This is a genomic window from Asaia sp. As-1742, assembly GCF_011753235.1.
In the GTDB taxonomy this organism is placed as follows: Bacteria; Pseudomonadota; Alphaproteobacteria; order Acetobacterales; family Acetobacteraceae; genus Asaia; species Asaia bogorensis_B.
The window spans coordinates 57,672-172,746 of the sequence record NZ_VWWA01000005.1; the positions used below are offsets into that span (position 1 = coordinate 57,672).

At 59.8% G+C, this 115,075-nt stretch carries 100 protein-coding genes, 2 tRNA genes and 1 other RNA gene (2 of these 103 only partly in view); 60 read left to right on the forward strand and 43 right to left on the reverse strand.

All coding sequences use genetic code 11. From position 1 onward, the window contains the following. Together F3J08_RS09610 and F3J08_RS09615 are read left to right on the forward strand one after the other, a co-directional pair. Window positions 1–1,126: the 3' portion of an FAD-dependent monooxygenase gene (locus tag F3J08_RS09610; RefSeq protein ID WP_205206891.1), read on the forward strand. The gene continues 464 nt to the left of window position 1, outside the view; only the last 1,126 of its 1,590 coding nucleotides appear in the window; its start codon lies beyond the left edge, outside the window; it ends in the stop codon at window positions 1,124–1,126. 189 nt (window positions 1,127–1,315) lie between these two features. Then, a complete protein-coding gene (locus F3J08_RS09615) occupies window positions 1,316–3,124 on the forward strand; it encodes a DUF885 family protein (protein ID WP_166929606.1) in 1,809 nt (602 codons plus the stop codon). Window positions 3,125–3,222: 98 nt separating this feature from the next. Here F3J08_RS09615 and F3J08_RS09620 read toward each other — a convergent pair whose 3' ends face one another. Then, entirely contained in the window at window positions 3,223–3,969 is a 747-nt protein-coding gene (locus tag F3J08_RS09620) for a glucose 1-dehydrogenase (protein WP_166929608.1), read from the reverse strand. Window positions 3,970–4,152: 183 nt separating this feature from the next. Between F3J08_RS09620 and F3J08_RS09625 the strand changes: the two genes are divergently transcribed. Then, a complete protein-coding gene (locus F3J08_RS09625; protein WP_205206893.1) occupies window positions 4,153–4,782 on the forward strand; it encodes a TetR/AcrR family transcriptional regulator in 630 nt (209 codons plus the stop codon). 224 nt (window positions 4,783–5,006) lie between these two features. Beyond that, window positions 5,007–6,275, forward strand: a complete 1,269-nt coding sequence (locus tag F3J08_RS09630; protein WP_166929609.1) for an autotransporter strand-loop-strand O-heptosyltransferase — start codon at window positions 5,007–5,009, stop codon at window positions 6,273–6,275. Window positions 6,276–6,538: 263 nt separating this feature from the next. Here the strand turns inward: F3J08_RS09630 and mazG are convergent, their stop codons facing one another. From mazG to F3J08_RS09645, 3 genes are all read right to left on the reverse strand, one after another. After that, the gene (mazG, locus tag F3J08_RS09635) at window positions 6,539–7,366 is read right to left on the reverse strand and encodes a nucleoside triphosphate pyrophosphohydrolase (protein ID WP_255493471.1); all 828 of its coding nucleotides are present in this window, start codon (window positions 7,364–7,366) and stop codon (window positions 6,539–6,541) included. A 64-nt stretch (window positions 7,367–7,430) separates the two neighbouring features. After that, window positions 7,431–8,258 (reverse strand): class I SAM-dependent methyltransferase, encoded by an 828-nt coding sequence (locus F3J08_RS09640; protein WP_166929611.1) that lies wholly within the window; start codon window positions 8,256–8,258, stop codon window positions 7,431–7,433. Between the two features lie 99 nt (window positions 8,259–8,357). Then, on the reverse strand, window positions 8,358–9,734 hold the full coding sequence (locus tag F3J08_RS09645; RefSeq protein WP_240149264.1) for an amino acid permease: 1,377 nt from the start codon (window positions 9,732–9,734) through the stop codon (window positions 8,358–8,360). A gap of 67 nt (window positions 9,735–9,801) precedes the next feature. Between F3J08_RS09645 and argC the strand changes: the two genes are divergently transcribed. Continuing rightward, window positions 9,802–10,707: an N-acetyl-gamma-glutamyl-phosphate reductase gene (gene argC, locus F3J08_RS09650; RefSeq protein ID WP_166929613.1), complete on the forward strand. Its 906-nt coding sequence runs from the start codon at window positions 9,802–9,804 to the stop codon at window positions 10,705–10,707. A gap of 18 nt (window positions 10,708–10,725) precedes the next feature. Here argC and F3J08_RS17400 read toward each other — a convergent pair whose 3' ends face one another. Then, a complete protein-coding gene (locus F3J08_RS17400) occupies window positions 10,726–10,854 on the reverse strand; it encodes a hypothetical protein (RefSeq protein WP_255493472.1) in 129 nt (42 codons plus the stop codon). A gap of 58 nt (window positions 10,855–10,912) precedes the next feature. Here F3J08_RS17400 and F3J08_RS09655 point away from each other — a divergent pair, with 58 nt between their 5' ends. The 7 genes from F3J08_RS09655 (at window position 10,913) to F3J08_RS09685 (ending at window position 20,116) form a co-directional block, all read left to right on the forward strand. Beyond that, complete coding sequence (locus F3J08_RS09655; protein WP_166929615.1) at window positions 10,913–12,844, forward strand: GGDEF domain-containing phosphodiesterase; 1,932 nt, start codon at window positions 10,913–10,915, stop codon at window positions 12,842–12,844. Between the two features lie 105 nt (window positions 12,845–12,949). After that, window positions 12,950–13,033 (forward strand) — tRNA-Leu (locus F3J08_RS09660). 129 nt (window positions 13,034–13,162) lie between these two features. Further along, window positions 13,163–14,323 carry a phosphoserine transaminase gene (locus tag F3J08_RS09665; protein ID WP_166929617.1) on the forward strand — a complete coding sequence of 387 codons (1,161 nt, stop codon included), beginning with the start codon at window positions 13,163–13,165 and terminating at the stop codon, window positions 14,321–14,323. Between the two features lie 2 nt (window positions 14,324–14,325). Next, window positions 14,326–15,465, forward strand: a complete 1,140-nt coding sequence (locus F3J08_RS09670) for an ATP phosphoribosyltransferase regulatory subunit (protein WP_023979134.1) — start codon at window positions 14,326–14,328, stop codon at window positions 15,463–15,465. Between the two features lie 12 nt (window positions 15,466–15,477). Beyond that, entirely contained in the window at window positions 15,478–16,767 is a 1,290-nt protein-coding gene (locus tag F3J08_RS09675; RefSeq protein WP_023979133.1) for an adenylosuccinate synthase, read from the forward strand. Window positions 16,768–17,467: 700 nt separating this feature from the next. Beyond that, the gene (locus F3J08_RS09680; RefSeq protein ID WP_166929619.1) at window positions 17,468–18,637 is read left to right on the forward strand and encodes a hypothetical protein; all 1,170 of its coding nucleotides are present in this window, start codon (window positions 17,468–17,470) and stop codon (window positions 18,635–18,637) included. A 204-nt stretch (window positions 18,638–18,841) separates the two neighbouring features. Further along, on the forward strand, window positions 18,842–20,116 hold the full coding sequence (locus F3J08_RS09685; protein WP_166929621.1) for a Hint domain-containing protein: 1,275 nt from the start codon (window positions 18,842–18,844) through the stop codon (window positions 20,114–20,116). A 199-nt stretch (window positions 20,117–20,315) separates the two neighbouring features. Here the strand turns inward: F3J08_RS09685 and F3J08_RS09690 are convergent, their stop codons facing one another. Further along, complete coding sequence (locus F3J08_RS09690) at window positions 20,316–21,074, reverse strand: helix-turn-helix domain-containing protein (RefSeq protein ID WP_166929623.1); 759 nt, start codon at window positions 21,072–21,074, stop codon at window positions 20,316–20,318. A 123-nt stretch (window positions 21,075–21,197) separates the two neighbouring features. Between F3J08_RS09690 and F3J08_RS09695 the strand changes: the two genes are divergently transcribed. After that, window positions 21,198–22,079, forward strand: a complete 882-nt coding sequence (locus tag F3J08_RS09695) for an NAD(P)-dependent oxidoreductase (protein WP_166929625.1) — start codon at window positions 21,198–21,200, stop codon at window positions 22,077–22,079. A 77-nt stretch (window positions 22,080–22,156) separates the two neighbouring features. Here the strand turns inward: F3J08_RS09695 and F3J08_RS09700 are convergent, their stop codons facing one another. The 3 genes from F3J08_RS09700 to F3J08_RS09710 form a co-directional block, all read right to left on the reverse strand. Next, window positions 22,157–22,813 (reverse strand): CPBP family intramembrane glutamic endopeptidase, encoded by a 657-nt coding sequence (locus F3J08_RS09700; RefSeq protein WP_166929627.1) that lies wholly within the window; start codon window positions 22,811–22,813, stop codon window positions 22,157–22,159. A 318-nt stretch (window positions 22,814–23,131) separates the two neighbouring features. Beyond that, window positions 23,132–24,046: an RNA polymerase sigma factor RpoH gene (rpoH, locus tag F3J08_RS09705; RefSeq protein WP_122038933.1), complete on the reverse strand. Its 915-nt coding sequence runs from the start codon at window positions 24,044–24,046 to the stop codon at window positions 23,132–23,134. A gap of 312 nt (window positions 24,047–24,358) precedes the next feature. Beyond that, window positions 24,359–25,342 (reverse strand): RluA family pseudouridine synthase, encoded by a 984-nt coding sequence (locus F3J08_RS09710; RefSeq protein ID WP_122038932.1) that lies wholly within the window; start codon window positions 25,340–25,342, stop codon window positions 24,359–24,361. A gap of 33 nt (window positions 25,343–25,375) precedes the next feature. Between F3J08_RS09710 and F3J08_RS09715 the strand changes: the two genes are divergently transcribed. Beyond that, the gene (locus F3J08_RS09715) at window positions 25,376–25,759 is read left to right on the forward strand and encodes a hypothetical protein (protein WP_122038931.1); all 384 of its coding nucleotides are present in this window, start codon (window positions 25,376–25,378) and stop codon (window positions 25,757–25,759) included. Window positions 25,760–25,867: 108 nt separating this feature from the next. Here the strand turns inward: F3J08_RS09715 and F3J08_RS09720 are convergent, their stop codons facing one another. After that, entirely contained in the window at window positions 25,868–28,042 is a 2,175-nt protein-coding gene (locus tag F3J08_RS09720; RefSeq protein WP_166929629.1) for a hypothetical protein, read from the reverse strand. A 112-nt stretch (window positions 28,043–28,154) separates the two neighbouring features. Then, window positions 28,155–28,451: a helix-turn-helix transcriptional regulator gene (locus F3J08_RS09725; RefSeq protein WP_122038929.1), complete on the reverse strand. Its 297-nt coding sequence runs from the start codon at window positions 28,449–28,451 to the stop codon at window positions 28,155–28,157. Window positions 28,452–28,575: 124 nt separating this feature from the next. Between F3J08_RS09725 and F3J08_RS09730 the strand changes: the two genes are divergently transcribed. Together F3J08_RS09730 and F3J08_RS09735 are read left to right on the forward strand one after the other, a co-directional pair. Next, window positions 28,576–29,655: an alkene reductase gene (locus tag F3J08_RS09730; RefSeq protein ID WP_166929631.1), complete on the forward strand. Its 1,080-nt coding sequence runs from the start codon at window positions 28,576–28,578 to the stop codon at window positions 29,653–29,655. Window positions 29,656–29,742: 87 nt separating this feature from the next. Further along, window positions 29,743–30,615 carry a hypothetical protein gene (locus F3J08_RS09735; protein WP_166929633.1) on the forward strand — a complete coding sequence of 291 codons (873 nt, stop codon included), beginning with the start codon at window positions 29,743–29,745 and terminating at the stop codon, window positions 30,613–30,615. 51 nt (window positions 30,616–30,666) lie between these two features. Here F3J08_RS09735 and F3J08_RS09740 read toward each other — a convergent pair whose 3' ends face one another. Together F3J08_RS09740 and metH are read right to left on the reverse strand one after the other, a co-directional pair. After that, complete coding sequence (locus tag F3J08_RS09740; RefSeq protein ID WP_166929635.1) at window positions 30,667–31,419, reverse strand: YdcF family protein; 753 nt, start codon at window positions 31,417–31,419, stop codon at window positions 30,667–30,669. Between the two features lie 147 nt (window positions 31,420–31,566). Further along, window positions 31,567–35,067: a methionine synthase gene (gene metH / locus F3J08_RS09745; RefSeq protein WP_205206895.1), complete on the reverse strand. Its 3,501-nt coding sequence runs from the start codon at window positions 35,065–35,067 to the stop codon at window positions 31,567–31,569. A gap of 869 nt (window positions 35,068–35,936) precedes the next feature. On the opposite strand from metH, the gene F3J08_RS09750 reads away from it, so the two are divergent. From F3J08_RS09750 to F3J08_RS09775, 6 genes are all read left to right on the forward strand, one after another. Then, window positions 35,937–38,102: a peptidase domain-containing ABC transporter gene (locus tag F3J08_RS09750; protein ID WP_122038994.1), complete on the forward strand. Its 2,166-nt coding sequence runs from the start codon at window positions 35,937–35,939 to the stop codon at window positions 38,100–38,102. A 3-nt stretch (window positions 38,103–38,105) separates the two neighbouring features. After that, a complete protein-coding gene (locus tag F3J08_RS09755; RefSeq protein WP_166929637.1) occupies window positions 38,106–39,560 on the forward strand; it encodes an HlyD family type I secretion periplasmic adaptor subunit in 1,455 nt (484 codons plus the stop codon). Between the two features lie 30 nt (window positions 39,561–39,590). Continuing rightward, entirely contained in the window at window positions 39,591–41,348 is a 1,758-nt protein-coding gene (locus tag F3J08_RS09760) for an SEL1-like repeat protein (protein WP_166929639.1), read from the forward strand. Further along, a complete protein-coding gene (locus tag F3J08_RS09765) occupies window positions 41,293–44,277 on the forward strand; it encodes a glycosyltransferase (RefSeq protein WP_166929640.1) in 2,985 nt (994 codons plus the stop codon). Before F3J08_RS09760 ends, F3J08_RS09765 begins: the two co-directional genes overlap by 56 nt. 153 nt (window positions 44,278–44,430) lie before the next feature. After that, entirely contained in the window at window positions 44,431–45,333 is a 903-nt protein-coding gene (locus tag F3J08_RS09770; protein WP_370458710.1) for a hypothetical protein, read from the forward strand. A gap of 208 nt (window positions 45,334–45,541) precedes the next feature. Next, window positions 45,542–46,717, forward strand: a complete 1,176-nt coding sequence (locus F3J08_RS09775; protein WP_240149278.1) for a glycosyltransferase — start codon at window positions 45,542–45,544, stop codon at window positions 46,715–46,717. Window positions 46,718–46,783: 66 nt separating this feature from the next. On the opposite strand, the gene F3J08_RS09780 is transcribed toward F3J08_RS09775, so the two are convergent. From F3J08_RS09780 to F3J08_RS09790, 3 genes are all read right to left on the reverse strand, one after another. Further along, window positions 46,784–48,253, reverse strand: coding sequence for a carbohydrate porin (locus F3J08_RS09780; protein ID WP_122038919.1), 1,470 nt, complete (start codon window positions 48,251–48,253; stop codon window positions 46,784–46,786). Between the two features lie 212 nt (window positions 48,254–48,465). After that, window positions 48,466–48,987: an inorganic diphosphatase gene (gene ppa, locus F3J08_RS09785; RefSeq protein WP_122038918.1), complete on the reverse strand. Its 522-nt coding sequence runs from the start codon at window positions 48,985–48,987 to the stop codon at window positions 48,466–48,468. 151 nt (window positions 48,988–49,138) lie between these two features. Beyond that, window positions 49,139–49,456 carry a SelT/SelW/SelH family protein gene (locus F3J08_RS09790; protein WP_166929646.1) on the reverse strand — a complete coding sequence of 106 codons (318 nt, stop codon included), beginning with the start codon at window positions 49,454–49,456 and terminating at the stop codon, window positions 49,139–49,141. A 277-nt stretch (window positions 49,457–49,733) separates the two neighbouring features. Between F3J08_RS09790 and F3J08_RS09795 the strand changes: the two genes are divergently transcribed. The 3 genes from F3J08_RS09795 (at window position 49,734) to F3J08_RS09805 (ending at window position 52,157) form a co-directional block, all read left to right on the forward strand. Next, window positions 49,734–49,807, forward strand: a tRNA-Ile gene (locus F3J08_RS09795). An 83-nt stretch (window positions 49,808–49,890) separates the two neighbouring features. Further along, complete coding sequence (ettA, locus tag F3J08_RS09800; protein ID WP_023979103.1) at window positions 49,891–51,570, forward strand: energy-dependent translational throttle protein EttA; 1,680 nt, start codon at window positions 49,891–49,893, stop codon at window positions 51,568–51,570. Window positions 51,571–51,638: 68 nt separating this feature from the next. Next, window positions 51,639–52,157 carry a GNAT family N-acetyltransferase gene (locus tag F3J08_RS09805; RefSeq protein ID WP_122038916.1) on the forward strand — a complete coding sequence of 173 codons (519 nt, stop codon included), beginning with the start codon at window positions 51,639–51,641 and terminating at the stop codon, window positions 52,155–52,157. Here F3J08_RS09805 and F3J08_RS09810 read toward each other — a convergent pair. The 3 genes from F3J08_RS09810 to F3J08_RS09820 are packed head-to-tail and all read right to left on the reverse strand — an operon-like array spanning window position 52,154 to window position 54,418. After that, window positions 52,154–52,888 (reverse strand): metallophosphoesterase, encoded by a 735-nt coding sequence (locus tag F3J08_RS09810; RefSeq protein WP_166929648.1) that lies wholly within the window; start codon window positions 52,886–52,888, stop codon window positions 52,154–52,156. The genes F3J08_RS09805 and F3J08_RS09810 overlap by 4 nt on opposite strands. A 54-nt stretch (window positions 52,889–52,942) precedes the next feature. After that, window positions 52,943–53,560 (reverse strand): phospholipid-binding protein MlaC, encoded by a 618-nt coding sequence (locus F3J08_RS09815; protein WP_166929650.1) that lies wholly within the window; start codon window positions 53,558–53,560, stop codon window positions 52,943–52,945. A gap of 12 nt (window positions 53,561–53,572) precedes the next feature. Next, window positions 53,573–54,418: a VacJ family lipoprotein gene (locus tag F3J08_RS09820; protein ID WP_023979098.1), complete on the reverse strand. Its 846-nt coding sequence runs from the start codon at window positions 54,416–54,418 to the stop codon at window positions 53,573–53,575. 359 nt (window positions 54,419–54,777) lie between these two features. On the opposite strand from F3J08_RS09820, the gene F3J08_RS09825 reads away from it, so the two are divergent. Further along, window positions 54,778–55,929: an aldose epimerase family protein gene (locus F3J08_RS09825; protein ID WP_166929652.1), complete on the forward strand. Its 1,152-nt coding sequence runs from the start codon at window positions 54,778–54,780 to the stop codon at window positions 55,927–55,929. Between the two features lie 151 nt (window positions 55,930–56,080). On the opposite strand, the gene F3J08_RS09830 is transcribed toward F3J08_RS09825, so the two are convergent. The 3 genes from F3J08_RS09830 to F3J08_RS09840 all read right to left on the reverse strand — a co-directional run bounded on the left by F3J08_RS09830 (window position 56,081) and on the right by F3J08_RS09840 (window position 61,367). Continuing rightward, on the reverse strand, window positions 56,081–57,097 hold the full coding sequence (locus F3J08_RS09830) for a sulfite exporter TauE/SafE family protein (protein ID WP_166929654.1): 1,017 nt from the start codon (window positions 57,095–57,097) through the stop codon (window positions 56,081–56,083). Window positions 57,098–57,273: 176 nt separating this feature from the next. Beyond that, window positions 57,274–58,101 carry a TerB family tellurite resistance protein gene (locus F3J08_RS09835; RefSeq protein ID WP_062164061.1) on the reverse strand — a complete coding sequence of 276 codons (828 nt, stop codon included), beginning with the start codon at window positions 58,099–58,101 and terminating at the stop codon, window positions 57,274–57,276. Between the two features lie 32 nt (window positions 58,102–58,133). Then, window positions 58,134–61,367, reverse strand: coding sequence for a response regulator (locus F3J08_RS09840; RefSeq protein WP_205206899.1), 3,234 nt, complete (start codon window positions 61,365–61,367; stop codon window positions 58,134–58,136). Between the two features lie 215 nt (window positions 61,368–61,582). Between F3J08_RS09840 and F3J08_RS09845 the strand changes: the two genes are divergently transcribed. Next, window positions 61,583–62,059 (forward strand): DUF2778 domain-containing protein, encoded by a 477-nt coding sequence (locus F3J08_RS09845; RefSeq protein WP_166929656.1) that lies wholly within the window; start codon window positions 61,583–61,585, stop codon window positions 62,057–62,059. Further along, window positions 62,056–62,307 (forward strand): hypothetical protein, encoded by a 252-nt coding sequence (locus tag F3J08_RS09850; protein ID WP_166929658.1) that lies wholly within the window; start codon window positions 62,056–62,058, stop codon window positions 62,305–62,307. The genes F3J08_RS09845 and F3J08_RS09850 overlap by 4 nt, the downstream gene beginning before the upstream one ends. 73 nt (window positions 62,308–62,380) lie before the next feature. Here F3J08_RS09850 and F3J08_RS09855 read toward each other — a convergent pair whose 3' ends face one another. The 5 genes from F3J08_RS09855 to F3J08_RS09875 form a co-directional block, all read right to left on the reverse strand. After that, a complete protein-coding gene (locus F3J08_RS09855; RefSeq protein ID WP_023979092.1) occupies window positions 62,381–62,590 on the reverse strand; it encodes a ribbon-helix-helix domain-containing protein in 210 nt (69 codons plus the stop codon). Next, window positions 62,583–63,644, reverse strand: coding sequence for a tRNA epoxyqueuosine(34) reductase QueG (gene queG, locus F3J08_RS09860; RefSeq protein WP_166929660.1), 1,062 nt, complete (start codon window positions 63,642–63,644; stop codon window positions 62,583–62,585). Before queG ends, F3J08_RS09855 begins: the two co-directional genes overlap by 8 nt. A 13-nt stretch (window positions 63,645–63,657) precedes the next feature. Continuing rightward, entirely contained in the window at window positions 63,658–64,830 is a 1,173-nt protein-coding gene (gene tgt / locus F3J08_RS09865; protein ID WP_166929662.1) for a tRNA guanosine(34) transglycosylase Tgt, read from the reverse strand. Next, window positions 64,827–65,864 carry a tRNA preQ1(34) S-adenosylmethionine ribosyltransferase-isomerase QueA gene (gene queA, locus F3J08_RS09870; RefSeq protein WP_166929664.1) on the reverse strand — a complete coding sequence of 346 codons (1,038 nt, stop codon included), beginning with the start codon at window positions 65,862–65,864 and terminating at the stop codon, window positions 64,827–64,829. Before queA ends, tgt begins: the two co-directional genes overlap by 4 nt. Before the next feature lie 80 nt (window positions 65,865–65,944). Further along, window positions 65,945–66,958 (reverse strand): LysR family transcriptional regulator, encoded by a 1,014-nt coding sequence (locus F3J08_RS09875; RefSeq protein ID WP_166929666.1) that lies wholly within the window; start codon window positions 66,956–66,958, stop codon window positions 65,945–65,947. A 171-nt stretch (window positions 66,959–67,129) separates the two neighbouring features. Between F3J08_RS09875 and F3J08_RS09880 the strand changes: the two genes are divergently transcribed. From F3J08_RS09880 to F3J08_RS09900, 5 genes are all read left to right on the forward strand, one after another. Continuing rightward, entirely contained in the window at window positions 67,130–67,741 is a 612-nt protein-coding gene (locus F3J08_RS09880) for an FMN-dependent NADH-azoreductase (RefSeq protein ID WP_122038905.1), read from the forward strand. A 31-nt stretch (window positions 67,742–67,772) separates the two neighbouring features. Further along, window positions 67,773–68,384 carry a YceI family protein gene (locus tag F3J08_RS09885; RefSeq protein ID WP_166929668.1) on the forward strand — a complete coding sequence of 204 codons (612 nt, stop codon included), beginning with the start codon at window positions 67,773–67,775 and terminating at the stop codon, window positions 68,382–68,384. A 163-nt stretch (window positions 68,385–68,547) separates the two neighbouring features. Further along, complete coding sequence (locus tag F3J08_RS09890) at window positions 68,548–69,171, forward strand: cytochrome b (RefSeq protein ID WP_240149265.1); 624 nt, start codon at window positions 68,548–68,550, stop codon at window positions 69,169–69,171. Further along, window positions 69,171–69,797 carry a YceI family protein gene (locus F3J08_RS09895; RefSeq protein WP_205206900.1) on the forward strand — a complete coding sequence of 209 codons (627 nt, stop codon included), beginning with the start codon at window positions 69,171–69,173 and terminating at the stop codon, window positions 69,795–69,797. Before F3J08_RS09890 ends, F3J08_RS09895 begins: the two co-directional genes overlap by 1 nt. 151 nt (window positions 69,798–69,948) lie before the next feature. Continuing rightward, complete coding sequence (locus F3J08_RS09900) at window positions 69,949–70,173, forward strand: hypothetical protein (RefSeq protein ID WP_023979083.1); 225 nt, start codon at window positions 69,949–69,951, stop codon at window positions 70,171–70,173. 81 nt (window positions 70,174–70,254) lie between these two features. Here the strand turns inward: F3J08_RS09900 and F3J08_RS09905 are convergent, their stop codons facing one another. Genes F3J08_RS09905 through F3J08_RS09915 form a run of 3 tightly spaced genes read right to left on the reverse strand, consistent with a single transcriptional unit; the run spans window position 70,255 to window position 72,383 of the window. Further along, a complete protein-coding gene (locus F3J08_RS09905; RefSeq protein WP_062164071.1) occupies window positions 70,255–70,647 on the reverse strand; it encodes a VOC family protein in 393 nt (130 codons plus the stop codon). A gap of 33 nt (window positions 70,648–70,680) precedes the next feature. Then, window positions 70,681–71,820, reverse strand: a complete 1,140-nt coding sequence (locus F3J08_RS09910) for an AbrB family transcriptional regulator (protein ID WP_166929670.1) — start codon at window positions 71,818–71,820, stop codon at window positions 70,681–70,683. Next, entirely contained in the window at window positions 71,817–72,383 is a 567-nt protein-coding gene (locus F3J08_RS09915; RefSeq protein WP_122038900.1) for a hydrolase, read from the reverse strand. Before F3J08_RS09915 ends, F3J08_RS09910 begins: the two co-directional genes overlap by 4 nt. A 17-nt stretch (window positions 72,384–72,400) precedes the next feature. On the opposite strand from F3J08_RS09915, the gene F3J08_RS09920 reads away from it, so the two are divergent. Next, window positions 72,401–73,018, forward strand: coding sequence for a TetR/AcrR family transcriptional regulator (locus tag F3J08_RS09920; RefSeq protein ID WP_166929672.1), 618 nt, complete (start codon window positions 72,401–72,403; stop codon window positions 73,016–73,018). Window positions 73,019–73,125: 107 nt separating this feature from the next. Here F3J08_RS09920 and F3J08_RS09925 read toward each other — a convergent pair whose 3' ends face one another. Beyond that, complete coding sequence (locus F3J08_RS09925) at window positions 73,126–73,650, reverse strand: SspB family protein (RefSeq protein WP_166929674.1); 525 nt, start codon at window positions 73,648–73,650, stop codon at window positions 73,126–73,128. Between the two features lie 250 nt (window positions 73,651–73,900). Further along, window positions 73,901–74,233, reverse strand: a transfer-messenger RNA (tmRNA) gene (ssrA, locus tag F3J08_RS09930). A gap of 171 nt (window positions 74,234–74,404) precedes the next feature. Here ssrA and thyX point away from each other — a divergent pair. Together thyX and F3J08_RS09940 are read left to right on the forward strand one after the other, a co-directional pair. After that, entirely contained in the window at window positions 74,405–75,313 is a 909-nt protein-coding gene (gene thyX, locus F3J08_RS09935) for an FAD-dependent thymidylate synthase (RefSeq protein WP_062164076.1), read from the forward strand. 4 nt (window positions 75,314–75,317) lie between these two features. Beyond that, window positions 75,318–75,563: a hypothetical protein gene (locus tag F3J08_RS09940; RefSeq protein ID WP_166929676.1), complete on the forward strand. Its 246-nt coding sequence runs from the start codon at window positions 75,318–75,320 to the stop codon at window positions 75,561–75,563. 103 nt (window positions 75,564–75,666) lie between these two features. Here F3J08_RS09940 and F3J08_RS09945 read toward each other — a convergent pair whose 3' ends face one another. Further along, a complete protein-coding gene (locus tag F3J08_RS09945; protein ID WP_166929678.1) occupies window positions 75,667–76,044 on the reverse strand; it encodes a hypothetical protein in 378 nt (125 codons plus the stop codon). A gap of 178 nt (window positions 76,045–76,222) precedes the next feature. On the opposite strand from F3J08_RS09945, the gene F3J08_RS09950 reads away from it, so the two are divergent. Both F3J08_RS09950 and F3J08_RS09955 read left to right on the forward strand, forming a co-directional pair. Further along, entirely contained in the window at window positions 76,223–76,435 is a 213-nt protein-coding gene (locus F3J08_RS09950; RefSeq protein WP_166929680.1) for a hypothetical protein, read from the forward strand. Window positions 76,436–77,073: 638 nt separating this feature from the next. Next, window positions 77,074–77,685 carry a hypothetical protein gene (locus F3J08_RS09955; protein WP_205527839.1) on the forward strand — a complete coding sequence of 204 codons (612 nt, stop codon included), beginning with the start codon at window positions 77,074–77,076 and terminating at the stop codon, window positions 77,683–77,685. Between the two features lie 112 nt (window positions 77,686–77,797). Here the strand turns inward: F3J08_RS09955 and F3J08_RS09960 are convergent, their stop codons facing one another. Then, entirely contained in the window at window positions 77,798–78,739 is a 942-nt protein-coding gene (locus tag F3J08_RS09960; protein WP_122038986.1) for a hydrogen peroxide-inducible genes activator, read from the reverse strand. A gap of 143 nt (window positions 78,740–78,882) precedes the next feature. Here F3J08_RS09960 and ahpC point away from each other — a divergent pair, with 143 nt between their 5' ends. The 4 genes from ahpC (at window position 78,883) to F3J08_RS09980 (ending at window position 83,383) form a co-directional block, all read left to right on the forward strand. After that, window positions 78,883–79,446, forward strand: a complete 564-nt coding sequence (ahpC, locus tag F3J08_RS09965) for an alkyl hydroperoxide reductase subunit C (protein ID WP_023979070.1) — start codon at window positions 78,883–78,885, stop codon at window positions 79,444–79,446. Between the two features lie 83 nt (window positions 79,447–79,529). Further along, window positions 79,530–81,089, forward strand: a complete 1,560-nt coding sequence (gene ahpF, locus F3J08_RS09970; RefSeq protein WP_166929682.1) for an alkyl hydroperoxide reductase subunit F — start codon at window positions 79,530–79,532, stop codon at window positions 81,087–81,089. 139 nt (window positions 81,090–81,228) lie between these two features. Then, window positions 81,229–82,341, forward strand: coding sequence for a DNA topoisomerase IB (locus F3J08_RS09975; protein WP_166929684.1), 1,113 nt, complete (start codon window positions 81,229–81,231; stop codon window positions 82,339–82,341). 58 nt (window positions 82,342–82,399) lie between these two features. Further along, window positions 82,400–83,383 carry an aldo/keto reductase gene (locus F3J08_RS09980; protein WP_122038893.1) on the forward strand — a complete coding sequence of 328 codons (984 nt, stop codon included), beginning with the start codon at window positions 82,400–82,402 and terminating at the stop codon, window positions 83,381–83,383. Between the two features lie 118 nt (window positions 83,384–83,501). Here the strand turns inward: F3J08_RS09980 and F3J08_RS09985 are convergent, their stop codons facing one another. The 3 genes from F3J08_RS09985 to F3J08_RS09995 form a co-directional block, all read right to left on the reverse strand. Beyond that, window positions 83,502–84,932 carry a calcium-binding protein gene (locus F3J08_RS09985; protein WP_166929686.1) on the reverse strand — a complete coding sequence of 477 codons (1,431 nt, stop codon included), beginning with the start codon at window positions 84,930–84,932 and terminating at the stop codon, window positions 83,502–83,504. 299 nt (window positions 84,933–85,231) lie between these two features. Beyond that, a complete protein-coding gene (gene dps, locus F3J08_RS09990) occupies window positions 85,232–85,768 on the reverse strand; it encodes a DNA starvation/stationary phase protection protein Dps (protein ID WP_023979065.1) in 537 nt (178 codons plus the stop codon). Between the two features lie 231 nt (window positions 85,769–85,999). Then, window positions 86,000–86,377: an AtzH-like domain-containing protein gene (locus tag F3J08_RS09995; RefSeq protein ID WP_166929688.1), complete on the reverse strand. Its 378-nt coding sequence runs from the start codon at window positions 86,375–86,377 to the stop codon at window positions 86,000–86,002. Window positions 86,378–86,427: 50 nt separating this feature from the next. On the opposite strand from F3J08_RS09995, the gene F3J08_RS10000 reads away from it, so the two are divergent. Next, window positions 86,428–87,639 carry an MFS transporter gene (locus F3J08_RS10000; RefSeq protein WP_051395895.1) on the forward strand — a complete coding sequence of 404 codons (1,212 nt, stop codon included), beginning with the start codon at window positions 86,428–86,430 and terminating at the stop codon, window positions 87,637–87,639. Window positions 87,640–87,721: 82 nt separating this feature from the next. On the opposite strand, the gene F3J08_RS10005 is transcribed toward F3J08_RS10000, so the two are convergent. Continuing rightward, window positions 87,722–89,800, reverse strand: coding sequence for a glycosyltransferase (locus F3J08_RS10005; protein ID WP_240149266.1), 2,079 nt, complete (start codon window positions 89,798–89,800; stop codon window positions 87,722–87,724). 576 nt (window positions 89,801–90,376) lie between these two features. Here F3J08_RS10005 and F3J08_RS10010 point away from each other — a divergent pair. From F3J08_RS10010 to F3J08_RS10040, 7 genes are all read left to right on the forward strand, one after another. Beyond that, window positions 90,377–91,315, forward strand: a complete 939-nt coding sequence (locus F3J08_RS10010) for a glycosyltransferase family 2 protein (RefSeq protein WP_166929692.1) — start codon at window positions 90,377–90,379, stop codon at window positions 91,313–91,315. Between the two features lie 137 nt (window positions 91,316–91,452). Beyond that, complete coding sequence (gene pstC / locus F3J08_RS10015) at window positions 91,453–92,427, forward strand: phosphate ABC transporter permease subunit PstC (RefSeq protein ID WP_023979060.1); 975 nt, start codon at window positions 91,453–91,455, stop codon at window positions 92,425–92,427. After that, entirely contained in the window at window positions 92,424–93,293 is an 870-nt protein-coding gene (gene pstA / locus F3J08_RS10020) for a phosphate ABC transporter permease PstA (RefSeq protein WP_166929694.1), read from the forward strand. Before pstC ends, pstA begins: the two co-directional genes overlap by 4 nt. Before the next feature lie 19 nt (window positions 93,294–93,312). Continuing rightward, window positions 93,313–94,119 carry a phosphate ABC transporter ATP-binding protein PstB gene (pstB, locus tag F3J08_RS10025; protein WP_031241007.1) on the forward strand — a complete coding sequence of 269 codons (807 nt, stop codon included), beginning with the start codon at window positions 93,313–93,315 and terminating at the stop codon, window positions 94,117–94,119. A 31-nt stretch (window positions 94,120–94,150) separates the two neighbouring features. Further along, on the forward strand, window positions 94,151–94,867 hold the full coding sequence (phoU, locus tag F3J08_RS10030) for a phosphate signaling complex protein PhoU (protein WP_023979057.1): 717 nt from the start codon (window positions 94,151–94,153) through the stop codon (window positions 94,865–94,867). Continuing rightward, window positions 94,864–95,559 (forward strand): phosphate regulon transcriptional regulator PhoB, encoded by a 696-nt coding sequence (phoB, locus tag F3J08_RS10035; protein WP_023979056.1) that lies wholly within the window; start codon window positions 94,864–94,866, stop codon window positions 95,557–95,559. Before phoU ends, phoB begins: the two co-directional genes overlap by 4 nt. Window positions 95,560–95,643: 84 nt before the next feature. Continuing rightward, window positions 95,644–96,717: a cell wall metabolism sensor histidine kinase WalK gene (locus F3J08_RS10040; RefSeq protein WP_240149267.1), complete on the forward strand. Its 1,074-nt coding sequence runs from the start codon at window positions 95,644–95,646 to the stop codon at window positions 96,715–96,717. Between the two features lie 271 nt (window positions 96,718–96,988). Here F3J08_RS10040 and F3J08_RS10045 read toward each other — a convergent pair whose 3' ends face one another. Next, on the reverse strand, window positions 96,989–97,360 hold the full coding sequence (locus tag F3J08_RS10045) for a DUF4870 domain-containing protein (protein ID WP_062164088.1): 372 nt from the start codon (window positions 97,358–97,360) through the stop codon (window positions 96,989–96,991). Window positions 97,361–97,498: 138 nt separating this feature from the next. Between F3J08_RS10045 and pstS the strand changes: the two genes are divergently transcribed. The 3 genes from pstS to F3J08_RS10060 all read left to right on the forward strand — a co-directional run bounded on the left by pstS (window position 97,499) and on the right by F3J08_RS10060 (window position 100,060). Continuing rightward, the gene (pstS, locus tag F3J08_RS10050; RefSeq protein WP_166929696.1) at window positions 97,499–98,491 is read left to right on the forward strand and encodes a phosphate ABC transporter substrate-binding protein PstS; all 993 of its coding nucleotides are present in this window, start codon (window positions 97,499–97,501) and stop codon (window positions 98,489–98,491) included. 238 nt (window positions 98,492–98,729) lie between these two features. Then, window positions 98,730–99,197, forward strand: a complete 468-nt coding sequence (locus F3J08_RS10055) for a low molecular weight protein-tyrosine-phosphatase (protein WP_122049143.1) — start codon at window positions 98,730–98,732, stop codon at window positions 99,195–99,197. A 14-nt stretch (window positions 99,198–99,211) separates the two neighbouring features. Then, window positions 99,212–100,060, forward strand: a complete 849-nt coding sequence (locus F3J08_RS10060; RefSeq protein WP_166929698.1) for a fructosamine kinase family protein — start codon at window positions 99,212–99,214, stop codon at window positions 100,058–100,060. 46 nt (window positions 100,061–100,106) lie between these two features. Here the strand turns inward: F3J08_RS10060 and F3J08_RS10065 are convergent, their stop codons facing one another. Together F3J08_RS10065 and F3J08_RS10070 are read right to left on the reverse strand one after the other, a co-directional pair. Beyond that, window positions 100,107–101,474, reverse strand: a complete 1,368-nt coding sequence (locus F3J08_RS10065; RefSeq protein WP_166929699.1) for an FGGY family carbohydrate kinase — start codon at window positions 101,472–101,474, stop codon at window positions 100,107–100,109. A 47-nt stretch (window positions 101,475–101,521) separates the two neighbouring features. Continuing rightward, a complete protein-coding gene (locus tag F3J08_RS10070; RefSeq protein ID WP_166929701.1) occupies window positions 101,522–102,304 on the reverse strand; it encodes a class I fructose-bisphosphate aldolase in 783 nt (260 codons plus the stop codon). Between the two features lie 306 nt (window positions 102,305–102,610). On the opposite strand from F3J08_RS10070, the gene F3J08_RS10075 reads away from it, so the two are divergent. Next, window positions 102,611–103,615: an alcohol dehydrogenase catalytic domain-containing protein gene (locus F3J08_RS10075; RefSeq protein ID WP_166929703.1), complete on the forward strand. Its 1,005-nt coding sequence runs from the start codon at window positions 102,611–102,613 to the stop codon at window positions 103,613–103,615. Window positions 103,616–103,726: 111 nt separating this feature from the next. Continuing rightward, a complete protein-coding gene (locus tag F3J08_RS10080; protein ID WP_166929705.1) occupies window positions 103,727–104,530 on the forward strand; it encodes a GntR family transcriptional regulator in 804 nt (267 codons plus the stop codon). An 84-nt stretch (window positions 104,531–104,614) separates the two neighbouring features. Here the strand turns inward: F3J08_RS10080 and F3J08_RS10085 are convergent, their stop codons facing one another. Further along, a complete protein-coding gene (locus tag F3J08_RS10085; RefSeq protein ID WP_166929707.1) occupies window positions 104,615–106,252 on the reverse strand; it encodes a dihydroxyacetone kinase subunit DhaK in 1,638 nt (545 codons plus the stop codon). Between the two features lie 466 nt (window positions 106,253–106,718). On the opposite strand from F3J08_RS10085, the gene F3J08_RS10090 reads away from it, so the two are divergent. After that, window positions 106,719–108,125: an amino acid permease gene (locus tag F3J08_RS10090; protein ID WP_240149268.1), complete on the forward strand. Its 1,407-nt coding sequence runs from the start codon at window positions 106,719–106,721 to the stop codon at window positions 108,123–108,125. Between the two features lie 27 nt (window positions 108,126–108,152). Here F3J08_RS10090 and F3J08_RS10095 read toward each other — a convergent pair whose 3' ends face one another. Then, complete coding sequence (locus tag F3J08_RS10095; RefSeq protein ID WP_240149269.1) at window positions 108,153–109,532, reverse strand: dicarboxylate/amino acid:cation symporter; 1,380 nt, start codon at window positions 109,530–109,532, stop codon at window positions 108,153–108,155. A gap of 162 nt (window positions 109,533–109,694) precedes the next feature. On the opposite strand from F3J08_RS10095, the gene F3J08_RS10100 reads away from it, so the two are divergent. From F3J08_RS10100 to leuS, 4 genes are all read left to right on the forward strand, one after another. Beyond that, window positions 109,695–109,979 carry a hypothetical protein gene (locus F3J08_RS10100; protein ID WP_166929709.1) on the forward strand — a complete coding sequence of 95 codons (285 nt, stop codon included), beginning with the start codon at window positions 109,695–109,697 and terminating at the stop codon, window positions 109,977–109,979. An 810-nt stretch (window positions 109,980–110,789) separates the two neighbouring features. After that, window positions 110,790–112,901 (forward strand): BTAD domain-containing putative transcriptional regulator, encoded by a 2,112-nt coding sequence (locus F3J08_RS10105; protein ID WP_166929711.1) that lies wholly within the window; start codon window positions 110,790–110,792, stop codon window positions 112,899–112,901. A gap of 119 nt (window positions 112,902–113,020) precedes the next feature. After that, window positions 113,021–113,554, forward strand: a complete 534-nt coding sequence (locus F3J08_RS10110; RefSeq protein ID WP_122038873.1) for a DUF3576 domain-containing protein — start codon at window positions 113,021–113,023, stop codon at window positions 113,552–113,554. Between the two features lie 47 nt (window positions 113,555–113,601). Then, on the forward strand, window positions 113,602–115,075 hold the 5' portion of the coding sequence (gene leuS, locus F3J08_RS10115) for a leucine--tRNA ligase (RefSeq protein WP_122038872.1). 1,124 nt of this gene lie beyond the right edge of the window; only the first 1,474 of its 2,598 coding nucleotides appear in the window; the start codon lies at window positions 113,602–113,604; the stop codon falls past the right edge of the window.

Sequence of the window (115,075 nt, forward strand, 5' to 3'; positions counted from 1 at the left end):
TTGTACAGCGTGTGATGTGCAGAATGACGGTGAGCGCGTCACTCTCGCAGTCCACGGGCGCGGCGGGGAACGACCTGCACAGATCGCGGCACGCTATGCCGTTGGGTGCGACGGTGGCCGCAGTACGCTGCGCAAGAAGGGTGGTTTCACCTTCGATGGCACGCCTCCCAGTCTGAAATTCTATCAGGTTTCGGTCACGTTTGCCGCGTCTGAAAGCGCGTTTCCCTCTGGCTGGCAGATGCAGCCGGGTGGCGTCACGGCCTATGGTCCCGTTCCCGGCAGGCTCTTCATGATCGATTTTTCCGGCCCTCCGGAGGCGGGACAGGAAATTCCCGACCGTGCCGATGTCGAGGCGGCCCTTGCGCGCATCTGTGGTCGGGCTGTGCCTCTGGCCGCTTATCACGGTGGGCGCTGCTGGGCCGACCATACCCGTCTGGCAGATCGCTACCGCAAGGGTCGATTGTTTCTGGCCGGTGATGCGGCGCATATCCACGCCCCTTTCGGTGGGCAGGGGCTTGGGCTTGGGCTGGTCGACGCGGCCAATCTGGGCTGGAAACTCGCCGCAGTGATGCGGGGAACGGTAACGGGTGCCGAGGCCGAAGCCCTGCTTGAAAGCTATGAGACAGAACGGCGCCCGGTGGCTGAATCCGTGCTGGCCAACACGCTGGCGCAGGCCGCCCTCATGAGGCCCGATCCACGGTCACGCGCCTTGCGTGATGTCATGGCGACTATGCTGGCCAATGCGGATCTCGCCGCTGAATTGAGCGCGGAGATGAAAGGGTTTTCCATTCGCTATGCGCTGGATGAAGACGCATCGGAGAAGGGTATGGCGTGTGACGATGATTCCCTTGGGGGCCTCGCGGAGGACAGGACTCTGGCCGACGGCGAGACGCTCTATGGTCTGATGCAGCATGGGGCTGGGGTATTCGTGCTCTCTCCCACCATGCGGCAGGAGTGTGGTCTAGCCATTCTGCCCCCCAATCTGGTCCTTGCAGATACGCCTGAGGAATACAGCGCGTTGTACCGCCCGGATGGCTGCCTCGTCTGGCGGGGTGGCGAGGCCACCCCCGCTCTGACCCGCGCCTTGTCACGCTGGTTCGGTACGCCGTCATCGGCCCAGAGGTGACGCGGGCGGCTTTTTGACAATTCGTGCGCCTGTACGCCGCGCACCCTCCAACTCTTATCGGGGCCGCCGCGCCAGAGGGCGGACGGCACGGTATCGTCCGGTCCTCCGTCGTCTCATGCGTCCGGGAGGCGTTGACGGATGCGGATGATCGGTTCGTTATGCGGGCGAACCGGTTTTTCAGGAGGCATCATGCGCAATCAGAACGGGATCTCGGCAAGGGGCAGGCTGGCCCGGCTCAAGAGTGTGGCTCTTGGGGGCGTGGCCCTTGGAAGCATGGCCCTTCTGGGCGTTCCCGGCGCGGCATTGGCCGATGATATTGGTCATATTGTCCGTGATTACGATGCCTTTACCACGACACTCGACCCTGTTTCTGCTGCCTCGCGTGGTGATCAGGCTGCCGCCGAACTCTGGCCTGATGACAGCCCGAAGGCCGAGCAGACGCGGCTTGCGCAACGTCTGGCGTTCAGAACCCGACTGGCGGCGCTCGATCAGAAGGCGCTGCATGGTGAGGATCTGCTCAATGCCCGCCTGATGATCTGGGAGAATGATCTGGCGATCGAGAGCCAGAAATTCGACCCTTCGCGCATGCCGTTCACCAGTGATGAAGGTTTTTATCAGGAAGTCGGCTACGCCGCTGATAACACGCCCCTGCGCAGCGAGGCAGATGCGCGCCACTGGCTGGTGCGCATGGACCGTATTCCTGATTTCAATGCGCAGCAGATTGCCAATATGCGTCGCGGCATCCGCACCGGCTTCGTCCAGCCAAGGCTGATTGCGGATATCGCCGCCCATACCGTGCAGGCCCAGGCCGATCTGCCCGAGCGTGAAAACCCGGCCCTGCGGCCTTTCGACTCACTCCCCTCCACGATGCCGGAAGCCACGCGTCGCGAACTGCGTGCGCAGGGAGAGCGCATCGTCCATGAGCGTATCAAGCCTTCGGAAAAGGCTCTGGCGGCGTTCTTCGCAAAGGAATATCTGCCTGCCAGCCGGTCGACCCTGGGGGCATCGTCCTTGCCTGACGGACGCGCCTATTACGCCTATCTGGTGCGACAGGAGACCACCACCACCCTGAGCCCGGACCAGATCTTTGCGCTTGGGCAATCCGAAATTGCCCGTATCCATCGCGAGATGCAGCGCCAGATGGATGCCGTGGGGTTCAAGGGGGATTTCAAGGCCTTTGTGGCTCACATCAAGGCAGACCCGCAGTTCTATGTCACGACACGGCTTGCCCTGCTGGAAAAGGCGAGTTTTCTGGCCAAGAAGATCGACAACGAACTGCCCCGTCTGATCGGCAAGCTACCTCGGCTGACGTATGGCGTGCGTGAAGTGCCCCGCGCCATTGAAGAGGGCTATACGACAGGGCGCTACGATCCGGGCAGTCCGGTGCTTGGCATTTCGGGCGGGCTGATGATCAACACCTCCCATCTGGACCAGCGGCCTCTTTACGAATTGCCCTCGCTGGTGGCGCATGAGGGGGTGCCCGGCCATCATATCCAGATCGCGCTGGCGCAGGAAATGACCGATCTGCCGGGTTTTCGTCGTGATTATGCCACGACCGCCTTCGTCGAGGGCTGGGCTTTGTATTCCGAACAGATGGTAAGCGAGATCGGGCTCTACCCGACGCCCTATGAGCGTTTTGGGCAGCTTTCCATGGAGATGTGGCGCGCCTGCCGTCTGGTCATGGATGTTGGCATACACTGGAAGAACTGGACGCGAGAGGAGGCGCTTTCCTGCCTGCGTGACAACACGGCCCTTGCCGAGAAGAACATCCAGAACGAGACCAATCGCTATATTTCATGGCCGGGTCAGGCTCTGGGCTACAAGATTGGCGAGATGACCATTCTCGATTTGCGTCATCAGGCAGAGAAGGCACTGGGTACCGGCTTCGATGAACGCCGCTTTCATGATCTGGTGCTGGATGAGGGCGCGATGCCGCTCGATCTGCTGCGCCAGCGCGTGCAGGACTGGATTGCAGAAAACCGCCACGCAAAGCCCTGAGCGCGTCACATCGCCTTATCGCAACCGGCCTGACCCGGCTGCGATAAGGCCGTCAGTTCTCTGGCGCAGCACAAAGGCGTGCTGCGCCAGAAGATCCCTCAGTGCAGGCCTCCCGAGGCGAGCAGGATCTCGCCAGTCAGCCAGCGTGAATCATCCGAGGCCAGGAAAACGGCGAGGGGTGCGATATCCTGCACCTCGCCCGTGCGCCCGAGCGGTGTCTGGGCAATGATGGCCTGTTCCATTTCCGACCCGATGACGCTGGCCGTATTCGTCCCCTCGGTCTTGACCAGACCCGGATTGATGGCGTTCACCCGGATCTGACGCGGGCCGAGTTCCTTGGCGAGCGAGCCGGTAATGGCATCCAGCGCACCCTTGGTGCCGCTATAGACAGAAGCGTGAGCCGGGGTGACGCGTGTCACGATCGAGCTGATATTGATGATGCTGGCCCCTGCCTCCAGATGCGGGCTGGCTGCCTGGGTGACGAAGAGCGGGCCGAGCACATTGATATTGAACAGGCGGTGGAAATGCGTGTCTGTGATCTCCTCGATCCCGGCAAATTCATACACGCCGGAATTGTTGACCACGATATCGAGACGCCCGTAGCTCTCGATGGCCTTCGCGATAATGGCCGCGGCCTCTTCCTTGTGTGACACATCGCCCTGCACGGCCACCGCCTTGCCGCCCGATGCGGTGATGGCAGAAACGACCTTGTCGGCGCCTTCGCGGCTTGAAGCATAATTGACGACGACCGACGCGCCGGCCTCGGCCAGTGCCTGGGCAATGCCAGCACCAATACCCTTCGAGGCGCCGGTCACAACAGCGACTTTTCCTGCAAGTTTGCTCATGATCTTCTGACCTGTCCGGTTCGGTCACGGCTGCCAACGCCCCGTTGGGGGGAGCGATACAGGCAGCACAGGTGACGGATAAAATAGGAGAGAGTGGAGGCGTTGAAACTTTAATTGTGGAGCAATCGCTCCAACATCATGCATATGATAAGGCGCAGCCCGGTTTCAAGGATTTATGGAGCGATGACACCAAAAAAAAGCGAAGGCCCTTGTCGACCCCGAGGCCGCCCCCCGGCCTTTGACCGTGCCACGGCCCTTTCCAAGGCGGTGAAACTGTTCTGGGACCGGGGTTATGAGGGGACGAGCTTTGATGATCTGATCACAGCGATGGGGATCAGCGCGTCGAGCTTTTACAACAGCTTTGCCAGCAAAGAGGCGCTCTATGTCGAGGCGATCGAAGCCTATGTGGAAGAGCAGGGGGGCTGGTTTGTCGAGGCCCTGTCGACAAGGGGGACCAGCCGCCAGGCCTTTGCCGCCATGTTCGATGCGGCAGCGACAGCGTTCACCCGTGAAGATGCACCGGCTGGCTGCATGATTGCCGTGGCCGCAACTCAATGTTCACCGGCCCAGCTTCGGCTGCGTGACCTGATGATCAATCAGCGTCATCTGGCCGAACAGGCCATTCATGCCCGGCTGGAGCAGGGGGTGGAGGAGGGCGATTTGCCTCATTCCATCGATGCCGGTGCGATGGCGGCGTGTTTCGGAGCGGTTCTGGGTGGCATGGGGATTCAGGCCCGCGACGGGGCCTCGCGCGAGAAGCTGCGTGCGGTGGGGAGAATGGCTCTGAACATGCTGCCGCATGGCGGGATTTGAGACAAATTCTTATCAAGGGTCAGTCAAGATCGGAATTTGTTAAGTGTCCGATACTATTTGACAGGAAGCGTCCATAATCGAACGTTGAAAAATAGGTGAACGATCTGTAAATGTCGGCTTATAGCCAACATGATAATCTTAACAGATTGTCACAAGTCCAAAGCAGGGGCTCATTCTGCCGCGAGTGTGGTCCAGCAACTTTCCAAAAGGCGACGACCCGGCCCATGTCCAAAGACAATCAACCCCCTGCATCCCAAAATGAAACAGCACCTGTTGTTCAACAACAGCAGGTTTCCGTCCCTAATCCCTATATCCTGCCGCCAGATGTCCCCACCCGGGATGCCGGGCAGGGAATACGTTTTGACTTCAACTGGGGTGCCCGCGTTCTGCTCCCCAAGATGCCCGAGGGGCGCTGGCGCGCAACGCTCACGGATCTGGATAACTCAACCATCATCTTCCAGGGGGAACTCGAAGAAGGGCATCTTTCCTCGACGAAGAAATTTTTTATCCGGTTTGCCATCGATGTGGAGCGTATCGCTTCTGATGGCACGACAACCAAGGCGTTGCGGCATGAATTTGATGCCCGCGATCAATATGTTCTGGTTCAGCTTCCTGTCGGCACGCTGGGTGATACCCTGGGGTGGTTTCCTTACGTGGCGCGTTTTGCGGAGGAGAGCGGCGCAAAGGTCATATGCTGCCTGTCCAAGGTATTCATACCGTTATTTGAAGCGGCATATCCAGACATCAAGCTGGTGACAAAAGCCGATTTCGAGGAAAGCCCGCTTCGCTCTCAGATTTATGCTACCTATAATATCGGCCTGTTTTTCGACGATGCAGATAACATCCACCAGCCCTGTGACTTCCGCTATGTCGGTCTCCATCGTACGGCCGGCTACATCCTTGGTGTTGATCCCGCCGAAGCGCCGCCACGGATTCTGATCGAGGACGATACACGCCCGATCGAGGAGCCGTATGTGTGCATCGCCACTCAGGCTTCTGCGCAGTGCAAGTACTGGAACAACCCGGGCGGTTGGCTTGGTGTGGTCGCCTTCCTCAAGCAGCGTGGCTACCGTGTCATCTGTATCGATCAGAAAGCGTTCAACGGCACGGGTATTGTCTGGAACCAGATTCCGAACGGCGCTGAGGACCAGACAGGCGACCGGCCGCTTGCCGAACGTGCCCGATGGTTGAAGCATGCTGATCTTTTCGTAGGTCTCAGTTCGGGCCTGTCCTGGCTTGCCTGGGCAACGGGGACGAAAACGGTGCTGATCTCGGGCTTCACCCATCCCAACAACGAGTTTCATACGCCGTGGCGTATCATCTCATGGCATGCCTGCAATTCGTGCTGGAACGACCCCAGGCACCAGTTCAACCACAACGACTTTCTATGGTGCCCGCGTCACGCCAACACAGAACGGCAGTTTGAGTGTTCCAAGCTGATCTCGACCGATGTGGTGAACAAGAATATCGCCCTGGCTCTAGACGCCCAGTAGTCTGTTGACGGCGGTGCAGGCTGATCCGCTCCATCGCATCGACAGCGTCGCATTGCTGGGCCGCAGGCTGGGGGTAGGAAGGCTGCGAGAGCGGTTGACCCTTTCGGGTGAGCGCCAACTCTTGTCTTCCCTCTGCCTGCACCGATGGGACCGTCGTCTATTGAAGCTCCCGGGAGTTTTTGCCTCCCGGTGTTCCTGCAGGCGGATGGTTTGGAGGGGCGCTCCCTCCCGCCTCATCATTCGAGAAAACGGGGGTGATCTGTTTAGCTGTGAGCCGGCGGTGTAAGCAGGCGGATCTTGACCTCACCCCAGAGCGCTTCCTGCGCAGGTAAATCGAGATCGGCCAGTGTGCTGCCCGTTTCAGCCAGAACGGACTCCATTGTCTCGATACGACGTGTGAATTTGGCATTGCCGTGCCGGAGGCAGGCTTCCGGGTCGAGCCCGAGCTTGCGTGCCAGGCTGGCGACAGTGAACAGCACGTCGCCAATCTCGTCCTCAAGGCGGGCCTTGTCACCTCCGGCGAGTTCGGCCCTGACCTCGTCGAGTTCTTCTTCGATCTTCTCGAGAACCTGTTCCGGCCTGTCCCAGTCAAAGCCGACCCGCGCCGCGCGTTTGCCCAGTTTTTCAGCACGTATCAAAGCAGGCAGGGATGGAGCGATGCCCGCCAGCAACCCGTATTCGGCCTTGGCGGCACGCTCGGCCTGTTTGTTGCGCTCCCACAGATCGGGGTCGAGCGTCTGGTCAGCAAAGACATGGGGATGGCGACGCACCATCTTGTCACTGATCAGCCGTGCGACATCGGCAAAATCGAAACGTCCGGCCTCCTGGGCGATGCGCGCCTGATAAACCACCTGAAGCAGAAGATCGCCCAGCTCGTCTGGCAGTGCTTCCCAGTCCTCGCGGGCAATCGAGTCCATCACTTCATAGGCTTCTTCGATGGCGAAGGGGGCAATCGTCTCATGGGTCTGGACCCTGTCCCAGGCGCAGCCGGTATGTGGATCGCGCAGCCGCTCCATGATGGCGATCAACCGATCGAGTTCTGCTGCGGCTGACTGGCTGGCGACCTGGGGGGGGGGATTAGGGGTGCTCAAAGGGGAGGCTCCAGTCCGGTGAAATGGCTCACCGGATCATAGGGCCCAGCTGACCCGGTTTCCATCACCCCTTGGGCGAAGGTTTCTGGAAGATCAGCGTGACCTGATCTGTATGGCCACGGATGGCCTTGTCGAACACGGGGAGAGTGTGATTATCGGCCGGGTTGCGCAGGACAGGGCTGCTGGAGACAAGACGGAAACCGGCTGTCTCGACCTGCTTCGTGATCAGGGCAGGATCAATGCGATGCAGTGTCGTCGGCGCAACGATGCCGGTGCCTGTCAAGGCAACATGGTCGATCACGACATAATATCCGCCCGGCTTGAGCGCCTGGAAGATGGCCTGATCCATGCGCAAGGCTGTTTCAGGGCCCATGCCGCCATACACATCGTGATAGTTCTGTGATGTCCAGACCAGATCGAGGGGTTGCGAAACGTGGAAATCCACGATCGGCGTGACCACTACCGAGACATTGCTGAAGGCGGGGTTGGTAGCGATGGCTTGCGCTGTTTGGGAAAGCTGGGGATGACGCGCGGCCATTTCAGCAGGAATAACCGCAAAGACATGGCCCGACGCGCCGATGTCGAGGCTTAGCAGGCGGGTGAAATAGCCACTGCCCGGCATGAGGTCGGCAACGGCCGCCCCTTTGGGCAAAGGTACGAGCGCCAGCAGATCGAGCGGCTTGCGTAGTGAATCGCGGGCGCGGTCGGTATCGGGGCGCGCCGGTGAGGCGAGCAGCCCTGCGTCGGGCGCCGGAACGACAGCCGACCCCTGACGTGCAGGCTCAGCGGCACAAGCCGTTGAGCTCAGACTGTGTGTAACCAGCGCGAGGGCGCTGCCGATCGTCGCTATCGATGCCCTGAAGGCACCACGTCGCAGAGAGGAAACCTTCATGGGTATGATCCTGTCAGTGATGTCGCAGCGCAGGGTTGGAAAACAGAAACGACCAGCCCTGCGCCAGAGGCATGAAATCCGGGGATGTCAATTCTTGTCTTATCTGCCCCGTCTGCACAAGCCATACAGGCCAAGGATCACTGCAACGCTGGCGAGGCTCGCAAGAATGGTCTGGCGTTCCGCGGCCTGGGCCATCATCGCGATCACAACCAGCCCGATTGCGCCAAGCGTGCCGAGATTGAGCGTCGAGCCGAAAGGCAGGGTGAAAGCCCTGTTGGTCGGGTCCTCAAGACGCAGGATGCGATGCGATGAGACGATCAGCCCGTAGATAAGCAGCATGACGGCGCCCGTTGCGCCCAGCAGGAAGGCAAAGATCAGCTTGGGCGAGAGGATCGAACAGAAGGCCACGACCAGACCGATAATGCTGGAGAAGGTGACGGCACGCTGGGGAACGTGGCTTCTGGAGAGTGCGGCAAACCAGGCGGGTGCGTCATTCAGCTCTGCAAGGCCGCGCAGGGTGCGCGACGTGATGTAAATGCTTGAATTCAGGCAGGAGAGAATGGCTGTGAAAACCACGATCTGCATCAGGGTCGCCGCACCCGGAACGCCGATGTGACGCATGACGGTCACGAACGGAGAGTAACCGGGCTCGATGGCCGTCCAGGGTACGAGCGTCAGGATCAGGATGACCGACAGGATATAGAAAAGGGTGACCCGCACACCGATGGTGCGCGTCACACGGGCGAGGTTTTCCTCGGCGTTTTCCGATTCCGCTGCTGCCACAGTGGCGGACTCTGAACCAATCATGGAGAAAAGTACGGTGGGAACGGTTGCCAGAATGGCACCCCAGCCATGCGGGAAAAAGCCGTCATGGCTGAACACGTTATGCACGATGCGTGGATGCGGGCCGACGAAATGGCTCAGGCTGAGTATCCCGAGGGCACAGAAGGCAATGATGGTCGCGACCTTGATGAGCGAAAGCCAGAACTCGCATTCGCCAAAAACACGCACTGAGACAAGATTGATGAGATTGACCGCTATGATGAGGGCAGGTGCCAGTACCCAGACGGGGAGTGCCACCCAGTCCTGCATGGCAATGGCACCGCCAATGGCTTCGGCGCCAATCGTGACGACCCAGAACAGCCAGTAGAGCCAGCCCGAAAGAAACCCTGCCCAGTTCCCGTGGGCTGTGCGGATGCAGTCGATGAACGTACCGATGCCGGGTCTGGCAAGCAGCATCTCGCCCAGCATGCGGATGACGATGACGACGAGGAGGCCGGTGCCGATATAGGTCAGCAGGATAGCCGGACCCGCCGCGGCGATGGCGGCTGAACTGCCGATAAACAGCCCTGCACCAATCACGCCACCAAGGGCGATCATGGCAATATGGCGGTCTTTCAGCTTGCCGCCATGCAAAAGAGGCGGCTCACCCTCGCGCGGAAATCCATGGTGTGAAAGATTATCTTTTTCCATCATATGTTGGACAAAGCCATGTAAATGCTTACTTCGTCCAGATGGAATATTTTAAAGAAGGAATGAATTGATGACACGGGTCTTCATCGACGGTGAGGCTGGAACGACAGGACTGGGCATCAGGGATCGCCTGCGCGGCCTGCCTGTCGAGGTTCTCTCGATCGATCCTGCCAAACGCAAGGACCCGCAGGCACGACTGGAAATGATGCAGGGTGCCGATCTTGTGATTTTGTGCCTGCCAGATGATGCGGCCCGTGAGGCTGTGTCCCTCGCAGCGACTCTGGATACCGTGCGCATCCTCGATGCCAGCACCGCGCATCGTATCGCCCCGCATTGGGAATATGGCTTTCCAGAACTCGATGCCGGGCAGACGGCGCGCATCGCTACGGCGCGTCACGTTGCAAATCCGGGATGCTATCCGACCGGTGCAATCGGATTGCTGCGCCCCCTGATCGATGCAGGCCTGATGCCGGCCGATCACCCCATCACCATCAACGCCGTCAGTGGTTATAGTGGTGGAGGGCGCTCCGAGATCGAGGCCCATGAAAAGAATGGCGGGCCCGCATTCGAGCTTTACGGGCTGGGACTTGAGCATAAGCATGTGCCTGAGATCATGCATTATGCCGGCCTGACCCGGCGACCGCTTTTCGTGCCGTCCATCGGGCATTTCGCACAGGGGATGATCGTCTCGATTCCCCTGCAACTGGCTGATCTGCCCGGTTACGTGCGCATCTCCGATATCGAGGCCTGCCTGCGCAGTCACTACGCCGGGTCGCGTCAGATCAGTGTCGAATCAGCCGATGTGGCGCGCCTCGACGCGGCGGCACTGGCTGACCAGGACACGATGGAACTGCGCGTCCACGGCAGCGAAACCTGGCGTCATGTCGTGCTGACGGCGCGTCTCGATAATCTTGGCAAGGGAGCAGCCGGAGCTGCGTTACAAAATGTGGCTATCATGTGTGGACTAAACAGCTGAATTATCGAAGTGTAAGCCTTATGTCGTGAGACGGGCATGACCCGTGGCGACGCGTTCGTCATCGTTGCAAGGCGTGATATCCAAATGATTCCACACCGAGTCGAGCGCTTCTATCGTGACATGGTCGCGCGACAGGGGCTTGTCCATGCGGACCATCCGCCTGACAGCGCCTGCTTGACGTTCAGGCCGGGACGGTCATGAAAGCATGAGCGAGATCGCTGCAAATGCCACGCCCTCGTCCGGCGGCCATGTTCTTGACTGGCTGCCACTGCTGGCTTGCCACGTCGATCCCGACGGGAGGGTCTCTTATCTCAACAGGAACTGGTCGAAATTTTCCGGCCTCGACCGGCATGGTACACCATTTTTCTGGACCGATCTGATAGATACGACGGCACATCCGCTGCCATGTCGTTGCCCGGAATCGATGGACTATTGTGTACAGCGGCGTGTGGATCTTCGACGTCGTGATGGTGGTTCTGTGGAAACAGACCTTCACTGGCAGAAGCTGGGGATGAATGAGGGCGGCGGGTGGATCCTGTTCGGTCATCCGGAAGCGGACTTTCCCCTGCTGGGCACCCTGTCGTCCCGCTTCGCCGGACAGGTGCCCGCGACCACGGCACTCATCCCGGATCATTCTGCAACCGGAGGTTCAGGTTCCTTACTGACACCCTTGGCGTCGGGTATTGAAACGGCAGGGCTCTCAATGCCTTTGTTGCCAGAGAGTATATCGTCCGGCCGCCAGATCCATCGGGTAACACAAGGGTCAGCCAGAGGGCATGCGGACAAACCTGACGCCATCAGCCCGTCAGATCGCCCGGAAGCGGGGACCCACGAAGGGGCTGCGCAAGACCAGCTTACCGGGCTGCCAACGTGGCGCCAGTTCGAGATCCAGGCTGGGCAATACCTCGATAAATCAACCAGTGCAGGCACCAATCTGGGCTTTCTGCTGGTCGATATCGATTATCTGGGTGATCTCAATGACCTGTATGGGCGTGATATCGGTGATCTCGTTCTCAGGCTGGTTGCTGATCGCCTCATCCTGCTGACCGCCGGGGAAGGCCTCATTACCCGTAGTGGCGATGACGAATTTTCGGTTCTCGTGACAGGCAATGTGGATGCAGCCACCCTGGCAGCTCATGCCCAGGCGCTTCTGAGTTTTGTTGATCTGCCAGTGCGTATCGGGACGCAGCAGATTACCTTCGGGCTCAGCATCGGCGCCTCGCTCTACCCTCGCGATGGCGACACACTCGGGCGGCTCCAGCACCACGCCCTGCTGGCGGTCAATGACGTCAAGGCCCGTGGACGCGGCGGGTACAGGCTTTTCGATCCGTCCATGATCAGGCTCGGCGACGGCGTAACAGCCCAGTCCAACCTCATCCGCGGCATGTTGCGTGATGACCTGATCTATCCCGCCTATCAGGCAAAGGTCAGTCTGAGCGACGGGAAGATCGTTGGGGCCGAGGCCCTGATGCGCTGGTATCGTGATGGTGTGGTGGATTGCGGGCCGGAAGCCTTTCCGGAAATCTTCCGCTCCTATGATCTCGCAACGCGTGTGTCGGCCAGGGTGCAGGAGCGGGTGTTCCAGGACATTGCCCTGTGGCGTCGGACAGGCCTTGAGCCACCCCATATCTCGATCAATGTCGCCCCCGTCGAGTTCATGCAGGATGACTATGCCGAGAAACTGCTGGCCCGGCTGGACAGGTTCGGTCTCTCGGCCCGGTTGATCGAGCTCGAACTGACCGAACATGTTCTCTATCAGAACAGCGAGCATTATCTGCATCGCGCCCTGACTGTACTGCGCCGCGCAGGGATGCGCATCACGCTGGATGATTTCGGAACAGGCTATTCCTCGCTCAGTTTCCTGCGTGATTTCCCGATCTCGTCGATCAAGATCGACCGCAGCTTTGTCCGTCAGATCTGCACAGAGCCCGCGATGGAGGTCATCGTGGAAGCGATCATCCGCTTCGGTGAGGCCGTCTCGGTCGAGGTTGTGGCCGAGGGGATCGAGACTGCTGATCAGCTGGCTATTCTCCAGCGCATCGGCTGCCCCATCGGGCAGGGATATCTGTTTTCCCCGCCCGTGGCATCGAGCGGCTTTGCGCGACTGCTCTCTGAGGGGCGCTCGCTGATACCGTGACCTCCCTTCGCCACGACGTGTCTTGAGGCTCTGCCGGGTGCCTCATGACGAAGAAGGGTATAGATTGCCTTTTGTCCGGATACTCGCTAACAATCCGGCCATCAGGCGAGAGTGACGGAACGGTAGACGTAGTCGGCTCAAAATCGACCGCCGCAAGGCATGGGGGTTCGAATCCCCCCTCTCGTACCAGATTTTTCACCGAAAACAGGCTGAAAACAGGCTATTGACCGGGCCGTGACTTGCGCCTTGCTGTCCGGGTCCGGCATATCTCGCAAACTTTCTTTCAGTTTGCCTGCCTGCCAGTTTACCGGACCGATCATGCCCCAACGCCCTGACAGAAAACCCGCCCGCCCTTTCTTCTCATCGGGCCCCTGCGCGAAACGTCCGGGCTGGACGCTGAACGCGCTTGATGGCGCTCTGCTCGGCCGGTCCCATCGTGCGCCGGAAGGGCGTGCACGGCTCAAGGACGTCATTGACCGCTCGCATGAAGTGCTGGGTGCACCTTCAGACTGGAAGATCGGTATCGTGCCGGCTTCCGATACAGGTGCCGTGGAAATGATCCTCTGGGCGCTGGCGGGCGATCGGCCGATCGAGGTGCTGTCTTTCGAGAGCTTTTCGGGGCTTTGGGCGCAGGACCTGCGCGATGTGCTTAAGCTTGATGATCTCGTCGTGCATGAGGCCCCCTATGGGGAACTGCCTGACCTGACGCGCATCGACTGGTCGCATGATGTGGTGCTGACCTGGAACGGGACGACCTCAGGCGTCTGCCTGCCGGGCGGCGAGGCTGTTCCGGCAGTGCATGAGGGGCTGGTCATCTGCGATGCCACCTCGGCGGCGTTTGCGATGGACCTGCCCTGGGATCGGCTGGATGTCGTGACATGGTCGTGGCAGAAGGCCCTTGGCGGTGAGGCCGCGCATGGCATGGTGGCCCTCAGCCCCCGTGCAGTGGCCCGCCTTGAGGCTGCAACGCCCCGTGCGCTGCCCAAGATCTTTCGCCTGACCAATAGCAAGGGGCTGATCGACGCTATTTTCTCGGGCGATACCATCAATACGCCCTCCATGCTTTGCGTCGAGGATGCGCTCGACAGCCTCAAATGGGCTCAGTCCATCGGCGGGCTGCCGGCGCTGAAGGCCCGCTCGCGTGCCAATCTCGATATCGTATCGGAATGGGTCGAGCGCACCGACTGGGTGGCCTTCCTGGCAGCTGATCCGGCGCAGCGTTCAAGCACCTCCATCTGCCTGCGTATTGTTGCGCCCTGGTTTGCTGCAAAACCCGTCGAAGCCCAGCATAAGATCGTCAAGGCGCTGACGGGCCTCGTGGCTGAAGCCGGTGCAGGCTTTGACCTCGCTTCCTATCGCGATGCACCGCCGGGGCTGCGCATTTGGGGGGGCGCCACGATCGACGCCGCCGATATCGAGGCTCTTCTACCGTGGCTCGACTGGGCCTATGAGACGGTCAGCATGGAATACGCCGCATGAAAATGACTGACGAGCCTGATACCGCTCTTTTGCCCTCGGGATTTATCGACCTTCTTCAGCACGAGGCCGAGGCCGAGGCGCAGGGTATTGAATCCGTGATGGATGTGTTTGCCGCTCATGGCTATGAGCGCGTCAGACCGCCTTTGCTCGAATTCGAGACGTCTCTGCTCCACGGTGCCGGTCAGGCGCTTGAGGAGCAGAGCTTTCGCCTGATGGACCCAGAGTCCCGTCGCATGATGGCCCTGCGCCCTGACATGACGACCCAGATTGCCCGTATTGCGGCCACGCGCCTTGCCGGAACGGCGCGCCCGTTGCGTTTGTCCTATGCTGGAGCCTGTATTCTGGTCGGCACGCCCGGGCGAGAGGGCGAGCGTCAGATCAGCCAGGCCGGGATCGAACTAATCGGGGTCGATTCCGTCGAGGCCGATTGCGAGATCGTGCTGATTGCCGCCGAGGCGCTCGAACGACTGGGTATTGCGGATTACTCTTTCGATCTTTCCTGCCCCGCCCTTGTTCAGGCGCTTGTCCAGCTCTCGGGCTATACCGGTACACGGCGCGCCGCACTCGTTCATGCGCTCGATCGCAAGGATATGGCCGCTGTTGCGGAGCTGGGCGGCCCGGTCGCTGCCGTGCTGACGGCACTCGTCGAGGCCTGCGGCCCATCCGATGCGGCGCTGGCTATTCTGGAAAAGCTCGAATTGCCGCCCGAGATCAGGGTCCATGCCGAGCGTCTGATGGCTGTGGTACGCGCCATTCATGCCCGTGCACCGGGGCTGCGCCTGACCGTCGACCCGGCTGAATTCCGGGGTTGGCAGTATCACACCGGTGTCTGCATGACCGTCTTTGCCCGGAGCCAGCGCGAAGAGCTGGGCCGTGGCGGGCGTTATCAGGCTCAGGGTGAGGAGCCTGCTTGCGGTCTGACATTCCGCCCGGAGGTCCTGCTGCGGGCGGCCCGACCGATCACGCTCCGTCCGCGCGTCTATATCGCACCGGAATCGCAGGATTCCGAGGGAGCGGCCCGACTGCGCAGGGAGGGTTATGCCACGGTTGCCGGTCTCGACAGCGTCGAGGATCTGGCTGCTGAAGCGCGTCGTCTGAACTGCCCCTTTGTTTTCGTCGCTGACGAACTCATCACGCTGTAAAAGGAAAAGAGCATGTCCAACGTCACCGTCATCGGCACCCAGTGGGGTGACGAAGGCAAGGGAAAGATCGTGGACTGGCTGGCCAGCCGTGCGGATATCGTCGTCCGCTTTCAGGGCGGTCACAATGCCGGTCATACGCTGGTGGTGGGCGATCAGGTCTACAAGCTCTCCCTGCTGCCTTCCGGCCTCGTGCGGGGCAAGACCGGTGTGATCGGCAATGGCGTGGTAGTCGACCCCGAGGCGCTGCTTGCGGAGATCGACCGCGTGTCTGCGCAGGGGCTGGTGGTCAATCCCGAGACCCTCTGGGTGGCCGACAACGTGCCGCTCATCCTGCCGCTGCATGTTGCGACCGACCGCGCGCGTGAAGCCGCACGCGGCGATCGCAAGATCGGGACCACGGGGCGTGGCATCGGCCCGGCTTATGAGGACAAGGTGGCCCGTCGTGCCATCCGCCTGTGCGACCTCTCCGAGCCCGAAACGCTGGACTGGAAGCTGGACGAGCTGCTGCTTCATCACAACACGCTTCTTGCTGGTCTCGGTGCGCCGACTTTCACAAAGCAGGAAATCCTGGATCATCTGGCGAAGCTGGCTCCGCGCGTGCTGCCCTTCGCCTGTTCGGTCTGGGAGCGTCTGGACGAGGCCCGTCGTGCGGGCCGTCGTATCCTGTTTGAAGGGGCGCAGGCCGTCATGCTCGATGTCGATCATGGCACCTATCCTTTTGTGACCAGCTCCAACACGGTTGCGGCTGTCGCGGCCAGTGGCAGTGGTGTCGGCCCCGGCACGGTGGGTTTCGTGCTCGGTATTGCCAAGGCTTACACCACCCGTGTGGGAGAGGGGCCGTTCCCGTCCGAGTTGTTCGATCAGGTCGGGCAGGATCTTGGCGAACGCGGTCGTGAATTCGGCACAGTCACCGGGCGTGCCCGTCGTTGCGGCTGGTTCGATGCCGTGCTGGTGCGTCGCGCTGCCCGCGTTGGCGGTGTCAGCGGTATCGCCCTGACCAAGCTCGACGTTCTGGACGGCTTCGAGGAAGTGAAGATCTGTGTGGGTTACGAGCTTGATGGCAAGGTAATCACCTCCTTCCCGTCCAGCCCTGCCGCTCAGGCAAGGCTGAAGCCCGTTCTGGAATCCATGCCGGGTTGGCAGGAAACGACCTTCGGTGCGCGTAGCTGGGCTGATCTGCCTGCAGCAGCCATCAAGTATATCCGCCGTATCGAGGAGCTGATCGAAGCACCGGTCACGCTGCTTTCCACCAGTCCCGAGCGCGACGATACCATTCTGATGCGCGATCCTTTCGAGGATTGATCCGTAGTACAAACGCCAGTTTTCTGGATTTTGGGCACGAAAGGCGAAATCCGGAGCGTCAGGGTTGACGATCCGGAGGCCTGTGGCAAGTCGTGTCATTGATGGACAAGTCCACCTGAGCTTCTTTCAACGCTTGTCACGTCCTGGCATGACGGGGGAAGAAGCTGGGTAAAAAACGGGGTTTCACCCCTTACAGGTCAGGTTATCTGATCCGTTCTCCCTGACATGATCAAGTTCGGCCACGCTGCCGACACATTGGCGGGACGCTGGCCTACCGTCTTTTGACGGTTTCAAGTGCGACATAACAGGCAATCCCACCGAACAATGATGTCTTCCAAGAGAAATTTCCGAACGTTCAGATTGGGCTGTGTCTCCGCCTATCAGCGATTCGCACAGAAATAAATCGTAATGACGTTGGTATTATAAAAAACAAAACTACCTAAAGAATGAACAAGTCGTTAATTTATATGTATTATACGTTAATAAAAACTTAAAAATCATTTTTCAGAAGAATTTTATCGATAGTCTCGCCCCATACTATTCATTTGCATTATGAAAACACCTAAGGGTGCCGAGGGCGGGCGTAGATTAATCTGGCATGATGGTACGGCGTGGGTACGCCTATCGTTCCAGACTTGTTTCGTCTCGAGAGCGTCAACCCCTGGAGCTGATCCCGGGGTGATATTTGGAGAATTGAGTAATGGCGACAAGTCTGTCTGGTGTGTGGTCGGCTGTAAATGTCAGTGGCCAAACCATGTATCAGAGCGGCACGACGTATGTCGGGCAGCCAGCGGCCTTTGCCGCCAATGCAACTATTGATGTCACAAACGGTGCGACTGTCTCAGCGCTGTCCGGCGCATCTTTATCCGTAAACGTGCAGGCGGGTGGTGTCGTCACAAGCGCTACACTTACGTCCGGTACGGTCAAGGTGGCCGACGGAGGGACACTGAGCGCCAATACCCTTGACGGGGTTTGCATCACCCTGAGTTCGGGCGCCCAATCCCTGGGCGATACCTTTCTGGCCGCGGGCGCGGTGCGACCGGTCATCTATGCGCTCGACGGGGCAATGGTGTCGGGGGCAACAATTGGTAGCGGCGGCATTCTCCAGATGCAGACGGGAGTGATTCAGTCGAACATTACAACCATCAACGGAGGGTCAACGATCCTTGCTCCAGAGATGGCGACCAGACTGCGGTCCATTGATGGTGCTTCAGTCCAGTCCGATGCCCCCTCCGTTGCGGTAGGTCCTGCCACCAGAGACACTTTTGCCACGCCAACCGTGCTGAATGGCGTCTGGTCTGCCGTCAATATCAACGGTCAGACAGTGTACCAGAATGCCACGAGCACGGTGACTGGGCCTGTTACCCTGAATGCCGCCACACTGTATGTAAAGAGCGGAGCGATCGTCACTGGACTTGGGTGCGTTAGTAATACGATCCCGACAATCAGTGTCTATGCCGGCGGTAGTATTACAGATTCACACATCACGCGCACCTATGTGCGTGTGGATAGCGGAGCCACGCTGAACAATAACCAGTTTGACGGATGTGACGTTACCCTGAGCACAGGAGCGCGTTCCACCGACGATACGTATTCATGGTATGGTTTCGCTGTTCAGAGCGTCAAGGTCGCCAGTGGCGCGGTCATTACTCATGCCACGGTCACAAACAAGACGACGATCAGTGCCGCAACCGGGGCGACGATTGATGGTTTGTATGTCGGTTCGGGTGGATCCGCGGTTATTGCCTCTGGCGTTAACCTCTCCTCGTATAGCGCGGATTCCGGCACTTATCTTGCGACCTATACCTCGATCGGTGGTTCGGTAACTATTCCCGGGACACCGGTGACCCCCGCTGGGACTGTTCTGTAAGGGACATGGAGCGCGATCGCGTCGGGCGGCGTCACGGTTTATAAGAGCGGTGCCACGATCGTTGGAGCTCCGGCTACGCTTGGAACCGGGGCCATACTCTGGGTAACCAATGGCGCCACAGCAACCGGTCTTTCAGGTTCGGCCAATATCATCTACGTCCAGAATGGTGGCACGCTGGCCAGTTCTTATATTGCCAATGGAACCGTGTACATTTCTTCGGGTGGTACAACGACAGGTAATCAGTTCAACTCTGATCCCGTCACGGTAATGGCGGGAGCGAGCTCGGTAAACGATACTTTCTATAACAATGGTTATGACAGGAATATTGCCATTGTGCAGGCCGGAGGTACGCTCATTGGCGGCCAGGTTGGTTCAGGCGCCACTTTGTCTGCCATGTCGGGATCAGTCATCCAGGACCCATCGGTAGGGGATGGCGCTTACCTGGTGGTCGACAGGGCCGCAAGCGAGATTTGCTTCCTCGAAGGTACACACATCCTGACCGCCCGCGGTGAAGTCCGTATCGAAGAACTCGAAATCGGAGAGACTGTGGCCTGTCTGGTTGACGGCGAGGTCGTGTATCGCCCGATCATATGGCTGGGCCGACGGTTCAACAGGTTCGAACCCTGGCAACCTGCCGATCTTGCAGGGTATCCTGTACGTATCGAGGCCAATGCTTTTGAGGCTGGCGTGCCATCACGCGATCTGCTGGTTACTCCAGAGCACTGTTTCGCTTTCGAAGGCAGGATGCTGCCAATTCGTATGCTCGTGAATGGCGTGACAATACGCTATGACATGTCGATCCAGAGCTATGAATATTATCATATCGAACTTGCCGAGCATTCGATCATTCTGGCTGAGAACACACCGGTCGAGAGTTACATTGATACGGGGAACAGACATACCTTCGACGCGTCGAACAATGTTATCGCGCTTAGGTCTGCTTCTGACCCATGCTACGCCCTGCCGCTATGTGTCGAACAAGCCTTTGCGCAGGCATTGTATGAGCGATTTGCACAGGCTGTGACCTTGCCTGAAACCCGCAGCCTGACACGTGAGCCTGATCTACGTCTCGTCGATAGGACTGGTCGCGAAATTCGTCCTCTGCGTCGGGAGGGCTCGAAACATATGTTCCAGATTTCACCGGGTACGGCAGGAGTTCATATTGTATCGCGTGCATCGCGATCTTGCGACAGCATCGGCCCGTATGTCGACGACCGTCGGCGACTTGGCGTGCTGATCGGCACCATTGACGGCTTCTCCTGTGAAGGACAATTCGTTGTCACGACCCACTTGCGCGATGAGCCCCTCTCTGGATGGCACCCGGGCGAGAGCAGCTCTCGCTGGACCAACGGATACGGGTGGCTGCCTTTCGGAGAAGGAGAAATCGCGGATCCGGTCATATTGTGTATCGAGGTACTCGCTACCGGGACTTATCTGCCTGAAACTTGCGACGCCATGGAAATCCGGCGGGCGGGTTGAGCCGAGTATCCCGCTATCCTGTGGTCTAGTGGCTAGCCTCAGCCGAGGCAGCGCCCGTTCGGCAAGATCGTGTCGAACGGGTCACGGAGGAGGATCCGAGATCGCAATGTCATTCATCGGCCGCCAGGAGCACTAGGCGTTTCAAAGGCTGAAAAGAGGGGGCGACCGGCTCTCGGGTACCCCGGCTGGGGAGATGAGGTTAATCCGCGATGCTGGAAGGCAGACGGCCGGTCAGACGCGTGAAGGCTTTCGAGAAGGCCGCAAAGCTCTCATAACCCGCACTCATGGCCGCGCTGGCGACGCTTTCTCCCTGGGCGAGCTTCTTGTAGGCATGTGCGATGCGCAGGCGTTGCCGCCAGGCGGAGAAACTCAGGCCAGTATCATCTGCAAAATGACGGACGAAAGATCGTTGCGACATATTGGCCAGTCGGGCCCATTCTGGCTGGCTGCGCCGATCTGACGGGTCGTCTGTCAATGCCTCCGCCACACGCCTGAGCCGAGCGTCCTGAGGGAAGGGGAGGGCTCCCGTGTCTTGCGGCAGGGAGAGGAATTCATCCCAGAAACTCTCCGCCAGTCGTGCCACCACAGATGTCCATAATAGGCCGCGGGCCTGACGGGCGAGGCGCACGGCCTGTGCGTTGAGCAGATCGCTCCCGCGCGACAGAAACGGATAGGCTGGCAGGGCCTGACATCGCTCAGGATGGACATAGAGGCTCCAGCCCATGACCGCGCCGTGGGAGCGGGCCTCGTGAGTCAGGGATGGCGGGAGCCATAATAGCTGCCCAGGGCCGATCAACCATTGGGCTGCCTGCGTGCGCAGCGCCATGACGCCATTCGCAATCCCGAAAATCTGCCCGCGTTCATGGGCATGCGGGCGGGCCTCGCGGCGCTCACCCTGTTCCATATGGCCTCCCAGAATCCAGGGGGCGTCATGCGCTTCGGCTTCATGCGGGACCATGCTGCATTTGGCGTCCATGCACTGATTTATGGCGCATAGGCGCGAGAACGCCAACAGATAAGCCGTTAGGCTCAGCCTATCCGCCTTTGGATCTCATGAAGCGATTACTCAGGAAGCACGCCTATGAAGACAGGTTTTATCGGACTCGGTGCCATGGGGCACGCCATGGCTACGAGATTGCTCGAGGCCGGGCATGATGTGGTGGTCTATAACCGTACCCGTTCAAAGGCCGACGCCCTCGTCGCGCGCGGTGCCGTGGTGGCTGACACACCTGCCGAGGTGGCCAAGCAGACAGATGTCGTGTTTTCCATGCTGTTTGACGATGCCACAATTCAGGAAGCCAGTTTTGGACCAGACGGACTCGCGCAGGCCATGCGTGAAGGCGCCGTTCATGTCTGTTGCAGCACGCTCTCCCTCGATCAGGCGCGTCGGTTGCGCGATGGTCATGCGGCGCGTGGTCAGCATTATGTCAGCGCCAATGTGCTGGGTCGGCCGCCCGCCGCCGAGGCTGGAAAACTCTGTGCCATGATTGCCGGTGAGCAGGCGGTGCTGGATCGCGTCGCTCCGGTCATGGAAGCGTTCAGCCAGCGAATTTTCCGGGTGGGGAGTGACCCGGTGCAGGCCAATCTGGTCAAGCTCAGTCTCAACTTCATAATCTACTCGACCATCGAGCAGATGGCGGAAGTCTTTGCACTCAACGAGCAGATGGGGACAGACCCGGCACTGGTGTTCGAGATCATGATCAACAGCTTCTGCAATGCCCCGGTGCACAGAAATTACGGTCAGCTCATGGTTGACCGCGCCTATGATTATCCGGGGGCGCCTGTCACACTGGGCCTGAAAGACGTGAAGATGTTCCTGCAAGCCGGGCACGAAATCGGCTTGGATCTGCCTTATGCCGATATCGTGCATGACCGTCTTGCAGCTTCCATCGAAGCGGGAGACGGGGAACGGGACTTTGTGGTTCTGCAGGAGCAGGTCAAGGCCGGGCTGAAGCACGGCTGAGCCGGTATGTGAAGGGGGAGGCGATCCCGCGACAGGATTTCCCCCCCCTGTCGGTCCACCATGCGCAGCCCTGTCATTCAGCCGTGATGCCAGGCCGCGCCCGTGTAGAAAAATCGCCCCATACCGATGGTGAAGATCAAACAGCCATAAAGGGAATGTTCCAGACAGGCGAGGCGCAACGAGCGGTGACGCTCGTAATCGCGGGCAAACAGAAAGCCGCCAGCGAAAGTGAGGGCTATGGCAATCCAGTTAAGGAAAATGACATGAGCAAAAGCAAAGGTGATCGCGCTGGCCAGTATCCGACGCGTTGGGGTCACGAACAGTGACTGATAGCGTTGAAACAGGAAGCCCCGGTAGAGCATTTCCTGCGGCCAGACGGAAAGCAGGGGATAGAGGGCCATGATGACCAGCCAGAAGCCCGGGCGGTGTCGGGGGAGGTCGAGGAAATGGGTGGGCCAGAGAAAATAGGCCAGAACTGTCAGCGCGCTCCCCAAAATTCCGAAGCGTACGAAGATGGCCCGTATTTCCCGGTGCACGTCATGCGGCACAGGGAGACGCCCACGTATGGACAGCCACGCGATGATCGCGCCAACCCATAGCCCGGCGAACAGTATTCCCGGCTGACGCAAGGCCAGCACCAGAAGCGGGCCACCGCCGTAGAGTGCGAGAAATTCACCCAGACGCAGCGCCCGAGGCAGGAGACGCTTTGCGGGGGAAGGGTGGACGGGCGTCATGGCTTTACCCCTCTTCGGGACAGATTGTTACCGTCGTGGTGATAACGCCCGGTCGGAGGGGAGCAGGCCGCGTCAGGTGGTATCGGAAATGCTGCGACCAATGCGGGCGCGGTGAACGGCACCAGTTATGCAGCTTTTTTCGCAACTGACATGCTACCGCCGAGAGGGTAACGACAAAGCAGCGCGGTGCTCCCGACGTAGGTGCACTGAGAAACCGCTCTCGATGCTCAAGTGATGCGTGACGCTGAGCAGGTTGGACTGGAAAGAATAGCCCTGTCGCCGGGGATGCAGGATGACTGCAAACCCGGCGGGATCGGATCAGGCCTGCACATGATGGTGCAGGGAGATTCCTTCGTCCTGTTTACGGCGCAGTTCAACTTCGGCGGCCATCGCCTTCTGAAGCTTTTCGAACGCACGCGCCTCGATCTGGCGGATACGCTCACGCGATACGCCATATTCGTGTGAGAGCTCCTCAAGTGTCGACGGGTCGTCCTTGAGGCGTCTTTCGGTCAGGATGTGCCGTTCACGATCGTTCAGTGATTTCATGGCTTCAGTCAGCAGGGCCTGACGTCCGCTCATTTCCTCCGCGTCACCCAGCGTCGTTTCCTGGCTTTCCTGATCGTCAACCAGCCAATCCTGCCACTCGCCCTCGCTGTCGCTACGGAGGGGGGCATTGAGGCTGTGATCTGGTGCCGAGAGGCGCTGGTTCATCGACACCACATCCTGCTCGGGTACACCAAGCGTCGTGGCGATCTTGTCGACCTGCTCCGGCTTCAGGTCACCATCATCGATGGCCTGCATCTGGCCTTTCAGACGACGCAGGTTGAAGAACAGCTTCTTCTGCGACGCGGTGGTGCCCATTTTCACGAGCGACCAAGAGTGCAGAATGTACTCTTGCATCGCTGCGCGTATCCACCACATGGCATAGGTAGCTAAGCGGAAGCCACGATCGGGATCGAAGCGTTTGACGGCCTGCATCATGCCGATATTGCCCTCGCTGATCAGTTCGTTCAGCGGCAGGCCATAACCACGATAGCCCATGGCAATCTTGGCAACGAGGCGCAGGTGGGAAGTAACGAGCTTGTGGGCAGCAGCGTCGTCTTCCTTGTCACGCCAACGGCGGGCAAGTTCGACTTCTTCCTGCGGCGACAGGATGGGGAATTTACGGATCTCCTGAAGGTACCGTGTGAGGTTGTTTTCAGGGCCGATGGACATGACGGCGGAAGAGGCCATTGGGCTGCAACTCCTTTCGCCCGGACAGTGAAGGAACCAGATATACGGGTATTCACCCTGTTGGTTCCCGCTGGCGGGTGACGCATGGATAAGGAAGGACTTACGTCACCGCGCGATACCCTCCCATTGAGCGATATCAGGCGGCACGTCCGTTCCGGCGGCGCGTCAGCTCGTCGGATTGGCTAGGAGTGGATCATACAGCTTTTTCCGAGTCAAGAAAACGTACCACATTACTCCTATTTAACCCGGCCGATAGTCCAGGAAGTGCAGAGGCCCTTATCCAGCCTGAAGCAGGATGAAAACGCGCTTCGATCAGCGCCCTCGCAGCGCACGCAGGAGTGACTGGAAATCCTCTGGCGGCTCCGAGGTAAACAGGAGGCTCTCTCCTGTCCGGGGATGGGTGAAGCCGAGCCGCGCCGCGTGCAGAGCCTGCCGAGGGAAGTCGAGCGCTGCCCTTCTTGCTGCCTCGGGCAATCCACGTGCGGCCGCGGGGATGCGGCGCAGATAGACCGGATCGCCGAGCAGGGGATGGCCAGCCTGAGAGAGATGCACGCGTATCTGGTGAGTACGACCCGTCGCGAGCTTGCACTCGATCAGGCTTACGGAGGCGTCGAAGGCTTCGAGGCAGCGTACATGGGTCAGGGCGTGCTTGCCCCCCTGGGTGACGACTGTCATGCGTTTGCGGTCGCGCTTGTCCCGCCCGATCGCGCCATCATAACTGATGGTGGCTGGCAGAAGCCCCCAGGCCAGCGCCTTGTAGGCTCGATCGATATCACGCGCGGCGAAGGCATCGGAAAGCGCATTATGCGCGAGCGGCGTCTTGGCGACGACCATCAGTCCCGACGTATCCTTGTCGAGACGATGCACGATACCGGGGCGCTTTTCGCCGCCGATTCCTTCCAGATCCTCACCGCAATGACCGAGCAGGGCGTTGACCAGTGTACCTGTCTCATTACCCGGCGCTGGATGCACCACCAGCCCAGCCGGCTTGTCGAGCACGATCAGGTCGCGATCCTCGAACAGGATCGGCAGGGCGTGATCCTCGGCCTGTGGGCGGGCGGGGGCGGCAGGCGGCACGATCAGCACGAGGCGTCGCCCGGCTCTGGTGGTTTCCGAAGGCTCGCGTATGATGGAGCCGTCGCAGAAAACCTGCCCGGCCTCGATCAGGGATTTGACGCGTGAACGGGAGAGCGTGCCGATGGAATCGGCCAGAAAGCGGTCGAGCCGCTGCCCTGCCTGCTCTGGCGTGACAACAAACTCGAATCGGTTTTCATCGGGGACATGGGCATCGGTCATGCGCCCCTTTAGCAATTAGGATCACTTGCCGCCATGACTACGCCGCCGCCCCCTGTCTCACGTGTTCTGATGGCTGCGGTTATCGGCATGGGCGTTTTGATCGTCATCGGCACGGCCGGGCTGATTGGCATTGTCGTCCATCGTGCCATGCATCCCCATCGGGCGATCCTGCAGGAGAGACAGGTTTCTGCTCCCGCTATGCCGCGGCAAGGCGACATCGTGGCAAACAGGGCCAGTCGGGAAGGGGGTGATGGGGCCACCGTGTTCACCCTTCATGGTGGCGGGCATGTGCTCTCACAGATCGTACGCCCCGACGGCAGCCTGTCACTGCTGATCGCAACCCCTGAAGGCGAGCAGATTGTCATCTGGAGCCCTGAGTCCAATCGTGTGATGGCGCGCTTCGCTCTCAGTCCCTGAGTCGATCTTCCTTTCGTGCCGGGAAACTGGGGAACACACCAGAATGAACGCTCCGGGGCGTGGACTGGCATGCAATACGACGCAAGCCAGTCGACCCGTCCTTTCCAGTCAGGTCAGTACAACGAAAGCTTCGGCACGCCCCGCCTCAAGGCCAAGGCGCTCATAGACAGGCCCCATCTCGACGAGTCCCGTCCACTGGCTGAAGCTTTTCTTGTCCATGCCAAGATGGTGCGGCATCACCACGAGTGGTGGCGGATCATCCATGAACTTGATGCGTAATGTCGCCCAACGCGGCGCGATATGCCGGTGATAGACGGCCGAGAGCGCACATTGGTCGATGCACCAGTTGGTGGGATTGGCGCCATGATAGGCACTGATGATGTAGTCGCTCAGCGCCTGCGCGATGACGGGCAGAAGAGGCTTCTCGCCAAAATAGGATACGCCAGCGCCGAACCCCCACGGCTCACCACCGCACTGTCGACCGTCGCGATCATAGGCATAAAGTCTGAAGCCGTAGTCATAAGTCCTCAGCATGTCGCGTGCGAGAGACAGGAAATCGACCGGGATCATGGCATCCATGTCGATTGTCATGATCGGTCCATCAGCGAGACGGGCGATCCGCGGCATCATCAGATAGCGGATGCAGGAAAAGCTTGCGCCATCGGAATGCGACAGGCTGCCATAGGCAAAGACCAGCGAGACCATGCTTTTTACTCTGCGCAGGGCCGAAGCGACGTCTTCCAGGAACGCAACCTGCTCGTCCGAGGCATGGGCGACGCCGAGAACCAGCCTCACATGTCCTGGCGCCTCAGCGCCATCGCAGGCCTGGACCAGTGAGGCGATCAGTCCGGGGATGAAGGCAAAATAGCGCCTGTCTCCCCCTGCGATCAGGGTGAGTTCCGACCTTGAGCCGCCCGCGCCCTCTTCCTCATCGGGTAGTCCGGCCCAGCGCCATGCGTCGATACTGAGTGGACGTGGGTCGGCCGGACGCGTGGCGTGGCCTTGCCATGTATAGACCCCGCCGTTGAAGTGAATGAAATAGCGCTGGTTTTGCAGCGAGAGGCTGCGTGCCGTGTCATACAGGGCATTGGCTTCCTCCTGCTTGCCATCGAGCCAGTGTTTGTGGCCTTCCAGTATGGCGAGGGCATGAGAAGGACCGTTGAGGCGTCGCTCCTCGTTGAGGAAGATCTGTCGTCGTTCCGCCCGACATTGTGTCCATTTTTCCTCAAGGCGATGGTAATAAGGCGTCTGTTCGGCAAAGTCTCCGTCAGCAGGAAGCCAGCCCGGGACGAGCAGATCCTCGTATGACGGATCCAGCGGCCGCCCTATCGCACGCTCAAGCGTGGGCCAAAGCGTGAGAAAGGTTTCGGGCTCGGCAAGGCGCGCCCGAAACCGATCGATCACGACAGGGGTCTGAGCATCCTCTGGCAGTGCACCCGTGATGGCCGCAATCAGGGCTTCCTGGCAGGCGGGCTCGTCATGCTGCAGGCGTGCGAGGATGGCCCGTAGGATCAGGGCGTCTGTCCGGAGGACGCTGTTTTCGAGCACATCAAGGCAGAGCAGGGCGACGTCATCCAACCCGATGAGGAGGCAGAGCCGCGCCAGAAACATCATGTGACGGGGCTCGTTATAGTCTGTGATGGTCAGAAGAAGCTGCCGGGGCAAATCGTCAGGCTCGCCCCAGGGTGAGCGACCCCTGACAGCATTCGCCTGCAAATCCTGCATGGCCTGTGTCGCAGCCTCTATGGCGCGATGAAAGGCAGCATTGGGCCAGGCCGTGGCAACTCGCTTATCGGCCGCGCAGAGGGTTTGTCCGTCTTCCGTCAGGGAGAGGTCACTCAGGCCCAAACGGGTTGGCCCAAGGGTCAGGCTGAAGCCGTCTCGTCCGGGGCGGATCGTCTCGCCGTTCTCGAGTTTCCAGTCCCGTGAAAGCGCGGCATGCAGGACGCTCAGATGCCCGGCGTCCAGGGCGAGAAAATGCTCCCATTCCGCGCAGTGGCCGACGGCACGGAATGTTTCTCCCTCGCGACAGCTGATTGTGAGCGCCCCTCCCCGCAGGGCAACAATGGTGCCATGACCGGGCGTATTGTCCATGGTCATGCCCGGTGCAGGGGCTATGGTCACGACCTCGAACGGAAGGGGAGCGGATTCAGGCCGGGCCCAATATCCGGGATCGACGGGCAAGGCGTTCCCGGACAGCACGTCCGCGATGGGAGCGGGAAACAGGCGGCCGCCTTCAGAACATACAACGGCGCTATGCCAGGTGAGCAGGATCATGGCCATAGGTGAAAGATCTCCTGGCGCCGGGTTGTGCAGCAGCTTCGTTCTGTTCTTTGTGTTGCAGCGTTGTCGCGCAGCACGTCTGGCATCAAGGCCCTCAAGAGTTCGGGGCGATCTACCCCGCGAGGACGGCCTGCATCAATCCGGGAAAACGGGCATCGAGATCGTCTCTGCGGAGTGAGTTGAAATGCTGCACGCCCTGTATGCGCGTATGGAGCAGCCCGCTCTCACGCAGTACCTGAAAATGGTGAGACATACTTGAGCGTGGCCGATCACCAAGCAGTGCGGCGCAACTCGCTTCGGGAACCGAACCGAGGTGCTGAACGATTTCAAGACGGATCGGATCTGCCAATCCTCGCAGGACTCCCAGCAGGGTGAGGCTCTCCACAACGGGGTGATCGTAGTCAGGCATCTGGGCTGTCCGGTTCCAAAAAACAGGGGGGGAGGGGTTGTCGTCACGAAGACGCATCCCCATTCCTCATATTGTTCGATCAAAATCGAATTAAACCCCCACGGGTTCATGAGGACTTAGCATTATGACAACTCTGTTCGATCCGATCCAGCTTGGCGCCATCGACGCGAAGAACCGGATCCTGATGTCACCACTCACACGTGGCCGTGGCACACGTGAGCATGTGCCGACGCCGGTCATGGCAGAATACTATGCCCAGCGCGCCAGCGCCGGACTGATCATCTCTGAGGCAACCGGTATCAGCCGCGAGGGACTGGGCTGGCCCTATGCGCCCGGTATCTGGTCACAGGAACAGGTCGAGGCCTGGAAGCCGATCACCAGGGCGGTGCATGACAAGGGTGGCAAGATCGTTGTCCAGCTCTGGCATATGGGACGCATGGTGCATTCCAGCGTAACGGGTCAGCAGCCGGTTTCCAGCTCGCCCACCTCTGCGCCCGCGCCGCTGCACACTTATGACGGCAAACAGGAGCCGGAGCAGGCACGCGCACTCACCAAGGCCGATATCACGCGTATCCTGGGCGAGTACGAGGTTGCTGCCCGCAATGCCATCGCAGCCGGGTTCGATGGCGTGCAGATTCACGCCGCCAATGGCTATCTGATTGATGAATTCCTGCGTGACGGCACCAATCATCGCGAGGATGAGTATGGCGGATCGCCTGAAAACCGCATCCGCTTCCTGCGTGAGGTGACGGAACGTGTCATCGCCACCATCGGGGCAGACCGGACATCCGTGCGTCTCTCACCCAATGGCGATACGCAGGGTTGCATCGATAGCGCGCCCGAGACCGTGTTCGTTCCGGCGGCAAAGCTGCTCAACGATCTCGGCATCGGCTTCCTCGAGCTGCGTGAACCCGGCACGAACGGTACATTTGGCAAGACTGACCAGCCCAAGCTGCATGGCCCGATTCGTGAAGTATTCCGGAATCCTCTGGTTCTGAATCAGGACTACACACGTGAGGAGGCTCTTGAAACCGTCGCCAACGGGACGGCCGATGCCATCGCATTTGGCCGTAAATTCATTGCCAACCCTGATCTTCCGCGTCGTTTGTCTGAGAACCTTCCGCTTCAGTCCGACAATATCAAGACGTGGTACAGCCGTGGGGACGAGGGATACATCGATTACCCTTTTTATAACGAATCGTGACTTTGCTATAAAACCTGCCTAGGTATGTTGACCTCGTAACGTGTTCGGGTTTCAGGAAGATACATTTCGTTTCTTTCTGGAACCTCGATGCGCCTAAAATCTCTCTTCGCTGCAGCCTCCCTCTCAGCTCTCGCAGTATCCACGGCTCTGGCCGACCCACTCCCTGTGGTCGCTGTCAACCGGGAGATCGGTCTCTCAATGGCCGGGATTTTTGATAATCTCGTGGGGGGCTATGGCGACCAGTATCAGACGACGGGTGGTCAGTGGTACCGTCCGTATCACTCTGCGTCGCAATCACGCTCCCGCCGTATCGGCTGGGTTCCGGGGTTTCAGGTGGACGCCTCGACCATGGTCTCTCTGGGGCGGATAGAGAACCTGTATGCCTCCGCACTTTTCCGGCTCGGCTCGGGAACACGCAATAACAAATATGCGAGCAGCTACAGCTCGTCCTATGGCAGCGACGCGTGGCAGACCAACGGTGGGGAGAGTGCCAACTCGACCTATAGCCGTGGCGAAATCGGCAAGGGTTTCCTGGTTCTGCATGACAAGGCGCTCATCACCCCCTTCGTCCAGGGGGGATATGACAGCTATGGCTACGATAGCTTCGGCGGGCAGAATGCCTTCTTCGTCGGGCTAGGCCTGAATGCGGATTATGCGCTGACCGATCGTCTGGTTCTGCGCGGTCGGTTCGGCTGGGCCGAGATTCTCGACACGGGGACCTATCGCGTGAATGGTGCCTCGACGCGGCCGCGCTGGGAAGGCAGTCTCGGGGCAGATTACGCCATGACCCGCCACTGGCATCTGACGGCCGGCGGGGACTACGCCTACACATCCTATGGCCATGACACATACCGCTATGCCTACCAGAGCATGAGCGAGGGGCAGGTCTCGGGACGCTGGACCTCAAGCGGCATCCAGAACGGCCTGACCCTGCGTGCAGGTCTCGCCTACGCGTATTGAGGCACGGGTGTGACCCGGCGCAGGAATTTCTCCTTATGCCGGGTTGTCGGGTCAGCGCGTGGCGTGCGTCGTGAAGCGAGCCGCAAGCCGCGCGTGATCCTCGAGGATCATCCGGGGTATATCAACGTGCCCGATAAAGCCGCGCCCCCTTGGGCCATAACCCGTGGTCGTATCCTGTAGCCGGGGAATTTCCCCCAGAAGCAGGGACAGGTAGCGCTCCTCTGTCCAGGATTCTGATGTTACCGCTTCTCCGAGGCGGGGCGTGAAAGGCGGAGAGGAAAAGAACAGGGTCGGGTGATCGCGCCAGACGTGGTGAAACGTCGCGTCGGTGCGGCGTTGCAAAAGCGGGTCCTGAACCAGAACAACGTGGTGCGGCTTCAGCCCAAGCTCTTCGAGTGTGTCGCGCGTAAAAGCTGCGTTCTCACCCGTGTTTGTCGAGCGGGTCTCCAGAATGATCTGGTCACGGGCGATGAGGGAATCTGCTGCAATCAGCCGAGAGATCAATTCGGCTTCCGAAAGATCGGCGAGGGCAGAGGGTGCGCAGTCGAGGCGCGAGGCAAGAGCCGCCACCAGCGGCGGGGTCGAATGGCCGATCCCTCCGGTGATGAGCAGGAGACAGTCGTGCTGGCGCGCCAAGCTCGTGGCATGATCAACACAGGCAAGTACGCCATTGCCAGCGAGACAAACGAGGTCGATCCGGTTCGGTGCATCATCGACACTTGTCAGAGCCAGATAGCCAGCGATACGGTCTGCGGCCTCTCTGATCTCGGGTTGTTCCAAAGCGGAAAAATCCGGATGTGTCATCTCTGTCCCATCGCCTTCTCTCTCCCCTCACCGGTCAAGGGAGTGGCCGGCCAGGGTGGCGCCGCAGCTCCTGAAGAGATGCGGGGCCAATTTCAATTCCCGGCAAGTATGCCTTCGCGCTCGGGAAAACGTGGCATCACACTCGGGTCAGACCGTGAAATACTTGGCCCGAGGGTTGAGCATGACGAGCGCAGAAGTCGATTGCTCGGGGTGAAGCTGATAGCCATCCGATAGCGAAACCCCGATGCGCTCGGCATCGAGGAGCTTCAGAATGGGCTCCTGATCTTCCAGGCGCGGGCAAGCCGGGTAGCCGAAGGAGTAGCGCGAGCCGCGATAGGATTGCGCCAGCATCTTTTCCATGTCGCGATCATCCTCACCCGCAAAACCGAGTTCGGCGCGGATGCGCTTGTGTGTGTATTCTGCCATGGCTTCGGCCATTTCGACCGAAAGTCCGTGCAGATACAGGTAGTCCTGATAGCGATTGGCCTCGAACCAGTCCCGTGCCAGATCAGACGCTTTCTGGCCCACTGTCACGACCTGAAGGCCCACCACGTCGCGTTCAGCATCGTCAATATCCCGCACGAAGTCAGCGATACATTCGCCATCTTCACGGGGCTGGCGGGGGAGGGCGAAGCGTGCGGCCTCGGTCACGCCATCCTCATGGAAGAGCACAAGGTCATTCCCTTCGCCTGCGGCCTTCCAGTAACCATAGATGGCCTGAGGCTTGAGAATGGCTTCTTCCGCACAAAGTGCAAGCATACGCTTGAGCACAGGGCGCAGCTCCTGCTTGGCGTAGGTCATGAACTCGTCGAGCGAGCGCCCCTGCTTACGGAAGCCCCACTGGAACTGATAGAGCGAGCGCTCATTCAGGAAGGGCAGCACAGCGGCGGGTGCGGCCTCGACCACACGGGCGCCCCAGAAAGGCGGCACAGGTACAGGCTGCGTTCCGGCCACGCGGGCACGACGGGCGCGCGCCGCTTCCTTGTCGATGGGCGCAAAGCCACGTGTCTCGGCCAGCTCGGGCGCCCGCTCGACTTTGCGCTGCTTACCCGCCCGACGCGTCTGGATGGCGCTCAGGTAGTCGTCAAACTGGTTGTTCACCACCTTGTCCATGAGCGACAGCCCATCAAAGGCATCGCGTGCATAGGCGACGCGCCCTGCGGTCTCGATCCCGTAGGAGCGGGCACATTCATCTTCCACATAGTTGCGCGTCAATGCTGCGCCACCGAGAAAGACAGGAATATCGATACCCTGACGCGCCATTTCCTCTAGGTTTTCGCGCATGATTACGGTGGATTTCACGAGCAGGCCCGACATGCCGATGGCCTGAGCGTTGTGCTCTCGTGCTGCGGTGATCATGTCAGCCAGGGGCACCTTGATGCCCAGATTGATGACCCGATAGCCGTTATTGGTCAGAATGATATCGACAAGGTTCTTGCCGATATCATGCACATCGCCCTTGACGGTCGCGAGGACCATCGTACCGCGTGCCTGCCCCTCGACACGCTCCATATAGGGTTCGAGCCACGCTACGGCGGTCTTCATGGTTTCTGCCGATTGCAGCACGAAGGGAAGCTGCATCTTTCCTGCGCCGAACAGCTCGCCCACCACCTTCATGCCATCCAGAAGCACGGTGTTGATGATGTCGAGCGGGGGCATTTCTTCCATTGCCGCAGCAAGATCATCCTCGATGCCCTTGCGATCGCCATCGACGATACGATCCTTCAGACGTTCGGCTGGCGTCTCGGCGCGACGCTTCTGAACGGCATCAGCCGCCTTGCGGCCTGCAAAGAGTTCCAGCAGTCTCTGGAGCGGGTCATAATCCTCGCGGCGTCGGTCGAAGATCAGATCCTCGGCGACCTTCACTTCCTCGGCGGCAATCAGATGTAGCGGGCGGATCTTGCTCACATGCACGATGGCACCCGTCATGCCGGCCTTGACCGCATGATCGAGAAAGACCGAGTTCAGCACAGCGCGCGCCGCCGGGTTGAGGCCAAAGGAGATGTTCGACAGGCCCAGAATGATCTGGATGTCAGGGAAGCGTTCGCGGATCATCCGGATGCCTTCGAGCGTCCAGACACCCAGCTTGCGATCGTCTTCCACGCCCGTGGCAATGGTGAAGGTCAGCGGGTCGATCATCAGATCGGATTGCGGCAGACCGTGCTTCGTGCAGGCGAAATCGACCAGACGCTCGGCAATACGCAGCTTGTCTTCCGGCGTCTTGGCCATGCCCACTTCATCGATGGTGAGCGCAATCACCGCAGCGCCGAATTTGCGCGCCAGGATCATGCGGTCCTGGGCATGGCCTTCACCATCCTCGAAATTGATCGAGTTGATGATGGGCTTGCCGCCATGCAGCTTGAGCGCAGCCTCGATGACCGGGGTCTCGGTTGAGTCGATCACCAGGGGCGCATTCACTGAAGACGTGAAGCGCGTGACGACCTCATTCATCTCGGCAATTTCGTTGCGTCCAACAAAGGCAGTGCAGAGATCAAGCGCATTAGAGCCTTCGGCGGCCTGTTCGCGTCCAACGGCAACGCAGCCATCCCAGTCGCCAGCTTCCTGCAACTCGCGCCATTTCTTGGACCCATTGGCGTTGCAGCGCTCGCCAATGGAGAAATAGGAGTTCTCCTGACGGAGCGGTGTCTGGGTATAGAGGCTTGCGACAGACGGCACCCAATGGTGGATGCGCTTGACCGGGGCAGGGCGATGGCTGGTCCCGCCACGCTTTCGAAGCATCCCGTCCAGCGCCTGGATATGCGGGGTGGAGGTGCCGCAGCATCCGCCCACCAGATTGAGGCCATCCTCGACGATGAAACGCTCTACCCAGCTCGCCATCTCACCAGGGGTAAGGGGGTAATGCGTGGTGCCGTTCACCAGTTCGGGAAGGCCTGCATTGGGCTGGATGGAAATCAGGCCGGGCCAGTTCTCGGACAGCCATTTCACATGCTCCGCCATCTCCTGCGGGCCAGTGGCGCAGTTCATGCCGATGAGAGGCACGTCCAGTGCGTGGATGGTGGTAGCTGCTGCGGCGATATCGGGGCCAACAAGAAGCGTGCCGGTGGTCTCAACCGTCACCTGCACGAAGATCGGTGCATCCGAACCCAGTTCTCGCTTGGCGGCCTTGGCGGCATTGACGGCGGCCTTGATCTGAAGCGTGTCCTGGCAGGTCTCGATCAGAAACGCATCGACCCCGCCATCGATCAGGCCGCGGCATTGCTCGATGATCCCGGCCTCGAGGGTATCGTAGTCGATATTGGCGAGGCTGGGCAGCTTGGTGCCCGGGCCGATGGAGCCCACAACATAACGGTGACGCCCGTCGCTGAAGGTCTCGGCGGCCTCGCGCGCCAGCTCGGCCGATTTGCGGTTGATCTCGCGGGCACGGTCCTGCAAGCCGAATTCGGCAAGGGTAACGATCGAGCCACCGAACGTATTGGTCTCGACCATATCCGCGCCGACCTCGAAATACCCGCGATGGATCTCGCGGATCAGTTCGGGTCGGGACAGCGTCAGGATTTCGGTGCAGTTCTCCTGCCCCCAGTAATCGCGCTCCACTTCGAGATCGAGCATCTGGATGCGTGAGCCCATCCCGCCATCGCAAAGCAGGACATGGTCACGCAGGGCGTCGAGAAGATGGGGACGTGTCATGATGGCGGTCAGTCTCGCTGTATGGGTCGGGCGCAGGTGCGGAGCCGCGACTGGGCGCTACGGCTGCTTGCCTTTTTTCAGAGGCTACGGCGTCTGTCCAGTATGATGCGCCATGCAGGGGCGCTCCATGGTGGGGCCAAGCGCTCGCCCTATCCCATGCGACCTGCCGGTTTCCACATAGTACTGAGAGACTTATGATTGGCATGAAAGTGCAGGGATGCGGAGATATGAATGACGGGTGATGGGCGCATACCTCTTTATATACTGGGTGATGAAGACACGCCGGCACCAGAACTTGCCCAACGCCAGAACGAGAGCGCCTGCCTCTCATTCGGGGTGGAAAGGCAGGGAATGTGGTCAGTCTACCGCCGCGTTGCGTCCGCTGCAGGTGATGAAAGGAAGCATGGTGGGTTTTGTTCATGCTGTGCGGGACGAGGTGACCTGGCCACGGCTCTGAACCTGCTGTTTCTCGACCGGGTGCGCGGGGCCTGCCCGCCATTTTCTTTCGTAGTCGTCTCCTGCGAAGCGTGTAGAGTGACTGACATTCGAGAGTTGCTGCAACAAGATGCAATCGTCAGAGCACGTTACCAATTTTAAATTCTATGTATTTTTTCGCGAGTTCGTTTGGAATTTACATAGTAACAGTTCCAGAATATGTAGAGATCTCGTGTCGAGTTCAGCGATTTCTATGACTTATGATAAAAACACGAAATTCTCGCTCGACAGGGGGAGGGGTATTCGCGCTATTCGGGCGTCCTGAAGTCTGAGCGGCTTAGTGAAACACAAGAGGAAGCTTCGTGAAGCATCGTGATGGCGTCGCTGCGGACAGCGAAACCCAAAATCCCGTCTATATCCGACTGCGCGCCGCTATGGCTGCTGCCAAGTATCACGGGCTTGACCTTGATATGCGTGACTTTGTGGCTGAGCCGGGGGAAGATTCACCCTCGCCAGCTTCATTGGCAAGATGGTTGAACGAGAATGGTGCTGTAGCGAAGGGGATGCGCATCAAGTGGCGCTATCTTGTTCGCATGCAGAATACGCCGCCGATTGTTCTGATGTTTCGTGATGGTTCTGCAGCCCTGATGGTGCGGGCAGATCCCGACAAGAACATCGTCTGGCTTCGCGACCCGCTGGGAGATGAAGGCAGCGTTCCTGTTGCGGTGGATGAACTCAGGCTCACGCAGGTCTGGACCGGCGATATCCTGCTGGTCAAGCGTCGCCGCGACCTTTCAGAGGCAGACGCACCCTTTGACCTGATGTGGTTCGTGCGTGTCGTCTTGCGCGAAAAGCAGTCGCTGCGTGACATCCTGTTCTCATCCATGGTTTTGTCGGTACTTCAGATATTCCCTGCCATGATTGTCATGCAGGTGCTCGACCGCGTGGTGAATTACCACTCGATGTCGACCCTGGTCTCAATCACGGCAATCGTGCTGATCCTGAGCTTCTACGAGACGTTGCTGACCTATGGGCGCCGTGAACTGACGCTTGTCATGACGACGCGCGTCGACACACGTATCTCGCTTCACGCATTCAGCCGCCTTCTTGCGTTGCCTCTCGAGTTTTATGAGCGCGAGCAGACGGGGCGTATCCTTGGCCGCTATATGGCAATCTACAGGGTGCGTGACTTCCTGACCGGCAAGCTCATGTCGACTTTCCTCGATATGTTCACGCTTATAGTCATCCTGCCTATCCTGTTCTGGATGAGCTCGACCCTGGCCTGGATGACGGTTGCCTGCGCAGGCCTCATCGGGTTGATCATCGTGATCTTCCTCACCCCGATGACGCGTGTTTACAACAAGATGGTTCAGGCGGAGATGGACCGCAGTTCCATTCTCTATGAAACGGTTGCCGGTATTCGTACCGTCAAGACGCTGGCTCTTGAACCGACACGTCGCGAGAAATGGGATGAGACTACGGCCGAAGTCATCCGGTGGAAGCTGGCTGCGGGGCGTATGCAGAACTGGCCGAGCACGCTGGTCATGCCGCTCGACATGTTCATCAATCGCGGCATCATTCTTGTTGGTGCCTATCTGATCCTGACGGGGTCGAGCAGCATCCAGCCCGGCGCACTCATGGCGTTCATGATGTTGGGTAGCCGTGTGGCGGCGCCTCTGGTGGGGCTCGCGAAAATCCTCGAGGATGTAAACGAGGTTATGACGTCGCTTGGTGAGGCGGGGCTTGTGCTGAACCAGCCGACCGAAACCAAGGCGCTTACTTCGGGTCTTCGGCCGCCGATCAAGGGTGCGCTCTCTTTTGCCCAGGTCGATTTCAGCTATCCCGGAACATCGATCAAGGCGCTCAACAACGTCAATTTCGAAATTCCTGCTGGCACCATGCTGGGGTTGGTTGGTCGATCCGGTTCCGGAAAATCCACGGTTACTCGTCTGCTTCAGGGGGTAAGTCGCAGTTATACGGGCTACCTGCGTCTCGATGGGGTGGAACTGCGCGAGATCAATCTCAGTCATCTGCGCCGTTCCTTCGGCGTCGTGCTCCAGGACAACTTCCTGTTCCGCGGCACGGTGAGGGACAACATCACTGCCGGTCGAGCTGGCTACACCATGGATGACGTGATCAGGGCAGCTCGTCTTGCCGGTGCCGAGGAATTCATCGACCGTATGCCCGCCGGGTACGATACGCCTATCGAGGAAGGATCAACCAACATCTCGGGTGGTCAGAGGCAGCGGCTGGCCATTGCCCGCGCCGTGATCAGTGACCCGAAACTGATGATCCTTGATGAAGCGACATCGGCTCTGGATCCCGAAAGTGAGGCGCTGGTCAACGCCAACCTGCAGCGGATCGGCAAGGGGCGTACGATGGTCATCGTGTCCCATCGCCTTTCCTCGCTGGTGGACTGTCATCAGATCTGCGTCATGGATAAAGGCAAGGTTGTCGACGTGGCGCCGCACAACGTGCTGCTCGAACGCTGCGAAATCTATCGCATGCTCTGGATGCAGCAGAACCGTCACGAACACGGCACCCATAATAAAAAGAACACCGATCAGAATGACGATCCCATGCTGATGGATGAGGAATAAGCCATGAGCGACAAGGATATTGTTCCCGGAAACGGGCAAGAGGAAAGCACGGAAATCCAGCAGCACGTCCCAAGGCAGGCTGACGATCCGTTTTCACCTCAGGGGCTGCCTCTGGCTCTACTGGAATTCCATTCGCCGAGTGCGGCGTTAGTCAATATGCCCCCTACGGCATCTGCACGCCATATCATCTGGCTGGTTGGGGCCCTGTTCATCGCAGGGCTGGTTGCGGCTGCGGTGTTTCCGCTGAACAAGGTTGTCAGCACACCCGGCAGGCTGGTTGCGGTGAACAACAACCTGGTTATCCAGCCGATGGAGTTGTCCATCATCCGCTCGATCGATGTCGAGCTCGGTCAATACGTGAAAAAGGGCCAGGTGCTGGCGCATCTGGATCCCACCATCACGAAGGCGGATCTCGTCAATCTGAAAGCTCAGCGTGACTCATATCAGGCAACTGTGGCGCGCCTTCATGCAGAGGCGGACGGAACAAACTACACGCCTGATCTGAACGACAGCAACGCGGCCAGAGAGGCGGCATCGTATGCCCGGCGCAAGGCTGAATACACGGCCAAGATCAGTCAGTTCGATCAGGAGATTGCGGCGCTTCAGAGCCAGATCAATGGTTCCCTCGCCAGTGCCGCCATGCATCAGAGCCGCGGGCGCGTGGCGAACGAGGTTCTTCAGATGCGCCGCCGTCTGCAGGCTGATCAGGTTGGAAGCAAGCTTTCTACCCTGGCAGCGCAAAGCGAGTTGATGGAATCTGAAAGAGCGCAGATCGAGGCCCAGCAGACAGCCGCAGCAACCAGATCCAAGCTCGCTGCAACGCAGGCAGAGCGCGATGCCTATGTGCAGAACTGGAAGGCGCAGGTCTATTCCCAGATCGCCGAGGTTCAGCATCGTCTGGATGAAGCTGTAGGTGATTATGAAAAGGCGGCCTTGCGCAACAAGCTTATCGTTCTCAGATCTCCCGATGAGGGCGTGGTTCTCAATATTGCCAAGCTGTCGATCGGGTCGGTTATTTCGCCTGCCCAGGTTCTGATGTCGATCGTTCCGACCGGCGCGGCGCTTGAGGTCGAGGCGGTTCTCAGAGGAAACGATGCCGGTTTCGTCAAGCTTGGGGACCATGCCCTGCTGAAGTTCGCAACCTTTCCTTTCACGCAATATGGGGGGGCAGAAGGAACTGTACGTCTCATCAGTGCTGACGCGTTCACGGCAGCTGATGCCAAAAGCGGCGCGATGGGGCAGATGGCGGCTGGTGACGAGGATCCTTCGCAGAATGGTTATTACCGTGTTCGCCTGCGCATCGACCGTTATACGCTTCATGGCGTGCCGAGCTTCTTCCATCCGACGCCAGGCATGTCTGTATCGGCCGACATCCAGGTGGGTAAACGCACGATGATCCAGTGGCTGTTCAGCAAGGTCATCCCTGCCATGTCGAATGGTATGCGTGAGCCAAACTGAACGGGTTGGACTTGCCCGGAGGAGAGTAGGGTGGCTTTGAAATCACGTCTCGCATCGATCGTCTCGCGTGATGCGAGACTCAGGCATGCGATCACCCAAATCGAGTCCGGCGAAAATGCCGTGCAGGGATTTGCCCTGCTCGGCCCTCTGGCGACACAGGGAAATGTTGAGGCGCAATATCGCATAGGCAAGGCCTATCTCGAAGGCTGGGGCACGCCACCCAGTCTGGAAGATGGTACGAAGTGGATGCGCAAGGCCGCCGAGAGTGGACATGTTCAGGCCCGGCTTATGCTGGGTACGCTGTACCTTGTCGGTTTTCCCGAAGGTTTCGACGAAAACCGTCCCTCTCTCCTTGTCGATACGCGGGATCAGAAACGGATTCCTGACCTACGCAAGGCAGCCTATTGGAGCCGCCTTGCAGCCGATGAAGGCCAGCCTGACGCCCAGGCACTGCTTGCTTACGTCCTGACCAATGGGCCTGACGATCTGCGCAATCCGCTCGAGGCGCGTGGCTGGTACGAGAAGGCTGCGGCGGCTGGCTCGGCTCAGGGACATCTCGGGCTGGGTATGGCGCTTCATACCAATCCGGAATCGGACGACGATGTTGCACGTGGGACCGCTGAACTGGAGCTTGCAGCCCGCGCTGGGCTTGCAACCGCTTTCTATTTCCTGGCCTGGATCAGTGAACAGGGCATAGGGCAGCCAACCGACTTTTCAGTTGCGGCCCGTTATTTCGAAAAAGCGGCTGAACGGGGTGTCGTACAGGCCCAGACGCGTTTTGCTCTTTATCTCCTGCAGGGCAAAGGTGTGGCCCGTCGGCTGGATCGGGCGGAAACCTGGCTCCGCCGCGCTGCCATGGGAGGGGATTCGGAAGCAGCGGCGCTGCTGGGTGACCTGCATATCCGCGGCGAGGAGATGGCGCCGAATTATCTTGAGGCAGCCACCTGGTACCAGATTGCCGCAGAGCTTGGACATGGCGCGGCTGCGCGTGGTCTCGGGCTGCTCTATCTCACCGGGACGGGGGTAAAGCGCGACCCGGATGCGGCGGCAAAATGGTTCCGCGTCTCAGCCGAATGTGGAGACAGGGTGGCCGATGCAGACCTTGGCAATCTGGCGCTGACGGGTATCGGGTCCGAGAAGGATCGTGAAGCGATGCGCCAGCGTTTCCTTCAGGCAGCAGAGAGCGGCGATCTGGTGGGGGCCTTTAATCTGGGCGTGTGTTATGCCGAAGGGGTCGGGATCGGTCGCGATGATACCCAGGCCGCCCTGTGGATGCAGCGCGCGGCAGATGGCGTGGTGAATGCGCAGTACTGGCTTGGGCGCATGTATCTTGAGGGAAGAGGTGTCCCCCACGACATGGCAATGGCCCTCGACTGGCTCGATCGTGCTGCTCGGGCGGGTATGTCCGAGGCCATAACGCTGCTTGCACAGATTCTTGTATCCGGGCGTGCGCCTCAGGGTAAGGATCATCCGCGCGCGCTGGATCTCTACCGTCAGGCAGCCAGACAGGGATATGTTGATGCCATGTTTTCGGCAGGGGCCATGCTGGGTGGTGGGCATGATGTCACTGTCGATCGCCATGAGGCCCAATACTGGTTCAGATGTGCTGCCGAGCGCGGGCATGCGCTGGGTCAGTTGATGCTTGGGCGTTACCTGAAACGTGGTCTTGCTGGTGAGGTAAACCCGGTGGAAGCACGGATCTGGCTCGAACGCGCTCAGGCGCAGGGTGTCGATGATGCCGCAGCCGAACTCGCCAAACTCGAGCGACGCATGGGTGGACGTGGCTGAGGGGCGCCAGCCGTCATCCCGGCGCCCGCCGCCTGTTCAGTCGGGCTATGGCCATACGGTCACCGCGAAAGATCGTGCGGATTGGCAGCGATGGCACGATTCAAAAGCTCAGGATGCCTATCGAAGGGGAACTGACGCTTCGAACGCCGGAGATATCCCGGCAGCGCTTTACTGGCTGGGACGTGCGGCACGCATGGCCCATCATGATCCGAATGTCATCTTCGCCTACGGCATGGCGCTTCTCTCAGGCGCAAGATGGGAAGAGGCATCCCGACGATTTGCATGGATCGCAAGACGTTTTGTCATGCGAAAGGCATATGTCGGGCAGGCGATAGCGCTCTCGCATCTTGGCCGCACTGATGAGGCCGTCGCCATTTTTGGCAAGATGCTTTCGTGTTATGCACCGGCGGAGGAAGTGCTCCCCTGGACCAGGCTTTTCACTGTGCAATCGGGCGCGCCGGGATGGTGCGCCACCAGCAATGAAGGCGTGCTGCACGGCGAAGCTCATGGCCCGGTGACGATCTGGCTCGACGGCGAGGTCGTCGCATCAAATCAGTGTTTACCTTTCACCCTGCCGGCAGTCTGGGAGAAATCTTCGACCCTGAGCGTCAGTTGTGAAGGCAAGCTGCTTTACGGCGCGCCGATCGATCTTCGGTCGATACGCCAGATGCAGGGCTTCGTCTCTGTGCGAGGCCATGCGCTCGACGGCTGGATCTGGTATCCGGCCGACCCGGATTTTTCACCCCCTGTCATGGTCGAGGCAGGTGAAACGCGGATTGAACTGCTCGCTACCCGGCTTGAGCAGGGCACGCTGCTTGAAAAACCGCTGGCACGTCCGCGCCATTTTTCAATAGCTCTGGACGAGTTGCCGCAAGGAGAGATCCGTCTCTATGACCGTTATGGTCAGCCTCTTACAGGGAGCCCGCTTGGCCCAACCGTTATTACCCTGCTTGAGGGTGGTATCGACAGTGGGGGCAATATCGGGTTGCCCAGGGCTGGAGAGGCTGCTTTTGCAGATGAAAGGGTGGGGGAGCGGCGCACGCCTGGATGTCTCGTCATCATCCCTGTCTATCGCGATCATCTCCTGACCCGTCAGTGCATCGAGGCCGTTCTGGCAGACAAAAGCGAGGATCTGGAATGTCTGGTCGTCGATGACTGCTCTCCTGAGCCTGCCCTCAGCCATATGCTCGATGAGTTTGCCGCACGAGGCGATATAACGCTCATTCGCCATGCGTATAATCGCGGGTTTACCGTCAGTGCCAATGCCGGGCTCTTCCGTGCGGAGGGGCGTGACGTCATTCTGCTCAATAATGACGCCATCATCCCTGAGGGCGGGATTAATCGCTTGAGAGCCTGGCTCGATCGGGATCGGGCTATCGGGACAGTGACCCCCTTTTCGAACGACGCAAGCATTCTCTCCTATCCCTCGGTTTCACGACCCAATCCTGTTCCCGATCGCCGTCTGGCTTTGGCGACAGATCGTATTTTCCGCTCATTGCCGAAATCAGGACTTGTGGACCTGCCAACAGGCAATGGTTTCTGCATGGCGATACGGGGTGACTGTCTTGCACAGACAGGGCTTCTGGATGCAGAAATATTTGCCCAGGGTTATGGCGAGGAGAACGATTTCTGTTGTCGTGCGTCTGCGCTGGGCTGGCGCCATGTAGCGGCAACAGACCTGTTTGTCAGACATGTCGGCACGGTATCGTTCGGTCGCACACGTAGTCTCCTGCTTGAACGTAATCTGCGCATGCTCAACATACTGCATCCCGGGTATGACGAGCGTGTCGCGGCTTTCATTGAAAAAGACCCGTTTCGTCTTTTGCGCCGGAATGCCGGCCTTGTCCGCATGATTGCGCGCCGAAAGTCTGCGTCTTCATGTCTCATCATCGTTACACACGATTCCGGTGGCGGGGTCGAACGTGTGATCGATGAGCGGCGTCGGCAGGCTGAGCGCGAGAAGAAACAGGTTCTTGTTCTGCGCCCTCACGAGAGAGGGTGCCGGATAGAAGATTGTGGCGGTGATACCGTCAATCTTGTGTTTGATCTCCCACGGGAATGGCTTGATTTTATTTCCGTCCTTCGACGGATGAAGGCAGAGCGCATCGAATGGCACCATCTGATTGGCCATGCACCGGTCATGCGTGATCTGGCGGCGGCGCTCGATCTGGAATGGGATATCTTCCTGCACGACTATATCTGGTTCTGCCCACGTATCTGCCTGGTAGGACCCAATGACCGTTATTGCGGTGAACCTGCGCTTGCTGGCTGCGAAGCCTGCGTAGCCCAGCAGGGTGCGCTGATTGAGAGCGACCTGACGGTTGCTGAGCTTGTGGCACAATCAGACCGGATACTACGTGGTGCCCGCGAGGTGATTGCCGGCTCAATCGATCTGCAAAGGCGTTTCAAACGGCATTTCACCGGCCTTGAAATCACGCTGCAGCCACTCGAATCAGGTGATTATCCTGCGTTGAAATCACCAAGGCCTCTTGATGGAACGAGGCGACGTATATGCATACCCGGTGCTATCGGGCGCGAAAAAGGATATGAGATCGTTCTTCAGCTTGCTGAAGATGCAGCGCGTCGTAATCTGCCCATCGACTACATCGTGGCTGGATATACCATTGACGATGACCGGCTCATAGCGACAGGCCATGTGCAGGTGCTGGGAGAGTATCGGGAAGAAGAGGCCGTCAGTCTTATCGAGTCGTGTGAGTGTGATATCGGTCTTATCCCCTCTATCTGGCCGGAAACATGGTGCTTTGCCCTGTCGAATTTGTGGAATGCGCGCTTGCCTGCAGTGAGTTTTGACTTGGGCGCGCAGTCAGAGCGAATACAGAGAGAGCGCAGAGGCACAGTGGTGCCGCTCGGAATGCCACTCTCTCTACTGAGTAATGTCTTGCTACATTTTTCACATCAAATGATATAGCTTTTACTGAGTAGTTTATAATGATATACATGAATTTATTCCTTTGGAGCATTCTTTAGCCACATTGTGCAAAGCTTTCCGTTGCACACACAAATCAAAGATGGGTTGATATAAATGTCTAATTCCGCGAGTTCTTCAGGGACGGAGCAGGTCGTGCAGCTTAAGGTCCACGCTTCCCTGATGACCTTTGACGCTGGCCTCTTCTGTGTGTTTCTGCCGCCTGAAAACGCAGTCCAGAGTGTCAATGGCTATCCCGCGGTGACTGTCACCCAGGCGCCGAACATGCCAAACGGTATCGTCACCATCAAAACCTTCGAAGATGACGGTATTATCAGCAGCAGCCACGGTGCTGGCGCAGGTGCAGCTCTTGTGCGTGTGGCTCGCGGACCCGCTCAGGTCATGGTGACAACCTACCAGGCGCCTGACAGTACGTTGCCGGCGCCTGGTATTCAGGTAGCGCGCTTGTCTGGCGATCCCGTTGCGGCATCGCCCGCCGCGGCGCCGGCGGCGGCGCAGGTTGCTACAGGGGCGGCCGCAGCGCCGGTCCCTGCTTCAGCGCCTGACTTCAAGCCTGAACTCGCGGCACATATCCAGCGTCGTGGCGATGTTCTCGCCCAGATCGGTGAATGGATGGGCGAACCCGGAAGCCAGAACTGGATCGAGGGTTTCGGGATTGCACCGCAGTCGCTCGTTGCGCCTGTAGACATCGAATACCAGGCGGTTCTGGGAAAAGGCTGGCTTTCTCCTTGGGCGGAGGCTGGTCAATATTGCGGATCGCGGGGTATGGCGCTTCCTATTCTGGGGCTCTGCGCACGCCTGAAGAATGGTGCTGAAGAGAAGTACGACCTATCCATCGAAGCAACATTTACTGATGGAACGCGTATTGGCCCCGTCGCCGGTGGTGTGACACTCGAAGCCGAGTCGCTCGCGCCGCTCGAAGCTTTTCATCTTGAAATTCTGCCTCGCGATACCGGGAAGGATTCATCGTCCCGTGAGGAGCGATCCTCAAAATCCGCCAAAAAACCGGCGGTCAAGCGTAAGGTTGCCGAGGCCTGACATTATGGCAGCTCCGATACCCGCAGGTATCGGAGCTCTTTTTTTCCGTGATTTCCTGTCCCTGTGCGGTCTGACGTATCATAGGTGTGCGGGCGTTTCCGCACGCCCGCCGCCAGAGTGGCACCGCCGTTTCTTCAGCCAATCAGAGGGCTATTTCGTCGTGCGTTTCCTGTTCGTGCATCAGAATTTTCCCGGTCAGTTCCTCCATCTGGTCAGGCATCTTCATGAGCAGGGCGATCATGAGATCGTTTTCATCTCTGAGGCCAATGAAGGATATTTGCCCGGAGTGCGGCGCGTTCTGTATCGACAGGACCGTGTTGTCTCGCCCGGAACCCATCCTGCGCTGCGGGAACTGGAGATGGGACTCAGCCGCGCTGAGGCCGTCGCGCGGGCAGCCCAGACGTTGAAGGGGCTGGGCTATACGCCCGACATCATTATTGGTCATCATGGCTGGGGTGAATTACTGAACCTGGTCGATGTCTATCCGGATGTACCAATACTTGGTTACTTCGAATTCTTTTATCATACCGACCGGAACGATGTGGATTTTGACCCGGAATTCCCGCCTCGTCCTGAACTGTCACCGAACGTTCGCGTGAAGAATGCCATCAATCTTCTTGCCCTGAATCTCAACCAGCACGGACAGACGCCCACGCTGTTCCAGAGGGAAACTTACCCGGACTGGGCTCAGAGCCGTATCAATCTGTTGCGTGAGGGCGTCAATCTCGACCTTTGCACTCCGGACCCAGGTGTTTTCCGGCGTAACGTCACAATCGGCCCTCATATCATTTGTCCTTCAGACAAGCTCGTGACCTTTGTGGCGCGTAACCTCGAGCCCTATCGCGGCATTCACAGCTTTATGCGGGCGTTGCCTCGTATTCTCGATGAGCGTCCCGATGCCCGCATTATTCTGGTTGGAGGGGACGGAACGAGCTATGGGGCCCCACCGCCTGCGGATGCTGGCAGCTGGCGTGATATCTTCCTCAGGGAGGTCTCCGGACGTATCGATGCCGAGCGTGTGCATTTTCTTGGAAAGATCGATTATGACACGTTCCGTCTCACCCTGCGGCGTTCAGATGCCCATGTCTATCTGACCTATCCATTTGTCGCCTCCTGGTCGCTGCGTGAGGCCATGGCAACAGGATGCGCCATTGTAGGCAGCCAGACCGCACCTGTTGAGGAATTCATTACCGATCGTTCGACCGGATTGCTGGCGCCTTTTCTGGAGCCGGATCGTATTGCGGATGCGGTTCTGGAGATCCTGGAGGACCGCAGGCTGGCGGGGCGTCTTCGTAAGCAGGCACGCCGCTATGCCGAGCAGAACCTGTCCCTGCAGGGCTATCTTGAAAACTACGACGCCCTGATTTCCTCCATCGTGAATTGATGAGGCAATCAGGGCGGTCATAAAGCCTGCAAGCATATGCCCCCGCGTGGCGGGGGCTGTAGCGTGTCAGAAGATTTCGATGTGCGACTTGAAGCCGAGTGTTGCTGCATCCTTCAGGCCCTGCTGGGCACCCGGACGGATGAAGTACTGGAAATCCGGGGCGAAGGTGATGCCGCGCCAGACGCGGATCTGATACATCGCTTCGATGACCATCCCGTTGGTCTGCGGGAAGAACGAACCGTTCAGGAGGGTCTGATAACCCAGGCTCTGCTGGATTTCCTGAGCGGTTTTCACCTTCTTGGAGACCTGGATGTAGCTGAAGTTCACACCCCAGGCGTCCAGCGGACGCGACTTCCAGAAACCACGGTCGAGCACGCCCACCGAGTATTGACGTTCACGGGTCTGGGTCACAGGCGAGTTGTTGTAGAACACGCCGAGCAGGGTGATACCGGCGTCGGGACCATTGCCCTTGTGGCGCATGATCATCTGATCGGCCAGAGCGTAGGCCGACCACGAATTGTTATGGACCTTGCGGGCCTGACCCGTCACAGCCCAGTAATTGTCGTTGATATCATACAGCACGTCCGGATGGGGTGCCGTATCGACAATGCCACCAAGCTTGTAGTGACCCGGCAGCTTGTCCTTGCCGAAGATCGGCTCCCAGCCGAACTCGACCGGTGCGGCCTCGCCGTTGATATCCGCGCCGTTCCACTTGAAGCCCGTGCGCATCTGCTGCACGCCGTAGATGCCCATCGTGTTGAAGTAAACGCCGGCCTGCAGGTAGGTGTACTGCGACGGACGAACACGGACACGCGCCGCCCAGTTCGAATCCGGGTAGGATGAATGGCTGGTATTGTCAGAAGAAGCCTTCGGGTTACCGCAGAAGGCATTATTCATGAAGTTGCAGTACAGCGGGTTCGACGAGAAGTCGGTCAGCAGCGGAATACGACCGGCGGCAATGTCAAGGTGACCATTGAACAGCGTTTCTTCACCGTAGATATAGACAAGGTGAACGACCACGTTACCGCCACCGCCATAGATTTCCTGGCTGGGGTTCAGGTTGTCACCAAACATGCGGCTGGCAGGAATGCCGTAACGGCCGACGAACACGGCATGGGTCGAGAAGCCGCGAATACCGGCGAGCTTTTCCCAGTCGATATCGTTTTCAAAGCCGTACTGGCCGGCATTGCTGCTGCCCTGTCTCAGGCCCAGACCTTTGGTCGGGCTCGTGATGGCACCTGCGAATTCGTTGGTCGTATCCAGAAGGATCGCGACACCATGCTGGCGCAGCCAGGTGTTCCATCCCCATGGATCATCGAAAATGGCTTCCGGATGGGGCAGGGGGGGAACGGACGAGTTCTGGAAATTGACTGTGCCGATCGGGCTCGAGACACGCACCGAAGGTGCAAGGCCTGTGCCGTTGGGCGCACCCCCAGCCAGAGGCGACTGCGCCTGGGCTGACGGCATGGCAGCGAGGGTAGCGAGAGCTGTGGTGACGACACCCAGCGCCTTGGGGGAGATACGGGGAAGAGACATGAGGGCAATCCGCCAGTCGGATGAAAAACGCGAGGTTCCGTGACTTTCCGGGATGAGGCATTTCGTTCCTTATCCCAACATGACTCTTTTATTACATCTAATTTAGATTTGGCAATGGCATGGAAGAGCAGATTCGGCTTGTTGCGCGCTGAATTAAAAAACCGGAAAGACGATGTGTCTTTCCGGTCACGGTTTATTACAGCGAGAGGCTGTTACTTGGCCGCATCGAGAGCGGCGAGAATGGCTTTCTTGGCTTCTTCCGGGCCTTCCCAGCCCGAGACCTTGACCCATTTGTTCGGCTCAAGATCCTTGTAACGCTCAAAGAAGTGCCCAATGGCCTTGAGTGTGATCTCAGGCAGATCGTTGATCGTCTTCACATCGGTATACTGTGTGTGGATCTTGTCGTGAGGCACGCAGATAATTTTCTCATCCTGTCCGCTCTCGTCTTCCATTTTCAGCATGCCAATCGGGCGAGCGCGAATGACAGCACCCGGAACGATCGGCCCCGGCGCCAGAACCAGCGCATCGGCCGGGTCGCCATCTGCAGCCAGCGTATTCGGAATGAAACCGTAGGCGGCCGGATAGTACATCGGGGTGAAAAGGAAGCGATCGACGAAAACGGCGCCGCTCTCCTTGTCCACTTCATATTTGACCGAAGAGCCCTGCGGGATCTCGATCACGACATTGATGTCATCGGGAACGGATTTGCCGGGGGAGATCTTGCTGACGTCCATTACTACATGTCCTGGTGGGAGTGAATTGATCCCCACATCCTAGCGTCTTGGTGTCCGCCTGCACAGATGCCGTAACGTTATGTACTGACTATATTGTTCTATTCGCCACGGTTTGCCCGGACTCAACAGGAATTGCCTTTGCATCGGTAACTCAGCGATCGATATGGCCCAGATCGCGCTCCGGGGCGATGACATCGCGCACGCGCTGCTTGATGTCTTTCGGGCCAGGGAATCCCCCGTCGCGCTTGCGTTCCCAGATCAGGTGTTCACCCGCCATAATGCTGAAGTGACCTCCCGTATCCGGGACGAGCGCGACCTCCCCCAGATCGGTGCCGAAACTTTGCAGCAACTCCTGTGCAATCCAGGCGGAACGCAACATCCAGTTGCACTGGGTGCAATAACGTATGGTGATGCGAACCCTGTCGGCAGGGAATCTGGGTTCGGGTTGTACTGGATCAGCCTCTTGCATCCTTGTCGTCCCTTCTATGATCGGGGTGTCAGATTATCGGGTCTGCGTGGAAACGCGAGACAGGAGGAGAGGGCAGGGTATCCGTCAACCGCATCCTGCCTGCGTGCACATTTGCGGGATGTCTGGGGGGAGCCGATTACATGATCACTGGTGCTCATGCCCGTCCTGATCTGGCTCATGGGGCCTGGAGAGATGTGCAAAATGATGAATGCACTGATTTCTTTGTCATGTCGTCTTGCAAATGGGGCCGAATTGCGCGATTTCCTGCACAACCTGTGCGCCTGTAGCTCAATTGGTTAGAGCAGGCCGCTCATAACGGCTTGGTTGCGGGTTCGAGTCCTGCCGGGCGCAGGGGTTTTTACGCTCCTATGAGGAGCGCACTCGAGCCGCGTTCTCGTCCTATTCCGTCCGACCATTCCATCAGGAGATCCGTCATGGCCGCCTATCAGTATGTCTATGTCATGAAGGACCTGACGAAGGCCTATCCCGGGGGCCGTGAGGTCTTCAAGGGTATCACCCTGTCCTTCCTTCCCGGCGTCAAGATCGGTGTGCTCGGTGTCAACGGCGCCGGTAAATCGACCCTGCTCAAGATCATGGCCGGTATCGAAAAGGAATATGGCGGTGAGGCCTGGGGCGCTGAAGGCGCGCGCATCGGCTATCTGGAGCAGGAGCCCAAGCTCGACGAGTCCCTGACCGTCGGTGAGAACGTGGCACTCGGCTTCGGTGACCTGAAGCACGCGGTGGATCGCTTCAACGAGATCTCGATGGCTTTTGCCGAGCCGATGACCGACGATGAAATGACCGCGCTTCTGGCCGAACAGGCCGAGTTGCAGGAAAAGATCGACGCTGGCGACGGCTGGGAGCTCGATCGCAAGCTCGAGATCGCGCTCGAAGCCCTGCGTTGCCCGCCTGCCGACAGCCCTGTCACCATGCTTTCCGGTGGTGAGCGCCGTCGCGTGGCGCTGTGCCGCCTGCTGCTCGAAAAGCCCGACCTGCTGCTGCTTGACGAACCGACCAACCATCTCGATGCCGAGAGCGTGGCCTGGCTCGAAAAGACCCTGCGCGATTATCAGGGCACCGTCATGGTCATCACCCATGACCGCTACTTCCTCGACAATGTCACGAACTGGATTCTCGAAATCGAGCGCGGTCGTGGTTATCCGTTCGAAGGCAATTACTCCTCCTGGCTGACCCAGAAGCGCAAGCGTCTTGCCCAGGAAGAGAAGGAAGAGAGCTCGCGCCAGCGCGCCCTTGCCGCCGAGCAGGAATGGATCAGCGCCTCGCCCAAGGCCCGTCAGGCCAAGAGCAAGGCCCGTATCACCAAATACGAGGAAATGCTGGCCGCCAGTCAGGAGCGTGCCGGTGGCACGGCCGATATCGTCATCACCCCCGGCCCCCGTCTGGGTGGCACGGTCATCGAGGCCGAGAACCTCTCCAAGGGCTTTGGCGATCGTCTGCTGATCGACGGCCTGAACTTCAAGCTGCCGCCGGGTGGTATCGTGGGTGTGATCGGGCCGAACGGTGCGGGTAAGTCCACGCTGTTCAAGATGATCACGGGTCAGGATCAGCCGGATGGCGGTGCGCTCAAGATCGGTGACACGGTCAAGCTCGGCTATGTCGATCAGTCACGCGACTCGCTCGATGACAGCAAGACGGTGTGGGAAGAAATTTCGGGCGGCACGGATGTCATCCAGTTGGGCAAGCGCACGGTGCCGTCGCGTGCCTATGTCGGTGCCTTCAACTTCAAGGGCTCCGATCAGCAAAAGCGCGTAGGCGTGCTCTCGGGTGGTGAGCGTAACCGCGTGCATCTGGCCAAGATGCTCAAGAAGGACAGCAATGTCATTCTGCTCGACGAACCGACCAACGATCTCGATGTCGACACGCTGCGTGCGCTCGAAGACGCTCTTGCCGAATTTGCCGGTTGCGCCGTGGTCATCTCGCATGATCGCTGGTTCCTCGACCGTCTGGCTACGCATATCCTCGCCTTCGAGGGTGATAGCCATGTCGAATGGTTCGAGGGTAACTTCCAGGATTATGAAGAAGACAAGCGTCGTCGCCTCGGACCGGATTCGACCGAACCGAGCCGTATCAAGTATCGCCCCATCGCACGTTAAGGGATGAAGATGTCGGAGCGGTTCATCTCTGACATCTCTCTTGCCGATGTCATGACCGGGTACGCATCGTGACGCTTGGGCGTCAGATACGGACCCAGCGGCTCGTGCTGCAGCCCGTAAGCTGGCACGATATGCAGGACATGATTCGCCTCAAGACCAATGGCGCCTCATTCGGGCGTATGCTGGGGGGTGTCCGCTCGCTCCGGCAGGTCGAGGACGAAATGGCCGATGACCTCGCTTTCTGGGCAAAGCGCGGCATCGGCATTTTTACCATTCGCGAAAACAACCGATTCGTGGGCATCACGGGGTTGCATGAGCGTCCGGACGGGCGCGGCCTGGGCCTGCGCTTCGCACTGGTACCCGAGGCCGCCGGGCGTGGTATCGCACGTGAGGCAGCGGGCGCTGCGCTGCGTTTTGCGCTGGATGCAGGTGTCGAACGCGTGGTGGGCGTCACCCGCGAGGACAATATGCCTTCCCGCATCGTGCTGGGCAGCATTGGTATGCACCATGTGGAAAGCTTCGAGCGCGATGGCTATCTGATGCTCGTTTATGAAATCAGGCAGGACAAGCGAGCTGCTCTGGCCTAAAGGCGTCCCGTACGCAGTGCCTTGGCCCAGTCTGGCCGGCCATTTCTTTCCGCAGTTTGTGCCGCCTGCTCCCAGTCATAGGCGACCGTATGGAGGCTGGCAGCCCAGTTGCCGTTTGCGTCGTCGAGCAGCGCGTAACGTGCGTGCGGAGAGACATTGCTGATCTGATGGGGGCAGGGTTCGTCATCCTCATAGGCAGGCAGGCCCACGCTGCCGGGATTGAGTACCAGTCTCCCTTTTCCGAAGGCCACCTTGCGCTGAATGTGGGTATGACCGCACAGGATGAGGCGGGCGTCCGTGCCTTCGGCGCGGGCGACGATTTCTGCCTGCGTAGCGGGACGCAGACCCCGAGCCGAGACAGTTTCAAGGAAATAGGCGATGTCGCTGGTGGGGGTGCCATGAACGAGAAGGATATCGCTTTCCAGCCGAAGCGTTGCCGGAAGCCTTGTCATCCAGTCGAAATGATGAGGAGCGAGGGCCCGGCAGGTAAAGCGGTCGGACGCCCCCATCTCATGAAATGATTGCGTGAGAAGCTGCCGCTCGTGATTGCCAGCTATGGCAGTCGGGGCGAGGGAGATCAGTCTTTCGGCTGTTTCGAAGGGCAGGAGCGGACCAGAGAAATGATCGCCCAGAATGACCAGCTGGTCGACGCTGTGCAGGGCGCAATCTGCCAGGACGGCATCTAGCGCCGTGAGATTGCCGTGTATGTCCGCGAGGACGGCTATTTTCATGAAGCAGGTCTTTTCGTCGGGAGCGTCAGAACTCCCGACGAAAAGGATGTGTCGTCAGTGACGATGCGAGAGCTGACGCTCGAGCGCGCTGATCAGTGTGGCGACATTGCCGCCATTGCGGGCGAGATAGGAGCTGTAATCCTGGCGCTGGGTCAGGCGCAGGCTCGTTCCCTCACCGATCATGTCGACGATCTTCATGCCGCCATCATGGGCAATCAGCAGGCCCATATCGGCAACCGGCTGACCGGGGCGCATGATCTGGGCGCTGACGAGTTCACCATTGGGGGTGTTGGTCTCGCCGGTCACCTTAAAGCTCACGCCGCGATAGTCACCGATCTTGTCCGTAACGGCATTGACCAGCACCTGATGGAACAGCTTCAGGTACTGGGCCTGCTGATCAGGGGTGGCCGTGCGCCAGTAGCGCCCAAGGCAGAACTTGCCGATGGTGGCGATGTCCACATTGCTCTGCAGCAGGGGCAGAACCTCGGCCTTCTTTTCAGCCAGGCCCTTGTCGCTGTTGATGATCCCGACGAGCTTGCTACCGAAAGCGGTCACGAAGCCCTGTGCATCTTCAGCATGGGCCGGGGTGGACAGGGCTGCGACGGAAACGAGCGCTGTGGTCAGAGCGCCAAGAGCTGCGCGACGGGAGAAAGAGATGCAGGTTTTGAACATGTCGGGAGGTCCTTAATTGTACCAGTCCGGCACGGTCGCCCGGTGGTCGTTGCGGAGCGAGTCAACCTGGCTGGCGCGGTTCTGCTGCCAGGCGCTGCGAATAAACGCGTACGGATCGAGTGAATCCTGCTCGACCTGATCGATCTCGTCAATATGAGACGAGAATCCACCCAGCACGCCAGCGACGTTATAGGCCCAGTTGAATGTCAGCAGGCCATAGCCGCGTGGCACGTAGTTGATGGGCGACAAGCCCTGCGCGATGGCGTAGCCGCCAGCATCGCGCAGCGTGTTGGGGCCGAGGCCCGGCAGGAAGAGATAGGGGCCGCTCGGTACACCCCATGTCGCCAGTGTCAGACCCGGATCGCTGTCATGATGCGGATAGCCCAGCGATGTCGCGACGTCGATGAACCCGGCAGCGCCAAGTGTCATGTTGATGACATAACGCATGAAGTCATCGCCAGCGCGGCGTGGCTTGCCAGCACCGACATCACTGAAGAAGACCGTTGGCATGTACCATGTCTGGTTCAGGTTATCGATCGAGTTGCGGATCGGCTTGGGTACCGCCCAGGCCCAGGCCTTGCCCACCGGACGCAGCGCGTGATGATAGGCCCACATCTGGATGCCATACATCTTGCGGTTGACCGGCTCGTAGGGGTCGTTGGCTTCCTTGTAGTCCGCCAGCGCCTCGGGATCTTTCGGCGGCGGGTTGCGCCAGCTGGCGCAGGCACTTAGGGAGAGAAGGGCGCTCAGCCCGATGAGAACACGGCCGCCCTTGCGCTGCTCGCGCCGTCTTTTACGGCTTGAATCGGCAGTTCCGGCGGTTGGCCGGTTATCGGAATCACCTAGCGGTGCGGTCATCGCAATCCCCAAGTCGTGTCAGCGCGCTCGGTCGCGCCATAAACTGCGCACCTGCTCACGATCGTTTATCCGGAGCCGTCACTCAACTCCGGTCCTGTTACCTCATCGCGTCACCCACAATTCAGCAGGAAACACCCTCTCTGGCGGGAAGAGAATGTCCGTGCTGTCTCGCGCGAGACGCAGCATCGTGGTTTTCTAGCACGATGTCTGTCAGACGCCAGACCGTAGATGCCAACTCATGCCGTATGCGTAGCGTTTGAGGTGGGCTGCGGTTGAGGAAAATGAACTTTATATACTTTGACACAGATCATTTCTCCGACCAGTGTGGCGGCGAATCAACAGATGGAAGCACCTTGTCCATGAAAGCATTAGTGAAGAGCGCCGTATGTCTGGTGGCGCTTGCGGGGATAATGGACGGTGCGGCGCAGGCTGCGCCAGCTGTGACGGTCCAGCCCTGGGGCAAGACTCCTGCCGGTGAGGATGTCAAAATCATCACGCTGACCAACGATCATGCGATGACGGTCCGTGTCATCACCTATGGCGGCATCATCCAGTCTGTGGAAGCGCCGGACCGCGCAGGTCATGTGCAGGATCTGGTTCTGGGGTTTGGCACGCTTGAGGGCTACACGAAGGACTCGGCTGAGGGCGGCCTGTTTTTCGGGGCAATGATCGGTCGCTACGCCAATCGTCTGGCCCATGGCACCTTCACCATCGATGGCAAGAGCTATCATACGGATCTGACCGACCCGCCAAACGCCCTGCATGGTGGAAAAATCGGTTTTGACAAGCACGTCTGGATGCTGGTGGACACGAAAAAGAACGCCAAGGGTGCTTCGGTCACGCTGCGTCTTGTCAGCCCCAATGGCGATCAGGGTTTTCCCGGCGCGCTCACGACCAGCGTGACGTATACGCTGGATGAAAACAATGCGCTCAGCCTGCACTACCAGGCCACGACCGATGCGCCGACCGTGCTGAACCTGACCAATCATTCCTACTGGAACCTGAATGGCGAGGGCTCGGGCTCGATCGAGAACGAGGTCATGCAGATCAACGCCGAGCGTTATACCCCGACCGACGGCACCTCGATCCCGACGGGCGAGCTGGCCACGGTGGCGGGAACGCCGCTTGATTTCCGCAAGCCCATGCGGATCGGTGATCATCTGCGCAGCGACTTTGCGCAGATGCTGATTGCTCGTGGCTATGACCATAACTGGATCGTCGATGGTGCCTACGGCAAAGCCCCGCGGCCTGCTGCGGTGATTTTCGATCCGGCTTCCGGGCGCACGCTTGAGGTCTCGACCAACCAGCCAGGATTGCAGGTTTACACCTCCAATTCGCTGACCGGGAAATATGCCGGGATCTCCCATCGGGCCTATCGTCAGACCGACGCGCTGGCCCTCGAAGCCGAGCATTATCCCGACAGCCCGAACCATCCGTCCTTCCCCACCACGGAACTCCGTCCGGGGCAGAAGTTCGACTACACGACCATCTTCAAGCTCGGTACCCGCTAAGCTTCCAGTGGCCTGACCCGAAAGAACCCTGTACGTCTCCGGACGTGCGGGGTTTTTTTTACGCCTGGTACTACGGCCATCGGGCTTGGGGGGCACAGCTTTCACGGTCCCAGGAACTCCGATCTGGTCCCATCACGCCGTGGGCACGTCGCTATGCGTCGTGCCGGTGGCGTTGGTGGACGCCGTACTCACGGTCGCCATGCAGGTCGCGCCGTGTGATGAACAGGCCACGATTGGCCGCGAGATGCAGCACCGTCAGCCGCGCGCCTGAACGGCCTGTCTGCGGATCGATCACGCTGGCCACCCGATGTTTGACCTCGAGTTCCAGAGGCCGCTCGAATTCCAGCGCCAGCCGGTGACTGCGCCATGTCATGGCCAGTTCCGTCTCCCCATGGGCGCGCCCGTAGCTGAGTGACATCGCATCCTTCTGAACAATCTGGTGGGCGGCACCGCTCAGCATGAGAATTCCTGCCACAGCCGCAGCTGCATGGCCGATCCGGCAGAACTGGGCGTGGGTCAGCAGAGGCAGGACCCACTGTGTCACCTTGATCGCGGCCAGCGCTGCTGCACCCACGCAAACCCCAGCCAGAAAGACCCCGCGATCAAACAGGCCGAACTGCGCGTAAAGCACCAGCTTGATGGCATGAAGCAGCACCTCATTGGCTGCGCGCGTAGCAATCAGTGCCTGCTTCTGCAGGCCCAGCTTCTGGTAGAGCCGGTTGAAAAGGAGGCCCGTCGCACCGGTGAATCCGGAAACGAACCCTGCTGCGAACCCTATGGCAGGCAGGTAGCGCCACTGGCGCTGATCGGTCTCTACGGGCGGGCTGCGACGAAGGAGCAGAAACACATTGCCACTCAGAAACAGGCCTAGCGCAAGCTCAAGATAAACCGGTGGCATGAGCCGCAGGCAGAACACGCCCAGCGCGGCAGCCGGCAGGGCGGCCGGGGTAAAAAACAGAACAACCCGCCAGTTGATGACCTGCCAGAAGGTGACGATGCGCCCGACCGTGCTGCACATGGTACCGATGGAGAGCGCTGCCGGGATTTTGGGTGTGGCCAGCACAAGGCCCAGCACGGGCATGATCACGAGGCCAGCGCCCCCGCCTGCGACGGAGGAGATCGTGAAGGCAGCACAGGAGAGGCAGAAAAGGAGCAGAAAAACCATCATGGCCGGGAAACCGCTTCCGCAAGGCGCACCGGCAAGCAGTGTATGCCGGGCTCATGAGGGTATTTTTTATATGAGAATTACTCTCAACAAATTATCAAATCATGTCGGGGAGGTCCGCTTGTGTCGTACCGCTTGCGGGTCGACGCGCCAGAGGCGGGGTATGGCGCAGGCAGGGGCTACAATTTACGGTCGCGCTTGATCCGGTCCCACGCCGCGTTAATGCGGGCGACGCGATCACCGGCCTTGGCCAGGGCATCGGGACTGAGGTTTTTCTGACCGAGAACATCAGGGTGATGTTCCCTGATCAGCACACGCCAGCGCGTCCTGACTTCCTGATCGGTGGCGCTACGCGTGAGACCCAGTTCGACATAGGCATCGTTTTCGTTGCTGGCTGAACCGGAGCGACCCGTCTCGGCCCTGTCCCAGGCCCCGGGTGGCAGGCCAAAAGCCGCATGGACCTTTTTCAGGAAAGCCGTTTCAGCAGGATGCAGATCGGCGCCGGGGGGAAGATCCGCCCGTGCGATGACGAAGAGCGCCATCAGCAGTTGCTCAAGCGGGGCACGATCCTTGGTAAAGCCCTTGCCGAGTTCGCGGGCATACATCTCGAAATCATCCGTGCGGTCACGGGCCCGATCGAACAACATGCCCACTTCACGCATGTTATCGGCCGGAAACTGGAAGAGCGAGCGAAAGGCCCTGATCTCGGCCTTGTTCACCGGACCATCGATCTTTGCCATCTTGGCGCAGAGGGCGACCAGACCGATGGCATAAAGCTGATCGGTCTTGCCAAGCAGGGTGGACATCTTGGCGGCTGCCATGAAGGCGGCCCCATTGGGGTCAGGCTGTCCCTTGGTGCGCCAGTGCTCGTGCCATCCCCCGGTTGGTGTTTCAAGCAGCGAGCCGCGATCGGCCGCATGGCCCAGCGCCGCACCCATGAGCGCGCCCATCGGTCCGCCAACAGCGAAACCGGCCACGCCACCGAACATCTTTCCCCAGAATGCCATTCCCTATCGGTAGCATGAGCACAGGGGAGAGTTCAAACAGTGGTGGGGCGATCCTTGGCCGGAGCCGTGTCGTCAGCTGGTTGAGCTTGCGGCGAGAGGCGAGGGAGGCTGCGCGAGAGGGACGCAGTGAGCGTTGAGAGGTCATAGGGTTTGGACAGCACGACGACAGACGGATCGCCCTCGACGGCATGAACATCACCTGTGGCGAAAACGACCCCGATATCAGGCCTGAGGAGGCGCGCCTGCGCAGCCAGATCCTTCCCCGAAAGGCCCGGGAGGTTCACATCTGTCAGCAACACATCAACCGGCATCGTTTGCAGCACGATCAGGGCTTCGTCGTAATCGGCAGCCTCAACGGTCAGGAAGCCCGATTCCTTGAGCATTTCCGAGGTGGCCTGACGGATCAGACGGTCATCCTCAACCAGCAATACCGTCACGCAAAGCGTGCGGGCCGGAGCGTTCCCCATTCCGACGGACTCCGCCCCGGAAATGAGGGCCGCCTGTCCGGCGCTGGCAGACAAGGCTTCCGATGGGTCCGGCTGGCGCGGCGCTGTTGCCTGCACGCGTTGCTGGCGATTGGCCAGAACATGGCGGAATTTCCGGGCCAGCGCGTCGCGCGTATAGGGCTTGGAAAGCAGTTCCACCCCGGCATCCAGGCGGCCGCCATGCACGATTGAGTTCTCGGTATAGCCGGAAGTGAAAAGCACAGCGATGTCCGGCAGGCGCTCCTTGGCGCGACGGGCCAGTTCCGGGCTCTTGAGGGTTCCGGGCATGACAACATCGGTAAACAGGATATCGATGGGCATACCGCTTTCGATCACCACCAGCGCATTGGCGGCATCGGTGGCCTTGAGAACCTGATAGCCGAGGTCGGAAAGCATCTCGACCACGGTGGCCCGCACTTCATCGTCATCCTCCACCACCAGCACGGTCTCGCTGCCGCCGGTGACGGGGGCCATGTGATGTTCGATTTCGACATCCTCGGCGTCCATCGCACGGGGCAGATAGAGCTTGATGGTCGTGCCTTCGCCCGGCTCGGAGTAAATGTTGATGTGACCGCCGGACTGCTTGACAAAACCATAGACCATCGAGAGGCCAAGCCCGGAGCCCTTGCCTTCTGCCTTCGTCGAGAAGAATGGCTCAAACACCTTGGCAAGAATGTCGGGTGTCATACCCGTGCCGGTATCGCTGACGGCCAGAAGCACATATTGCCCGGCCTTGACCTCGTCATGCTGGCGCACATAGGCGTCATCGAGATGGGTGTTGCCGAGTTCGATCGTCAGCTTGCCCTGTCCATCCATCGCATCGCGGGCATTGATGGCGAGATTCAGGAGGGCGTTTTCGATCTGTGCCGGATCGATGAACGTGTTCCACAGGCCAGCCGAGACGATGGTCTCGATCTCGATCCCTTCACCAATCGCACGGCGCAGCATTTCATCCATGCCACGCACGAAGCGGGTCACATTCACGATCTTGGGTTCGAGTGCCTGACGGCGGCCGAAGGCAAGCAGCTGGCTGGCCAGACGTGAACCACGCTGCACGCCGCCCATTGCGCTGCTGACGTGACGCTCGGCCCGGCTGTTGCCCATCACATATTTGCCGAGCAGTTGCAGATTGCCGCTGATCACCTGAAGCAGGTTGTTGAAATCATGCGCCACGCCGCCAGTCAGCTTGCCGATGGATTCCATTTTCTGCGCCTGAGCCAGTCGGGTCTCGGCCTGACGTCGCTCCGTGATCTCCTCGATCACGCGGTTTTCGAGCGTCTCGTTCAGCTTGCGCAGCTGTTCTTCAGCCCTCTGGCGATGGTGTACCTGACGGGACAGGTCTTCGGCATGATCGCGCAACGCAGCTTCTGCGGCGCGTTGATGGGTGATGTCGGTATGAACCCCCACCCATTCGGTGATTTCGCCTGCGTCATCGAGGATGGGCAGGGCGCGTATGGCAAAATTGCGCCACTTCCCGTCGCGGTTGCGCACGCGATGCTCATGCACGAACATGCTGCGTGACGACACGGAGGCGTTCCATTCGACAACCGAGGCGGCCGCGTCGTCCGGATGAACGGCATTGGCCCAGCCGAAACCCTGATATTCCTCGCTTGTCTGGCCTGTCAGCGCAGCCCAGCCCGGCTGCTCGCCCGTCATGCGGCCATCGGCGCTGTTGGTCCACAGCACACCATGAACGGCTTCCATCGCGGTGCGGAAACGCCTGTCGCTTGCGGCGACCTCGGCGATACGCCGTGCCCGATCCTCGATATCGATGCCGAGGATATGCACGCCATGCACGACCCCATCATCGTCGATATGCGGCACGTAGCGGAACTCTGTATGACGCTCTGTGCCGTCCTGATGAGGCAGGAGTGTCTCAGCGGTGAGAGACCGGCCCGAGAGCGCAGCTTCCAGATCGGGGCGCCTGTCTTCATAGACACGTGCCCCCAGAACCTCGATGACGGGGCAGTTGACGATGCGCTCAAGCGGCAGGCCCAGCCAGGATTCATAAGCGGCATTGGCAAAGCGATAGATATGCGCCTGATCGACATAGGAAACGAGCATGGGCGTCGCATCGGTGACGCGCCGTAATTCCGCTTCGCTTGAGGCCAGACGCTTCTCGGCGTGAACGCGTTCGGTATTGTTGACGATGGTGCACAAGACGCCGCCAGGCGCTTCGCCCATTTCGTAAACGGGGGTGAAATAGAAGTCGAGAATCAGCGTTTCGACCTGATCCTGCCGGTTGAGCCTGATCTTGCGATTCTGAAAACTTGCGGCTTCCCCGCGCATTCCGGCTTCGATAACGGGTCTTGTCCACGCATCGAGTTCGGGGAAGGCTTTTGCGAGCGGCGTTCCAAGTGCGTAGGGGTGGCGGTCGCCTGCGATGAGACTGAAGGCGTCGTTGTAGAACAGGATCTGCTCGGGCCCCCAAAGCAGCATCTTGGCCACAGGGGAATTGACGATATTGGTAATCGTTGCCCGTAGCGGATCAGACCATCGGCATGTTGGGCCAACGGCATGCTGTTTCCAGTCCAGTCCACGGATCAGCGCACCGCATTGACCACCAGCAGGCGGAAAGGCGACTCCCTCCCGCTTGGCGGAAGTGGCCATTTTCTCACGCAGCAGGGTCAGGCCAGCTTCGATCATGGCGCGCTCACTCGTGAAGCTGCCACGCGTGATCTCGGCTTCGATAAAGGCTTCGAGGCTGTCAGGAGAGATGGCAGTGCCAGATGGGCAAGACGTCATGGATCGATGAAGCCCCAGCATCACGAAGGTGAGCATTATGATGTTGTCGTTAAATATCGACAACGATCGTCATTGGCTAGAGGTTTGCTCACGGTCAGGTGAGAGGCGTTGCACCAATCGTGGGGGCGCCTGAATCTTCATTGGCAGCCGCCTATGCAGAGGATTGCAGCGATGGTCCTGCCTACCGAAAAATGCAAAAGAGAGAAGTACTCGAGCAGATTACTCTGTGCCTGATATCGGAGACAAATCATTTGCCCGCGCATTGCGTATTCTACCTCAACGAGAAAGACGTTTCGGTACTTACCTGCGTGGGGTTCGGCTCTTTTCCTGCCTATTCCGGGTCCGGCGACTTCACCAACCGCCCTGCGGCGGCCAGCAACAGGAATAACGGTCCTCTCCCATCGGGGCTTTACCATATCCTCGACCGGCAGTGCGGAGGTCGACTGGGTGTCGTCAGGGATCATGTCGGTGATTTCTTCGCGGGTACCCGACGTCAGGACTGGTTCGCCCTCTACCGTGATGACGGCATCATAGACGATCAGACATCGATAGACGGCATCAGACGCGGGGCTTTCCGGCTGCATCCTGTTGGGTTCTGGGGGATCAGCAAGGGATGCATTACATTGCCTGAAACCCATGATTTCTATCGCCTGCGTGAATTCCTGCTCGCTCAATCGCCGACCTATGTGAACGGGATGCGGTCTTACGGGACGCTGGACGTCAGATGAAAGCGCTTGTCACCCTGCCGGTCGCCGTTCTGGTCTATCTCGCTCTGGGTAATGCCACGCATCACTATTTTGCCTGGTCGGGTCGAAGCTGGAAGATCCTGTCGCCCGTTTTTTACGTCAATGACGCTCTTGCCCTGGGTCTGAGTCAGGCCAGTATCATCATGACGACCATGATGCTTGTCAGCCTTATCCTGGCCTACGTCATCGTGACAGGGCTGCGTGCGTTGATGAGCCGCCGCAAGGCCTGAATTCCGCAGGATACAGCAGGCAGTGTTCGCAGTCGTGACAATTCGGGACGCCTTGAGCGTTACCGGATTGCGCTCAGGAACTGCGTAGAAAGGCCAGACAGGCTACCCGTAATGCCGAGGCGAGCGGGCGTTCCGGCGGGCGGGATGCGTCGATACTGGCGATCAGGGAAGCCAGCGAATTGCCGGCACTCATTTCCTCCAGCACGGCCCAGAATTCCGGCTCCAGAGCGATGCTGGTGCGGTGGCGTGACAGTGTGAAGCTGCGTTTGACGAGATCACTCATTGTCTTCGTGACCCAGCAACTCGGCTCGTGCCCATTCTGCCGCTTCAGCCACCATCGGGTTCTCGTCCCCGGTCAGGGTTTCGATCAGGGCCAGATGGTCAGTGTTGCGCGAATTCCCGAGCGCGATCAGCACATTGCGCACAAAGCGGTTGCGGCCGATGCGCTTGATGGGCGAGCCGGAGAAAAAGCTGCGAAATCCGGCATCGTCCAGACGGGCCAGATCGTCCAGCCGGGGCGCCATCAGATCGGCACGGGGCTGGAGCTTCATATGGCGCGAGGTCGCGGCAAAACGGTTCCACGGGCAGGCATTCAGGCAGTCGTCACAACCATAGATGCGATTGCCCATCGCCTTGCGGAATTCGACTGGAATCGGCCCGTCATGCTCGATGGTGAGATAGGCGATGCAGCGTCGCGCATCGAGCGCATAAGGGCGCGGAAAAGCATCGGTGGGGCAGGCGGTCAGGCAGCGCGTGCAGCTGCCGCACGACCCGGCGCGTGGTGGTGACGGGGTGAGGTCGAGCGTGGTGTAGATTTCACCCAGAAGCAGCCATGACCCATGATCGCGGGAGACGACATTGGTGTGCTTGCCCTGCCAGCCAAGCTGGGCCTGTTCGGCCAGAGGCTTTTCCATAACCGGCGCCGTGTCGACAAACACCTTCACCTGTGTGCCATCGCCACCGACATCCTGACGCACCACGAATTGCGCCAGATGCTTGAGCATGCCCTTGAGCACATCATGATAGTCGCGATGGCGGGCATAGACCGAGATCGTGCCGGTATCGGGTTGGTCGAGTGTTTCGGCGGGATCGGCTTCAGGTGCATAAGACAGGCCGAGTGAGATCACGCTGCGAACCTCGGGCCAAAGCGCCTTGGGGTCGCCGCGCTGGTCGATGCGCTGTTCCATCCAGCTCATGGTGCCGTGGCGCCCGTCTTCCACGAACTGCTTCAGGCGCGTGCGGGCTTCTTCGGGCAGGGTGGCGTCACAGAACCCGATCGCATCGAAGCCGAGATGCCGCGCATGGTCGGCAATGCGGTCTTCGATGCTCTTGCTCATGGGGCAGAGGACGTCATGGGACGGGTGGCCAGTCCGGCTGGGGGAATTCGTCCTGCGTCCAGTCTCCCGCGGCCCAGCCGGCACGCAAGGCAAGCGCTTTCTGCGGCAGGGTGCCGTCCACGATGGCCGCGCGTATCTCACGCATCAGGCGCTGGTAATAGGCGAGATTGTGCCAGGTCAGCAGCATCGGGCCCAGAATTTCATTGGCGCGGAACAGGTGATGCAGATAGGCGCGGCTATGGCGTGAACAGGCCAGACAATCGCAGTCCGGGCTGATCGGGCGATTATCCTCGGCATGGCGGGCATTGCGCAGATTGAGCGTACCGCGCTCGGTATAGGCGCGCGCCGTGCGGCCTGCACGTGTGGGCATGACGCAATCGAACATGTCGACACCGCGTTCCACACCGCCCAGCAGATCATCGGGGGTGCCCACGCCCATCAGATAGCGTGCATGGTCCTGCGGCAGGAGCGGGGTGGTGAAATCGAGCGTCGAGAACATGAGTTCCTGACCTTCACCCACCGCCAGACCGCCGATGGCATAACCCTCAAAACCGATATCAGTCAGGGCTTTGACCGAGCGCGCGCGCAGATCGCGCTCCGTGCCGCCCTGCACGATGCCGAACTGTCCGTAGCCGGGGCGTTGCACGAAGGCCTCGCGCGAGCGCGCCGCCCAGCGCATGGACAATTCCATGGAGGATTCGAGGCGCTCCGGCGTGGCGGGCAGGGCGGGGCATTCATCGAAACACATGGTGATGGTGGCATCCAGCGCGTGCTGGATGTCTGTGCTGCTTTCCGGCGTCAGGCGATGCTTTGAGCCATCGATATGGGAATTGAACGTCACCCCGTCCTGATCGAGCTTGCGCAGCGCACCAAGCGACATGACCTGAAACCCGCCTGAGTCGGTCAGGATCGGACCGGACCAGTCCATCATGCGATGCAGGCCGCCCATCTTGCGCACGCGCTCGGCGCCGGGGCGCAGCATGAGGTGATAGGTATTGCCCAGAATGATACCCGCACCCGTCGAGCGCACGGCATCCATGGTCATGGCCTTGACCGTACCCACCGTGCCGACCGGCATGAAGGTAGGCGTCGGGATCGTGCCATGGGCGGTATGCAGATGGCCTGCACGCGCCTGACCGCAACAGGCCTCGGCCTTCCACTGCATTTTCGTGGCGGATTCGGTCATGGGGCGCGGTCCAGCAAGCAGGCATCTCCGTAGGAATAAAAGCGAAAGCCATTGGCAATCGCGTGACGATAGGCCTCGCGCATGGTCTCGGTTCCGGCCAGGGCACAGACGAGCATGAACAGGGTCGAGCGCGGCAAATGGAAATTGGTCATCAGCCGATCAACCGCTCGGAAACGATAGCCCGGCTTGATGAATATGGAGGTCTCCCCCTCCCAGGGGTGAACGATGCCCTGCTCATCGGCGGCGCTCTCAAGCAGACGCAGGCTGGTCGTGCCGACGGCCACGATTCTCCGGCCGCTGGCGCGGGTGTCGTTGATAAGCTGTGCCGTCTGGGCGTCGATGCGGCCCCATTCGGCGTGCATCTTGTGGGTGGCAATCTCGTCACGCACGGGCAGGAAGGTGCCCGCTCCCACATGCAGGGTGAGGGTGTGGCGCTTTACGCCGCGCGCATCGAGCGCGGCCAGAACCTCGGGCGTGAAATGCAGCCCCGCCGTGGGCGCCGCAACGGCGCCCTTGTAGCGCTCGAAAATCGTGGCGTAGTCGCTGTCATCCTGCGCCGTCGGGCCGGTGGGGCGGTCGATATAAGGCGGCAGGGCAAGAACGCCAGCGCGTTTGAGGAAGTCGTCAAAGGCCTCGCCCTCGGCGGAGAAGCGCATGGAGATTGCCCCATCGCCTTCATTCTCGACAACTTCAGCGGTTACGGAATCTGTGCCGAAATGCAGTGTGTCGCCCGGCTTCAGCTTGCGGGCGTTTTTCGCCAGCGCATGCCAGCTGCCATCGCTCAGGATACGATCGAGCGTGATCCCGATTTTGGCTTCACCGCGTCGTGCCGCGAGCTGGGCACGGATGACCGCCGTATCATTGGCGATCAGCAGATCGCCGGGTTCGAGCAGGCTGGGCAGATCGCTGATACGTGTCTCGGCCAAAGGCTGACCGGCAGCAACACGCAAGAGGCGGGCGCTGTCACGCGGGCGGGCGGGTTCCAGAGCGATATTCTCGCGCGGAAGATCGAAATCGAAATCGGATATCTGCATGGGCGGCTTCGTTTAGGCCAGATCCGGCCTGCAATGCCAGTGCAAATAATCCTTTCCTTTCCCCGCCGTCGCATGCGTCTTCAGGGAAGAACCGGCTGCGTGGAGCGGCAGGCCCCACTCGTGATTTGCGGTTGAAGCCGCTCGTCGGGGTGTGTGTGATCGCTCCGGGGCAAGCCGGCACTCTCAGCCTCGGCCTGATGGCCCGGACAGAGCTTGAGATGGTCGATCAGCCAGCGCCCCGCCGGGCCGGGCGGCTCGGCGGTTGGGTAGACAGCGGTCATGGGCATGGCCGAGCCGCCGGGGATGAAGCCGTCAATATCGAGTTCGACAAGCCTGCCGGAGTCCAGATCGGCCCTGATGCTGTGGACCGGCATGCCGCCCCAGCCAAGCCCGCCAAGCAGGAAGTGATGCTTGGCGTAGAGATCGGCCAGACGCCAGGTCGAGGGTGAGAAAATGCCACGCTCCCGCCCGGCGGAAAGGGAGGTACGATCCGTCAGCACAAGCTGCACATGCCGGGCGAGTTCTTCACGTGGAATGGGACCTTCGTGACGGGCCAGGGGGTGCTCGGCCGAGGCCACCATCATGAACCGGATATCGCCCAGAACTTCCGAGGAGAGCGCGTCGGGCAGATCGGGGAGGGGGCCTGCAATGCCGATACGGGCCCGTGAATCGAGGATCGGCTCGAATACGCCCCCAAGTGCCTCGACATACAGTCGCAGCGGCGTGTGGGGAAAGGTCTCGCGAAAGCCACGTGCCACGCGCGTCATGCGATCCATGGGAAAGAACACATCGACCACGACCGATAATTCCGGCTCGATCCCCGATGACATGCCGTAAGCGCGTGCCTTCATGTGGTCCACGCCCAGTACGATGCCGCGTGCATCCGCCAGAAGGGTCTCGCCTGCCTTGGTGAGCTGCGGGTAGCGCCCCATACGGTCAAAAAGCGCGACACCCATCTGGGATTCCAGCGTGGCGACCATCTCGCTTATGGCGGGTTGCGACCGGCGGAAGCGTCTGGCTGCGGCGGAAAAGCTGCCATCATCGGCGGCGGCAATAAAAACGCGTAGCTGATCGAGCGAGATACGGTCCAGCATTGCGCCTCTTCCCTGACTGATTATCCATAACTTGAGGCGATACTATCTATCGGAATATATCAAGTGTCCAGATGGATCAACATATGGGACGGTGCGCTCCTCACGGCAGCTGGTGAGGCCCGATACGGGCCGCCCGTCGCCTCTTCGACGCTGTATTCAGGAGCGTAGCCCATGAAGATTCTTCATATCGATTCCAGCATTCTTGGTGACAATTCGGCCAGCCGGGTCCTGACGGCCGAGACGATCTCCCATCTGAAGGCGTCGCATCCCGGCGCTGAAATCACCTATCACGATCTGGCTGCGCACCCGATCCCGGTGCTCAGCGCCGGTCATGTTGCAGCGCGGTTCGGCGCTGAGGTGACCGACGAGACGATTCAGGCCGATCTGGCGCGTGGCAATGCTCATGTGGATGAGCTGTTTGCCGCCGATGTGATCGTCATTGCCGTGCCGATGTACAACTTCACTGTCCCGGCCCAGCTCAAGAACTGGATCGATCGTGTCGTGGTGGCAGGCAAGACGTTCAGCTATGGCGAGAACGGTCCCGCCGGCCTTGTGCCGCAGGGCAAGAAGGTCGTGCTGATCTCGACGCGCGGCGGCAATTACACACCGGGCAACCCGGCTGCCGTCATGGATCATCAGGAGCCCTATATGAGCGCGGTCCTGGGCTTTCTGGGCCTGAAAGACATCACCTGGATCCGTGCCGAAGGTCTGAGCCGCGGGCCGGAAGCCCGTGAGGCCGCCTTCAAGGCCGCCCGGGCCGAGATCGCCGCCCTCTCTTTCTGATCAGTCAACCCTCACGCAAGGATCATCGGTTGTGAACAAGTCTTTCCTCGCCGGTCTCACGCTCGTCACCTCTCTGGCAGCATTGCCGCAGGCTCATGCCCAGAAGGGCGGGACCCCCGACCCCAAGGCCGTGCAGGCCGGCACCTATGCGGTCGAGCCCTATCATACTCAGGTCGGCTTTACGCTCCTGCATATGGGGTTCACCAATTTCTCGGGGTTCTTCTCGCAGGCATCGGGGTCGCTCACGCTCGATCCGGCCCATATCGACGCGGCGAAGCTTGATGTGACCCTGCCGATCGCCTCGGTCCAGACCACGGTGGCCAAGCTGGATGGTGAACTCAAGGGCGCGGACTGGTTCGATGCCGACAAGTTCCCGACGGCGCATTTCGTTTCGACGCATATCGTGCGCAATGGCGCAGGCATGGCGAGCATCAGTGGTGATCTCACCCTGCATGGCGTCACGCGTCCTGTCACCTTCAAGGCGAAGCTGATCGGCAGCGGCGTCAACCCGCTCGACAAGAAGGAGACGGTCGGGTTTGAAGGCAATGCGACCATCTCTCGTAGCGCCTTCGGTGTGTCGCGCTACGTCTCGCTGGTGGGCGATGCCGTAACCCTGCACATCGCTGCGGCTTTCGAGCGCTAGTCCTGAGCGGGGCATAACGCCCCTCAGTCAGGCCCGGTACCCATGCCGGATAACGCGCCTGACAAGGGCCCGGGACATCCGGGCTTTTCGGAGTGGATCGGTGCCGCTCCCCGGTCGGGCGGCATGACGCCGGGATGTGTCAGGTCAGTTGGGTAAGAAGAGAATGACTCGTCGCGACGCACCGCAGAGCACAAGCCGCCCCGCAGACGGGGCGGGGCCCATGCGGCGCTATGACCCGGTTGCCGTAACGCTTCACTGGGTCATGGCTCTTGGTATCCTCACGCTGATCGGCATCGGGCTGGTCATGGTCCACCTCACGCTTGGACCATCCAGACTGTTTGCCCTGTATCAACTGCATAAATCGATTGGCATCACGATCCTGATCGCCGCCTGTCTGCGCCTGATGTGGCGGTTCGTTCGTCCGCCACCGCCTTTGCCCCCGGACATGGCGCCGGGCGAGAGGCGTCTTGCAGGGCTGGCCCATCTTGCCCTGTATGCCGAGATGATCGGGTTGCCGCTTACGGGCTGGGCTGTTGTGTCGAGTTCGGTGTTTGCCATCCCGACCGTATTGTTTGGCGTCATCCCCTGGCCCGATCTGCCATGGCTCTCATCACTGCCTGACAAGAAGCCGGTCGAGGCTGTTTTCTCGGCGATCCATGCCTATGGGGCCTATCTGCTGATTGCGCTCATTGTGCTGCATGGGTTTGCGGCCCTGCGCCACCATTTCGTGCTGCATGACGAGGTGCTTGCCCGCATGCTACCGAAATTTCTGCGGAGATCCCGTTGATGAATGTCCAGTTTCGCGCCTTGCCCGTGCGGCAGATGATTGCCCTGTCTTCAGTTCTTGTGCCCATGGCAGGAGCGACCCTCGCCAGTGCGCAGAATGTCACCGACCCCTCTGCGAAGGGGCTGCCCACAAGCTGGGTGGTGGACAAGGCGCATAGCCGGTTCGGTTTTACCGGAACCCAGACCGGGACGCCGTTTGAGGGAAGTTTCACGCAGTATGAGCCGCAGATCGCGCTCGACCCTGCCCACCCTGAGACAGGGCAGATCGACATGACAATCGATCCGGCCAGCGCACAAACCGGCGACAGGCAACGTGACACGGCCTTGCCCGGATCGGACTGGTTCGACACAGCGACGTTCCCGAAAGCCCACTTTGTATCGAGCGCAATCCGTCGTGTTCAGGGCGATCAGTATCAGGCCAGCGGCACACTCACCCTGCGCGGTGTCACGCAACCCGTGACGCTGGACTTCACCCTGGATGTCACAGGGGAGACCGCCCATGCGAAAGGCCATGCCGATCTGCTGCGCAGCCGCTTCGGCGTGGGGCAGGGGCCGTGGTCAACAGGGCAGTGGGTGGCGCTTGAGGTGTCGGTGGTTTTCGATCTGACAGCGCATCGCGCGGGCTGAGGTCGCGGTACCTCTAAACGGGTTGCTGCTGCCTGCGTCAGAGGCGATGTCCTTCCCGCTAGGTCAGCGTGGAAAACCACCCCCGTATCGGGGGGTGGAGTGATGGCAGTTTTCCGCTAGATTGGCGGAACGTTTCTTACGGAGGTAAACCATGTCCTATGCTGCTCTCGATGCCGCCCGTGTCGCCAAGGCGTCCAAATCCGCCCTCACTGCGCTGGGTCAGGTGAAGGAACAGTCCGAAACCCATGTCCGCAAGACGATCATGGTCGAGCGTATCGAAGCGCTGGCCAGCGCCGCTGCCGAGACCAGCTTGCCGGGTGGTGGGCTCGTGACCCTTACCTCGGAAGAGTTCTGGCTGATCAGCAAGAACTGGTAAGGCACTATCTACACGTCAGGGCTTGGCCGATGATGGCCAGTGCCCTGGCGTGCAGTCATGACCTGTTAAAAGGGTGAAGTCTCACCCCTGATAGGAAGCGATTTCGATCAGGTTCCTGTCAGGATCATGAATATAGACCGACGTAATGGGCCCAAGGGCGCCGATACGGGTAACAGGTCCCTCGATGACGGCCACACCGCATTTATCCAGATGACGGATGATGTTTTCCGAGTCGATGGCGGTGGTGAAGCACAGATCGCTGACACCCGGAGCAGCGGATTCCGCTGTCGTCCAGCCCTCTGAATCGATAGGGCGCAGGTTGATCTTCTGGCCACCGAAGCTCAGGGAGACACGGTTGTTGCGACCGTATTCCTCGATTTCCATCCCGAGGACACGCTGATACCAGTTGGCGGAGAGTGCACGGTCACGAACCGTAAGAACGATGTGGTCTAGACGATCAACAGTGAAGCGCATGAAGGATCGAACCTCGGCTGGCGGGGGCGTACATCAAGCACTATCAGTGTTCCGGGCCGTCTGACTAGAGACAGCATCGGGGTCAGGGGGCAGAAACCGGGCCAGTGTTGTTGCAATGCGCGGCGCAATCACCAGCAGCGACAGAAAGCGCGCCACCTGCATGGCCATGACGAAAGGCATGTTGATGGGTGTAGAGGCTGCGATAATGGCAATCGAGTCAGCGCCGCCGGGGCTCGTCGCCAGATAGGCGCTCAGCACATCCACATGGGCAATATGGGCAAGGGGCCAGGACAGCAGGGCGCAACCGCCAATCAGGATGAGCGTCGAAAGCGTGACGGCGGGCAGGGTGCGCCAGACATGGTGCATGACATCGCGGGTGAAGCGTCGCCCGACCATCCAGCCAATCACCATATAGCTAGGGACAAGCAGGAAATGGGGCAGGGCGTAATGCACGCCGAAACCAGCCTGAAGGATAACCCCGCCCGCCATGCTCAGCAGCAAAGGCGCGGCACCATGACGGACGAAACGCGCCAGCAGAACCGCGCAGGCGATGACGGCAAGGCAGGGCCACAGCGTTGCAGCTTCATGGCCGATCAGGTGAAGGACTGTTTCCGGCATCCCGACCTGACTGGTCAGGCTGGCGTGAGAGGTGCTGGCATCATGCGGCATAGGGCGGTGCGAACTGGTGATATGGGCAATGATCGATGTCGTGAGCGTTACCAGCAACACGCGCAGATACACCATGAAGGCCACAAGCCTCTGATCCGCGCCATAGGCCACGCAAAGCAGCAGCATGGCCGTGGCAGCCCCCGGAGAGGCACCCCACAGGGCCGTACTACCGGGCATGACGCGCAAGCGCGCCAGCACCCAGCCGAGGGCAAAGCTCATGACGATGACCGAGAACACCCCGCCCAGGAAGATACTCCATTGCGACAGGATCTCGCGCAGAACGCCAAGGGTCAGGCTATGCGCCATGAGCTGCCCGATGACCGCCTGAGCCACAACAGGCAGCGTGCGGTGCAACGGGATGACACGGCCCGAAACAGCCACAGCAATGGCCGCGACCATCGCGCCGATCAGCAGGGCAGCAGGCAGGCCCAGCAGGGTGAGCCCGCCACCCAGCAGAGCGGAAAGGGCAATCAGCCCCAGCCAGAGCGACACCTGACCTTTCATGCGTTGAACGCGATCTCGTCACTGCGTGTGACACGGCACAGGCGCGGAAAGACATGGGTTACCGCCATGCTGTGCAGATCGGCATTGAGCGAGGTGCAGGCATCCTCGGGCACGACCACATCATAGCCAAGTTCCCAGGCGTGGCGCAGGGTCGACTCCACGCCGAAATTCGTGGCGATACCGGCGAGGATGATCGTCCGGATGCCCCGACGGCGGAGTTGCAGATCCAGATCGGTTCCTGTGAAGGCGCCCCATTGCTTCTTGAGCACAACCAGATCACCGGGCTGCTGGAGGTCCGGGGCAAAGTCGCTCCAGTCGGCAGGCAGGGGGCTGGAGGAGGCGAGAGGCTTGTCCACGTTATGGGGCGGCGCATCGGCAAAATCCGGGGCAAAGCCGACATGCACCAGAATGACCGGGGCACCGGCCTGACGGGCCTGCTCCGCAAGTTTCATGTTGCGCGACAGAACCTCTTGGCCCGTATGGGGGGTGACGGGCATACTCAATATGCCTTTCTGAAGATCGATCAGCACGAGCGCCGTTGTCTTGGGATCGAGAGCAAGCATGGGAGAACCCTTCTCTGATGGAAACGTCACCCGCTACTTATGCGAGGGAATCCTCGCATAAGTCAAACGCAATTGCCCCCAAGAGGCAGCGCGGGCGCGAGAGAGTGGCGCGTATCCTTGATGCTGCCGGGGCGGTTTTTGCCGAAAAAGGGGTCGATGGGACGACCATGACCGAGATCGCCGCGCGCTCGGGCACGGCCATCGGGTCGCTCTACCGCTTCTTTCCCACCAAGGAGAGCATCGCCGCGACGCTTCTTGAGCGGTTCATCCATGACCGCCTTGCCGTGCTCGATCAGCTTTGCGAGACCGTCCAGCCCGGAGCGGGGGAAGAACTGGCCCGTGCGCTGCTCGATGTCTGGCTGGATAAGCGCGAGGAGCGCGATTACACGACGCTGCTTCTGGCAGCCCGACCCGATGCCGAGCACCATACGGCGCAGTGGCGCGCCCAGTTTCAGGGCCGCGTGGTGCGTATTCTGGAGAAGGCAGAACCCGGAGCGCAAGCCAGTGCCGCTGCACGTGGCGTCGTGCTGCTGCACCTCCTCAAACTTGCCCCTCAACTGGTCAGGAGCGAGGCCGACACGGATGTCAGGACGGAAATGGAAAAGCTCGTTCTGGGGCTAGTCAACGCGGCTTGAGGGACAAGCCGGGTTTGCCGCCGTGCCGGGCAGGACGACTGAAAGACAAAAGGACGCCGCGAGGGCGCCCTTTTGGGGGTGGTGTCATCAAAGCGCGGTAGCCGCGTTCAGTGAGGGCGCTTGCGGAAGGCGTCGAGACTGACAACCTGGCCATCCTCGCTGGCTGCCGGATGATTGGCTTCGGCCTCCTCGGGCTCGGCCTCGGATTCGTCGGTTTCAGCGGCCATTTCGCCCGGTGCAACCGTGAAGCGCAGGGCCATACGGATATGCGGGTCGGCAAAGGCTGTGATGGCGGCGAACGGAATGACCAGAACGCTGCCGATCCCCCCGAAGGAGAGGCCGACGGATACCGTCATGGCGTCGCGGTCCACCTTCAGATCCCAGAACTGGTGTTGCAGCACGATTGTCATGTCATGCGGGTATTGCGCGCGCAGACGATCGGGAATGATGACGCCCGGATAATCGGTCAGAAAGGTGAGGTAGAAATGATGCTCGCCCGGCAGCCCTTCGGCGCCCGCATAATCGAGAGCACGCAGCATGACTTCGCGATAGGCGTCTTCAACCCACTCATCGTAAGGCAGCAGGCTTTCTGGCAGTTCGTGATCCATGCCGTCACCCTGATCATCATTCATTCTGGAAGATCCATCTTGCGAAAACTGATCACGCAGGGATGCGACGTTTCATGCGGGATGGCAAGGCCTTGCGGGGAGGCGTGGTATTTCACCCATGCGCAGGCAGAACCCGCCCTGACTGCACGGTGTGGCCCTGTCGCATCATAGGACGCTTTCTGCGCGAGCGCGCAACACCTGAAACTCCCGGCAATGGCTGTTCAGGCAGAACTGGCCTCCGGGGTTGCCGTCTGGAATTCATGTTGATTTGAAAAGTGGGAGGGCTTCTGTTGCCCGGTGCCCTCCCGAACCGCGCTTATCGCTTATGCAGCGACAGCGAGCACCTTTGTGTTATCATTGGCACTTGTGATTTAGCCCGATAACGGCGGTACAATGCCGGGCAAAAGATAAGTCTTTACCACGCACGTCGAGCCTGTTTCGTCCCCTGACTTTCCGTCGGGCAGAGCCCTCGGGAAGGAATGGTGGAGACGCCGGGCACTGCCCCCGGGTCCGTAACGATTATTCCACTTACCGTTTATCGCCATAGCCAAGGGCAAGCCCTCCGGCACCGATGCATATAGGGTGTTGCTGTGCGCCCGGCAAGGGGTGGTTTGCTGCCGCATTCCGCGCGTCACACCAAGCCGGTTGAATCGTGATGAACCATGAGTGCTGGTTTCCTGACGGCACTTGATATGTGGGGGTGTCGGAAGCGGACAAATTGTCTCGCGAGGCGAAGTGCTGGTGTCTAAGCCGGTATTCCTGTGGTAAGCCTCGGCCTATGCCGCTGACACCAGAACAACGCGCCGAGATCGACGCCTCCCGCCTTACGCCCTCTCAGACGAGCCGGCCGACCGTGCCTGCCCTGGAGGCGATTCTTTTCAATCCGATCGAGCTGCTCGACCACGGTTTCGTTCGTGTGGTCGATTACATGGGCGATGATGGCGCGGTGGTACAGGCTGCGCGCGTGTCCTATGGGCGCGGCACCAAGAAGGTGTCCGAGGATACCGGGTTGATCCGGTATCTGATGCGCCATCGTCATTCGACGCCGTTCGAGATGTGCGAGATCAAGTTCCACGTAAAGCTGCCGGTATTCGTGGCGCGCCAGTGGATTCGCCATCGTATGGCGAACGTGAACGAGTATTCGGCGCGTTATTCGATTCTCGACCGCGAGTTTTATCTGCCCGATCCCGAGCAGGTTTCGGCCCAGAGCGTTTCCAACCGTCAGGGTCGTGCCGAGGCGCTTTCGCCCGACAAGGCCGCCGAGGTGCTGGACTTGCTGCGTCAGGACGCCTCGCGCTGCTACGACAATTACGAGACGATGCTCGACCCCGAGGGCTATGGTCTGGCGCGTGAGCTTGCGCGCATGAACCTGACGCTCAACACCTACACGCAGTGGTACTGGAAGATCGACCTCCACAATCTGCTGCACTTCCTGAGCCTGCGTGCTGACAGCCATGCGCAGTATGAGATCCGGGTCTATGCCGAGGCGATGCTTGATATCCTGCGTGCCTGGGTGCCCATCACGGCATCGGCCTTCGAGGACTACCGACTGGGTGCGTTCACCTTCTCGGCAGGCATGATCGCCGTGCTGCAGCGCCAGCTGGCCGGTGAGACTGTGACACAGGCCGATTCAGGGTTGAGCAAGCGCGAATGGGACGAAATGCAGGCCGTTCTGGTGAAGGGCTGAGCGAGTGAGCGATCTGCATCGCATCATGAAGGACGGGGTGCCGGACTCCGAACCGCAGCGCAAACTCCCCTCGATCATGCCCTGGGCGATCGTTGCGCTTGTTCTGGTGCTGATCTCGCTTGGCATTAGGCTGTTCTGGCCCATTCCCGCCGCTGAGAAACTGCCGCTCTGCGATCCTTCTGCAAAGGCGCAGACGGCGTGCGTGCGTACCAATCCCCTACCGGCGCCAGCGGGCAGCCCGACGCACTGAGTTTATTCCGGCCACCGGGCTACGCGCCTGCCGATGGCCGGACAGTCTCATTGTCCCTGCGCGAAATGAACGCCCAACCTTGCCGGTATGGGCACGGCGGCAATCAGGAGTCGAGCCCCATCCAGCCGGGATGACGATGCTCGATCCAGGCGAGAAGTCTGCCGCTCCATCGACGCAGAAGGGGGATATCTTCGGCCAGCAGAAAAAAGCCCAGAGGCAGCATCCAGACGCCAAGGACGGGCAGGAAAGCCAGGCAACCTCCGACCATGAAGAGAAGCCCCGCCGGAATACGGAGCCAGATCCGCGACGGTGCGAGCAGCCAGCGCACGGTTGCCGCGAGGCGTGCGGGTAACCGGTCGATCAGCAGCCCGAGCCGACGTTGCCGCTCGGCTTCATCGCGCTCGGCCTTGCTCCTTTGGCCTGCAGGATGAACGGTGTCATGGGCGGAGGCCGGGTTCGTGGAAGCTGGGTCTCTGGTCATGGTTTTCATTACTGCTCAAGGGTGGCGTGCGACGATCCCCCCTGTGTGACGCTGTCGGAAAAGTGAGGGATTCCGCCCTGGGTCTGACCGAAACCCCGAAGCCCGCCGCCGGTTCTGCATCCAACCCGGAAAACAATACCGGGGATGAATAAAACGCCTGACAAGGAGGCAAAATCCCATGATGTATCCGACACTGGACAGCCTGTACGAGGCAATCAAGACTGGCGCGGTTGGTCTGACATCCTCGCTTCCCACCTATGGCGGCGAGGAGCCACGAAACGCCCCTGAAATCTGGTCTTGGGACGCTGATCGCTACATGGTGGGCAGCTGCGCCGCTGATCTCTCGCTCATCCCCCGTAAGGAATGGCGCGGCGTCACGACGGAACGCTGAACCGCTCAGTAAGCCTCCCGGCTTGTCGCCTCAGACTGATCGGGAGGCAGTGGTTCGTTGTCGAGGCAGGTGCGAAGGTCGGGCCTCATACTTCAGACCCCAGACCCCAGACCCCAGCGTAAGAAGGCGGATGGTTTCGCCGCTTCATGATCATGGACAGGGCTTCAAAGCTCCTGATGACGTCGGTCAGGGCAGGGGCTTTGCTTAGGAGGCATCAAATCTCTCCGGGTTTATCCAGCCCTGGATGACGCCCTCCAGCTGCTGTGGTTTTGCTTCGCTGCTCGCTGGGATAAGCCCCAGGAGATCAGACATTGCTGCACGCCTGTTCTTGAGCCCGGTCCAGTTCACGAGATTACGAGGGGATCGTCCCGCTGCCACCCCATTCGACCCGTTACCCGATACGATAGTAAGGGGCTAAAGCCTCTGTGTTGTATGAGGGAGCGTCAGGGCGATCGGGTTGGCATCTCTCCAAGGGCACTGCACGGCACCGGACGATTCCGCCGCTGGTGCTGTGCTAGCCGATCAACCATAAGCCCGACATAATTTGTGCTATGACAGAAGCGCCCGGACGGCATGTCGGGGCGTGGTGTGGCAGCAGGTTCCGAGGGGTGGTGTCGATCTTGTCGTCCAGAAAATCGGTGAGGCGTCTTGGCCTCGCAGGCGGTTGCCTCGTGCCCTTGAGCCTCGCTGCCTGTACGCCCGCGCCGCCCGCTCATCCTGATGATATCTGCTCGGTCTTTCACGAAAAGCGGGGCTGGTATCATGCGGCGTTGCGTCAGGAGAAGAAATGGAATGTGCCATTCTCTGTTCCGATGGCGATCATGTATCAGGAATCCGGGTACCACAGTAATCTGCATACGAAGCGCACCTACATTCTGTGGTTCATTCCCTGGGGCTACGTCACCACGGCTTACGGGTATCCGCAGGCCAAGACGGATATCTGGCAGGACTATCAGAAGGCGACCGATACCAGCGCCAGTCGTGAGAATTTCGCCGACTCGCTCGATTTCATCAACTGGTACGTAACCAATACCCGCAAGCAGAACCGTGTGCCCGTGACGGACGGGATGCGGCAATATCTGGCCTATCACGAGGGCTGGGGCGGGTACCGCAAGCGATCCTATGCCAGCAAGGGGTGGCTCACGACTGTCGCGCGCAAGGTAGGTGCACGGGCCAACGTCTATGCCGCGCAATATGCCAGCTGTGAGAACGACCTCAAGGACAAGGGATTCTGGAGCTGGCTTTTCTAGGCCCTCTCACGGTCGGCGAGATGGTCGACCTTATTATGCTCGATGCCACTCGTCCGGGACGACGGCAGACGCGGTATTGGCCGAGGCGCGTCTCGCCGTTTCACGGGTCGTCTTAGGCAGCGTCAACCTGCCGGCAGCCCTCGGGGATATGATGGCTGAGAAAGGACGCAAATTCGCGAAAGGCCGGGCCACGCGGGTCTGAACTGCGCCAGACCAGACCGATCTGACGGCTGGCCGAGGGAAGCGCGCGCGTGACAACGAGTTCGTCCCATTCGGCGCGATTGCGCAGGGCAAGCTGCGGGATGAGCGAATAGCCCTCACCGGCACCGATCATGTGCCAGAGCATCTCCAGACTGGTTGCAAGGCGCTGCTGGTCGCGCATGGGCATCATACCGCAGACAGCCAGCGCCTGGTCGCGCAGGCAATGGCCGTCCTCGAGCAGCAGCAAGCCGTTTTCGCCGTGATCACCCGCGAGATCCTGCATGGCGAGTGTTTCCCGCTCTGCCAATGGGTGCGTGCGAGGGAACACGGCCAGAAAGGGCTCCTCAAACAGAGGCGCGGTCTCGAAGCTCTCTCCCGAAACGGGTAAGGCTGCAAAGACGAGATCCAACTCGTTCTGGCGCAGGCGGGCCAGCATCGTGTTGGTCAGACTTTCGGTCAGCTGCAATTTCAGTTCCGGATAGGACCGGCGCAACAGGGGTAGAAGGCTGGGCACATAATAGGGGCCCAGCGTTGCGATAACGCCGATGCGCAGCAATCCTTCCAGCGGACCCGTGCGGGCACGGGCTGCCTCGATCATGGCGCGGGCCGAGGCCAGAACCTCGCGGCCCATGGCGATGAGCCGGATACCATCGGGTGTGGGGGCTACATGGCGGCGTGAGCGCTCGAACAGTGTGACGTCGAGCAGCATTTCTAGCTTGCGGACCTGTTCCGACAATCCGGCCTGGCTGACACCGCATCGTTCGGCGGCACGCGAGAAATTGCGAAGATCATCGACAGCCACCACATACTCGATGTCACGCAGGGAAAGCCCGGAAAGAGGAATATAGGTCATATCCATAGATAAGACCAATGTGACCGGTTTGTGAAAGCGGTTTTGCCTATATCTGCCATTGACAGAAACGATTTCCGGGGCGTTCGTGTTCGTGGGACAACGAGCCCGTCATCAAACAGAGATGTGAAAAGGGAGCATATCGCATGCCACGCATCAATTCGACCGTGAAGCCTTTCGAGACCGACGCCTATCATGATGGCAAGTTCATCAAGGTGTCTGAAGCCGATGTGAAGGGGAAGTGGTCTGTATTCTTCTTCTACCCCGCTGACTTCACCTTCGTCTGCCCGACCGAACTTGAAGACCTTGCCGAGAATTACGAGACCTTCAAGCAGCTTGGCGTCGAGATCTACTCGGTCTCCACCGACAAGCACTTCACACACAAGGCATGGCACGACACGTCGCCGGCCATCGGCAAGATCAAGTATGTGATGCTGGCCGACCCGACGGGCACGATCAGCCGCAACTTCGATGTCATGATCGAGGAAGCCGGAATGGCCGATCGCGGCACGTTCCTGATCGATCCGGAAGGCAAGATCCAGTACATCGAAGTCACTTCCGGTGGCGTCGGTCGCTCGGCTGCCGAGCTGATCGAGAAGATCCGCGCAGCCCAGTATGTGGCGTCGCATCCGGGCGAAGTCTGCCCTGCGAAGTGGAAAGAGGGTGAAGCCACCCTGTCCCCGTCGCTCGACCTGATCGGCAAGATCTGAGGTCGTCTGGCCCGGCTTCCACGCCGGGCCAACCCCGCCGGGATCATCCGGCGCAGTTTTTCGGAAAGAGCAGGATCAGCCTGATGTTGCAGGACCCCATCAAGTCACAGCTTTCGACCTATCTCGCCAATCTGGGCCACCCGGTCGTGCTTGAAGCGTCCCTCGACGGGAGCGCGAAAGCGCGGGAGATGGGTGAACTCCTTCAGGAAGTTGCTGCCCTTTCCGATAAAGTGACCTATTCGGAAGACGGTGTCAGCGAGCGTCGTCCGTCCTTCCTGATCCGTCGTGGCGACAGCCGACATGGCGTGAATTTTGCGGCCATCCCGATGGGGCATGAATTCACTTCCTTCGTGCTGGCATTGCTTCAGGCGGGTGGCCATCCGCCCAAGATCGAGCCGGCGATTGCCGAGCAGATCAAGGGGCTCGCAGGCGAGTTCCGCTTCGAGATCTTCGTCTCGCTGTCGTGCCAGAACTGCCCTGATGTGGTGCAGGCCCTGAACGCCATGAGCGTGATCAACCCGGCTATCAATGTCACGACCATCGACGGTGCCCTGTTCCAGGAGGAAGTGGCATCGAAGAACATCATGACTGTGCCGCAGGTCTATCTGAATGGCATGGCCTTTGGCTCTGGCCGCATGGATGTGAACCAGATCCTCGCCAAGCTGGATGACGACGCCCCGCGTCGTGCGGCAGAGCGTCTGAAGGACATGCCTGCCTTCGATGTGCTGATCATCGGCAGCGGCCCTGCCGGCGCGTCAGCTGCCATTTACGCAGCACGCAAGGGACTGCGGACGGGGCTCGTGGCTGATCGCTTCGGTGGTCAGGTCATGGACACGGCCGGAATCGAGAACTTCATCTCGATCAAGGAAACCGAGGGACCCAAGCTCTCCGCCCAGCTCGAAGCCCATGTGCGCAGCTATGATGTGGAGATCATCTCCGGTCAGCGTGCCAAGGAACTTTTTCCCGCCGCACGACTGGGTGGGCTTCATGGCATCGCGCTTGAGAGCGGTGCGATCCTGCACAGCCGCACGGTTATCCTGACCACAGGGGCTCACTGGCGTCAGCTGGGTGTGCCGGGTGAGGAGCAGTATCGCACCAAGGGTGTGGCCTATTGCCCGCATTGTGATGGCCCGTTCTACAAGGGCAAGCGTGTTGCCGTGGCTGGCGGCGGCAATAGTGGTGTCGAGGCGGCCATCGATCTGGCGGGTATCGTCGGTCATGTAACGTTGTTGCAGCGCAGCTCCAAGCTGAAGGCTGACAAGGTGTTGCAAGACAAGCTGCGCAGCCTGCCCAATGTGACGGTTCTGACCGAGGCGCTGACGAGCCGCATTGAAGGTGATGGCAGCAAGGTCAACGGCCTGACCTATCGCGGTGGCGATGGCAAGGACCACAGGATCGATCTGGAAGGCGTGTTCGTCCAGATCGGGCTGCTGCCCAACACCGAGTGGCTGCGCAATACGCTGGCACTGAACGATTTCGGTGAGATCAAGGTTGATGATCACGGCGCAACTTCTGTGCCGGGCGTCTTTGCCGCAGGCGATGCGACGACGACGCCCTACAAGCAGATCGTGATTGCCGTGGGCGAGGGAGCGAAGAGCGCCCTTTCCGCCTTCGACTATCTGATCCGTTTGCCTGCCGAGTAACGCCTGCGGGGCCAATCGGGCACGGGTCAGGCCGTGCCCTTGCAGGGCAGGGGCAGGAGGGGGAACCCTCCTGCCCCTGTTGCGCTTTTCTCCACCCATGCACGGGGACTAACCCGCGCAAAGCGGGAGAATGGGCGCCATGCAAAGCCAGACAACAGCGAGTGCCGAGCAGGAGGCGCGCCAACATGCCCGGTCCGCTCGCCTGACCTATGTGGATCGCTCCGGCCCCGGTATCACCCGCCACCGTGCGGGTAAGGGTTTTTTCTATCGTGACCCTTCGGGAGATCGTATCACCGCCCCGGAAGAACTCACACGCATCAAGGGGCTCGCAATTCCTCCTGCCTATCGGGACGTATGGATTTGCGCCAACCCGAAGGGGCATCTGCAGGCGGTGGGCAAGGATAGCCGGAACCGGCTGCAATATCGCTACCACCCCAGATGGCGCCTGATCCGTGACGAGGACAAATTTGCCCGTATGCTGGTCTTTGGCGACAAGCTGCCTCTGATACGACAGCGCGTGGATGACGACCTCAGACATCCCAGCCTCAACCGGGCGCGCGTGCTGGCCGCTGTGGTGCGGCTTATGGAGCGCACAATGGCGCGTATTGGCAACGAGACCTATGCCCGGGATAATCGCAGCTTTGGGCTGACCACACTCAGGCACAGGCATGCGCATATCGAGGGAGGAAAGCTGGCGCTGGACTTCAGGGGCAAACACGGAATCGAGGCACATCTTGACGTGCATGACCCCAAACTCGTCCGCGTGATTTCCCGGCTGCAGGATCTGCCCGGACAGAAGCTGTTCCAGTATCTCGATGATGAGGGCGAACCGCACGAGATCCATTCCCAGGACGTGAACGCCTATCTGCAGGAAATCAGCGGAGAGGATATCACTGCCAAGGATTTCCGGACCTGGGCGGCGACCCATCTTGCGGCGCTGACGCTCTCCAGTCTCGAGGCAAGCGACAGCCGAGCCCGGGCCAAGAAAAACATCCTGCGCACGATCGAGCATGTCGCGTCCCAACTGGGGAACACCCCTTCCGTGTGCCGCAAATGTTATATCCATCCCCAGATCCTGACCGGCTATCTCGACGGAAGTCTGCGCGAAGCCTTTGCCCGTCAGGCCGAGACCCTGCTTGAACAGGAGAGTGCACGCACGAGCCTGAGCGCCGATGAGGCGCTCATGGTGGGGTATCTGAGCCGCTTGCTAGACAAACCTGCCAAAAGACCATCGTCTCGCAAGAAACCCTGACCCGCGTCCCGCTTTGTGTCTGCCGGATTGGAAGTTTTGCAGGTAAAGGGATCGGTCTATGGAATATCGCGTTCTCGGGGCATCAGGGCTGCGTGTTTCGGCTTTGGGGCTGGGCTGCATGGGGATGAGCCAGTCCTACGGTGCTGCCGATGAACGCGAGAGCCTGGCCACACTGGACCGCGCGATAGAGCGTGGCATTACCCTGTTCGATACGGCTGAGGTCTACGGGCCGTTTCTGAATGAGGAGCTGCTGGGCCGCGCTCTGGCAGGACGGCGCAGCGCCTTGAAGCTCGCCACGAAATTCGGCTTCAAGATCGACAATGGTAAATCCTGCGGCGTCGATAGTCGCCCCGATCATATCCGGGAAGTGGTCGAGGCGTCACTGCGACGCCTGCAGACCGACCATATCGACCTGCTCTATCAGCATCGTGTGGACCCAGCCGTCCCCATGGCCGATGTAGCGGGCGCGGTGGCACGGCTCGTCGAGGAGGGGAAGGTTTTGCATTTCGGCCTCTCGGAAGCTGGCACAACGGCCATCAGGCAGGCTCACGCCGTGCATCCCGTCACAGCCGTGCAGAGTGAATATTCGCTGTGGGAGCGTAATGTAGAGACGGACATCCTGCCTACCCTGCGCGAACTGGGGATTGGTTTCGTACCGTTCAGCCCGCTGGGTCGTGGCTTCCTTACCGGAACGGCGAAGCCCGCGGAATCCTATCCGGCGACCGATTTCCGGCATACTGACCCGCGCTTTCAGGGTGAGGCCTTTGCAGCGAACCAGAAGGCAGCCGAGATTGTGGGTGTGATTGCCAGCCAGCACGACGCGACACCGGCCCAGATTGCTCTGGCGTGGCTGCTGGCAAAGGGACAGGACATCGTGCCTATTCCAGGCACGAAGCGGCAGAGCTACCTGGATGAGAATCTGGGTGCGCTGGATGTGCGTCTTGGTGATGAGGATATGGTGGCACTCGACAAGGCGCTTACCGCCGGGACCGTTACGGGCCTGCGCTACAATGAGAGCAATATGGCTCTGGTCAATCGCTGAACCAGCGCATGCCCGACCAGCAAGACGGAGAGGGCAGGTGACCCGAAATCACGTGGCAGTTACGTCATTGCTGATGGGCGATGACGTGCCCGTTATCCTGCCGTCTGCCGGGGGTGGATCAGCTGATATCGAAGCTGCTGGCCTTCAGATCGGTCACACCCATGAAGGTTACCTTCATGTTGTTATCTAGCATGATGGCTGTGTTGCCTCCTGACACTGTGGCTGTGGCCAGCAGTTCCTTCGCAGCGGCGTCCGCATCCGCCGGCTTGTAATTGTACATGAAGAACTTGTTGCCATTCACTGCAGAGAAATCGGTGATGGTGATGTCACCTGCTGTATGACCAGCCAGCACGCCGAAAGTATTTGCCGCCACATTGCCGCCTGTCACCGTGGCGTAGGTCTCGCCCTCATTGCCGCTGTAGCGCGTGCCGAATACAAAATGATCCGAAGCATCGCTGCCGATGATTGTCTGTTGCCCTGCGCCGGTCCAGGCCTCGAACGATCCCTTCGATGATGAAGCGTTGATCATCTCGACGCTGCTGCTGCCAGACTGGTTACCGGTCCAGAGCGATGTCTTGTTCACATCAATATTGGCGCTCAAGCCATCGGCGCCCCACAGCGTGGCCTGATCTGCAGTGATATTGGTCGCCCCAGTGCCGGCGATAAACTGAAGCGAGCCGCTGACGCTCAGTGTCTGGCCTGTCCCCTTCACGGCAGTCAGATCACCAAGTGCCGAAACGGTATCATTGCGCGTGCCAGAGACTGTACCGTTCTGACCCGAGAAAACGATCGTCGAGCCCTGTCCGGCTTGCACGGTGCTGTCGTTGCCAACTGTGATATGGCTGCCAATCGTCGCGTTGTCGCTCACGAGGCTGTTGCTTCCAAGGGTGACAACGCTATTGCCTCCCGTCAGGGTTAGCATTGTCCTGCCGCCTTCCTGTCCTGTTACCGTATCCTGCCCCTCCGACACCACGTCGTTCGATCCCTGCTGAAGCTGAATGAGGTTATGGCCCGCTCCGGCATCAATCGTATTGGTGCCATTGGTCGCGAGGATGGTGTCGTTGCCTGCACCGGTAACGATCGTCCAGCTGGCGCTTTGGGTATTACCGTTGAAGTAATTATCACCGGACAAGCCGAGGAAACTGCCATTTCCGTCGCCCGCCTCATAGGTCAGGCCGGCGGCACTTCCCCCCAGTACAGAGAGTGTGGCGGTTGGCGTCAGGCCAGAACCATCAATCGTCACACGGTCACCAAGAAGCCCCTGGCCAAGGGCGCTTCCAGAGCCTGCCCAACCGCCAACGCCTATGAAATCATAGGTTCCCAAGGGCGCGAAGCTGCCGCCGGTTGTGGCGAAGCCCTCCAGCAAGGTGTTGGTTCCGGTCGTCACTTTGCCGTTGGAGTCAGAGAGCATCACGGTCGTAAGATTGTTACGCGTGTAGGCGTCAGACATCTGTTGAGCATAAGTCTGCGCCAGGGCCTGCGCCTTACCGCCCCCGACAGTGACCTGAATAGCCGTACCCGATGTGCCAACGATCGTGACAATGCTCAAATTTCTTAACCCTCTGTCAGATAGCCCGGGGGCGCCAAGAGGATTGTGCCGTTAAAGATCGGTAGATGACTAAGCCAGTTACGTTATTTTTAGATTTTTGGTGATTTAGACTGAGGTGTAGTCGTTAAATCTCGTAAAACGCCAAATTGACGAAAAATTTCTCAGGGAAAATGTATTGATTTCAGCAGTTAACATAAAAATTCGGACCGAATTCGACCCGCTGGTCATAAAATAAGCCCCTGACACGGCGACCGTGACAGGGGCTTATTATTTTTTCTTATAACGGGAAGGGTGTACGGTTAGCGTGCGCCCTTGTGGTCACCGTCGCGCATTTCGCCCGTTGGCTCCTGTGTGTGTGCTTCGAGGAACCACAGATGCTTGTCGAGCGCACGCGAGGCTTCGGTGAACAGATCGGCCGTATCGGCATCGCCGGCTTCGTCCGTCACGTCGATAGACTCGCGCACATTGTTTGCAACCGTTGCGTAGCGGTCGATCAGAGCCGAGATATGATCGGCAATCTTGTACACGTCGGTGGGGTAGGGCGTGCAGGCTGAATTCTTCGAGACATCTTGCACTGTACCGTACGCGGTGCCACCGAGCTGCACGGCGCGTTCAGCAACCTTGTCCACCAGATCGTCAACACTGTCACGGAAGCCATCGAGCATTTCATGGACGCCGATGAACTGCGGCCCCTTGAGATTCCAGTGCGCCTGCTTCGTGATCAGCGCCAGATCGATCAGATCGGCAAGGCGGGCATTGAGCGTTTCAATCGACACGGTCTTGGCGTTGGACTTCAGAGCATTCTGGGTCGTATGCATCGCGTGTTTCGTGGTCATTGATCTACCCTAACAAGTTTGATGTCGGACATTCGCGCAAAGCGATGATCCTCAAACGTGCCTGAGTGGGACCGGTTGCGCTTAAGCCTCGTCAAACGGGGGCTCTTATTCATGTCGAATAGTTCATCATGGCGCGCAGGACGCGGTCGTCAGCCACGGTAATCCCTGATGCTTTCCGAACGAGGTCCCGTCTCTCATACCTTGAATACTCAATGCTGTGATGCAAGCCGATCACGCGAGAAACGAGACATGCGCGACAATGACCTTCCACGCCGCGCCCTGCCGGATCCAGGTCTGGCTTTGACGTCCGATGCGCCCGTTACGCAGATTGCGAAACAGGATGGTGACACAACCTGCATCGGCACCGAGAGCAATGATGTCGCGGCGCAGGCGTTCACGGGGGGGAGCGCCATCTGTGCGTTCACGGCGGAACGCGGCGATTTCCTCCGGTCCGAAAAGGTTTTCAGTCGCGCCGAGGCGGATCACGTTCGGTTGATTACTGAACAACGCATCAAGGGTGGTGACATCATTTTGCGCCAGAGCCTCTTCGTATTGGTCGGAAGCTAGGGTAAGGGCAGAAATCGTCTCGGGGTATGCGGTAAGGTCCATGGGCGCGCCCTTATTCACGGGAATCATTCTTCATACTGGCTGAGGGTGGCATGAGCAGCTTGGGATCTGGCGATCTGGCTCGGTCGATGCGCGACATTCGCATCATATTTTTTAGTCTTGGGCTCGGGGCCTTTGCAATCGGCACGGCAGAATTTGCCGCCATGAGCCTTGTGCCCATGATTGCCCACAGTTTTGGGGTGACCGATCCCGAGGCGGGTCATGCCATTGTGCTTTATGCGGCGGGCGTGTGCGTCGGGGCACCGACCATTGCCCTTTTCAGCGCGGGGATCAGCCGACGCACCATGTTGATCAGCATGATGCTGCTTTACATGATCGGTAATGGTGTCAGTGCGATCGCACCGAACTACCTGCTGTTTCTGGCCTGCCGGTTTATCAGTGGTCTGCCGCATGGCGCCTATTTCGGCATTGCCGGCATTCTGGCTTCATCACTCGTGCCGCCCAACAAGCGCTCCCAGGCTGTGGGCCGTGTCATTCTGGGCCTGACCATTGCCACCATCGGTGGTGTGCCACTGGCGAACGGTATCGGTCAGATTGTCGGCTGGCGCTGGGCTTTCGCCCTTATCGCCTTTCTGGCGCTGTGCACTGCCGTTCTGCTGAGTATCTTTGCTCCCAAGGATGCGCCGCGCAAGGATGCCAGTATCCTCAACGAGTTCACGGCGCTCAAGCTGCGTCAGGTCTGGCTGACGCTCGCCATCGGTGCGGTGGGCTTCGGCAGCGTGTTCTGCGTCTATACCTATCTCGCCTCGATCATGATCAACGTCACGCAGGTGCCGGAATCCTATGTGCCGATCATGCTGGCGGTTTTCGGTGTGGGCATGACAATCGGCACGCTGGTCTGCGCCTGGCTTGCTGATCACAAGATGATGCCAACCCTCGCGGGTGTGCTGCTCATGGGTGCTGCATCGATGGCGGGCTTTCCCGAGGCTGCGCATAAATTCGTGCCTCTGGCCATCAACGTATTCATGATCGGAGCCAGCGGCGGTCTTGCCACTGTGGTGCAGGCGCGCTTGCTGACTGTGGCGGTTGGCGCGGAAGGCCTCGCCGCTGCGCTGAACCAGAGTGCTTTCAACATCGCCAATGCGGTCGGCCCCTGGCTGGGTGGGCTTGCCATCTCGGCAGGGCTTGGCTGGACGTCGGTTGGCTGGGTGGGGCTCGCGCTCTCGCTTGGCGGGTTCGGCATCTACGTGCTGAGCATTGCCGACGAATTCAGGACCAAGAAGAACAACATACCCCGCGTGTGAGCCGGGGCGGGAGAGGGAAATACCCTCTCCCGCGGGCAAGCGCCTTGTCTCGGGCGCAAGCCCTTCATGTGGGTGGTTCGGATCAGGTGCGCTGGGGATCGACCAGATCGAAGAAGGGCTGGAGATCGACGGTGAAGAAGCGCGGATAGGCCGGGTCGCGCTCATAGAGCGGGTGTCCGGCCCAGCGCTGCTGCATGACCTGCCCCTCCTCGAAGAAGCGCGCCTCCTGCTCCGGCACATCATCCGAGCCGCGTGAGACGCTCTCATGGTGCCAGGCCAGAGCCTCGGCACAATAGATGATGCGATGACCGGCCGCCCGGATCCTGAGGCAAAGATCGACATCGTTATAGGCGATCTTCAGATGGGTCTCGTCGAACTGCCCGACATCCTCGAAAACCGAGCGCTTCACGAGCATGCAGGCGGCGGTGACCGCCGTGACCTCATGGCTGAGCAGGATACGACCGATATAGCCGTAATCCTCGGGGCCGCAGCCGCGATGGGCATGGGCCCCCACGCCAGCAGGGCCAACCACGACACCGGCATGTTGTATGGTCTGGTTGGGATAGAGCAGGCGCGCCCCAACGGCGGCGACGCCCGTATCGGCCAGCGCTTCATTCATCATCAGGCGCAGCCAGTTGGGATGTTCGACGAACACATCATTGTTCATGAACACAAGATAATCGGACCGGCATCGGGCCGCGGCAAGATTGTTGAGCCTCGAATAATTGAAAGGCTCTTCCACTGTCAGAAAGCGGACATTGGGATGGCTGCCAAACTCACGCATGAAGGCGTGTGCCTCGGGCGTGACTGACCAGTTATCGATCAGGACAATCTCGAAATCCGGATAATCGGTGCGTTCCAGCAGGGTTTCCAGGCAGCGGCGCGTGATGTCGATCTGGTCCTTGAACGGGATGATGATCGAGACACTGGGGGCGGCATCGAGCCGCCAGTCTACCCGATAAAGGGTAAGGCCATTGATGGATGAGACATCGGCCCGGAAGCCCCGACGCGTCAGATGGTCCGAGACGGCCTTCACCCCGGCGGCAATGGCATAATTCTTGTTGCCCACCGTCACCGCAGTGGAATTGGGCGTCATGCGCCAGTGATAGAGCAGCTCCGACACATGGGCGATGCGATCATGAGGAACGGCTTCACAGGCACGCAGCATGAAATCGTGATCCTGCGCACCATCATATTCGGCGCGCAACGGGCCGATGGCGCGCATGGTCGCGGTTTCAACCATCGTGAGATGGCAGATATAGTTGCAGCCCAGCAGGTATCGGTAGTTGAAATCAGGCTTGAAATTGGGGGATTGCCAGTTATTCGCCAGATCAACCTTGTCTTCGTCTGAATAGATGACGAGCGCATTGCATTCCTGTGCCTTGCGCAGCATGACCTCAAGCGCGACATCGACCAGCATGTCGTCATGGTCGAAAAATACCGTGTAGGCTCCCCTGGCAGCTTTCATGCCAGCATTGGTAGCCCCTGAAATCCCCTGGTTTTCCGCAAGCGGAAGGACGCGGATACGGCTGTCCTTGGCGGCATATTCCTCCATCAGCGCTGTCGTCTGGGGGCAGACCATGCCGTCATCAATCAGGAGAAGTTCCCAGTTGCGATAGGTCTGGTTCAGGACCGAGTTGATGGCGGTGACATAGTCTGCCTTCAGAGGCTTGTAGGTAGGGCAAAGGATGCTGATCAGCGGTTCATCTGCAAGCGGGGCCTTGACGCGCATGAGCGCTGTGCGTTCGCGCAGGGCCGGATAATAAAGCGAGGCCCAGCGGTCATAATTGCCAAGATTATATCCTGCCTGGGGGATGGCAGCGCGTATCTCGGTGCGCAGCTTGGTCAATTCGCGGTGCAGGCGGTCGATTGTCTCGGCAATATCGAGAAGGCGCGTTTCAAGCGCGTCATCGGCAATCGAGCTTGTGAACGGGCTGCCCATGAGGTGTTCACCCTCAGGCATGACCTTGACCGAAAAGCTTCTGGGGGAGGAGCCGCGAAAGCGCTGCGGGATGGGAATCTCGAACCCGCAATTCGGATTGCAACCTACGGCGGCAGCAACGTCGCCACGATAGCGATCGGCACGCACCTGGGCGACCAGGACATTATTGGCTGTTACCGCAACAATGCAGTCACCGCGCCAGTCTGCGTCTGTCGGCATCTTCTGCAGGATCCAGCCCTTGAGAGAGCCCTGCTTGATGCCATCGACGCAGCTTGTGTATTCAGGTCGTGAAGATATTATAAATTTATGAATTAAAGCTTTGCCATCAGGTAAAGAATCGTCTTTTATGGGTAAAGAAGAACGATCTTGGAGGCGGACTGACAATTCGTGCTGTTCGCCATCCATGAATTTCACGGGAATGGAAAAGATGAAACCCAGCCTGTCATGAGGGGTTCTGAGCGCGTTCTGTACATCGCTGCGTGACTGATCCGCGAGAATCTGCGTGATTTCCTGCCCGTCAATCAGGATGTGAAGCCGGACGGGTGTTCCAGGATCAAGGCGGTTTACGGCCCAACCAGTCAGGGTGTCGTTCTGAAGGCCTTCACAATAACCAATAAAGGGGCTGTTGGCTGGGGCAGTTTGCATAGTCTGTTTCTCTTGCCAGTCGCATCGATGACCTTGTCCCGGTCGTTGATGTCAGCAATGCCGCAGTTACACCGCTATGGCTAGGTAAATACCTCGCTTTATTTATCTAGGAGATATTTCATTACATTCTCTCCCAAGATACGCGTTGTCATGATGCAACGTGACGAAGGTGCCATGCTCATGGCGTGGCTGTCTTATTATGGACGGATGTTTGGTTTTCCAAACCTGACGATCTTCGATAACGGATCACGTGATCCCCTGACGTTGCATTTGCTGGCGCAAGCCCAGAGATGTGGGGTTACCGTGCGACGGGATCGTGATGATGCCGCTGATTTCCACGGCAAGGGGCTGCATTTCGCCGAGCAGATTCGTGAATGGGACCGCGGAGGGGATTACGACTTTGCTCTCCCTGTCGACTGTGATGAATTTCTGGCTGTTGTAAGTGATGAAGGTATTTCCACCGACCTGGACTGCATCAGGCGGGAGTTCGCAGCTCATATTGGCGAACTTCGTGCATTACGTATTGCAACGTCACTGTTCAACATACCCGCGCGTCCCGGCTGGTTCGCCATCGATTCCGGATTCTACAAGGGGTTCGTACCTGCACGCAGTGTCGGGGTGGTTGATAATGGACAGCATAATCCGTCATCGACTCTGGCACCGGGCTATGCCCTGACCCGCTTTACCTATCTTCACTGGCACAATCATGACTATGGCGAGATGCAGCGTCGCGCACGGCGAAAACTTGCCAATTCCCTTGTCGATCCCTGCGACCGCCAGGCCCTGCTGCGCTATGCCGCGACGCCCAATCTGCCAGGGCGTCACCTCGTTAACGTGTTACTCGAGGATGAGCAGCATTTCCTGGCCCGATATGAGGGGTTGCTTCACGCCTATATACCTTGGGCAAAATCGCCATCCTCGCTGCCTGCTCATGTCAAGGATGGACCGATCCTGTTTCAGGATCGCAGCATGACAAAGCCCTGGCTGGGCGAAACATACAAGACGACGCAGCCTGATGTTCGGGATTGGTCTCCTGGCCCCTTGATGCATTATCTGCTTCACGGCTGGGCCGAGGGGCGCAGTTTCTGACCCTGTCATGAAATATTCACAGGCCTGCCATGAACAGGCTTGTTGTCTCACAGGGGCTGGAAAGCTACACGACAGACTGGCAGAAGATGCCTCTGACCTCTGTCACCGCCTTGTTTGAGCCAGGACGCAACGACCGTATGACTAGTGCTGCCGCGCCGCGGACCCAGCCTGCACCGCTCCAGGAAGCCCGGAAAACCCCGTTCTGGAAGGGCGATCGTCTATTCCGGCTGCTGGTGGGGGCGTGCGCCCTGCTGGTGCTCGTATCGCTGGGCGGGCTTGTTCTGACCATGGCGATGGGAGGCAGCAAGGCCTTCAGCACCTTTGGTGCAGGCTTTGCCTTTCACGATGTATGGAACCCCGTCACCAATGAATACGGTGCCCTGGCTCCTGTATTCGGCACAATCGGCTCGACGCTTATCGCCATACTGATCGGTGTGCCGCTGGCCTTCGGGGCGGCGTTCTGGCTGACCAATATCGCCCCGCCTATGGTGGCCGGTGTGGTCGGGACTGCCGTGCAGCTTCTCGCTGCGGTGCCCTCGATCATCTTTGGCATGTGGGGCTTCTTCATTGTCGTGCCCTTCATGGCGCAGCATGTGCAGCCTTTCTTCAGGCATCATTTCGGCCATGTGCCCGGCATACGCTGGCTCGTGCATGGCGCACCGTTCGGTTATGGCCTGCTGACAGGTGGTCTCGTTCTGGCTGTCATGATCACACCCTTCGTAACGGCCGTGATGCGTGACGTGTTTGCGGTCATGCCGCCCATGCTCAAGGAAAGCGCCTACGGGCTGGGCGCCACACGCTGGGAGGTCATGCGCCGGGTGATCGTGCCCTGGTCGCGCGCCGGTATGATTGGTGGTGTGGTGCTCGGCATGGGGCGAGCCCTCGGTGAGACCATGGCGGTCACCTTCGTCATCGGCAATGCCAATACGATTGGCTGGTCGCTGTTTGCGCCACGCAACACGGTGGCTTCTCTTGTGGCGCTCGAATTTCCTGAAAGCGCAGCAGGCAGCCTCAAGCTCTCCTCGCTTCTGGCTCTGGGTTTCATCCTGATGCTGCTGTCCTTCACCACGCTCGCCATTGCACGGTGGCTGCTGCGGGAGAAACGCGCATGAGCAAGGCTATGGGAGCGGGATGGCGCAAGGACCCGCGCGCCACACAGCGCCTCGTGATGGACCGTCTGGCGACTGTCATGAGCCTTGCCGCAACGGGCATACTCGTGCTGGCGCTGGTTTCCATTCTCTGGACTCTGCTGTGGAACGGTCTTGCAGGGCTGTCTCTGGCGGCATTGCTTCACCCCATGGGGCCGCCGGGCAGCAATGGCGGTCTGGCCAACGCCATTCTCGGCAGCCTGATCCAGACAGCAGTGGCGCTCATCATCGCAACACCCGTCGGTCTTGGCTGCGGGATCTATCTTTCAGAGTTCGGCAACGGCTCGAAATTCGCGATGTCGGTGCGCTTCGTCTCCGACGTGCTCCTCTCGGCGCCGTCCATTCTGATCGGGTTGTTCGTCTATCTCGTGCTTGTGGCCCCTTTCGGCCACTTCTCCGGGCTCGCCGGATCGGTGGCGCTGGCCATTCTGGCTGTGCCGATCATCGTGCGCACAACCGAGGATATGTTGCGCCTCGTGCCCGTGGCCATGCGTGAGGCTGGCTCGGCCCTTGGGGCGGCTCATTGGCGCGTCGTGCTGTTCCTGTGCCTGCGTTCTGCAGCGCCGGGCGTTCTGACGGGTATCCTGCTTGCGCTTGCCCGTGTGAGCGGTGAGACCGCGCCCCTTCTATTCACCTCGCTTGGCAACCAGAACTGGTCGATCAGTCTCAACAAACCCATGGCGAGCCTTCCCATCGCCATCTACCAATATGCTGGCGCGTCCTATGATGACTGGGTCCGTCTGGCCTGGACGGGAGCGCTTCTGGTGACGCTTGGCGTTCTGGGTATCAATATCATCGTGCGGTTCGGCTTCCGCAGCAAACAGTCATAAGCAAGAGGACGACACGCTCATGAGCGAAGCCCTGCAGGATTTCCCCCATACATCGTCCGCTCCGGCCACACCGGAGGCGGCTCTGGCCGTGCGCGAACTCGATTTCTACTACGGCGAGAAACAGGCCCTGAAATCCATCACGATGGATTTTCGTAAGCAGAACGTGACGGCCATGATCGGCCCTTCCGGCTGCGGCAAGTCCACGCTGCTGCGTATCTTCAACCGGATGTACGATCTGTATCCGGGGCAGAAGGCAACAGGATCGGTCCTGTTCGATGGGGCCGATATCCTCGATCCGGCGCTCGACCTGAATATGCTGCGCTCGCGTATCGGTATGGTGTTTCAGAAGCCCACCCCGTTTCCGATGTCGATCTATGACAACATCGCCTTCGGTGTGCGCCTGCATGAGAAGCTCTCCCGCTCGGAAATGGATGCGCGTGTTGAGGACGTGCTGACGCGCGTGGCCCTGTGGAAGGAAGTGCGCGATCGTCTGAAGGAGCCCGCAGCGGGCATGTCGGGTGGCCAGCAGCAACGTCTGTGCATTGCCCGCAGCATTGCGACCAAGCCCGAAGTGCTATTGCTCGATGAACCGACTTCGGCGCTGGACCCGATTTCGACCGCGCGTATCGAGGAGCTTCTTGACGAGCTCAAGCAGGATTTCACGATTGCCATCGTGACGCACAACATGCAGCAGGCAGCACGCTGCGCGGATCAGGTCGCCTTTTTCTATCTGGGTTCCCTGATCGAAATGGACAGCGCTGACCGGATGTTCACCAATCCGCGTCAGAAGCAGACTCAGGATTATATCACCGGGCGTTTCGGTTAAGTTTTCCCCAAGCGGGTAGGGATACGCAATTATGCCAGCGGACAGCCTTCACACAGTCAAGAGCTACGAGCAGGAACTGGACCGGATGCGCGCCATGATGGCGCGTATGGGCGGTATTGTCGAAAGTCAGGTGGCGCAGGCCGTAGCGGCCGTGACCGAGCACGATGAGGACGCCGCTCAGGCGGCCCCTGCGCAGGACCCGCAGGTGGATATGCTCGAGCGCGATGTCGAGGCCCTGGCGATCCGCCTTCTGGCGCTGCGCAGCCCGATGGCGGGCGATTTGCGCGAGATCGTGGCCGCTCTCAAGATCACCGGCGATCTCGAGCGTATTGGCGATTATGCCGCCTCGATCGCCCGTCGCAGCCAGCGTTTCGATCTGGTCGATCGCCAGATCTCGCTTTCGGGTCTGCGCAGCATGGGGCGACTGGTGCAGGAAAACCTGCGTCGCGTGATCGATGCCGTGACCCAGCAGGACGCCGATCGCGCAACCGAAGTCTGGCAGGCCGATCGTGAGGTGGACGAGTATTACACCGCCATGTTCCGCGAACTCGTCACCTACATGATGGAGGACCCGCGCAACATCAGCCCGTGCACCCATCTGCTGTTCATTGCCAAGAATTTTGAACGTATCGGTGATCACACCACCAATATTGCCGAGCGCGTCTATTACGCCGTGACAGGGGAGAACCTGCCTTCGGTGCGCCCGCGCGGTGGTCTGGCAGCCGGGGATGATCTGGTTTCGCGATGAGTGGCTCTCTTGTGAAAATCGTTGTGGTTGAGGATGATCCCTCCCTGCAACTCATGATCCGCTATAACCTCGACAAGCTCGGTTATGACGTCTCGGCTTTCCCCGAGGCCGAGCAGGCCTGGGAGTTCATCTCCCGCTCCCGTCCGGATGCGATGGTGCTAGACTGGATGCTGCCGGGTATGTCGGGCATCGATCTGTGCCGCCGCATCAGGGGCACAGCCTCGCTGCACGATCTGCCTGTGCTCATGCTGACGGCGCGCGCCGATGAGCAGGACAGTATTCGTGGGCTCGACAGCGGCGCCGATGATTATATTGCCAAGCCCTGCAGTATTGAGGCGCTCGACGCCCGCCTGCGCGCCCTGCTGCGCCGAACGCAGCCCGTCAAGCAGAACGTCCTGAGCTTTGCCGACCTGACGCTCGATCTGCAGACCCATCGTGCCGAGCGCAATGGCCGTGCCCTGACCCTCGGCCCGACCGAATTCCGCCTGCTGGAATTTCTGATGCGTCATCCGCGCCGGGTGTTCTCACGCGAGGATCTGCTTCAGAAAGTATGGGGCTCGAACGTGCATGTGGAACTGCGCACCATCGATGTGCATATCCGCAGATTGCGAAGGGCGCTCAATCTCGACACGGAACTCGATTACGTCAGAACCGTACGTTCTGCCGGTTATGCCCTTGACGATCAGGCCTGAGAGACCACGACCCTGACGGCTCTGCTTGCAATCCTTCTTGGTTGCTCATGTGTTGGGTGGGGGCTTACATGGCGACAGTCACGTTTGCGCCTCGCCCGTCTGCCGACCCCTGTCGCACTGGTGAACACCCAGCCGGGGGAGGCTCCCAAGGCCCCGGTCTTTTGCGAACTCCTGCCTATTCCCGCTGTGTTACTTGGCGCAGGCGGGCGCATTTTCCATGCCAATCGTGTGGCGCACGCCGTCTTTGGTGATGCGCTCGGGGCAGTCATCCGTCACCCTGCGGTGCAATCTGTCCTTGCAACGCTGACCCCTGAGACGGGTGTCGTCACGCGTGTCGAACTCGATGTGCCGGTGCGTCGGATCGTGCAGGTGACCTTCCGGAAATGGCCGGAGCGCTTTGCCAGCGCCATAGGCTGGGAAGAGGGCGTGCTCGCCGTTCTGGAAGACTGCTCGGAGTTCGAGGTCGTGGATCGGATGCGCGCCGATTTCGTGGCCTATGCGAGCCATGAACTGCGCACCCCTCTGGCATCGCTCATCGGGTTTATCGAAACGCTTCAGGGTCCTGCGGCCGATGATCCTGCGGCACAGCAGCAGTTTCTGGCCATCATGGCGGCGCAGGCTGCGCGTATGGAGCGGCTGATCGAGCGCCTGCTTTATCTGTCGCGTGTGCAGCGCCTCGAACATATGCGGCCTCATGACATGGTGTCCGCACAGGACCTTATGGATCGTCTGCTGGAAGACAGTCAGATCCTGATACGGTCATCCGATGCCAGACTGATCCTCCTGCCGACCGAGGATGACCTTTTCTTCCCGGCAGATGAGGACCAGATCGTTCAGGTGTTGCTCAATCTGGTCGAAAACGCCCTCAAATATGGTGGCCCCGCCATCGAGATACGGGTCGGGATCACCGCAGAGAACGGCAAGGGTATCGAGATAACCGTCGCGGATAATGGCCGTGGTGTGGATAGCCAGCATGTGCCACGCCTGACCGAGCGCTTCTATCGTGTCGAGGGGCGTGCCACCGCCTCTCAGTCGGGTACAGGGCTCGGGCTGGCAATCGTCAAGCATATCGTGGATCGGCATGGCGGTCGCCTGCGTATCGAGAGCGCACCGGGCAAGGGGATGAGTTGCCGCATCTGGCTGCCCCGAACGAGCTGAGCGGCAACGGGCTGGATGAAATTTGGTCAGGCTGTTGGCGAAGGGCAGGAAATCCGACTCAATGGCTGAGGCTGCTCGGTTCAGATGCCGGCAAGCGCGTCGTTGGCAGGGGCGAGGGAGAAGAGATCCCGAAACCTCACCGTATCGCGGTACCGCGATACGGGTCCCTTATTGACTGATGCGGGCGAGCAAAGAGGAGGGGCCTGCCTTCCTCTAGGGTAGAAAGGCAGGGGGCATCTGCACCAACAGGATCGGCCTTGCGGCCACGATCTCAGAACCAGCCGCGCGGATTGCGCATCGGTGCTTCGTCAACCAGTGCGACGATGGGGCGGATGACCCGGACCAGCCACCAGACAAAAAGCAGACCAAGCAGGACATAACCGATCATCACGAGGCAGAGCAGCCCTGCCACGATGGCCCCCAGGAGCCCGAGCCAGAATGTGCGGATGGCGTAGATGAAATGGCTCTCATAGATCGTCCCCACCGCGTCACCGCGTTTGAGATAGGCAACAATCACACCGGGTATGCTGGTGATGCCGAAAAAGAACGAGGCGATGAAAAGGATATGAACGATCCAGGCCCAGCGTCTTGCACGGTCGCTTCGGGGCGAAGCAGGCCAGGTTTGTGTAAAGCTCGGTTGCATGGAAGGAGTCGCTCCTGAAATCCTGTCGGGCCGATGCGGTATTAGGCCTGTTGGCGGGATATGGTATCGTATCATCAGCCCGCTCGCTCAGGCTATCCTGAAGAGCGGCATTGTGGTTACAGAAAATCGATCGGTGTCATGATTTCGCTTTCCCGCTCCCTTCTGCTTTTCGGTCTGGCAGCCGTCATTTCCGCTCCCACCGTCCACGCCCAGAGCGTGACCGGTGCCGGGTCGAGTTTTGCTGCGCCGCTTTATGAAAGCTGGGGCGAAATCGCCAAGGCAAAGGCGGGGCTCGGGGTGAATTATCAGAGCGTGGGTTCGGGCGCGGGGCTCAATCAGGTCGTGGCCGGTACGGTCGATTTCGGCGCGTCGGACAAGCCCGCAGCGACTGCCCTGCTCGATGCCCATCACCTTTACCAGTTCCCCACGGCGCTTGGGGCCATTGTAGTCATCGTGAATGTTCCCGGTATCCCGGCTGGGGCGCTGCAACTCGATGGGCCGACCCTGGCCGCCCTTTATGACGGGCGCATCACCGAATGGAATGACCCGAAAATCCAGTCACAGAATCCCGGGCTGAATTTGCCAGATGCGGATGTGGCACCGATCCATCGAGCCGATGCCTCGGGAACGAGCTTCGTCTTTACCTCCTATCTCTCCCACGTCTCGCCTGAATGGAAAGCCCATATTGGCGCGGGAACCTCCGTGGCATGGCGCGATGGCGCAGGCGCACGGGGCAATGATGGTGTCGCGGCCAGCGTCAAGGAGACCGTGGGGGGGATCGGGTATGTGGAATATGCCTATGCCAGCCACAACCACATTCCGATGGCGCGTATGAAAAGCCATGACGGTGCCTACGTCACGGCCTCGCCTCAAAGCTTCATGGCCGCCGCTTCGCAGGCCGACTGGGCCCATGCCAGCCACCATGTGGTGGATTTGCTCGATAGTGCGGGCGACAATGCCTGGCCGATCATGAGCGCGACCTACGCCATCGTGCCGATTGGGGTGAAGCCGGAAACGAGGCGTTTCTTCGAGATCGGCTTGCGCGAGGGTGAGCAGGAAGCGCGAAAGCTCGACTACATCACTGTGCCCGATGCGGTGCGTGACGATATTCTGGCTGGCTGGCCGCACTGAACCCGGCTGCCGGAACGTTGCACGAACCGACACGACTGGCGCAGATTTCGCGAAAGGGTCTCTCTGACGCCTGATAGGGCCGGGGGCTGAAAGTTCCCTCGCCAGGCAGTAGCAAAGTCTTGATAGGTCATGGCATTTCCAAGCGTCACGGGCTGTCTATTCTGGTTCAGATCCTTCCAAGGCCGGTGAGTAACAGCCGGTTTTGGAACGGCACCAGAGATTCTGCGGGAATGATCCTATGCCTTTGCCTTCCTTTCTTTTTGTCTGCACGGGCAATATTTGCCGCTCTCCCCTTGCTGAGGCGGCCATGCGTGCCGAGGCGGCCCGTCGCGGCCTGACTCTGGATATCGACTCGGCGGCGACCGGTGTCTGGCATGTGGGCGAAGCCCCGGACAGCCGTGCGCGACGCGTTGCCAAGAAACACGGGCTCGATATCGATACCTATGTCGCAAGGCAGGTCCAGGAAGACGATTTCACGCGTTTCGATCATATCATCGCGCTCGATTCAGGGCATTTGCGTGCCCTGCGTCGTCTGGCCCCGGAGGCGGAACAGGAGCGTATCCGCCTGCTGATGGATTATGTGCCAGAGCGCGCTGGTGAGGAAATCTCTGATCCTTTCTATGGCAAGGACATTGATTTTGAGACGGCGTGGCAGGAAATTGCTCTAGGCTGCGCGCATCTGGCCAGTTTCACGCTGGATTCCTGAAAGGGGCTTCCCTGATGACAGATCGCCCTCCTCAACAGGCTGCTTCCCGGTTCGCGCAGATCGCGGCCCTGGTTGGGGAAGAGGGCGCCTTTGAGGTGAGATCCCTTGGTGGGGGCGATCTGTCTGATATCTGGCAGCTCGATTTCGCGTCCGGGCGCCGTGTCATCGTCAAGAATGGCCCTCATGTCGCCACTGAGGCGGCCATGCTCGATGCGCTGGCGACAACAGGTGTGGCTGTTCCGCCCGTTCTGGCGGTGCAGGGTGATCTGCTCGCGCTGGGCTATGTGCCGCGGGGCGGGAAAGGCGACGAGGCGTGGTCGGCGCTTGGGCAGGCCATGCGCTGCCTGCATAAGGTGAAGCAGCCTCCGCGTTATGGGTGGGACGAGGATTACGCTTTTGGCACGGTGCCTATCATTAATGACTGGACGCTCGAGTGGCGTGATTTCTGGCGGGATTGCCGGTTAAGGCCCTTCCTCGATTGCCTCCCCAGGGAAGTGGCGGCACGGGTCAATCACCTGTCGCAAACTCTCGATCGTTTTCTGCCCTCGGCCCCGCGCCCCACGCTTTTGCATGGTGATCTCTGGACCGGCAATTTCATCACCTCGCCTGCGCCCGAGGGCGGGATACGCGCCGTGTTGATCGATCCCGCTTGTTATATCGGCGATGCGAGTGCGGATTTCGCCATACTGACGCTTTTTGCGACGCCGCCAGAGGCGTTCTGGCGCAGTTACGGTCCGTTGCCGGAAGAGTATGAACGCAGCATCAATGTCTATCGTCTCTGGCCTGCACTCGTGCATTACCGTCTGTTCGGGGCCACCTATCTGGGTCTTGTGCAGAGCCTGCTCGATACATTGGAGCTTTGAGGCCGCTGACCCTGCGCAGGCTGTAAAGCCTGCGACCCTCGCCGATTCACAGGTGCGGTTCTTCGGGCATGAGCAGATCCATGACCGATGGTGTCCAGCCCAAGGCACGGGCTGCGAGGAGCGCAGCGCTTGCAGCAGTCAGCTCTGGCTCGCGGACGATCCTGAAAGGGTGCGATCCAAGCTGGCGCTTGATGGCCACCCAGCCGGGCGCACGCGACCATCCGCCCGAAAGATAGAGGTCGGGTTGCGTGGTCCCGACATCGGGCTGGGCAGGATTTGCCTGCCATGATGTGGCACGGAACTGGTTGATTCTCTCAATTGCGGTTTCTCCGGCACGCGCCAGCGCGCCGACAACAGCAGAGGCTCGCGAGAGGGGGGCGAGCGGCGCATCGTCTGTAAAGGCGGGGGCATGTCCCCCATGAGAGCCGGGAATGAAACAGCCGCTCTCCAGAAATGAATCCGGCTTGCTGGCACCGGAGAACAATGCCGCAATCATTGCGCCGGTCGCGCTGTCCTGAGAGGCCCAGGCGAGGTTGCGGGCGAGCTCTTCCACGCAGAGAAGCGTTGCGCCCCGCGACAGGATGCCTGGTGCGACATCGATGCCTGCCGGGAAGGGCACAGGATACGGCGCGTTCTGCGTGACGACGACTTCCGCTGTCCCCATCGAGTCAAGAATGGCCGCAGGGCTCAGCTGTGTGATGCCCCATCCGCCTATCGGGTGATCGTGCCCCCCGGCCACCACGAGGGCGTCGGGGGCGAAAACCGAATTCTCCGGGCCCGTGCGGGTGACGGGGCCGACAACATGCCCTGTCCGGACGACAGGGGGCAGGAGACCGCGTTTACCAAGGGTGGCTGTCACGCGGGCATCGTCCCATGCGCCGGATTGCGGGATGTAGGCCGCTGTGCGGGCGGCCAGTGAGTCGCTCATGAAAGCGGACTGGCACCACTGCGCCGCCGCGTAATCCGACAAAGCCAGCCAGGCATAGGCGTGCTCATGTCCCTCCTGTCTGGCCGCCCAGTACCAGCCCGTCAGGGTGCGAAACGGATCAGGGTCGATCCCTGTCAGGGGTGAGGGCGCCAGCGACGGAGACAACATCTCGAATAGCGCCTGTCGCTCGGGGGCAAACCAGGGAAGAGCGGCAGAGAGGGGCTGCAGCTGCGCGTCCACAAGCGTGCCATCCTCGCCAATGCCCGCCGTGCTGATGGCCCGAATGCGGTAACGGCTGCCACACAGCCTGTTCAGCAGGCCATTCACCTCGCTGAACAGACATGTGGCATCGATCATCTGGTCGTCGGGGCATCTGGGTGTGGGAACCGAGGCGCGGCCCACGACCATCCCCTCAGGGGTGATGATGATGGCTTTGAGATTGGTGCTGCCGATATCGATACCGGCGGCCACTTGATCGAAACCCATGACGATCTTTCCGTCGCTGGAAGGCCATCCACGCTACCGCGATACACTCAGTCGGCAAAGTGCACTGAGCGGCTCAGAGCATCGAGCTGCCCGAGCAGATCGCCGGCAGTCTTTTCGTCGCGCTGCCAGATATTGCGCCCGACGATGACGCCGCGTGCGCCCGCACGTATCGTCTGACCGACGGCGTCGAGCGTATCAGCCGGGCCGCCAGCAAGGGGGCCACCGGCAATGACAAGAGGAACGCGCAGTTCCTCGACCAGTCGTCTGGTACGGGCTTCGCCGGGGAAGGCGATCTTGATCACATGCGCGCCGAGGTCATAGGCGATACGGGCGATCTTCTCTTCTTCGATGATGACCTCTTCCGTGCGGGGGGCACCGATCAGGACAGGTTCGAGCACCAGCGGGATATCCCAGCGGTCGCAGGCAGAAATCACCGTGCCGACACGATGGCAGAGCGCCACGCGTTCCCTGTTCGACATATTCCACGGGAAGAGCATTTTGACGGCGTCGACGCCCATCCGGACGGCGTCCTCAACGGTGGTGATCAAGTCATGCGAGCCGGCGCCATCGAGTTGACGATAATCGTAATAGGTATCGATGGTCAGAACGCGCGTGAGCTCGGGATGTGCTGCAAAGAAGCTCTCGGTCTGGCGCACCTGCCCCGGCGTGAGCATGAAACCCGTCACCCCTTTGCCTGCCCAGCGAGCGAAAGGCGATGAGGGTGTTTCGAGGCCTTCGATGCGGTCGAAAATCAGACCATGATCGACAGGCATGATGATGGCAGCGCGATGGCTCGGCAAAGTGCGGCGCAGGCGATAGGTCATGGACATGAAAAAGGACTCCGTTGGGATCTCTCCGGACCGGGAGAGATAGGATAGTCAAACAATGTACGGTCTGTACGTACAATAACTGACTATCTTGCAGAAAACCCGTCAACCCTATCCTATGGTCATGCTACCCTCGTCACGGTGTATAGGCGGAGAAAACAACGGAAAATCTGGGCTGAGCGCAGCTATCACAAAACGATGATCGAGCGGACTGTACGTACAGACAGACTCGATGTGGCTTTGGCGTTATGGGGCTTTTACCCTGCCGTCGATCCGGCGTCGGGATTGCGTCTACCTAGAGGATTCTCCATGCGCGCACTTGTATTCGATGGGCAGGGTGGAATGTCATTGCAGAGCAGGGCAAAGCCCTCCCTTGGCGATGATTCCGTGCTTATAGCGCCGTCACGTGTCGGTATTTGCGGCACCGATCTGCATCTTCTGACCGGAGATTATCCTCTCGGCCGTTTTCCATGCATAGCCGGCCATGAATTCGCGGGCCGGGTTGTGGCTGTCGGGGCCACCGTCTCGCGCTTTGCGCCGGGGGATCGGGTATGCGTCGATCCTAATATCAGCTGCGGTCAATGCGTGATGTGCCGTGCCGGCGCGCCCAATCTGTGCAGCCATCTCGTGCCGGTGGGCGTCACGATTGACGGGGCCTTTGCCGAGCGTGTCGCCGTACCTGAAAAGATCGTGCACAGATTGCCGGCTCATCTCGATATGGCGTCGGGTGCGCTGATCGAGCCGCTTGCCTGCGTTGTCCACGCATTGGAGCGTGCGCCCGACCTGCGAGGTGGATCGGTCCTGATCTATGGCGCGGGGAGCATTGGATTGATGGCAATCGCCCTTGCCCGGCATCATGGAGCCGCGCATGTCGAGGTGATTGAGCCGAGTGCCACGCGCCGCGATGCGGCACTCGATCTGGGGGCGGATGGCGTGTTTGCGCCGGGCGAGCGGCGTATTGCGCGTGATATCGGTTTCGTCATCGAAGCGAGTGGCCATCCTCTGGCTGTAGCGGACGCTCTGGAACAACTTGCACCGCGGGGCGTGCTGATCCAGATGGGCGTCTGTTCTCCCGAGGCGACCATTGCGCTGCATCCGTTCGACCTGTTCGATCGGGAACTGACACTCATCGGTTCGCAATCCCTGTCAGGGGCCTATGAGCGGGCGATCGGGATTACGGCTGCGCTGCCTGATCTGGCAAAGAAGATCGTCAGTCATGTGTATGATCTGGCGGAGGCCCCGGAGGCTTTCGCTATGGCGCGTTCCGAAACGGCAAGGAAAGTGCAGATCCGTTGCGATGCTGCCGGGATCTGAGGGCACACGGGAAAGGCGGCGGCTGTCAGCAGGATCGTGGCGTGCTAGTAAGGTTGGAAGCCGTGTTACCCCTGAGGGAAGGAAGACGATCCGCGTATGAAGAAGCCTGAGATGCCTTCGCGTACAGCTGTTCCTGCACCTGCTTCGGCGGGTGACGGGCAGGCCGGTTTCATCATCGATCGTCTGTCAACGACGCCTTACTACGCCCAGCTTGCCGACCATCTGGAGGCTGAAATCCGCAAGGGGGTGCGCAAACCCGGCGCCCGCCTCGCCAGCGAGAACGAGTTGTGCACGCGTTACGATCTTTCGCGTGCAACCGTTCGCCAGACCTTGCAGACGCTCGAAAGCCGGGGGCTTGTCGCGCGCATTGCCGGACGAGGGGCCTTTGTCAGTGCAGGTGATGCCGTGCAGGGCTGGATGATCCAGGGACGCAAGGGCTTCCTTGAGACAGCGCTTGGTCATGGGCATCTCGATGTTACGACAGCGGTGCTGAGGGCAGGGGCTGTGACCCTGCCTGATACGATCTGTGCGCTGCTCGAGATTCCTGCGGCGAGCGAAGGCTTCGAACTGGTGCGTCTCCGTTCCCTGCGGGGGCTGCCGGCGCTTTACAGCATCAATTACAGCCCGCCGGACCTGATGGACGTGATTGGGCGGGGGCAGGATGTCCTCGAGGGGCGTTCGTCCCTCAGCGCCCTTCTGACAGAGGCAGGCTTTGCCCTTCAGGGGGCGCATCGTTCAATTGTGGCGATGGCCGCGCCGCGCGATATTGCGGCGCATCTGGACATACGGACGGGCTCACCCCTGTTGCGGGTGCGCTCGGTGTCCTGGCGCCGCGATAACATGCGTTTTGATGTGTATGAGGCCTGGGTACGCAGCGACCTCATACCGCTTGAGGTGGATGTCAGCGCCATCTGAGCGCGACCCACTTTCCGGCTTCCTTGCTTTTGCCCCCTGCTCCATTCACGGGGATGACCCGGGATGGAATAGGGGGGTGAGTTTTCAGGCTGATGCCGCCAGGGCTTCGAAGAGCACGGCGATGGCCTCGGCACCGGGGTCGGGGATATTGGCCAGCTGCTCGGGCGGGATATAGGAAGCGCGGCCGGCACGCGCTTTCATGCTCCGTGTCGCGTCTGCCCCCTTGCGCGCTGCGACCGCCGCCTGCGCGAGTGACTGACCGGATTGCAACGCAGCAATGGCAGGAAGGAGCGCATCGAGCATGGTGCGGTCACCTGGCTTTGCTCCGCCATAGGCCTGCATGCGCGCGGCGCCGTTACGCAAACCTTCGCGCCAGTTTTTATCATGCCCCGCTGTGGTCATGAGAATGGACAGCAGAACGCCGCTCGACCCACCGCTGTGACGAGCCAGAAGGCGTCCGATTGTGGCCATGAGCGCCTGCGGCGAGGCGAGGGGAAGGCGGTCGATGGCGCGCAGAACCTGTCGCGCGGCCTCGGCAAATGTCGAGCCTGCATCGCCATCACCGCATTTGGCATCGAGCGTATTGAGGGCAGCCTCGTGCCCGATCAGCGCGTCTGCGCCGCTAGTGATAAGGTGCCTGAGCAACGGATTGTCAGAGGGGGCATCCGTAAACGTTTCGGGCAGCGCGGGCACGGGCAGGGTCGCGACCGGGCCGAAAGCGGCCAGACCGGGCCATGCGTGAGGCTCGGCTGGTGCAGCAAGCGCCTCGATAAAGGCGGGTTCTGCAGGGAGCGTCGTCAGGGAGAAGCCGTTCATGTCGAGCGCCGTCATGACCGGGGATGGACCGGCAATCCATGCTGTCCGGGCGGCCAGTGACGTGCGGGAGAAACCGTCAAGAAGTGCAAGAGCCTCAAGGGGCGGCACACTGCCCAGCATGTTGAGAAGGACAATCTGCCTGGTCGTGCCGTTGGCATCGCTCTCTGGCAGGGATGACAGGAGCCGGTTCGCTGCGAGCGCAACCAGTTTGTCGAGAGGGGCCATCGGAATACGTTCGACGCCAGCTTCGCCGTGAATGCCGAGCCCGAGTTCGGCCTCGTTTTCGCCAAGGCGGGGCGGCTGATCGGGCGTATAGACATTGCAGTCGCTCAGGGCGAGGCCGATGGAACGAAGCGCACCCGCAGCATTCCGGGCCTGCGCGGCGACTTCTGCAAGCGGGCGGCCAGTCTCGGCGGCGTAGCCAGCGATCTTGTGAACCAGAACGGTGCCAGCAATGCCGCGTGCCTTGGCCGTGTGGCCAAGGGCAATGTCGTCGCCTACGATGACGAGTTCGACATCAAGCCCGAGCGCCTTTGCCTGTTCGGCTGCGATGCCGAAATTGAGCCGGTCTCCAGTATAGTTTTTGACGATAAGAAGGCATCCGGCCGGACCGGTCACAGCGCGTATGGCCGCAAGAATGGCATCGACACCCGGCGAGGCGAAAAGCTGACCGCAGACCGCTGCCGTGAGCATTCCTTTTCCCACAAAGCCAGCATGGGCGGGCTCATGTCCAGAACCACCGCCAGAAATGATGGCCACGCGATCTTTCGCCCAGTTTTTGCGCAGGACGACATGGATATCGTCGGCACCTTCAAGCCGACACAGATGGCTTCCCGCTGAGGAGCGCAGCAGCCCCTCAATGCCTTCGGCTACGATTGTGTCACGGGAATTGAAAAAGCGCTTCATGGACGAACTCCGCCTTGATCGCGGGGCTGTGGCGGCCCCTGTTATCGCTCGGTTGGGTCAGGCTAGAATCGTCAACGGTCGGAGGACATGACATTTCTATGTGAAAAGAGACACATTGATGTGACGTTGATCGTATTCATGCGAGATCGGGCGTGATTTACCGGCATGCAGGTGGCAAGGATCGCGCCTTTGCGTTGGCGTCCAGGCCGTATGGGTCCATTGGCCGCGTCGGATCAGTGCCAACGACCCCTCTGTTATCTTTTAGGCTCAACAGGTTGTGAAGAAGTGCCGACTGCCGCGCTCGGTGACCTGAATATGGGCAATGACTTGACACAAGCGGTGCGCTGCCGTGCATTTCCGAATTGTTGCACCCGGTCCGGAGGCTGATCGAAACGATTGGCAGCGGTCAGGGAATTCGTTACGATCAGACAAGAATTTTCGTCAACAGGGTCAGGATTACAGAGTTTTGGACATTCCATCCAAGTCGCATCTTCATCCCCCGCCGCAAGTCGATGAGGGCTATCACAAGGATCTCGGGCGCCGTCAGGTCCAGATGATCGCCATCGGCGGGGCTATAGGCACGGGGCTTTTCCTTGGTGCCGGCTCGCGGTTACAGCAGGCGGGCCCGGCTCTCGCGCTCGATTACCTCGTTTGCGGCATGTTCTGCTTTCTCATCCTTCGCGCGCTTGGCGAACTGGTGATGTATCGCCCCAGCGCTGGCAGCTTCGTCTCGTATGCCCGTGAGTTTCTTGGCGAGAAGGCGGCCTATGCGGCCGGGTGGCTCTCCTTCCTGAATTGGGCCATGACCGGTATCGTCGATATCACGGCGGTTGCGCTTTACATGCATTTCTGGGGCACATTCGATCATGTCCCACAATGGGTGTTCGCGCTCGTGGCGCTGGGCATTGTCGGCACCATGAACATGATTGGTGTGCGCTATTTTGGCGAGCTGGAGTTCTGGTTCTCGCTTATCAAGGTCATTGCGCTCGCCCTTTTCCTGATTTTCGGTTGCGTCGTTCTTGGCCTCAAGATGCCGGTGGCAGGCACTGTGCCTGGTTTTCATCTGATCTCCGAGAATAGTGGCATCTTCCCCCACGGCATCATGCCGGCCCTGTTCCTGATGCAGGGTGTCGTGTTCGCCTATTCGGCCATCGAGCTAGTGGGTACGGCGGCAGGTGAGTGTGCCAATCCGCGTGAGATCATTCCGCGTGCCATCAACAGCGTGATCTGGCGTATCGGCCTGTTCTATGTCGGATCGGTCATTCTGCTGGTCTGTCTGCTGCCCTGGAATGCCTACCACAAGGGCGTCAGCCCGTTCGTGACCTTCTTTCAGGCCCTTGGCGTGCCTCATGTCGATACGGTCATGAACATCGTGGTGCTCACCGCGGCCCTGTCGAGCCTGAATTCGGGCCTGTATTCGACCGGGCGTATTCTACGCGCCCTTGCCATGGGGGGCTCGGCGCCGCGCGCCCTGGCGCGGATGAACAAGCAGTCTGTCCCTTATGTCGGGATTCTGACAACCGTTGCGGTTTATCTCGTCGGGGTGGGTCTCAACTATCTCATTCCATCCCGCGTGTTCGAGATTGTGCTCAACGTGGCAGCTCTGGGTATCATCAGCACCTGGAGCTTCATTCTGATCTGCCAGATACGCCTGCGCCAGCTGGTTAATCGTGGCGAGGTCGAAAGCGCCGGGTTCCGTATGCCGGGTGCGCCGTTCACTTCTTGGCTGACGCTGGGCTTTCTCGGCTTTGTGGTTGTCATGATGGGTCTGGATTACCCCGAGGGCACCTATACGGTGTTTGCCATTCCGTTCATTGCGGTGCTTCTCGCCGGTGGCTGGGGATTGATTCTCCTAAGCCGCAAGAAAGCCTAATCAAACAAAATGGCCTGCTCAGTCCCGTCAGGACTGGGCAGGTTCTGCCGGCAACTGCCCTTCCCATTTGGCCACCACGGCCGTCGCCAGGGAGTTGCCGACGACATTCGTGGCCGAACGGCCCATATCCAGAAAAGTATCGACGCCAAGGATCAGCAGAACGCCCTCTTCAGGGAGTTTGAACTGGCTGAGCGTTGCCGCGATCACGACCAGTGACGCGCGGGGAATGCCTGCAACGCCCTTGCTGGTCAGCATCAGGGTAAGCAGCATGATGATCTGCGTGCTCCAGGGCAGGCTGATATCATAGGCCTGTGCAATGAAGATGCTGGCGAAGGTGCAATACATCATCGTGCCGTCGAGATTGAACGAGTAGCCGAGCGGCAGGACGAATGACGAGATGCGGCGTGAAATGGGAAACCGCGAGAGCTGGTCCAGCATCAGCGGATAGGCTGCCTCCGAGCTTGCTGTCGAAAAGGCCAGAAGGAACGGCTCGCGCATCAGTCGGATCAGACGGCGCGCCGGACGACCAAGAATGGCGAAGGCAGCCGCAATCAGGGAGCACCAGAGCAGGAAGAGCGCGATATAGAACTCGCCCATGAACTTGCCGTAATTGATGAGCACGCTCAGGCCATTGGTGGTGATGGTTGCGGCCATGGCGCAGAACACGGCCAGCGGGGCCAGGAGCATCACATAGCCTGTTACCTTGAGGATGATCTGTGACAGGCTCTCTGTCCATTCCATGATCACCCTGGCCTTTTCAGGCATGGAGGCGCAGGCAACGCCGAAAAAGACAGAGAACACGACAATCTGCAGGATCTCGTTATCCGTCATGGCGCGGAAGACGGAATCCGGAACGATGTGTTTGACGAAGCTGTCGAGCGACATGCCATCGGTGGCGATGGGGGATGTTGTGATGCCGTGCAGGCGATGCATCCCGACACCGGGGCCAAAAAGATTAACCAGAATCATGCCGAGCGTCAGCGAAAACAGCGAGGCCAGCACGAACCAGATCATGGCCTTTGCGCCAACACGACCAACCGAAGCCGCATCCGACATATGACCGATGCCCACCACGAGGGTGGAGAAAACCAGTGGGGCGATGATCATCTTGATCAGGCGCAGAAAAACGGTCGAACCGATGGAGATATAGTGGGCGAAATGCTGTTGCTGCACGGAATCAGCAATCCAGGCATGAGCGATGCCACCTACCGTAATGCCAAGCAGCATCGCGATGATGATGAGTGTGGTCATGCTCATGCGCTTCATTGAGGCAGCTCCAAAACGGCGGGGGAAGCCCGGGTCTAGGCCATAACACCCTGTCATATCAAATCTGGAACAGTCAGCTTGTGTCATGAGCGCCATGCGATACGCTGTCAGCGTGACCGCCATGGGGGGCAGATGTTGCATTGCGATGTGATCCTGCATCGTTTTGCAGCGTTGTCGCGCGATATGATCTCGGTCATATGATTTGCGTCGCAAGAAGTGACGGCAGGGTCACATATGGGCCGTTTCGTTCCCCATGTCTGATCGAGAAGCCAGACCTTGCGGCATCCCGGGGGGAAAAGAAGCGTGATTCAGAGTGCTATTGCGGTGATACTCGGTCTGATTGTCGGGCTGTTTTCCCTTATCGTGTCGATCATTGCCGTTATTGAGGAAGCTGCCCGCAAAGGGTTGCAGGAACTTGGTGTGCCTCATCAGGTGCAGACGTCTCTTCTGGCTCTGCTTTTGCTTTTGCTGGTTGTTGTCTCTTTCCGGCTATTCGGGAAGCTGTTTGGTTTGCTGATCGCGATTGCGTTGCTGGCTTTGCTTTTGCATGCGCTGTGTGCGCCGGAGATGACCGGCGTCACGATCTAGCAGGCAAAGGAAAGAGACAGGGTTCTGACCCCGCACAGGTTATGAGCCGCCTGGAACGAAGGTGCGGTGCCAGATCGGCCAGGGAAGGCAATCACGATCCCACATCCGCCACGGCGTGGCCGCGAGCGTTGGTGGAGATCGCCGGTATCTTCTGATTGTGATGGTGTCCGCGGCGGGATTCGAACCCACGGCCCCAGGATTCATACCACTTCGGCTTTCGCCGCCGGTACGCAAGGGCGCACCGTTTGTGGTCTGGACTGTCTCTTCACCATAGCCCGGAAAACCGGACGACAGGCGCTGCCCGTACAGTCTCTACACCTCCATGCTGCTTTCAGCGGCATGTTTGGCTCGGGATTGGCACGGCTAGTCGCCAGAGCGTTCCCCGAATTTGAGCAGATCCACCATGATGTTTCCAAGCATGGCGCCCAATTTTAGGAATCCTGTGCTCTATCCTGCTGAGCTACGCGGACAATCGTTTTCACTCTAGGGGGCGCGTGTGACACAGGCAAGAGGGCCGGTTTCAATTTTTTCTGTACCGTGTGATCGGTTGCAATACTGGCAAGTCATTCTAAGATTGCTTTTGTTAGTAAGTCTGTATGCCTGCCAGGAACGTGAAGATTGACCTTATTTATGCTGGCTGGCCCCGAGATTTACTTTGATCCTTTCCCTAAGGGCGTCAGGCGGCAAAACACACTCTCGGCATATTAATCTTCCTTCAATTGCATGCGTTGCCAGGAAGGAGAATACGTTTCGTAAAAAAACCGAGACAGGGATGTGATACAAGGCTCTGAGAAAAGAAAGCGTGAAGTAATGTTCGATCTGGCCCTTCGTGGTGTTGCAAAAACCGATTCCACCCTGCTGCGTCTGCGACTGATCGGTCGCATGGAAGCGACAACGCTTACGGGCGAAAGCGTTCTGCCTGTTGGTGGAAAGACGAAGGGATTACTTGCCATTCTTGCGCTTTCCGACCGCAAGCCTGTTGCACGCTCCCATTTGGCTGAACTGCTCTGGAGCCGACGTCCGGATGATCTTGCGCGTGCTTCCCTCCGTCAGGAAATCCATCGCCTTCTCGATGCCCTCAGCCCGTTGGGTGTCGATGTTATCGATGTGCAGCGTCACACGCTGGCGCTCAAGCCTGCCCTCACATCTGTCGATGTCGAGCGTATTCTCAACGGCGGCAAGTCCATCCTGCGTGAGTTGCCGCCGCCCAGCGAGGTTCTGCTGGGGGAGCTGAACGGTATCGATCCGGCTTTCAACGAATGGATCGAGGGGCAGCGTACACGCCTTAATCGTCACATCTATCAGCTTTTCGAGAGCGCGTTGCGCACTCAGGTCGATCCGGATGCTATTCTTGAGACAGCGGATCATCTCCTCGTTCGTGACGGTCTGAACGAGGCTGCGTGGCGCGCGCGTATTCAGGCGTGGGTGACAAAAGGAGAATATGCGCAGGCTGCAACTCTGGGCGATCAGGTTGTGCAGCTTTTTCAGGATCAGCTCGGCACAGTGCCAGGCCCTGCGACCATGGGGCTCGTGCGCAGCCTGCAAGAGCGGATAGCTTTTGATTCCTACGCCAAGGCGCATCATGGCGCTTCCTCAGCAAGCGACCCGGCGCTTGTCCACGGAGATTCCCATGCCGAGAACGCGAAGCTTTTTGTCGGCGGAGGCACCGAGGCGCCTTTCCTGACAGCCGCTGTCTCCACGCGTACGCTTGGCTCCATCGCTGTGGCACCGCTCAAGGCTGCGGGCGGGGCTCATGCTGATACGCTGGCGGCTGAGCTGACCGAGCGACTGGAGGTCAAGCTCGTCGGGTTGCAGACATTCACGGTTGTCCCGTTCCCGGAGACGCCTCAGGGCGAAACCGGGCCTCTTCTGGGTAATACGCACAACCCGGGGACCGATTACGTCATATCAGGACTGGTTCGGGCCAATGTCGAGCACGGGGACGCCAGTGAAGGCTATGTGATCATCAGGCTTCTGAGTCTGCGACAGGAAGGCTGTGTCGTCTGGGCAGACCGTTTCGAACTGCCAAAAGATACTCGTGCTCAGCGTGCATTGCTTTTCTATGTGATGAAGTCGCTTCAGTGGTCACTGTTCGTTTCGGAAGGGCAGCGCATGATGTCCCGCCCGATTGCCGAGCTATCGGCCTTTCAGATGGCCGTGCGTGCCCTGACACTCCTGTTGCGCTGTGACATCACACTCGCCACCGAATTGCGCGATCTGGTCGAACGTGCCTATCAGTCCGATCAGGAATCCGTGTTCGTGCTCTATGTGCGCTCGCTGATCAGGTTCTTTCTCTATCTTGAAACCTGGTCATCTGCGCCTCCGGAAGATATCGAGGAAATCGCATCGGCCGCCGGTTACGTGGCGATCCAGTTGCGTGCCAACCCGCTTGGCGTGTGGCTGTCGATGATGACACGCACCTTCACGCCCGGGCAGCTCGATGAAGCCAAGGCGTTGACCGCAGAGTACACGGGGGCAGGTGGCGTGTTTCCGGCAATCGCCATCTCGCCCTCCATTCACGCTCTCAAGGCTACTCAGGCCCTGCTGTCCGAAGACAAGGCCGTTGCACTGGAAGAAATCCAGCAGTTCCGTGCCCTTAGAGCGTCACAGCCTTTGGCGGTGCTCTCGGAGCCGTTCAGCATTTTTGTTCTCGAAGCGTCAGGAAACAACGAGGAAGCCAGACAGGCCGGTGCAGCCTTCGTCAGTCTCTATCCGCGTAGCGCTGCCGGGGTACTTTATTACCTCGTTTCGCTCGCGTCTCATGGAATGGGAGAAGAGACTGAGCGCGTGAAACGCCATCTGCTGAGGCTTGTGCCGGATATTACAATTTCCGGTGTGCTCTCACGACATGACTTTCTGCCAGAGGCAATGCAGATGTGGCTGCGTGAAATGCTCGAGCGGGTAAGCCTGCCGCAAGGATAAGTGGCAGGCCAGCCTTGGCGGGACCGGGCGGGCGCGATATGAACAATTGTTGAAGCCGGACGCGGGTGCCGCGATCGGGGATTTCGACACGCGGCCAGTGCCAGTCTAATAGGGACAACATGACACCTCGTTTGCAGCCGATCGCCCCTCTCAATGCGCCCATAAGGGCGCTGACACTCAAGGGGCGGCATCTCTCCGTTCTGCCGCTCTGCGCCCTGTTGGCACTCAGTGCCTGTGGCGGTGGGCGTGATCCCGACAGTCTGACCCAGCCGCGCAATCATCTGCTTGGCGTTGATCGCGGCGCTACGGGGGGTGATGACCAGCTTCAGGGTGGGGTTAATGCCTATCTCTGGCGTGGTGCCATTGATACCCTGTCGTTCATGCCATTTGCCTCAGCGGACGCGAATGGCGGCGTGATCCTGACGGATTGGTATCAGCCCCCTGCCAGCACCAACGAGCGCTTCAAGATCGCTGCCTATATCCTCGATCGCCGGTTGCGTTCGGATGCGCTGCGCGTTTCCGTGTTCCGTCAGGAAAAGCAGGGAAGCGAGTGGGTGGATACCCCCGTTGCACCGAACACGACCTCGGATATCACGACGCGTATCCTCGCGCGCGCGCGTCAGCTCCGTGCCGATAATGGCAATCGGGACTGAAGCCTCCGCCCTGAAGATTACGTGACACGAACAGACGACAGAAGATCATGACGGAACAAGAGACACTCGGCTACGATTTCGGCAAGGCTGAGCCCAAATGGCAGGCAAAATGGGACGGTGTGCGCGCCTTCGCCGCTGATGACCATCCCGCTGCCGACAAGCCGAAATATTACGTGCTCGAGATGTTTCCGTATCCGTCGGGTCAGCTCCATATGGGCCATGTGCGCAACTATGCGCTGGGCGATGTGGTGGCGCGTTACAAGCGCGCTCGTGGTTTCTCGGTCCTGCATCCCATGGGCTGGGATGCGTTCGGCCTCCCGGCGGAAAATGCGGCGCGTGAGCGCGGTGTGCATCCGGGACAGTGGACGCTGGACAACATTGCCGCCATGCGCGGCACGTTGCAGCGCCTTGGTTTCTCGCTGGACTGGGAGCGTGAGATCGCGACCTGCCTGCCGGAATATTATGGGCATCAGCAGAAGCTGTTTCTGGATATGTGGCGCAAGGGTCTGGTCGAGCGTCGTGAATCCTCGGTCAACTGGGACCCCGTGGACAACACCGTGCTCGCCAATGAGCAGGTGGTTGACGGGCGTGGCTGGCGTTCGGGTGCGCTGATCGAGAAAAAGCGCCTGTCGCAGTGGTTCCTCAAGATTACGGATTTCGCAGCACCCCTGCTTGAAGGCCTCGACAAGCTGGATCGCTGGCCAGCGCGTGTGCGCGTCATGCAGGAGCGCTGGATCGGCCGCTCGGAAGGCGCTCGTGTCCGCTTTGCGCTTCATGCACCCCCCGAAGGGTTCGACACCGACTTGGACTCGGTCGAGGTGTTTACCACCCGTCCGGACACGCTGTTCGGTATGAGCTTTGTCGCGATTGCTGCCGATCATCCGTTGGCTGCAAAGGTTGGTCAGGATAACGAAGCCGTACGCAGCTTTATCGAGGAATGTCAGCGTCTCGGTACGTCCGAGGAAGCAATCGAGGCGGCCGAAAAGCGCGGGATCGATACCGGGTTGCGCGTCAGCAACCCGTTTGCGCCTGACGAGACCGTGCCGGTCTGGATCGCCAATTTTGTTCTGATGGAATATGGTACGGGCGCTGTGTTCGGTTGCCCCTGTGGCGATCAGCGCGATCTTGATTTTGCCCGCAAATATGACCTTCCGGTGCGTCCGGTCATTCTGCCGACAGGCGAGCAGCAAGCTGGCTTTACGGTGGGCAAGACCGCCGTCACGGGTGAGGGCACGCTCATTAATTCCGGCTTCCTCGACGGGCTGGACATCGTCGAAGGCAAGCGCAAGGCCATCGAGCGTCTCGAGGGTATGGGGATCGGCCGTGGTGTCGTGAACTGGCGCCTGCGCGACTGGGGAATCTCGCGCCAGCGTTACTGGGGCTGTCCGATACCGGTCATCCATTGCGACAGCTGTGGTGCAGTGCCTGTGCCGGACGACCAGTTGCCGCTGAAGCTCCCCGAGGATGTCACCTTCGACCGTCCCGGTAATCCGCTCGATCACCACCCGAGCTGGAAGCATG

What these genes read in the sequence shown, in the direction of transcription:
- F3J08_RS09615 (WP_166929606.1), top strand. Translation starts at nt 1,316, where the DNA reads ATGCGCAATCAGAACGGGATCTCGGCAAGGGGCAGGCTGGCCCGGCTC.
- F3J08_RS09620 (WP_166929608.1), bottom strand. Translation starts at nt 3,969, where the DNA reads ATGAGCAAACTTGCAGGAAAAGTCGCTGTTGTGACCGGCGCCTCGAAG.
- F3J08_RS09625 (WP_205206893.1), top strand. Translation starts at nt 4,153, where the DNA reads ATGACACCAAAAAAAAGCGAAGGCCCTTGTCGACCCCGAGGCCGCCCC.
- F3J08_RS09630 (WP_166929609.1), top strand. Translation starts at nt 5,007, where the DNA reads ATGTCCAAAGACAATCAACCCCCTGCATCCCAAAATGAAACAGCACCT.
- F3J08_RS09640 (WP_166929611.1), bottom strand. Translation starts at nt 8,258, where the DNA reads ATGAAGGTTTCCTCTCTGCGACGTGGTGCCTTCAGGGCATCGATAGCG.
- F3J08_RS09645 (WP_240149264.1), bottom strand. Translation starts at nt 9,734, where the DNA reads ATGATGGAAAAAGATAATCTTTCACACCATGGATTTCCGCGCGAGGGT.
- argC (WP_166929613.1), top strand. Translation starts at nt 9,802, where the DNA reads ATGACACGGGTCTTCATCGACGGTGAGGCTGGAACGACAGGACTGGGC.
- F3J08_RS17400 (WP_255493472.1), bottom strand. Translation starts at nt 10,854, where the DNA reads ATGGACAAGCCCCTGTCGCGCGACCATGTCACGATAGAAGCGCTCGAC.
- F3J08_RS09655 (WP_166929615.1), top strand. Translation starts at nt 10,913, where the DNA reads ATGAGCGAGATCGCTGCAAATGCCACGCCCTCGTCCGGCGGCCATGTT.
- F3J08_RS09665 (WP_166929617.1), top strand. Translation starts at nt 13,163, where the DNA reads ATGCCCCAACGCCCTGACAGAAAACCCGCCCGCCCTTTCTTCTCATCG.
- F3J08_RS09670 (WP_023979134.1), top strand. Translation starts at nt 14,326, where the DNA reads ATGACTGACGAGCCTGATACCGCTCTTTTGCCCTCGGGATTTATCGAC.
- F3J08_RS09675 (WP_023979133.1), top strand. Translation starts at nt 15,478, where the DNA reads ATGTCCAACGTCACCGTCATCGGCACCCAGTGGGGTGACGAAGGCAAG.
- F3J08_RS09680 (WP_166929619.1), top strand. Translation starts at nt 17,468, where the DNA reads ATGGCGACAAGTCTGTCTGGTGTGTGGTCGGCTGTAAATGTCAGTGGC.
- F3J08_RS09690 (WP_166929623.1), bottom strand. Translation starts at nt 21,074, where the DNA reads ATGGTCCCGCATGAAGCCGAAGCGCATGACGCCCCCTGGATTCTGGGA.
- F3J08_RS09695 (WP_166929625.1), top strand. Translation starts at nt 21,198, where the DNA reads ATGAAGACAGGTTTTATCGGACTCGGTGCCATGGGGCACGCCATGGCT.
- F3J08_RS09700 (WP_166929627.1), bottom strand. Translation starts at nt 22,813, where the DNA reads ATGACGCCCGTCCACCCTTCCCCCGCAAAGCGTCTCCTGCCTCGGGCG.
- rpoH (WP_122038933.1), bottom strand. Translation starts at nt 24,046, where the DNA reads ATGGCCTCTTCCGCCGTCATGTCCATCGGCCCTGAAAACAACCTCACA.
- F3J08_RS09710 (WP_122038932.1), bottom strand. Translation starts at nt 25,342, where the DNA reads ATGACCGATGCCCATGTCCCCGATGAAAACCGATTCGAGTTTGTTGTC.
- F3J08_RS09715 (WP_122038931.1), top strand. Translation starts at nt 25,376, where the DNA reads ATGACTACGCCGCCGCCCCCTGTCTCACGTGTTCTGATGGCTGCGGTT.
- F3J08_RS09720 (WP_166929629.1), bottom strand. Translation starts at nt 28,042, where the DNA reads ATGGCCATGATCCTGCTCACCTGGCATAGCGCCGTTGTATGTTCTGAA.
- F3J08_RS09725 (WP_122038929.1), bottom strand. Translation starts at nt 28,451, where the DNA reads ATGCCTGACTACGATCACCCCGTTGTGGAGAGCCTCACCCTGCTGGGA.
- F3J08_RS09730 (WP_166929631.1), top strand. Translation starts at nt 28,576, where the DNA reads ATGACAACTCTGTTCGATCCGATCCAGCTTGGCGCCATCGACGCGAAG.
- F3J08_RS09735 (WP_166929633.1), top strand. Translation starts at nt 29,743, where the DNA reads ATGCGCCTAAAATCTCTCTTCGCTGCAGCCTCCCTCTCAGCTCTCGCA.
- F3J08_RS09740 (WP_166929635.1), bottom strand. Translation starts at nt 31,419, where the DNA reads ATGACACATCCGGATTTTTCCGCTTTGGAACAACCCGAGATCAGAGAG.
- metH (WP_205206895.1), bottom strand. Translation starts at nt 35,067, where the DNA reads ATGACACGTCCCCATCTTCTCGACGCCCTGCGTGACCATGTCCTGCTT.
- F3J08_RS09750 (WP_122038994.1), top strand. Translation starts at nt 35,937, where the DNA reads ATGGCTGCTGCCAAGTATCACGGGCTTGACCTTGATATGCGTGACTTT.
- F3J08_RS09755 (WP_166929637.1), top strand. Translation starts at nt 38,106, where the DNA reads ATGAGCGACAAGGATATTGTTCCCGGAAACGGGCAAGAGGAAAGCACG.
- F3J08_RS09765 (WP_166929640.1), top strand. Translation starts at nt 41,293, where the DNA reads ATGATGCCGCAGCCGAACTCGCCAAACTCGAGCGACGCATGGGTGGAC.
- F3J08_RS09780 (WP_122038919.1), bottom strand. Translation starts at nt 48,253, where the DNA reads ATGTCTCTTCCCCGTATCTCCCCCAAGGCGCTGGGTGTCGTCACCACA.
- ppa (WP_122038918.1), bottom strand. Translation starts at nt 48,987, where the DNA reads ATGGACGTCAGCAAGATCTCCCCCGGCAAATCCGTTCCCGATGACATC.
- F3J08_RS09790 (WP_166929646.1), bottom strand. Translation starts at nt 49,456, where the DNA reads ATGCAAGAGGCTGATCCAGTACAACCCGAACCCAGATTCCCTGCCGAC.
- ettA (WP_023979103.1), top strand. Translation starts at nt 49,891, where the DNA reads ATGGCCGCCTATCAGTATGTCTATGTCATGAAGGACCTGACGAAGGCC.
- F3J08_RS09810 (WP_166929648.1), bottom strand. Translation starts at nt 52,888, where the DNA reads ATGAAAATAGCCGTCCTCGCGGACATACACGGCAATCTCACGGCGCTA.
- F3J08_RS09815 (WP_166929650.1), bottom strand. Translation starts at nt 53,560, where the DNA reads ATGTTCAAAACCTGCATCTCTTTCTCCCGTCGCGCAGCTCTTGGCGCT.
- F3J08_RS09820 (WP_023979098.1), bottom strand. Translation starts at nt 54,418, where the DNA reads ATGACCGCACCGCTAGGTGATTCCGATAACCGGCCAACCGCCGGAACT.
- F3J08_RS09825 (WP_166929652.1), top strand. Translation starts at nt 54,778, where the DNA reads ATGAAAGCATTAGTGAAGAGCGCCGTATGTCTGGTGGCGCTTGCGGGG.
- F3J08_RS09830 (WP_166929654.1), bottom strand. Translation starts at nt 57,097, where the DNA reads ATGATGGTTTTTCTGCTCCTTTTCTGCCTCTCCTGTGCTGCCTTCACG.
- F3J08_RS09835 (WP_062164061.1), bottom strand. Translation starts at nt 58,101, where the DNA reads ATGGCATTCTGGGGAAAGATGTTCGGTGGCGTGGCCGGTTTCGCTGTT.
- F3J08_RS09840 (WP_205206899.1), bottom strand. Translation starts at nt 61,367, where the DNA reads ATGCTCACCTTCGTGATGCTGGGGCTTCATCGATCCATGACGTCTTGC.
- F3J08_RS09850 (WP_166929658.1), top strand. Translation starts at nt 62,056, where the DNA reads ATGAAAGCGCTTGTCACCCTGCCGGTCGCCGTTCTGGTCTATCTCGCT.
- F3J08_RS09855 (WP_023979092.1), bottom strand. Translation starts at nt 62,590, where the DNA reads ATGAGTGATCTCGTCAAACGCAGCTTCACACTGTCACGCCACCGCACC.
- queG (WP_166929660.1), bottom strand. Translation starts at nt 63,644, where the DNA reads ATGAGCAAGAGCATCGAAGACCGCATTGCCGACCATGCGCGGCATCTC.
- tgt (WP_166929662.1), bottom strand. Translation starts at nt 64,830, where the DNA reads ATGACCGAATCCGCCACGAAAATGCAGTGGAAGGCCGAGGCCTGTTGC.
- queA (WP_166929664.1), bottom strand. Translation starts at nt 65,864, where the DNA reads ATGCAGATATCCGATTTCGATTTCGATCTTCCGCGCGAGAATATCGCT.
- F3J08_RS09875 (WP_166929666.1), bottom strand. Translation starts at nt 66,958, where the DNA reads ATGCTGGACCGTATCTCGCTCGATCAGCTACGCGTTTTTATTGCCGCC.
- F3J08_RS09880 (WP_122038905.1), top strand. Translation starts at nt 67,130, where the DNA reads ATGAAGATTCTTCATATCGATTCCAGCATTCTTGGTGACAATTCGGCC.
- F3J08_RS09890 (WP_240149265.1), top strand. Translation starts at nt 68,548, where the DNA reads ATGACTCGTCGCGACGCACCGCAGAGCACAAGCCGCCCCGCAGACGGG.
- F3J08_RS09895 (WP_205206900.1), top strand. Translation starts at nt 69,171, where the DNA reads ATGAATGTCCAGTTTCGCGCCTTGCCCGTGCGGCAGATGATTGCCCTG.
- F3J08_RS09900 (WP_023979083.1), top strand. Translation starts at nt 69,949, where the DNA reads ATGTCCTATGCTGCTCTCGATGCCGCCCGTGTCGCCAAGGCGTCCAAA.
- F3J08_RS09905 (WP_062164071.1), bottom strand. Translation starts at nt 70,647, where the DNA reads ATGCGCTTCACTGTTGATCGTCTAGACCACATCGTTCTTACGGTTCGT.
- F3J08_RS09910 (WP_166929670.1), bottom strand. Translation starts at nt 71,820, where the DNA reads ATGAAAGGTCAGGTGTCGCTCTGGCTGGGGCTGATTGCCCTTTCCGCT.
- F3J08_RS09915 (WP_122038900.1), bottom strand. Translation starts at nt 72,383, where the DNA reads ATGCTTGCTCTCGATCCCAAGACAACGGCGCTCGTGCTGATCGATCTT.
- F3J08_RS09920 (WP_166929672.1), top strand. Translation starts at nt 72,401, where the DNA reads ATGGAAACGTCACCCGCTACTTATGCGAGGGAATCCTCGCATAAGTCA.
- F3J08_RS09925 (WP_166929674.1), bottom strand. Translation starts at nt 73,650, where the DNA reads ATGAATGATGATCAGGGTGACGGCATGGATCACGAACTGCCAGAAAGC.
- thyX (WP_062164076.1), top strand. Translation starts at nt 74,405, where the DNA reads ATGCCGCTGACACCAGAACAACGCGCCGAGATCGACGCCTCCCGCCTT.
- F3J08_RS09945 (WP_166929678.1), bottom strand. Translation starts at nt 76,044, where the DNA reads ATGACCAGAGACCCAGCTTCCACGAACCCGGCCTCCGCCCATGACACC.
- F3J08_RS09950 (WP_166929680.1), top strand. Translation starts at nt 76,223, where the DNA reads ATGATGTATCCGACACTGGACAGCCTGTACGAGGCAATCAAGACTGGC.
- F3J08_RS09960 (WP_122038986.1), bottom strand. Translation starts at nt 78,739, where the DNA reads ATGACCTATATTCCTCTTTCCGGGCTTTCCCTGCGTGACATCGAGTAT.
- ahpC (WP_023979070.1), top strand. Translation starts at nt 78,883, where the DNA reads ATGCCACGCATCAATTCGACCGTGAAGCCTTTCGAGACCGACGCCTAT.
- ahpF (WP_166929682.1), top strand. Translation starts at nt 79,530, where the DNA reads ATGTTGCAGGACCCCATCAAGTCACAGCTTTCGACCTATCTCGCCAAT.
- F3J08_RS09975 (WP_166929684.1), top strand. Translation starts at nt 81,229, where the DNA reads ATGCAAAGCCAGACAACAGCGAGTGCCGAGCAGGAGGCGCGCCAACAT.
- F3J08_RS09980 (WP_122038893.1), top strand. Translation starts at nt 82,400, where the DNA reads ATGGAATATCGCGTTCTCGGGGCATCAGGGCTGCGTGTTTCGGCTTTG.
- dps (WP_023979065.1), bottom strand. Translation starts at nt 85,768, where the DNA reads ATGACCACGAAACACGCGATGCATACGACCCAGAATGCTCTGAAGTCC.
- F3J08_RS09995 (WP_166929688.1), bottom strand. Translation starts at nt 86,377, where the DNA reads ATGGACCTTACCGCATACCCCGAGACGATTTCTGCCCTTACCCTAGCT.
- F3J08_RS10000 (WP_051395895.1), top strand. Translation starts at nt 86,428, where the DNA reads ATGAGCAGCTTGGGATCTGGCGATCTGGCTCGGTCGATGCGCGACATT.
- F3J08_RS10005 (WP_240149266.1), bottom strand. Translation starts at nt 89,800, where the DNA reads ATGCCGACAGACGCAGACTGGCGCGGTGACTGCATTGTTGCGGTAACA.
- F3J08_RS10010 (WP_166929692.1), top strand. Translation starts at nt 90,377, where the DNA reads ATGATGCAACGTGACGAAGGTGCCATGCTCATGGCGTGGCTGTCTTAT.
- pstC (WP_023979060.1), top strand. Translation starts at nt 91,453, where the DNA reads ATGACTAGTGCTGCCGCGCCGCGGACCCAGCCTGCACCGCTCCAGGAA.
- pstA (WP_166929694.1), top strand. Translation starts at nt 92,424, where the DNA reads ATGAGCAAGGCTATGGGAGCGGGATGGCGCAAGGACCCGCGCGCCACA.
- pstB (WP_031241007.1), top strand. Translation starts at nt 93,313, where the DNA reads ATGAGCGAAGCCCTGCAGGATTTCCCCCATACATCGTCCGCTCCGGCC.
- phoU (WP_023979057.1), top strand. Translation starts at nt 94,151, where the DNA reads ATGCCAGCGGACAGCCTTCACACAGTCAAGAGCTACGAGCAGGAACTG.
- phoB (WP_023979056.1), top strand. Translation starts at nt 94,864, where the DNA reads ATGAGTGGCTCTCTTGTGAAAATCGTTGTGGTTGAGGATGATCCCTCC.
- F3J08_RS10045 (WP_062164088.1), bottom strand. Translation starts at nt 97,360, where the DNA reads ATGCAACCGAGCTTTACACAAACCTGGCCTGCTTCGCCCCGAAGCGAC.
- pstS (WP_166929696.1), top strand. Translation starts at nt 97,499, where the DNA reads ATGATTTCGCTTTCCCGCTCCCTTCTGCTTTTCGGTCTGGCAGCCGTC.
- F3J08_RS10055 (WP_122049143.1), top strand. Translation starts at nt 98,730, where the DNA reads ATGCCTTTGCCTTCCTTTCTTTTTGTCTGCACGGGCAATATTTGCCGC.
- F3J08_RS10060 (WP_166929698.1), top strand. Translation starts at nt 99,212, where the DNA reads ATGACAGATCGCCCTCCTCAACAGGCTGCTTCCCGGTTCGCGCAGATC.
- F3J08_RS10065 (WP_166929699.1), bottom strand. Translation starts at nt 101,474, where the DNA reads ATGGGTTTCGATCAAGTGGCCGCCGGTATCGATATCGGCAGCACCAAT.
- F3J08_RS10070 (WP_166929701.1), bottom strand. Translation starts at nt 102,304, where the DNA reads ATGTCCATGACCTATCGCCTGCGCCGCACTTTGCCGAGCCATCGCGCT.
- F3J08_RS10075 (WP_166929703.1), top strand. Translation starts at nt 102,611, where the DNA reads ATGCGCGCACTTGTATTCGATGGGCAGGGTGGAATGTCATTGCAGAGC.
- F3J08_RS10080 (WP_166929705.1), top strand. Translation starts at nt 103,727, where the DNA reads ATGCCTTCGCGTACAGCTGTTCCTGCACCTGCTTCGGCGGGTGACGGG.
- F3J08_RS10085 (WP_166929707.1), bottom strand. Translation starts at nt 106,252, where the DNA reads ATGAAGCGCTTTTTCAATTCCCGTGACACAATCGTAGCCGAAGGCATT.
- F3J08_RS10095 (WP_240149269.1), bottom strand. Translation starts at nt 109,532, where the DNA reads ATGCAACATCTGCCCCCCATGGCGGTCACGCTGACAGCGTATCGCATG.
- F3J08_RS10105 (WP_166929711.1), top strand. Translation starts at nt 110,790, where the DNA reads ATGTTCGATCTGGCCCTTCGTGGTGTTGCAAAAACCGATTCCACCCTG.
- F3J08_RS10110 (WP_122038873.1), top strand. Translation starts at nt 113,021, where the DNA reads ATGACACCTCGTTTGCAGCCGATCGCCCCTCTCAATGCGCCCATAAGG.